At 53.2% G+C, this 81,026-nt stretch carries 69 protein-coding genes, 2 tRNA genes and 1 pseudogene; 50 read left to right on the plus strand and 22 right to left on the minus strand.

The annotated features are described in order from the left end of the window. Nucleotide 1 precedes the first annotated feature (1 nt). Nucleotides 2-88, plus strand: a tRNA-Leu gene (locus ACKQAD_RS15855). A gap of 127 nt (nt 89-215) precedes the next feature. Here ACKQAD_RS15855 and ACKQAD_RS15860 read toward each other — a convergent pair. Both ACKQAD_RS15860 and ACKQAD_RS15865 read right to left on the minus strand, forming a co-directional pair. Continuing rightward, nucleotides 216-506, minus strand: coding sequence for a DUF1435 domain-containing protein (locus tag ACKQAD_RS15860; protein ID WP_409161037.1), 291 nt, complete (start codon nt 504-506; stop codon nt 216-218). Nucleotides 507-612: 106 nt separating this feature from the next. Next, entirely contained in the window at nt 613-1,515 is a 903-nt protein-coding gene (locus ACKQAD_RS15865; RefSeq protein ID WP_409161038.1) for a LysR family transcriptional regulator, read from the minus strand. A gap of 129 nt (nt 1,516-1,644) precedes the next feature. Here ACKQAD_RS15865 and budA point away from each other — a divergent pair, with 129 nt between their 5' ends. The 4 genes from budA to ACKQAD_RS15885 all read left to right on the plus strand — a co-directional run bounded on the left by budA (nt 1,645) and on the right by ACKQAD_RS15885 (nt 5,350). Beyond that, nucleotides 1,645-2,427 (plus strand): acetolactate decarboxylase, encoded by a 783-nt coding sequence (gene budA / locus ACKQAD_RS15870; RefSeq protein ID WP_409161039.1) that lies wholly within the window; start codon nt 1,645-1,647, stop codon nt 2,425-2,427. Nucleotides 2,428-2,448: 21 nt separating this feature from the next. Further along, nucleotides 2,449-4,128 (plus strand): acetolactate synthase AlsS, encoded by a 1,680-nt coding sequence (gene alsS / locus ACKQAD_RS15875; RefSeq protein WP_409161040.1) that lies wholly within the window; start codon nt 2,449-2,451, stop codon nt 4,126-4,128. 185 nt (nt 4,129-4,313) lie between these two features. After that, the gene (locus ACKQAD_RS15880) at nt 4,314-5,021 is read left to right on the plus strand and encodes a hypothetical protein (protein ID WP_409161041.1); all 708 of its coding nucleotides are present in this window, start codon (nt 4,314-4,316) and stop codon (nt 5,019-5,021) included. A gap of 38 nt (nt 5,022-5,059) precedes the next feature. Then, nucleotides 5,060-5,350 (plus strand): DUF2645 family protein, encoded by a 291-nt coding sequence (locus ACKQAD_RS15885; protein ID WP_409161097.1) that lies wholly within the window; start codon nt 5,060-5,062, stop codon nt 5,348-5,350. A gap of 65 nt (nt 5,351-5,415) precedes the next feature. Here the strand turns inward: ACKQAD_RS15885 and ACKQAD_RS15890 are convergent, their stop codons facing one another. After that, the gene (locus ACKQAD_RS15890; protein ID WP_409161042.1) at nt 5,416-5,895 is read right to left on the minus strand and encodes an Hcp family type VI secretion system effector; all 480 of its coding nucleotides are present in this window, start codon (nt 5,893-5,895) and stop codon (nt 5,416-5,418) included. 401 nt (nt 5,896-6,296) lie between these two features. Here ACKQAD_RS15890 and ACKQAD_RS15895 point away from each other — a divergent pair, with 401 nt between their 5' ends. After that, nucleotides 6,297-7,763 carry an alpha/beta hydrolase gene (locus ACKQAD_RS15895; protein ID WP_409161043.1) on the plus strand — a complete coding sequence of 489 codons (1,467 nt, stop codon included), beginning with the start codon at nt 6,297-6,299 and terminating at the stop codon, nt 7,761-7,763. A gap of 44 nt (nt 7,764-7,807) precedes the next feature. On the opposite strand, the gene fucO is transcribed toward ACKQAD_RS15895, so the two are convergent. After that, nucleotides 7,808-8,959, minus strand: a complete 1,152-nt coding sequence (gene fucO / locus ACKQAD_RS15900; RefSeq protein WP_409161098.1) for a lactaldehyde reductase — start codon at nt 8,957-8,959, stop codon at nt 7,808-7,810. Between the two features lie 563 nt (nt 8,960-9,522). Between fucO and gcvT the strand changes: the two genes are divergently transcribed. The 8 genes from gcvT to ACKQAD_RS15940 all read left to right on the plus strand — a co-directional run bounded on the left by gcvT (nt 9,523) and on the right by ACKQAD_RS15940 (nt 19,559). Next, nucleotides 9,523-10,641 carry a glycine cleavage system aminomethyltransferase GcvT gene (gene gcvT / locus ACKQAD_RS15905; RefSeq protein ID WP_409161044.1) on the plus strand — a complete coding sequence of 373 codons (1,119 nt, stop codon included), beginning with the start codon at nt 9,523-9,525 and terminating at the stop codon, nt 10,639-10,641. Between the two features lie 59 nt (nt 10,642-10,700). After that, nucleotides 10,701-11,093 carry a glycine cleavage system protein GcvH gene (gcvH, locus tag ACKQAD_RS15910; protein WP_409161045.1) on the plus strand — a complete coding sequence of 131 codons (393 nt, stop codon included), beginning with the start codon at nt 10,701-10,703 and terminating at the stop codon, nt 11,091-11,093. A gap of 98 nt (nt 11,094-11,191) precedes the next feature. Then, the gene (gcvP, locus tag ACKQAD_RS15915; RefSeq protein ID WP_409161046.1) at nt 11,192-14,065 is read left to right on the plus strand and encodes an aminomethyl-transferring glycine dehydrogenase; all 2,874 of its coding nucleotides are present in this window, start codon (nt 11,192-11,194) and stop codon (nt 14,063-14,065) included. 351 nt (nt 14,066-14,416) lie between these two features. After that, nucleotides 14,417-15,289, plus strand: a complete 873-nt coding sequence (locus ACKQAD_RS15920) for a carbohydrate ABC transporter permease (RefSeq protein ID WP_409161047.1) — start codon at nt 14,417-14,419, stop codon at nt 15,287-15,289. Then, entirely contained in the window at nt 15,279-16,178 is a 900-nt protein-coding gene (locus ACKQAD_RS15925) for a carbohydrate ABC transporter permease (protein WP_409161048.1), read from the plus strand. The genes ACKQAD_RS15920 and ACKQAD_RS15925 overlap by 11 nt, the downstream gene beginning before the upstream one ends. A 168-nt stretch (nt 16,179-16,346) precedes the next feature. Beyond that, the gene (locus ACKQAD_RS15930) at nt 16,347-17,171 is read left to right on the plus strand and encodes a glycerophosphodiester phosphodiesterase GpdQ (protein ID WP_409161049.1); all 825 of its coding nucleotides are present in this window, start codon (nt 16,347-16,349) and stop codon (nt 17,169-17,171) included. After that, a complete protein-coding gene (locus ACKQAD_RS15935) occupies nt 17,171-18,259 on the plus strand; it encodes an ABC transporter ATP-binding protein (RefSeq protein ID WP_409161050.1) in 1,089 nt (362 codons plus the stop codon). The genes ACKQAD_RS15930 and ACKQAD_RS15935 overlap by 1 nt, the downstream gene beginning before the upstream one ends. Then, entirely contained in the window at nt 18,252-19,559 is a 1,308-nt protein-coding gene (locus ACKQAD_RS15940) for an ABC transporter substrate-binding protein (RefSeq protein ID WP_409161051.1), read from the plus strand. Before ACKQAD_RS15935 ends, ACKQAD_RS15940 begins: the two co-directional genes overlap by 8 nt. A 46-nt stretch (nt 19,560-19,605) precedes the next feature. Here ACKQAD_RS15940 and ACKQAD_RS15945 read toward each other — a convergent pair whose 3' ends face one another. The 4 genes from ACKQAD_RS15945 to ACKQAD_RS15960 all read right to left on the minus strand — a co-directional run bounded on the left by ACKQAD_RS15945 (nt 19,606) and on the right by ACKQAD_RS15960 (nt 25,001). After that, nucleotides 19,606-20,868, minus strand: coding sequence for an MFS transporter (locus tag ACKQAD_RS15945; protein ID WP_409161052.1), 1,263 nt, complete (start codon nt 20,866-20,868; stop codon nt 19,606-19,608). A gap of 94 nt (nt 20,869-20,962) precedes the next feature. Beyond that, the gene (locus ACKQAD_RS15950; protein WP_409161053.1) at nt 20,963-23,107 is read right to left on the minus strand and encodes an alpha-galactosidase; all 2,145 of its coding nucleotides are present in this window, start codon (nt 23,105-23,107) and stop codon (nt 20,963-20,965) included. Between the two features lie 225 nt (nt 23,108-23,332). After that, nucleotides 23,333-24,337, minus strand: a complete 1,005-nt coding sequence (locus ACKQAD_RS15955; RefSeq protein WP_409161054.1) for a LacI family DNA-binding transcriptional regulator — start codon at nt 24,335-24,337, stop codon at nt 23,333-23,335. 55 nt (nt 24,338-24,392) lie between these two features. Next, entirely contained in the window at nt 24,393-25,001 is a 609-nt protein-coding gene (locus ACKQAD_RS15960; protein ID WP_409161055.1) for an HD domain-containing protein, read from the minus strand. A gap of 386 nt (nt 25,002-25,387) precedes the next feature. Here ACKQAD_RS15960 and trhA point away from each other — a divergent pair, with 386 nt between their 5' ends. Further along, nucleotides 25,388-26,035, plus strand: coding sequence for a PAQR family membrane homeostasis protein TrhA (gene trhA, locus ACKQAD_RS15965; RefSeq protein WP_409161056.1), 648 nt, complete (start codon nt 25,388-25,390; stop codon nt 26,033-26,035). 267 nt (nt 26,036-26,302) lie between these two features. Here the strand turns inward: trhA and ygfZ are convergent, their stop codons facing one another. Next, the gene (gene ygfZ, locus ACKQAD_RS15970; RefSeq protein WP_409161057.1) at nt 26,303-27,304 is read right to left on the minus strand and encodes a tRNA-modifying protein YgfZ; all 1,002 of its coding nucleotides are present in this window, start codon (nt 27,302-27,304) and stop codon (nt 26,303-26,305) included. A 242-nt stretch (nt 27,305-27,546) separates the two neighbouring features. Here ygfZ and sdhE point away from each other — a divergent pair, with 242 nt between their 5' ends. The 3 genes from sdhE to rlmF all read left to right on the plus strand — a co-directional run bounded on the left by sdhE (nt 27,547) and on the right by rlmF (nt 29,212). Then, nucleotides 27,547-27,813, plus strand: a complete 267-nt coding sequence (gene sdhE, locus ACKQAD_RS15975; RefSeq protein WP_012773340.1) for an FAD assembly factor SdhE — start codon at nt 27,547-27,549, stop codon at nt 27,811-27,813. 19 nt (nt 27,814-27,832) lie between these two features. Then, nucleotides 27,833-28,207: a protein YgfX gene (locus ACKQAD_RS15980; protein ID WP_409161099.1), complete on the plus strand. Its 375-nt coding sequence runs from the start codon at nt 27,833-27,835 to the stop codon at nt 28,205-28,207. A gap of 69 nt (nt 28,208-28,276) precedes the next feature. Continuing rightward, nucleotides 28,277-29,212, plus strand: coding sequence for a 23S rRNA (adenine(1618)-N(6))-methyltransferase RlmF (gene rlmF, locus ACKQAD_RS15985; protein WP_409161058.1), 936 nt, complete (start codon nt 28,277-28,279; stop codon nt 29,210-29,212). Between the two features lie 65 nt (nt 29,213-29,277). On the opposite strand, the gene ACKQAD_RS15990 is transcribed toward rlmF, so the two are convergent. The 3 genes from ACKQAD_RS15990 to ACKQAD_RS16000 form a co-directional block, all read right to left on the minus strand. Continuing rightward, a complete protein-coding gene (locus tag ACKQAD_RS15990) occupies nt 29,278-29,601 on the minus strand; it encodes a hypothetical protein (RefSeq protein WP_409161059.1) in 324 nt (107 codons plus the stop codon). Between the two features lie 28 nt (nt 29,602-29,629). Beyond that, the gene (gene fldB, locus ACKQAD_RS15995; protein WP_039355405.1) at nt 29,630-30,148 is read right to left on the minus strand and encodes a flavodoxin FldB; all 519 of its coding nucleotides are present in this window, start codon (nt 30,146-30,148) and stop codon (nt 29,630-29,632) included. A gap of 161 nt (nt 30,149-30,309) precedes the next feature. Then, a complete protein-coding gene (locus tag ACKQAD_RS16000; protein WP_409161060.1) occupies nt 30,310-31,635 on the minus strand; it encodes an MFS transporter in 1,326 nt (441 codons plus the stop codon). A 311-nt stretch (nt 31,636-31,946) separates the two neighbouring features. On the opposite strand from ACKQAD_RS16000, the gene xerD reads away from it, so the two are divergent. The 8 genes from xerD (at nt 31,947) to ACKQAD_RS16040 (ending at nt 40,021) form a co-directional block, all read left to right on the plus strand. Next, the gene (gene xerD, locus ACKQAD_RS16005; RefSeq protein WP_409161061.1) at nt 31,947-32,846 is read left to right on the plus strand and encodes a site-specific tyrosine recombinase XerD; all 900 of its coding nucleotides are present in this window, start codon (nt 31,947-31,949) and stop codon (nt 32,844-32,846) included. A gap of 139 nt (nt 32,847-32,985) precedes the next feature. Continuing rightward, nucleotides 32,986-33,702, plus strand: coding sequence for a bifunctional protein-disulfide isomerase/oxidoreductase DsbC (dsbC, locus tag ACKQAD_RS16010; protein WP_409161062.1), 717 nt, complete (start codon nt 32,986-32,988; stop codon nt 33,700-33,702). 6 nt (nt 33,703-33,708) lie between these two features. Next, nucleotides 33,709-35,472 carry a single-stranded-DNA-specific exonuclease RecJ gene (gene recJ, locus ACKQAD_RS16015; protein WP_409161063.1) on the plus strand — a complete coding sequence of 588 codons (1,764 nt, stop codon included), beginning with the start codon at nt 33,709-33,711 and terminating at the stop codon, nt 35,470-35,472. A 106-nt stretch (nt 35,473-35,578) separates the two neighbouring features. Further along, a protein-coding gene (prfB, locus tag ACKQAD_RS16020) for a peptide chain release factor 2 (protein ID WP_409161064.1) occupies nt 35,579-36,677 on the plus strand; the annotation gives its coding sequence in 2 pieces (ribosomal slippage) (nt 35,579-35,653 and nt 35,655-36,677; 1,098 coding nt in all). A gap of 9 nt (nt 36,678-36,686) precedes the next feature. Then, a complete protein-coding gene (gene lysS / locus ACKQAD_RS16025) occupies nt 36,687-38,204 on the plus strand; it encodes a lysine--tRNA ligase (RefSeq protein ID WP_409161065.1) in 1,518 nt (505 codons plus the stop codon). Between the two features lie 161 nt (nt 38,205-38,365). Next, nucleotides 38,366-39,121: a helix-turn-helix transcriptional regulator gene (locus tag ACKQAD_RS16030; protein ID WP_409161066.1), complete on the plus strand. Its 756-nt coding sequence runs from the start codon at nt 38,366-38,368 to the stop codon at nt 39,119-39,121. Nucleotides 39,122-39,183: 62 nt separating this feature from the next. Next, on the plus strand, nt 39,184-39,867 hold the full coding sequence (locus tag ACKQAD_RS16035) for a LysE family translocator (protein WP_409161067.1): 684 nt from the start codon (nt 39,184-39,186) through the stop codon (nt 39,865-39,867). Nucleotides 39,868-39,947: 80 nt separating this feature from the next. After that, nucleotides 39,948-40,021: transfer RNA gene (locus ACKQAD_RS16040), tRNA-Gly, on the plus strand. A gap of 144 nt (nt 40,022-40,165) precedes the next feature. On the opposite strand, the pseudogene ACKQAD_RS16045 reads toward ACKQAD_RS16040, so the two are convergent. From ACKQAD_RS16045 to hpxO, 5 genes and pseudogenes are all read right to left on the minus strand, one after another. Next, a pseudogene (locus ACKQAD_RS16045) lies at nt 40,166-40,300 on the minus strand (DUF1176 domain-containing protein); the annotation flags it as partial. A 207-nt stretch (nt 40,301-40,507) separates the two neighbouring features. Beyond that, on the minus strand, nt 40,508-41,263 hold the full coding sequence (locus ACKQAD_RS16050) for an ABC transporter permease (RefSeq protein WP_320764267.1): 756 nt from the start codon (nt 41,261-41,263) through the stop codon (nt 40,508-40,510). Nucleotides 41,264-41,279: 16 nt separating this feature from the next. Further along, the gene (locus ACKQAD_RS16055) at nt 41,280-42,056 is read right to left on the minus strand and encodes an ABC transporter ATP-binding protein (protein ID WP_409161068.1); all 777 of its coding nucleotides are present in this window, start codon (nt 42,054-42,056) and stop codon (nt 41,280-41,282) included. 19 nt (nt 42,057-42,075) lie between these two features. Further along, nucleotides 42,076-43,110, minus strand: a complete 1,035-nt coding sequence (locus ACKQAD_RS16060) for an ABC transporter substrate-binding protein (protein WP_409161069.1) — start codon at nt 43,108-43,110, stop codon at nt 42,076-42,078. A 32-nt stretch (nt 43,111-43,142) separates the two neighbouring features. Further along, nucleotides 43,143-44,318, minus strand: coding sequence for an FAD-dependent urate hydroxylase HpxO (gene hpxO, locus ACKQAD_RS16065; protein ID WP_409161070.1), 1,176 nt, complete (start codon nt 44,316-44,318; stop codon nt 43,143-43,145). A 431-nt stretch (nt 44,319-44,749) separates the two neighbouring features. Between hpxO and uraD the strand changes: the two genes are divergently transcribed. After that, nucleotides 44,750-45,250, plus strand: coding sequence for a 2-oxo-4-hydroxy-4-carboxy-5-ureidoimidazoline decarboxylase (uraD, locus tag ACKQAD_RS16070; protein ID WP_409161071.1), 501 nt, complete (start codon nt 44,750-44,752; stop codon nt 45,248-45,250). After that, nucleotides 45,247-45,582: a hydroxyisourate hydrolase gene (gene uraH / locus ACKQAD_RS16075; RefSeq protein ID WP_409161072.1), complete on the plus strand. Its 336-nt coding sequence runs from the start codon at nt 45,247-45,249 to the stop codon at nt 45,580-45,582. Before uraD ends, uraH begins: the two co-directional genes overlap by 4 nt. Here uraH and xdhC read toward each other — a convergent pair. From xdhC to guaD, 4 genes are read right to left on the minus strand one after another with little or no spacing between them, the layout of a single operon-like run. Continuing rightward, the gene (gene xdhC, locus ACKQAD_RS16080; protein ID WP_409161073.1) at nt 45,562-46,347 is read right to left on the minus strand and encodes a xanthine dehydrogenase accessory protein XdhC; all 786 of its coding nucleotides are present in this window, start codon (nt 46,345-46,347) and stop codon (nt 45,562-45,564) included. The genes uraH and xdhC overlap by 21 nt on opposite strands. Further along, nucleotides 46,344-48,698 carry a xanthine dehydrogenase molybdopterin binding subunit gene (gene xdhB, locus ACKQAD_RS16085; RefSeq protein ID WP_409161074.1) on the minus strand — a complete coding sequence of 785 codons (2,355 nt, stop codon included), beginning with the start codon at nt 48,696-48,698 and terminating at the stop codon, nt 46,344-46,346. Before xdhB ends, xdhC begins: the two co-directional genes overlap by 4 nt. Beyond that, nucleotides 48,688-50,121 (minus strand): xanthine dehydrogenase small subunit, encoded by a 1,434-nt coding sequence (gene xdhA / locus ACKQAD_RS16090; protein WP_409161075.1) that lies wholly within the window; start codon nt 50,119-50,121, stop codon nt 48,688-48,690. The genes xdhB and xdhA overlap by 11 nt, the downstream gene beginning before the upstream one ends. Next, nucleotides 50,118-51,449: a guanine deaminase gene (guaD, locus tag ACKQAD_RS16095; protein WP_409161076.1), complete on the minus strand. Its 1,332-nt coding sequence runs from the start codon at nt 51,447-51,449 to the stop codon at nt 50,118-50,120. The genes xdhA and guaD overlap by 4 nt, the downstream gene beginning before the upstream one ends. Nucleotides 51,450-52,091: 642 nt before the next feature. Here guaD and lpxP point away from each other — a divergent pair. Beyond that, nucleotides 52,092-53,015, plus strand: a complete 924-nt coding sequence (lpxP, locus tag ACKQAD_RS16100; RefSeq protein ID WP_409161077.1) for a kdo(2)-lipid IV(A) palmitoleoyltransferase — start codon at nt 52,092-52,094, stop codon at nt 53,013-53,015. Nucleotides 53,016-53,063: 48 nt separating this feature from the next. Here the strand turns inward: lpxP and ACKQAD_RS16105 are convergent, their stop codons facing one another. Next, nucleotides 53,064-54,554 (minus strand): NCS1 family nucleobase:cation symporter-1, encoded by a 1,491-nt coding sequence (locus ACKQAD_RS16105; RefSeq protein ID WP_409161078.1) that lies wholly within the window; start codon nt 54,552-54,554, stop codon nt 53,064-53,066. Nucleotides 54,555-54,703: 149 nt separating this feature from the next. Here ACKQAD_RS16105 and ACKQAD_RS16110 point away from each other — a divergent pair, with 149 nt between their 5' ends. The 21 genes from ACKQAD_RS16110 to ACKQAD_RS16210 form a co-directional block, all read left to right on the plus strand. Further along, entirely contained in the window at nt 54,704-55,426 is a 723-nt protein-coding gene (locus ACKQAD_RS16110) for a GntR family transcriptional regulator (protein ID WP_409161079.1), read from the plus strand. Next, complete coding sequence (locus ACKQAD_RS16115) at nt 55,423-56,160, plus strand: aspartate/glutamate racemase family protein (RefSeq protein WP_409161080.1); 738 nt, start codon at nt 55,423-55,425, stop codon at nt 56,158-56,160. The genes ACKQAD_RS16110 and ACKQAD_RS16115 overlap by 4 nt, the downstream gene beginning before the upstream one ends. An 11-nt stretch (nt 56,161-56,171) precedes the next feature. Then, entirely contained in the window at nt 56,172-57,128 is a 957-nt protein-coding gene (puuE, locus tag ACKQAD_RS16120; protein ID WP_409161081.1) for an allantoinase PuuE, read from the plus strand. 869 nt (nt 57,129-57,997) lie between these two features. Next, nucleotides 57,998-59,353 (plus strand): NCS2 family permease, encoded by a 1,356-nt coding sequence (locus ACKQAD_RS16125; RefSeq protein WP_409161082.1) that lies wholly within the window; start codon nt 57,998-58,000, stop codon nt 59,351-59,353. Nucleotides 59,354-59,608: 255 nt separating this feature from the next. Continuing rightward, complete coding sequence (locus ACKQAD_RS16130) at nt 59,609-61,255, plus strand: Na+/H+ antiporter (protein WP_409161083.1); 1,647 nt, start codon at nt 59,609-59,611, stop codon at nt 61,253-61,255. 366 nt (nt 61,256-61,621) lie between these two features. Continuing rightward, nucleotides 61,622-62,332 carry a response regulator transcription factor gene (locus ACKQAD_RS16135; RefSeq protein WP_409161084.1) on the plus strand — a complete coding sequence of 237 codons (711 nt, stop codon included), beginning with the start codon at nt 61,622-61,624 and terminating at the stop codon, nt 62,330-62,332. Further along, nucleotides 62,310-63,809: a sensor histidine kinase gene (locus ACKQAD_RS16140; RefSeq protein WP_409161085.1), complete on the plus strand. Its 1,500-nt coding sequence runs from the start codon at nt 62,310-62,312 to the stop codon at nt 63,807-63,809. Before ACKQAD_RS16135 ends, ACKQAD_RS16140 begins: the two co-directional genes overlap by 23 nt. Before the next feature lie 313 nt (nt 63,810-64,122). Continuing rightward, complete coding sequence (locus ACKQAD_RS16145; RefSeq protein WP_010295686.1) at nt 64,123-64,344, plus strand: Flp family type IVb pilin; 222 nt, start codon at nt 64,123-64,125, stop codon at nt 64,342-64,344. Between the two features lie 7 nt (nt 64,345-64,351). Then, nucleotides 64,352-64,903 (plus strand): A24 family peptidase, encoded by a 552-nt coding sequence (locus tag ACKQAD_RS16150; protein WP_409161100.1) that lies wholly within the window; start codon nt 64,352-64,354, stop codon nt 64,901-64,903. 46 nt (nt 64,904-64,949) lie between these two features. Continuing rightward, the gene (cpaB, locus tag ACKQAD_RS16155) at nt 64,950-65,894 is read left to right on the plus strand and encodes a Flp pilus assembly protein CpaB (RefSeq protein ID WP_409161086.1); all 945 of its coding nucleotides are present in this window, start codon (nt 64,950-64,952) and stop codon (nt 65,892-65,894) included. 80 nt (nt 65,895-65,974) lie between these two features. Further along, entirely contained in the window at nt 65,975-67,414 is a 1,440-nt protein-coding gene (locus tag ACKQAD_RS16160; protein ID WP_409161087.1) for a type II and III secretion system protein family protein, read from the plus strand. Between the two features lie 20 nt (nt 67,415-67,434). After that, a complete protein-coding gene (locus ACKQAD_RS16165) occupies nt 67,435-68,121 on the plus strand; it encodes a CpaD family pilus assembly protein (RefSeq protein ID WP_409161088.1) in 687 nt (228 codons plus the stop codon). A gap of 14 nt (nt 68,122-68,135) precedes the next feature. Next, nucleotides 68,136-69,335: a CpaE/TadZ family protein gene (locus ACKQAD_RS16170; protein WP_409161089.1), complete on the plus strand. Its 1,200-nt coding sequence runs from the start codon at nt 68,136-68,138 to the stop codon at nt 69,333-69,335. 60 nt (nt 69,336-69,395) lie between these two features. Next, complete coding sequence (locus tag ACKQAD_RS16175; RefSeq protein ID WP_409161090.1) at nt 69,396-70,799, plus strand: TadA family conjugal transfer-associated ATPase; 1,404 nt, start codon at nt 69,396-69,398, stop codon at nt 70,797-70,799. 18 nt (nt 70,800-70,817) lie between these two features. After that, the gene (locus ACKQAD_RS16180) at nt 70,818-71,798 is read left to right on the plus strand and encodes a type II secretion system F family protein (protein ID WP_409161091.1); all 981 of its coding nucleotides are present in this window, start codon (nt 70,818-70,820) and stop codon (nt 71,796-71,798) included. A 14-nt stretch (nt 71,799-71,812) separates the two neighbouring features. Next, the gene (locus ACKQAD_RS16185) at nt 71,813-72,772 is read left to right on the plus strand and encodes a type II secretion system F family protein (protein ID WP_409161092.1); all 960 of its coding nucleotides are present in this window, start codon (nt 71,813-71,815) and stop codon (nt 72,770-72,772) included. 109 nt (nt 72,773-72,881) lie between these two features. Then, nucleotides 72,882-73,733: a tetratricopeptide repeat protein gene (locus tag ACKQAD_RS16190; RefSeq protein ID WP_409161101.1), complete on the plus strand. Its 852-nt coding sequence runs from the start codon at nt 72,882-72,884 to the stop codon at nt 73,731-73,733. After that, nucleotides 73,733-74,293, plus strand: coding sequence for a hypothetical protein (locus ACKQAD_RS16195; RefSeq protein ID WP_409161093.1), 561 nt, complete (start codon nt 73,733-73,735; stop codon nt 74,291-74,293). Before ACKQAD_RS16190 ends, ACKQAD_RS16195 begins: the two co-directional genes overlap by 1 nt. Further along, entirely contained in the window at nt 74,286-74,936 is a 651-nt protein-coding gene (locus tag ACKQAD_RS16200; RefSeq protein WP_409161094.1) for a TadE/TadG family type IV pilus assembly protein, read from the plus strand. Before ACKQAD_RS16195 ends, ACKQAD_RS16200 begins: the two co-directional genes overlap by 8 nt. A gap of 196 nt (nt 74,937-75,132) precedes the next feature. Further along, complete coding sequence (locus tag ACKQAD_RS16205) at nt 75,133-76,752, plus strand: Tad domain-containing protein (protein WP_409161095.1); 1,620 nt, start codon at nt 75,133-75,135, stop codon at nt 76,750-76,752. Between the two features lie 58 nt (nt 76,753-76,810). Next, nucleotides 76,811-81,026 (plus strand): beta-propeller fold lactonase family protein (locus ACKQAD_RS16210; protein ID WP_409161096.1); only part of this gene is annotated, 4,216 nt, incomplete at its 3' end.

The raw sequence follows: 81,026 nt of genomic DNA on the forward strand, positions 1-81,026 counted from the left end.
TGCGAAGGTGGCGGAATTGGTAGACGCGCTAGCTTCAGGTGTTAGTGTCCTTACGGACGTGAGGGTTCAAGTCCCTCTCTTCGCACCACAGATTTCTTCTGTATCTTCCTGATTTTCTTCCCTGTTTATTCTCTTTTATTCCTTTTCTGTCGATAGCTGTAGCGCTTTTCTGCGTTTGTTGACCTTTCTGAATGTGTTCACCGCTCCGCGTTTATTTACATCGTGGTCAGATTAAACGTGACGGAAAGTGCCGCCAGTCCGCCAGCCAGCGCAATGCAGGATGGCAGCAGCAAATAGTGGCGTAAGCGTTGATGAAACAGCATGACGAGGGTCGCCAGCAGCGCGATGGCGATAATCACTTTCAGGTGTGTCAGGTTAAGATCGAGCAGTGCCAATAGCGGCATGATGGCACAAGGCAACAGCACGCCCCAGGCACTTGACAAATGCTTCCCCATACACCAACTCACGCTCCATAGCCCGCAGGCTGTGATCATTGCTGTCAGCATTTTTCCACCCGTCAAAAGTGATAATGATAACTAATATCATATAAGAATTTATGTCAATTACTAGTTTTTTGACGAGCAGATTGGCGGAATTTTCTTCATCAAGGCATTAATTGGGATGCTGACTGCTCAGATGCTGGCGTATCAGGTGGATCATATTCACGATAGTGGGAGATCGTTCATGTTTACGCCAGATAGCCGCAATTTGTGTATGGATTTCGGGCATGCCGATATCATGATAGGTGATGTTATCGGCCTTAATGCAGGCAAGTGACTCTGGTACGAGCGTGACGCCGAAGCCTGCGGCGACCATCCCTACCGTTGCCGTGAGCTGAGGGGCAAAGGGGCTGGGTCTGGGGCCATAGCCTGACAGATAGCAGGTGCGGATAATCATATCGTGCAGCCCTGGACACACCTCTCGTGGGAAAATAATCAGCGGCTCCTGACGTAGTTCGCTGAGCGAGACCTGCGTTTTATGGCTAAGTGTATGCCCTACGGGCAACACCAATTTCATGGGTTCTTCGGCCAAAATCTCCCCGTTAATCTCATCACTGAGATCGCAAGGTAAGCGCAGAAAGGCGATGTCGATATTGCGTTCTTGCAATGAAGCGATAAGCGTTGCTGGATTTTCTTCTTTCGGTAGCGGTTGAACATTCGGATACTGCTTACAGTAGCGATGCAGCAGCGCAAGCACCGTTGGATGGTACATGGCCGACGGGGAGAAGCCTACGTTCAGGCTACCTTTTTCCCCTCTCGCAATACTTCTTGTACGTGCAATCGCCGAATCGGTGAGTTGCAGAATCCTGCACGCATCCTCATAGAGCGCCTGTCCCGCCTCCGTCATTTCTACACCGCGCGTTAGTCGTTTGAACAGTGGTGTCCCGACCTCCTGTTCGAATTTCTTGATTTGCTGGCTGAGAGGCGGCTGCGACATCCCCAGATTTTCTGCCGCACGCGTGAAATGCCGCGCTTGTGCAACGGCGACAAAATAGCGCAGGTAACGTAGTTCCATTCACGTAACTCCATATGTCCCCGATCTTGAAATGACCTTCATTGAATATTGGAATTTTGTTCTCTGCCGCGTCAAGCTTTATCTAAATATTAATAATGTTTAAGTAATTGGTGCGGTGGGAAGGAAGGTATGAAAACGAGTGTCAGTGAACAATCCTGTGAGGAAGCCTTTGCCAGCTATGCATGTGATTTTCAGCGGCAGCATGCAGACAGCGTTATTTATCAGACCTCATTAATGAGTGGGCTATTAAATGGCGTCTATGAAGGTAGCCGAACGATGGCTGAACTGCTGGAGTATGGTGACTTTGGATTAGGAACATTTAATAGTTTGGATGGGGAACTGGTTGCATTAAATAGCCAGATTTTCCAACTGTTATCAGACGGTAGCGCGCGGGCGGCGCAGCCGGATCAGAAAACGCCATTCGCGGTCATGACGTTTTTTCGCCCGACGGAAACGATCCGCTTTGATCGTTGGACGTCGCGTGAAAACGTGCATCGCCAGATTGATGAGATTGTGGGTACGGATAATTTGTTCTGCGCGCTGCGGATTGATGGGAATTTTCGCTGTGTTGAAACCCGTACTGTCCCCCGGCAGTGCCGGCCTTATAAACCGATGCAGGAAGCGGTTGAAGGACAACCGACATTTCATTTTGAACACCGTAACGGCAGCGTTATTGGTTTTCGTAGTCCAGCTTACACTCAGGGAATTAATGTCGCGGGTTACCACGAACATTTCATTACTGACGATCGCCAGGGCGGCGGCCATATTCTGAATTATGACGTCGAACACGGCACGCTAACGTTTGGCGTGGTTGCCAAACTGATCATCGATCTGCCTCAGGATCGGGAATTTCTCAATGCCGATCTGTCCTCAGAAAATCTCAATAGCGTCATCAAGTCAGTAGAGAGCTAGTCATTTCATCGGAGTCATGTCATGGAAAAGTCCACCGAACAACAAAGCTGGAGTAGTGGAGCCGAGCTGATTGTAAAACACCTGGAAGCGCAGGGCGTGAAGCATATTTTTGGTATCCCCGGCGCCAAAATCGATCGCGTGTTTAATGAACTGGAAGACTCGACAATTCAAACGATCCCGGTACGTCATGAGGCGAACGGCGCGTTTATGGCGGCGGCGATAGGCCGCCTCACGGGGAAAGCGGGAGTGACGCTGGTGACATCCGGCCCCGGCTGTTCCAATCTGGTCACCGGGCTGGCAACGGCGACCGCAGAGGGGGATGCGGTTCTGGCGCTGGGTGGGGCGGTTAAACGGGCAGATAAACTGAAGCTGACGCACCAGAGTCTGGACACCGTCAGCTTGTTTCAGCCGGTGAGCAAGTTCAGTGCGGAAATCACGGCCTCGAGTGCGATCTCTGAAGTGCTGGCGAATGCGTTCCGGGCGGCGGAAAGCGGTCGTCCGGGGGCGGCGTTTGTCAGCCTGCCGCAGGATATCGTCAATGAACCGGTTACTAGCCCGGTACTGGCTTGTCCGCATTTACCGCTGCTAAACGGCGCGCCGCATAGCGATATTGCCGAAGCGGCCAAACGGCTGAGACAGGCTAAAAACCCGGTGCTGCTGCTTGGGTTAATGGCCAGCCAGCAGGAGAATGCGCAGGCGCTGCGTCGTTTCCTTCACCGTAGCAAACTGCCTGTGACCAGCACATATCAGGCTGCTGGCGTGATCGATCAGCAGCAGTTCGATCACTTTGCTGGTCGTGTCGGATTATTCAACAATCAGGCAGGCGATAAGCTGCTGCAACAGGCGGATGTGATCATTACCGTGGGCTACAGCCCGATTGAGTACGATCCGGTGTTATGGAACAGCGGTAAGGCGACGCTGATCCACATTGATGTGCTGCGGGCGGAGATCGATAGCGCTTATCGTCCCGATATCGAGCTGCTTGGGAATATCGCAATGACGGTGGACACGCTGAATACGTGCATCAGCGAACCGTTTATCTTGTCTGCTGATACACAGTCCGTGTTGCGGGACCGCCAGCGCCAGCGGCACGATCTCAGTACGCGCGCCATCAACATGGCAGGATTTGCGATCCACCCTTTGCGTTTAGTACGGGCGATGCAGGATATCGTGAATGAGGATGTCACGCTGTGTGTGGATATGGGGAGTTTCCACATCTGGCTGGCGCGTTACCTGTATAGCTTCCGGGCGCGACAAATTCTGATGACCAACGGCCAGCAAACCATGGGCGTGGCGCTACCGTGGGCGATAGCGGCATCGCTGGTGCAGCCCGGCAGAAAAGTGGTGTCCGTTTCCGGCGACGGTGGGTTTATGCAGTCCAGTATGGAGCTGGAAACCGCGGTGCGCCTGAAAAGTAATCTTCTGCATATCATCTGGGTGGATAACGGCTATAACATGGTGGAAATCCAGCAAATTCATAAATACCATCGCCCGGCGGGTGTGACATTTGGCCCGATTGATTTTAAGGCGTATGCGGAAGCGTTTGGCGCAAAAGGGTTTACGGTGGAATCTGCGGATGAGTTGGTCAGTAAACTTCGTCAGGCGATGGACGTTGACGGCCCGGCAGTCATTGCGATTCCGGTTGATTATTCCGATAACCACTGGCTGATGGAGAACCTGAATATTAGTGTGCTGATCTGATATTTCAGGCGATTACCCGCCCGCGTGGTGCTGGGCGGGTATCGCATAGAAAAAATTCCCCTAAATCATCTGATGCCGCTTATCTTAGTCTCTCTTTTTTAATCTTTTTCCTTGCGTTAAGATAGAGTGCATATGGGGTAATATAATTTACTTTTATGCAATGATAATGAGGCAAGGATGGCCTAATGAAAAATCAATTCTGTGATATCAATTCTACGTTTTCCTTTCCTAAATGGAATGGTGTCGATTTTGCTTTATGGCAGTACCTGCCTAATGATGAAAGCCTTTTGACGGGTGATCCTAGATTATGGGCCTATAAGGCGGCTTATCTGAATTATAATAGAGATAAAATAAAAGCATATGCCCTAAGGGAGAGAATACCTGTTTTACTTTTGGCAGGAGTTGCTGTTGCAGAGGTTGGTGGTGTGCCTGAACGAACGAAGTCTTATGGTGTTCTTCAAGTCTATCAGTTGTTGGATTTTTTCCAACGAAGTGGTAATAAAAAATCAAACTCAACATCTATAGGGAGTTTGGCTATTCAACTTAGGGTAGCCGCGGAAACACTAGGGGTTGATCCAGAAAGCTTAACTTCAACGCAGCAATTACAATTGGCTAATTGTTTACTAGATGATGATTTCAATATTCGACTGGTTGCTAATCATCTTAGAGATCTTATTATTTATGATAACCCTGGTATTACTGATACGTTAAATATAACAGATGAGCAATTAATATTGGCTGCATCAAGATACAATCGAGGTATAGAAAGGAAAAAGGAAGATTTCATCAATTCTATTAATGCGGAAGCAGGAGATCCAATGAGAGAGTACTCTTCTTATGGTCGAATGATAATAAAAAGAAGAAGTGTTATAAATAAAATACTAGGCATTTGAATATGAAAAGAATAACTCCTCTATCAATTATATTTATCATGTATACCTGGTTTTTAATTTTTGCGTCCTTAATTTTTAGCTCTTTAAAAGAAGCATTTTTTATTGATGGTGATGAGATTAAAAATATTTGTGATGTAGTCAGGATCTTTGTTGTTGATGATCATAGGGGGCCTATGGCCGTCGCGATATTGATAGCGATTATCCCAACAATTATATACGGTACAAAAACGAAATTTAAAAGCAGCGTATTGATTGCTAGCGTGCTCTTTTTTTTCTTAACCTGGATTTGGGGGTTCATTTACAAATATAGAGATTGTCTTTGGTTTTAGTCTTGGATGAAGACTAGAGAGGGGTTGTAACTCACCTTTAAATAGGTGAGTTACATGATTAGAAGTTAATGAATGTTTTCTCCCCACAAGCTATAACCTGATGTTCCCGCTATATGGTGCTCCCATGTGATACTTTGATATTTCAAAGTGATCATTTCCTCTGGCTGATTACTTGCATGGTCAATGGCATGTGGATAGAGAACACTAACTCTTATTAAATAAGCATCTTTTAATTTAACCGAATAAAATAGCTCGGAAGCACCAGAGGATGATGTTCTATAGAAAACGAATTTTAGATTCAGACATTCATTATTTGATATTGCAATTCCAAGGAGTGGTGATGATTTATCTATTGGTTTAATAAATGATATTGGTCCATGATTAATGTTTTGTTCTCTGGTTAATACATGATCAAAGGAATAAACCATTATCTGATCTTCATGTCTTTTTTGATATTTATTTCCTATCGAGGGGAAGGTTGAACATCCTGAGGATATCAATCCTTGTTCTTGACCTTCTATTGTCACATAAATCGAGTTGGCCATATAAAGTCCTTTTTATTTAATGTTAACTGTCTTGATGTTAGATAATATTATAAAAGAAAATGAATAAAAAGTATCTGCAGAGTTTTTTGTCGGATGTTCAGAATGTGAATGAGATAACTTAAGTGTGACTCATTATTATCATGAAAATGATAAGGTTGAAATAAAATTCTTTAATCAACGATATTCTGGCGGTCGTTACAGTTTTAGTTGATTATTCCGATAACCACTGGCTGATGGAGAACCTGAATATTAGTGTGCTGATCTGATATTTCAGGCGATTACCCGCCCGCGTGGTGCTGGGCGGGAGTGTGCTATGTTTCCTTGAATAATACGGTGTATGGCGGCATGGTTTTCTTTAGAATCATCCGTATCGCTACAGGGTCATGGAAAGGGAAACGAGCATGGTGATGAAATCTGCCCGTCGCATTGTTAAACGTGGAGCCATTGTGATCGGGGTTATCGCGATGACGCTGCTGGCCATTCGTATTTATGATACCCAAAGCGGACCGCCGCTTGCGCCGTGGCACACCTACGTGCCGGATGAACTGTCGGTTGATGAGCTGGATAAAGGTGACTGGGCGGCGTATTTAAAGCAGGAAACGCTCATCTTTCAGCAGGTTAATCAGCATGTCACGCAGGAACTGGACGAGGATGATCAGCGTCCGGTTAACCGCTACTTTTCCGGTAGCCCGGTTTATCCCGGGAAATTTCAGCATGACTGGAATCGTTCCTATGAACTGTCGCCGGAAGGGGAAGTGAAAGGCGCGGTAGTCATGTTGCACGGTTTGACCGATTCTCCCTACAGCCTGCGACATATTGCGGAACGCTATCGTCAGCGTGGTTTCTTCGTGGTCGGGATCCGTTTGCCCGCTCACGGTACGGTGCCGGGGGCGCTGACTGATGTGCAATGGGAAGATTGGCTGGCAGCCACACGTCTGGCAGTACGTGAAGCGGCGTCACATCTGACGGCACAACAGGGGCAAAGGCGACCGCTGCATATCGTCGGCTTTTCCAACGGCGGCGCGCTGGCGCTGAAGTATGCACTGGATACGTTGGATAACCCTGCGCTGGCGCGTCCCGAACAGCTCATCCTTATTTCCCCGATGATAGGTATTACCAGCTATGCTCGCTTTGCGGGATTGGCTGGGTTACCCGCTATCTTCCCAGCCTTTGCCAAGTCTGCCTGGTTGGGCATTTTGCCTGAGTTTAACCCTTTCAAATACAACTCATTTCCGGTTAATGGTGCGCGCCAATCCTGGCTGCTGACACATGAACTTCAGAGCCAGTTAAGCCGCAAAGCGCAGGCGAATGCGTTGGTTAATCTGCCGCCTGTGCTGACGTTCCAGTCGGTGATGGATTTCACCGTCAGTACGCGAGCGGTGATTACCGCGTTCTATAATCTACTGCCCGCTAATGGGAGCCAACTGGTGCTCTTTGATGTCAACCGTACCGTTAACTTTGGCCCGCTTCTGCGTGAGTCGACGAAGGGTGCCATTAGCCAGCTGTTACCCGTTAGACCACGTCATTATGATACGACGGTGATTTCCAACGCCGCGCCGAACAGCACACATGCCGTCGCGTTTGATGTTGCGGCTGGCGCGACGCAAGAACAGACGCGGGATCTGGGAATGGACTATCCAACGGATGTGTATTCGCTATCGCATGTCGCGCTGCCGTTCCCGGATTCGGATTCGTTGTATGGCCGTTTCTCACAGAACCCCACCGAGTTTGGCTTGCCGCTGGGGCAAATTACCCCGAGGGGAGAACGTTCCGCACTGGTGGTCGATCTGGATACGCTGTTGCGGTTGTCGTCGAACCCGTTTTATCCCTACTTGATTCAGCGTATTGAAGAAAAGATCCCGCGCTAGCGAATAGCCACCCGCACAGCGTCGCGAGTGGCGTTGAGTTTTACTCAGTAAATGGATTGATACAGCGCTTTAATTTCATCGATATTCGTATCGCGTGGGTTGCCTCCGGTGCAGACATCGTCAAAGGCGGCCTGCGCCAACGCCGGAATATCTTCTTCTTTTACGCCGACATCGCGCAATCGCGGTGGAATATCCACATCGTGAGAAAGCTGCCGCACGGCGTTAATGGCGGCTTCTCGCGCTTGAGCAATCGGCATCTCTGCCGCGCCTTTTACTCCCATTGCCACGGCGATGGCCCGGAATTTTTCCCCCGTGTAGTCGGCGTTGTAAGCCATGATAGGCGGCAATAGGATGGCGTTAGCGACGCCGTGAGGGGTGTTGTAAAACGCGCCAAGCGGATGCGCCATGCCGTGCACCAGTCCAAGCCCGACGTTTGAGAACCCCATACCGGCGATGTATTGCCCCAGCGCCATCTCTTCCACGCCTTTTGGTTTTCCGGCGACAGAATCACGCAGTGAACGGCTGATAATCTCAATGGCTTTCAGGTGCAGCGTATCGGTCAGTTCCCAGGCGGCTTTGGTGGTGAAGCCTTCAATGGCGTGCGTCAGGGCGTCAATCCCGGTGGCGGCTTTCAGCGAGGCTGGCATACTCGCCATCATGTCGGGATCGACGATAGCGACAATCGGAATATCATGCGGATCGACGCACACAAACTTGCGGCGTTTTTCTTCATCAGTGATGACGTAGTTGATGGTAACTTCTGCGGCTGTACCTGAAGTGGTCGGAATAGCGATAATCGGGACGGCAGGATGCCGAGTGGCTGCAACGCCTTCGAGGCTGCGAACATCGGCGAATTCGGGGTTATTGATAATAATCCCGATAGCCTTGCAGGTGTCCTGCGGTGAGCCACCGCCAATCGCGATCAGGTAGTCGGCCTGTGATGCCTTGAAACGTTCGATGCCTCTTTCCACCACGCTGATGGTTGGATTGGGAATCACCTCATCGTAGATATCGTAGGGTAACCCTGCTGCATCCAGCTTCTCAGTGACCTTTGCGGCAACGCCAAATTTAACTAAATCCTTGTCCGTCACCAGCAGTGCTTTCCTGAATCCTCGCCGCCTCACTTCTTCGACAATGTGCGCAATAGCGCCTGCGCCAAAGTAGGAGGTTTCGTTAAGAATCATTCTGTTAATCATCATCTCTCTCCTAATCACGTTTGATTTTTATAAAGTGAAAAATACATGCTGCGCAATTCCTTGTGATTAGTATGGATAAGATCGGCTATCGGTGCCTTCTACCTGCTGCCATATCACTTTGTGTGGTGGCACTGAGGTAAAGACACCTGATAAGCCGTTCACAGAATCGTCAGGATGGCAGAATAAGAGAGAGGAGGACGTGTGGAATTCGGCGTGGGTGTTTGATTGAAAAAATCTAATTTAGCGCTGTTTTTATCATTATATTATCTAATTCGAATGGTGTTTTTATTTGGGTGACATTGCCTGCATTAGCCAGTTTTAATGTCATTAATTTGCGTAATATTCTAATTTTAATCAATTATGTGCTTAATTTAATCGATTATTAAGAGCATTTGTCTGTTTTGTTTTCTTTGAGTGAATCGCATTTCTTTGTCTTCTATATAATTTATCTTATGCCTGAGGGTGTGGTTTAACCTGCACTTCGGTGGTAAGTTCAGTAAGAAGATATCGTTTGCGCAGCGTGTTTTTTCGCCTGAACGCCATGCGCTTAAGAGGGATGAAGAATGGCAAAGCAGACCCCGTTGTACCAACAGCATCTGGCCGATGGCGCCAAAATGGTGGATTTTCACGGCTGGATGATGCCGCTGCATTACGGCTCACAACTGGATGAGCACCATATTGTGCGTCGGGCCGCTGGCATGTTTGACGTTTCCCACATGACTATCGTCGATTTGCACGGTGTGAGAACGCGTGAATTCCTGCGTTATCTGCTGGCAAATGATGTCGCCAAACTTACACAGCCGGGCAAAGCGCTTTATACCGGCATGCTGAATGCCTCTGGTGGTGTGATCGACGATCTGATCGTTTATTTTCTCACGGAAGACGATTTCCGACTGGTGGTGAACTCCGCAACGCGTGAAAAAGATCTCGCCTGGATCGAACAGCACGCTGCGCCATTTGGTGTTGAAATTCGTGAGCGTGACGATTTGGCGCTGGTTGCGGTGCAAGGTCCGCAGGCGCAGGAAAAAGTTCAAAAACTCCTGAAGGCAAAAGGCCTGAGCGATGCAGACGTGGCGGCGGTTGCCAGCATGAAGCCGTTTTTTGGCACGCAGGCAGGGGATTTCTTCATTGCTACGACGGGTTATACGGGCGAAGCCGGTTATGAAATCGCGCTGCCGAATGAGCAAGTGGTCGATTTCTGGCAGCAACTGCTAGAGCTTGGCGTGAAGCCATGCGGGCTGGGCGCACGCGATACGTTGCGGCTGGAAGCCGGTATGAACCTGTATGGTCAGGATATGGATGAGAGCATTTCACCGCTGGCGGCCAATATGGGCTGGACCATCGTCTGGCAGCCGGAAGAGCGCCAATTTATTGGGCGTGAGGCGTTAACGCATCAGCGTGAAAAAGGCACCCACCAACTGGTTGGTTTGGTGCTGAAGGAAAAAGGCGTATTGCGCAATGATTTACCTGTGCGCTTTACTGATAGTGATGGCGTCATACGCGAAGGGGTCATCACCAGCGGATCGTTCTCGCCAACGCTTGGCGTGAGTATCGCACTGGCGCGTGTTCCGGTGGGGATTGGTGAACAGGCGATAGTGCAGATTCGTAACCGCGAACTGCCCGTCCACGTGACCAAACCCGGCTTTGTTCGTGCCGGAAAAGCCATCGTTCAGTATGAATAGCGGCTTGCCTGTAAAAAAGATAAGCGTATGGGATTAACGACTTTAGGAAAGGGGATGCAATGAGCAACGTACCAGCAGAATTAAAATACACCACGTCGCACGAATGGGTACTGCATGAGGGTGACGGTATCTACAGCGTGGGCATTACCGAGCACGCGCAGGAACTTCTGGGTGACATGGTCTTTATCGATTTACCGGAAGTGGGTACGGTCGTCGCCGCAGGCGATGACTGCGCGGTGGCGGAGTCGGTAAAAGCGGCGTCCGATATTTATGCCCCCATCAGCGGTGAGATTGTGGAAGTGAACGAAGAGCTGGAAAGCTCCCCTGAACTGGTCAACAGCGCGCCTTATGCCGATGGCTGGCTGTTCCGCATCAAAATTTCTGATGAGTCTGATTTAGACGAACTGCTTGATGCAGAAGGCTATCAGGCTTCTTTAGAAGAAGACGAGTAGTTATCGCGCCCCGGCCTCTATGCCGGGGCGTTTGTTTTATGCGCCCGCATCATATTTCGGCGTGGCGGCTAGCACGATTAATGCAGGAAATTACTGTAATGACCCAGACACTCAGTCAACTCGAACATGACGGCGCGTTTATCGAGCGCCATATCGGTCCTTCCGTCAGCCAACAGCAGTACATGCTGTCGGTGGTGGGGGCGACGTCGCTGGATGCGCTGATCCGCCAGATTGTCCCGGTGGACATTCAGTTGCCCAGCCCGCCAGCGGTGGGAGAGGCTGTGACGGAGCATGAGGCATTAGCTGAGCTGAAGGCCATTGCGGGACGTAATCAACGTTATAAAAGCTATATTGGCATGGGCTACAGTGCGGTGCTGATGCCACCGGTGATTTTGCGCAACATGCTGGAAAACCCAGGGTGGTACACCGCCTATACGCCATACCAGCCGGAAGTTTCTCAGGGACGTCTTGAGGCGCTGCTGAATTTCCAACAGGTCACACAGGATTTAACCGGATTGGATTTGGCCTCTGCTTCGCTGCTGGATGAAGCGACCGCAGCGGCGGAAGCGATGGCGATGGCGAAGCGCGTCAGTAAACTTAAACAGGCCGAGCGTTTTTTTGTCGCTGACGATGTGCATCCGCAAACGCTGGACGTGGTACGTACCCGTGCGGAAACATTCGGTTTTGAGATTGTCGTCGGTAAAGCGGAAGAGGCGCTGAAAGACGACGCGGTGTTTGGCGTGCTGCTGCAACAGGTAGGGACGACGGGCGAACTGCATGATTACAGCGACCTGATGGCCGCACTGAAAGCGCGTAAGGTGGTTAGCTGCGTCGCGTCGGATATCATGGCGCTGGTGCTGCTGACCGCGCCGGGCAAGCAGGGCGCGGATATCGTCTTCGGCTCCGCACAGCGTTTCGGGGTGCCGATGGGCTACGGCGGTCCACACGCGGCATTCTTCGCCTGTCGTGATGAGCATAAACGTGCTATGCCGGGACGTATCATTGGCGTGTCGCGCGATGCGGCGGGCAACACCGCGCTGCGCATGGCGATGCAGACGCGTGAACAGCACATTCGCCGTGAGAAGGCAAACTCGAATATCTGTACCTCACAGGTATTGCTGGCCAACATTGCCGGAATGTATGCGGTATTCCACGGCCCGGAAGGGCTCAAGCGTATTGCAGGGCGTATCCATCGTCTGACCGATATTCTGGCGGTGGGGCTAACGAAGAGCGGCCTGCTGCTGCGCCATCGCAGCTGGTTCGACACGCTGACGATTGAGGTGAAGGATAAGGACGCAGTACTGAGCCGGGCATTAAGTTTTGGCATCAACCTCAGAGGCGATTTAGCCAATGCTGTGGGCATCACGCTGGATGAAGCGACCACGCGTGAAGACGTGCTGGCGCTGTTTGCGGTGCTGTTAGGTGACGATCACGGATTGGATATTGAAGAGCTTGATGCGGCTGTTGCTCAGCAGACTGCGACGATCCCAGCCGGGCTGGTACGACAGGATGCGATCCTGTCGCATCCTGTTTTCAACCGCTATCACAGCGAAACCGAGATGATGCGCTATCTGCACCGTCTGGCACGTAAGGATCTGGCGCTGAATCAGGCGATGATCCCGCTTGGTTCCTGCACCATGAAGCTCAACGCGGCGGCGGAAATGCTGCCGATTACCTGGCCGGAATTTGCCGAACTGCATCCGTTCTGCCCGCCTGAACAGGCGTTGGGCTATCGTCAAATGATCGAACAGCTATCAGGCTGGCTGGTACAGCTCACTGGCTATGACGCGATTTGCATGCAGCCCAATTCAGGTGCGCAGGGAGAATACGCGGGGCTGCTGGCGATCCGCCGCTATCATGAAAGTCGTAATGAAGCTGGTCGTCATCTCTGTCTGATTCCTAGCTCCGCCCACGGTACTAATCCGGCATCGGCGCAGATGGCGGGGATGGACGTGGTGGTGGTCGCCTGTGACAAGCAGGGGAATATCGATCTGCACGATCTGCGTGAAAAAGCGCAGGCGGCGGGCGAACAGCTTTCCTGCATTATGGTGACCTATCCATCCACCCATGGCGTCTATGAAGAGACGATCCGTGAAGTGTGCCAGATCGTACATCAATACGGCGGTCAGGTGTATCTGGACGGTGCAAATATGAACGCACAGGTGGGGATTACCACACCGGGCTACATTGGCGCAGATGTCTCGCACCTGAACTTGCATAAAACCTTCTGTATTCCGCACGGCGGTGGTGGGCCGGGCATGGGGCCGATTGGCGTGAAAGCGCATCTGGCCCCCTTTGTTCCGGGTCATCAGGTCGTAAAAATGGAAGGTATGTTGACGGAGCAGGGCGCGGTATCGGCGGCGCCGTTCGGTAGTGCGTCGATTCTGCCGATTAGCTGGATGTACATCCGCATGATGGGGGCGGAAGGGCTGAAACAGGCCAGCCAGATGGCGATCCTGAACGCGAATTACATCGCGACGCGCTTGCAGCAGGCCTATCCGGTGCTCTACACCGGCCGTGACGGTCGCGTGGCGCACGAGTGCATTCTGGATATTCGTCCGCTCAAAGAAAGCACAGGGATCAGCGAGATGGATATCGCCAAGCGCCTGATCGACTACGGTTTCCATGCGCCGACCATGTCGTTCCCGGTCGCGGGCACGCTGATGGTGGAGCCAACGGAATCGGAGAGTCAGGTCGAGATCGATCGTTTTGTTGACGCGATGCTGGCGATCCGTGCCGAAATCAATCGCGTTGCACAGGGCGAATGGCCGCTGGACGATAACCCGTTGGTGAACGCGCCGCATACACAGACGGAACTGGTGGCCGATTGGGCGCACCCGTACAGCCGCGAGCTGGCGGTATTCCCGGCAGGCAGCGAACACAAATACTGGCCGAGCGTGAAGCGTCTGGACGATGTCTACGGCGACCGTAACCTGTTCTGCTCGTGTGTGCCGATGAGCGATTATGCGTAATTAACTGTGCTGGCGGTTTCGTCAGTGTTGTTGTTTCTCTCTATCCTGGCCTCCCCTACTCAGGGGAGGCATAATTTACTGATTTATTTCTCCTTTTCCTTTGCCAATCTTTGACAAAATGCTGTGCGTTGACTCATCGAATTGAACCGTCATCAGTCAGTGTTTTGTCATGTATTTGCATCGAGTCTGTCTGTGAATCCAGCGTTGGCAGGAGTGATTATGGGTCTGCGAAATCATTCGCAGACATATTTTCCCTATCCGAAAACAAACTGTCATTAAACTGACGCCCCACTGACACGCTAGCGTTCTAGGGTAAGGCCTCTGTGTTTCACACTGAGCGACCTTTGAGTTATGCGTGCAAAATGCTTTCCCTATCTTGTGCTGTTGCCGACGCTGGTTTTTTTGCTTTCCTTTACCTATTTCCCTTTGCTGCGTTCGATCATCGACAGCCTGTATGACACCCGGCTGAATGCCGATACGCCACTGTTCGTCGGTCTGGATAACTTTGTGCGTCTGGTGCAGGACGCAGTGTTTTGGCAGGCCTTGCTGAACAACGTGCTGTACATCCTGATGACGGTGGTGCCCGGCGTCCTGCTGGCGCTGTTGTTGGCGGTGCTGCTGTGGGAAAACACACGTGTTAACCGCTGGCTGCGCACCGCTTTCTTCTTTCCAATGATTATTCCGCTGGTGAGCGCCGCGACGCTGTGGCTGTTCATCTTTATGCCGGGGCTAGGGCTGCTGGATTACTATCTGGCGAAAATATTCGGCCCGATGAACAGCAACTACCTCGGCATGAGCAACAGCGCACTGGTGGCGGTGAGCGTCATCGGTATCTGGAAATTCGCCGGTTACTACATGCTGTTTTTTCTCGCTGGTCTGCAAGCCGTTTCTGCTTCCGCCCGCGAGGCAGCGCTGATGGAAGGGGCTTCCCGGCGTCAGGTATTTTTCTACGTCACGCTGCCGCTGCTGCGCCCAACCATCGCTTTTGTGGTCACTATCGCTTTTATCTACGCCATCACTCAGATCGACCATGTCGCTGTGATGACGCGCGGCGGGCCGAATAACGCGACGACTGTGCTGCTCTATTACATTCAGGATCTGGCGAATGATACGCACGATCTGGGCAAAGCCTCCGCGGCCACCTTCCTGACGCTGGCGATGCTGTTCGCCTTTTCCATGATGAATCTGAAAGTGCTGGAGAAGGGGGCACATTATGAGCGCTGAAAATCAGCTCGTTGACGTTCGGAGCGTGAAAGATCCGCGCGTTGAAAACCGAAGCGTGATCAACCCGCTTCGTATCACGACGCGATTCACGCTGCCGCTGCTGCTGATTTGCGCCGCGTTACTGTGGGTCAGCCCGTTTATCTGGATGCTGTCTTCTTCCGTCAGCTCCAGCAGCTTTGGTGTGGATATGGCCTCGCTGCTGCCGCGTCTTCCGCTCACGCTCGATAACTTCCGCGATGCGTGGGACAGCGCTAACTGGCTACAGCTTTATACCAATACGCTGATTTTTGCGGTCGGCACGTTTCTGGTGCAGTTGGTGACGATCACCACGGCGGGCTACATCTTTGCCTACCACGAGTTTCGCGGCAAAACACTGCTGTTCTACCTGTTGCTGATTCAACTGATGATCATGCCTGTTGTCATGATGGTGCCAAACATGATGACGCTCAAACAACTCGGCCTGCTCAATACCCTGACTGGCGTGATGATGCCGTATTTCGCCTCGGCGTTTGGTGTGTTTTTGATGCGTCAGGCATTTCTCAATATTGCCAAAGAGATCGAAGAAGCCGCGTTGATGGAGGGCTGTCGCTGGTGGCAGGTGGTGTTCCACGTCCTGATCCCAATGACCTGGCCGTCGATTCTGGCTTTCGCCACGGTCAGCATTACCTATCACTGGAACGAATATCTCTGGCCGCTGATGGTGCTCAACGACCCCGACAAACAGGTGCTGACCATCGGGCTGGTGTCGTTTGCCATGGGTGCGGAGTCCGGCGGGCAGTGGGGATTGATCTGTGCGGGCACGCTGCTGGTGTGCCTGCCGCTGATGGTGGCTTTCGTGTTGTTCCAGAAGCAGTTCCTGAGCAGCTTCGGCTTCTCGGGCATTAAGTAAATCGCTGTAAGGCTATGCGGGTAATACGGATGACTTGAGCCCGTTATTAGGGGAAACACAGGGAGAGGTTCCCGCAGGGATACCTCCCCCTTGTGGTCGCCCCGTGTATCTCGATTCTTAAACGATCGGCGTTCGCCAATGGGCGAAATAACGATAGAGGTGGTGGTTATGTTGCTGGCACAAATTTCCGATCTGCATTTTCGCAGTGATGGTCGCAAGCTCTATGAATTTATTGATATTAACGGGGAAAATGCCAAAGTCATTAATCAGCTCAACGCACTGAGCGAGCAGCCAGACGCGGTGGTAATTAGCGGCGACATCGTCAACTGCGGCAGTCCGCAGGAGTATCAGGTGGCACAACGTGTGTTACAGATGCTGGATTACCCGTTGTACGTGATTCCGGGTAATCACGATGACAAACAGCATTTCCTCAACGCGATGCGCCCGCTTTGCCCGCAATTGGGCGATGATCCTGAGAACATCCGCTATGCCGTAGATGATTTCCCGATGCGCCTGCTGTTCATCGACACCAGTCTGGCTGGACAGGCGAAAGGCTGGCTGACGCCGTCCACGCTGGGCTGGCTGGAGCAACAATTGCAGGAGCATGCCACGCGTGAAACGGCGATCTTTATGCACCATCCGCCGCTTCCATTGGGATCGGCACACATGGATCGGATCGCCTGCGAAAACGGGAGCGAGCTGCTGACGCTGATCGAACGTTTCCCGCAGCTTACACGGGTCTTCTGCGGTCATACGCACCGTTTGATTATGACGCAGCATCGGCAGGCGATTATTGCCACGGTACCGGGTACCGTCCATCAGGTGCCGTATTTCTACTATGACGACACGTCGTACTACAATCTGGAACCCGCCAGCGTGGTGATGCACCGCTATGTGCCGGTCACCGGGCTGGTGAGTTACAGTCAGTCGATCGCCTCGTACCCTGGACCTTACCTCTACGATCCGCGTATCAGCTGTCCGGTGGATGCGTAATGGCCGTGATTCAACTACGAAATATCAGCAAACGCTTTGAGCACACGCAGGCGCTGGCCTCGCTATCGCTGGATATCGCAGACGGCGAATTTCTGGTGCTGGTCGGGCCGTCCGGCTGTGGAAAAAGTACGCTGCTGCGTATGCTGGCCGGACTGGAAGAGGTGAGCGACGGGCAGATCCTGCTGGGCGAGGATGACATTACGACGTGGAGCCCGAAGCAGCGCAATTTCTCGATGATCTTCCAGAACTATGCGCTGTTTCCGCACCTGACGGTCGAGCAGAACATCACTTTCGGGATGCGGATGCGCGGTGAGCCGAAAGCGGAGTATCCACAACGCGTGCAGCGCGTTGCCAGCCTGCTTCAACTTGAGGCGCTACTGAAACGCAAACCGGGAAAACTGTCCGGCGGTCAGCGGCAGCGTGTGGCGATGGCGCGAGCGATCGTGCGCGATCCACATTTGTTTCTGATGGATGAGCCTTTGTCGAATCTGGATGCCCGTCTGCGCAGCGATGTGCGGGACGGCATTATGGATCTGCATCGGCAGTTGAGAACGACCACCGTTTACGTCACGCACGATCAGATTGAGGCGATGACGATGGCCGACAGGATCGCCGTGCTCGATCGCGGTGTGCTGCAACAGGTTGGTACACCGGAGGAGCTGTATTCGCATCCGGCTAATGTCTTTGTCGCCGGGTTTATCGGTACGCCCGCGATGAATCTCGTGACGCTGCCCTACACCGATGGTTGTGCGATGTTACAGGCATTGCCCGTGGCGCTGCCTGTCAGTGAAGTAACGCATGCATTAACCAGCGTGCTGCTGGGAATTCGTCCTGAGCATATTACCGAACACGCCGCGTCAGACGGCGAATTGTCATTGCCGGGAACGGTGAAGCAACGGGAGCTGTTTGGTGCGGAATATCTGATACATGTGGATACGCCGTTGGGCAATATTCGCTACCGTCGGCCAAATCGCGATGGCGTGCCGGATGTCGGCGCACCCATTGTGCTTCATTTTTCACCGCAGGATTGTCATTGGTTTTCCGGGCAAACCGCCCGTAATTTATCCCAGGAGAAAAGAAATGCGTAAGCCCCGTATGATGGCGCTGGCGATAGCCTTGCTGATGTCTGGCCCCGCTCTGGCGAAAGAGAGTATCGATTTTATGTTCCCCGCGCCAGTTGATGGCAAGCTGACGATGGAAATGACGCGCATCATCAAGGAGTACAACCAATCTCAGGATCAGGTTGACGTGCGTGGGATCTTCACCGGTAATTACGATACAACCAAAGTGAAAGCGGAAGCTGCCGCCAAAGCGGGCGATCCGCCAGCGCTGGTGATCATGTCGGCGAATTTCACTGCTGATCTGGTTATCAAAGATGAAATCCTGCCGATGGACGAGTTGTTCAAATACGGCAATGAAAAAGCCACGCCTTTCCTGACTAAAAACTTCTGGCCTGCGCTGCACCAGAATGCGCAGGTGATGGGCGTGACTTATGCGATCCCGTTCCACAACTCGACGCCGATCCTCTATTACAACGAAGACATGCTGAAGAAGGCCGGCTTTAATGAACCGCCGAAAAACTGGGATGAAGTGGTTGCGGTAGCGAAAAAGCTCACCGACCCGGCGAAAGGGCAGTGGGGCATCATGATTCCGTCCACGAACGATGACTACGGCGGCTGGATGCTGTCTGCGCTGACGCGTGCCAACGGCGGGGCGTATTACAATGCCGACTATCCAGGGGAAGTGTATTACAACACCGCATCGACTAAAGGTGCGCTCCAGTTCTGGCGTGATTTAGTGTACCGCGACAAAGTAATGCCCGCTGGCGTGCTGAATTCCAAACAGATCAGCGCTGCGTTTTTCTCCGGCAAGTTGGGCATGACGATGCTGAGCACCGGCGCGCTGGGTTTTATGCGGGAGAACACCAAAGATTTCCAGCTTGGTGTAGCGATGATGCCGGAAAAAGAGCGTCGTGGTGTCACTATCGGCGGGGCAAGTCTGGTGAGCTTTAAAGGGATTTCCGAAGAACAGAAAAAAGCGGCCTGGAAGTTCATGAGTTATCTGGTCAGCCCTGAAGTCAGCGGAAACTGGAGCCGTTTTACCGGCTACTTCGCACCGCGCATGGCGGCCTACGATCTGCCGGAAATGAAGGATTATTTGGCGAAAGATCCGCGTGCGGCGATTGCGCTTTCGCAACTGCAATATGCCCATCCGTGGTATGCCACCTATGAAACAGTCGCGGTACGTAAAGCGATGGAAAATCAGTTGGCGGCGCTGCTAAACGATCCGGCGAAAAAGGTCGATGACGCTGCTGCCGCTGCGCAAAAAGAGGCGGATGGCATCATGAAGCCTTACGTGGATAAAACGGCATTGCGTGACGTGAAATAAGGTAGTTCCGCCCCGTTGATACTGACGCAACGGGGTGGGATCACCTTTAATGCGCAGCCTGAGAACTCATCCCCGCCGAGCTACGTGATAATGAGAGGGTAAAGGCGGAGAGCGCGGTAAAAGTGAGCGCGATACCCCCCAGAATAAGGTAAGTCTGGTTGAAGCCGATGCGGTCGTACAGATTGCCCGCCACGGAGGAGAGGAATATCGCCATGAACTGTTTGGCGAACTGGAAGCCCACCAGATAAATCGTGGCCGACAAGCGTGAATCAAACGTATTGGCGATGTATTTGAAGATCCCGATAAGCAGCAGCGGCACTTCAAAGGCGTGCAGCATTTTCAGGATGATAACTTCTGTGACGGACGTGGCGCAGGCCGACCCCAAAATCCTGATCGACATAATCGTTCCTGCCACCAGCAGCGCATTTTTAGCGCCGATCCGACCGATTAGCCACGGCGTGCAGAACATCACCAGCGCATTCGCCGCTTCCCCGGTGGTGGTGACAAAACCAAAGATCTGGTTGCCCTGTTCCTGTGAACTAAAGAACGATTTGAAGAAATTGGCGAATTGCTGATCGTAGACGTCATAAATACAGGCGACACCAACCACGTAGAGCACCAGCAGCCAGAACTGACGGTTGGCCAGCAGACCTAATGCCAGCTTTACACTAAAAGGCGAGGCGTTGGCACCGAGCGACTCTATGACGGTCGCGGTTGAATTGTTTTCCGTCTTTGCCAGGCACAGCAGCACGATCAAGATAATAGCTGCGCCGGATCCCATCCAGAACACGATATCGGGGTTGATGTTAAACAACATGCCTGCCGTTGAGGCGCAAATTCCCCAGCCAAAACAGCCAAACATGCGCGCCTTGCCGTACTCAAAGTGATGCTGTCGGCTGATGCGTTCGATATAGGCTTCAATGGCTCCGGCACCCGCACTGAAAGAGAACCCGATATACAGGCCGCCGACTAAAGCACCCAGTATCACGTTGATTTTTAAAAGCGGGGCGAAGACATACAAAAAGAAAGGGGCAAAGAAGAGCAACAGCACAGCGATCACCCAGAGCAGGTGCTTCTTCATGCCCAGCTTGTCGGACAGAATGCCGAGGAAAGGCTGGAACAGAATTGCGAACAGGGACAGGAAGGAAAAAACGATGCCAGTATCGGTCTTGTTAAGCCCGATAACGTCCGCCAGCCAAATCGGCAAAAACGGAAAGCACGTTGCCATGATAAAAAAATAAAGAAAGAAGAACGCGCCGAAAATCCAGAAGTTACGGTTATTTTTGTAGTAGCACGAAGTGGTAGGCATCTTTATTTCCCCCCAAGAGGGTAGCGAGCATCATGACGCGGGACGCTGCTGTCCCGCGCGGTCGTGTTGCGAATGTCTAGAGCAAGTGAAGAGGCTAGCTGCCAGCCGTCTCTGCTACTGCGGAAAGTGCGACCAGAATGGCGGTTTCCGGCGTGAGGACGGGTAGGGCAAGGCCCGCCTGCATCAGCCAGTCGCCAGAAACCACGATCGGCTGACGTAACCAGGGCGGCAGTTTACGCATGGTGCCACCGCCTTCTCGTACCGTTTTGATTTCCGGGCCGTCCAGCAGAGTGACTTCATAGCGTGCGTCAGGCAGCAGGCCGGGGAAGCGTAGCGTACCCGCCAGTGAATAATCTGGCATACGCAACTGGGCTATCTGGAAAACGGCATGCTGGCGATCGTGGCTGACTACGCCAGTGACCTGCGTCGTATCGTCCGGCATATCGACCCGCCAGGTAGTGCCGCTGTGCAGCAGTGGGCGCAGCGTTTTATGCAACTGGATGTAGTGGCGATAGCCTTCCAACTCGTCGTCATCGGCCTTCACGGGATCCAGCTCGATGCCCATGTGGCCGAACAACGCTGTCAAGCCGCGAAAGGCGAGGGTATGACGTCGATACGTGGCGTGGCAGCGGGCATGCCCGATGTGCTGCCCCATCACCTCCGGTGGGAAGAAGTAGCTCATACCGCGCTGGATGGTCTGGCGCTCCAGCGCGTCGTTATTATCTGACACCCAGAAACGCTGGGTTCGCTCCAACACACCGTAGTCGATGCGGCCGCCGCCGGAGGCGCAGGATTCAAATTCGACATGGGGAAAACGCTGGCGCAGGGTATCAAGCAGACGATAGAACTGACGGGTTTGCGCATCGGCGGCCAGACGCCTCTCATGACCCGGCTGCACCAGCTCACGGTTCATATCCCATTTTACATAATCGATTGGGTGTTCACCCAACAACCAGCTCAGTCGCTCCAGCAGGTAAGCGAAGGCGTCGGGCTGGTTTAAATTCAGTACGTACTGGTAGCGACCCGTTGGCTGCGCGTAGCCGGGCAATTGCAGTACCCAGTCGGGATGGGCACGAAACAGGTCGGAATCGGGGTTAATCATCTCCGGTTCGACCCAAATGCCGAACTCCATTCCCAAGGCTTTGACATGCTCAATCACGGGCATCAGCCCGTTAGGGTATTTTTCCTCGTCCAGATACCAGTCGCCGAGTGCGGCTTGGTCATGGTGACGTCCACGGAACCAACCGTCATCGATAATAAAGCGCTCTACGCCGACGTCGGCGGCTTTGCTCGCCATCTGCATGATGTACTCGGGGTCATGATCGAAATAGATCCCTTCCCACGTATTGAGGTGTACCGGACGTGGTTTATCGCCGCAGAATGAGATCAGGGACTGGCGCAAGAAGGTGTGATAGCGCTGGCTCATGCCGTTTAAACCGGCATCGGAGAAGGCGGCGTAGACCCACGGCGTGGTGAGGGATTCCGACTGTGCCAGCGTGATTTCACCCGGCAGATACAGGGCTTCCGCCTGTACGACGCGACGGCCATCCGTTTTGATATCGGCACGCAAGCGGTGGTTGCCGCTCCAGCCTAAATGCACACCCCAGACAGCGCCACGCTCTTCGCTGAATGCGGACTCGCCAAGGATAAAGGCGGGGAAATACTCGTGGGAACTTCTTCCCCGACGGCTTTCCTGAATAAAACCGCCGTGCTGCAACGTGAGGCGGTGGGTCTGAAACTCGCGCAGCCAGCGGCCGTGGAACGCCATAACGTCGCTCGCCCGTTCTGGGACGGGCAGCGTGACGGCGAGGCGCTGTACTTGCCAGGCATCCGCACGCAGATTCTCTAGCGTATGGCGCAGTTGCAATACATCGGTCTGCGGATCCAGACGCAGCTCGCTGACCAGGCGAAGCCCTGCCTGTGCATCTTCCGCCGTGATGGTGAGCGTATTGTCCTGAACGTCAGTCTGCGTCGTCGTGAAGATCGGCGCGGCGTCATAGCCTGAACGGTGTCCCTCAATACCCGGTGAACCGAACTGGCCACGCCCGTATTCCATCGCCAGCGTTAGAGGAAGATCCACATCCAGACGACCGTTAGCGACAGGGCGTTGTAGAGAAATGATATCTTCTGGCGAAAAACCACGCAGCCGTGGCCCCCAGTAGAGAATTTCTGCTGCCGGGGCGCAGCGTACGATGACATCGCACTGCGCGCTGGTTAATTGGACAATATCACGCTTCATGAGGAAGACTCCAAATTACGATGACTCAATAACGAATAGTGGATCTCAGTGAAAACTTAAACGTTTAAGTCATCAACTTAAACGTTTAAGAAGTGTGATGTTGTTAAAATAATTGCCACGAAATAGAAAAAGGTTGCGATGAAGATGTGAAGGGCATCTCTCTGACGGCTGGCGTAGCACATCAACCGATGGCTTTATATGAAATGTGGCAGAGAGCAGAATCGATTAGGCGGGAAAACTCGTTTTACCGAGGCGTAACGTTGGCTGCCATAACACCTGCAAGTTTTCTACGGATTCGCCCGCGATGAGCGCTTGCATCATACTGGCAATCTGTTCGCCAACCTGCTCACGTGTTGCTTGCTCGATGGCTGTCACGTTGAGGTCGGTCAGGCTGTCCTGTGGCAAGCCGTCATACATCACTAATGCGATTGGATGTGAACCGGAAAGGCGACCGGCCTGCTGCAACGCGGCGACAGCGCCATCGCCGTGGACGTTGCCATCCATCACGATAGCGGTGGGTGGTTCAGGCAACGCCAGAAGGTCGAGCATGGCCTGATAGCCCGCGCGGCGCGTGGGGTTAACACAGCGCAGATAGGCGTCGTGAAACGGCAGGCCGTGGCGTTGCAGGGTATCGCGATAGCCTTGACGACGCTGCATGATAAACGCCTGCGGGTGGTCTTCACTTAACATAGCGATACGGCGATGGCCGAGTTCAAGCAGGTGTTCGGTCGCCAGCGCCATGCCCGTGCGGTTGTCAAAATCGAACCAGGCGTAAGGGTGAGGGAGCTGGCTGCGCCCCAGCGCCAGAAAAGGCACATTGCTACGTTGCAGTAGCGTCAGTCGTGCATCCTGTTCGCATGTATGCGCCACGATCAACGCGTCGATCCGGCGGCTGGCGATCAACCGGGCGGCACTCTGACAGGCATCTTGCTCGTCAGCTAGCAGGAGAAAATCGACCTCATGCTGTGCCAGCTTGCGACTGATCGCGCCAATCATCTCAAAAAAGATATCGTTACTCAGAGAGGAGGCGTAGGGATAGACCAGCCCGACGGCGTTGCTTTTACCCATTTTCAGGCGACGCGCATGAGTATTGGGGCGATACCCAATACGCTCTGCTTCTTCTTGAATACGCTGGCGCGTGGCGTCGGAGATATCCCGATGACCGTTTAGAGCACGGCTCACCGCCGCCACGGACAAACTCAGATTATTCGCGATTGTTTTTAACGACATCACCCTCTCCTGACGTGCATGCCCGGCGATGGGGCGGTCTAGCGGGAAAACCGCATTATAGCAACCAGCCTTTGGTTTTGGCGTCTTCCAGATGCAGCTTCAGGTAGTGCCACAGTTCTGGGTTGATGGTGGCGATGAATTCGGCGCGGCCAAGAACCTGCTCCAGACGGATGCCATTTTCTACCCAGCTTTGACCGCCGTTGGACAGGTTCATCAGCATCGGCATGACGCGATCGAGCATCATGGCGAACTGGGCGCTGGGGGTTTCATTGGCTTCGTACTCTTCCCACAAATCGTGGAATTGTTGACGCTGTGGCTCCGGTAGCAGGCCAAAGATACGGGCGGCGGCAGCGACTTCCTGATCGTGAATCGCCAGACGAGCAGAGAGATCGTAAACGATCACATCGCCTGCATCGATTTCGACGATGTCGTGAATCAGCGCCATTTGGATAACACGCTGAATATCGACGCCTTTACCCGCATAAGGGGCTAGCGCCATTGCCGCAACGGCGAAATGCCAACTGTGTTCGGCTGAATCTTCGTGGCGTTCGCTACCGATGATTTTGTTACGGCGCTGCACGCTTTTTAATTTATCGATTTCTATCAAAAAGCTGAAAACATCGGTCATAGAACCGAAATTCAGAGTAGATGGGGAAGATGACATGAAACGCTTACCTCTTGCAGTGAAAACGATGCAGTAAAAATCATGCAGTGAAAACCAAAACTACAGGAAGGTGCTGTGAGCGTCAGAACCGGATGACCGTTAGCGTAAAGAACCGGTAAAAACGGCATAGCCCTTAAAAATATAGGGAAATATCGAAGCCGATCATTGTAGGGGATGTTGCCTGAGATTGACATGAATGATTACGCGTTAAGTGCGTTCCCGTTTCAGGAGAAGGCAAAAATAATTTTCTAGCTTACACGTGTACACTGAAACTATTCTCAGTTAATCTGCTCAAAGGTTAAACACCTGCGTCTGTTTCATCTTGTATAAAACAGCGCGAAAGATGGAAAAAATAATGTCAGAACACGCGACTGCGGAATTTATTGATGTCAAAAAATACACAGGTGCCGGAATACTCTCTGGCCGAGGAAATTGCGAATAGCATAAGCCACGGAATCGGTGTGATTTTCGGGATTGTTGGCCTGGTTCTGCTACTGGTGCAGGCTGTCAACAATGATGCTGGCAACGTGGCGATCACCAGCTACAGCCTCTATGGTGGCAGTATTATCCTACTGTTTTTGGCCTCAACGTTGTACCACGCGATCCCATCTCAGCGTATTAAGCCGTGGCTGAAAAAATTCGACCACTGCGCTATCTATCTGTTGATTGCCGGAACCTATACGCCGTTTTTGCTGGTGGGGCTGGATTCACCGTTGGCGCATGGTCTGATGGTCGTTATCTGGGGAATGGCGCTGCTGGGCGTGATTTTCAAACTGGCGTTTGCCCACCGTTTTGAAGTGTTGTCATTGATTACCTATCTGGTGATGGGTTGGCTGTCGTTGGTGGTGATTTACCAGATGGTAATGAAGCTGGCAGCGGGGAGCGTGACGTTGCTGGCGGTGGGCGGCGTGGTGTATACGCTGGGGGTGATTTTCTACGCCTGCAAGCGCATTCCCTATAATCACGCGATCTGGCACGGCTTTGTGCTGGGCGGCAGCGTCTGCCACTTTCTGGCGATTTATCTTTATATTTAATCTTCGAATGCTTGCCTGAAACGTATGGCGTGCAGTGATAATGGATAGATCGTAAAGACGCGGTGAATACCTCCCTGTACGCTCGAGCCGCTCGGATATGAATCTCATCCCTGAGATTCACCCTTTCAGTGCCGTCGTAAACGACGTTCAAAAGCGTTCCTGACGCTTTTGTCCCTGTCGCGGACGCTTTACTCTTCTATTCCATTATCACTGTTATCGTTCTGAGGAGAGATTTACCATATTCATACTGTGGCTTAACTCGTCGAATTAATCCGTTATTTCATACGGCAGCGGCTGAACCGTGAGTTGGCTGTCGGCATCTTCGCGTACGCGCAGGACGTTCTCCGCGGTGAGATCGTTATTCAACACGGCCTGTACCCACACCTCACCGTTCTGCAATTGGCTGGCTGCCAACACCGTACCGGTACGGCGCCAGTTTTCGCCGAGCTGTAATTCGAGGTCGTCCCCCGCTTGCGGGAGCTGATTGGCCTTACCTGCCAGCCAGTAAAGCGCACGCTTGTTCGCACCACGATATTTTGCCCGCGCCACCATTTCCTGACCGGCATAGCACCCTTTGCTGAAGCTAATCCCATTTAATGCCTGTAAATTCGTCGCTTGCGGGATGAACTGCGCACTGTTTGCGCTGTCAATGATTGGCTGGCCTGCTTCGATATCCAGCGTCAGCCACTGGCGGCTGTCATTCAGACTGACTTTATCGCCAAGTTGCTCAAGCAGTGACGCACTTTGCTCAGGATACAGTACCAGCAGGAAACGTTCTGCTGGATGGGCAAAATGCAGTAAGGTTGCCCCTTCGTGCTGCACGACTGGGTGCTCGGTATCTGGAAGTTGGCTAAATACAGAGGCCAATAGTTCGCGGATGCCCGCCCCTGCCGCGCCCAGCAGTACGGCATTGTCGTTCGGTGCAATCGTTGTTTTCGAGAAAACGGCGTATTTTTTCAGTTCGCTAAGCTGGGTGTCGCGCAGGTTACGACGCTCAATGAAAGCAAAGCCTTCGCCGTGATGGAACAGACGCAGGTTGCTCCACATTTTCCCTTTCGCATCGCAGTGCGCGCAAAGGACGTGCCGATCGTCAGCAAGCACGCTGACATCTGCGGTGACCTGCCCCTGAAGGTATTTGACGGTATCCGGCCCAACCACCGTGGCCAGCGCCCAGTCATCCAGCGAGATGAGCGTGGCGGCCAGTTGGGCGGAAGCCAATAAAGGTTGTGAGGCAAAAGGAAGTTGATGAGCCGTATGTTGGTTAACCATATAGTACAATCCTGCGCTAAGGGGGATGCCCGAATGGCTTAATGGTAAAAGAGCGTTCAGGGTTTGCAAGTGGTTATTCACGCAGCGTTATTGCATAGCACATCCTGCTGCTGTTCGGCGCGGCGCACGCGGGTAAACTATGTCAAAATGTTACTATGTCAAAATGTTACTATTAGTTGATACCCGCTACCGGAATCGGAGTACACTAGCCGCACGTTGCGATAACAAGGTGGACATGAAACATGGAAATCGATAATAAATCACGCATTCATTGGGCATGCCGCCGTGGTATGCGCGAACTGGATATCGCGATCATGCCGTTTTTTGAGCATGACTATGACACACTCAGTGACAGCGATAAGCGCACGTTTGTACGTCTGTTACAAAGTGACGATCCCGATTTATTCAACTGGCTGATGAACCACGGCGAGCCGAAAGACGGAGAGCTGAAACGCATGATTTCTCTTATTCAGACGCGAAATAAAGATCGTGGCCCAGTGGCAATGTGATCTGCGCGTTTCCTGGCGCATGCAACTGTTGTCATTGGTTGTGCATGGCCTCTTAGTATTGCTCACTCTTCTGGCGCCGTGGCCGGAAGGTTATGCATGGCTGTGGCTGTGTCTGGTCACAATGGTAATGTTCGGTTTTATCCGTAGCCAAAGGAATATCAAATCCTTACAGGGGGAAATCGTGCTGCTCAGCGAAACTACCCTGAGCTGGCGGCAGCAGGAATGGCAGATCGTTAAACGACCGTGGTTGCTGAAAAATGGCGTATTGCTGTCATTGCAGGCTGTTAACGATAAAGGCAGACAACAGCTGTGGCTGGCATCGGACTGCATGGGAGATGACGAGTGGCGTCATCTACGTCAGTTTCTTTTGCAGCAGAAACACTGGGCGAGATAGCTGCACGTTGGATATATTTTTTATTTGGTCATCGTCTGGCCGTATTTTGAAATTGATTGGATATCACTGATGACTAAGCCCGCAGTGCAAAAAAATGGTCTGCATCCTCGTAATCGCCATCGCGATCGTTATGATTTCCCCGCGCTCAAACAGAGCTACCCTGCGCTGACTCCGTTTGTAACGGTAAATGCCTACGGTGATGAGTCAATCGACTTCGCTAACCCCGAAGCGGTGAAAGCGCTGAATCAGGCGCTGTTGCAGCATTTTTATCAAATTGACTACTGGACGATTCCAGACGGTTTTCTGTGCCCGCCGATTCCCGGCCGTGCCGACTACATTCACCATCTGGCTGATTTGCTGGCGGAAGATAACCGCTCGGTGGTGCCACGCGAGGCTTCCGTGTTGGATATCGGCTGCGGCGCCAACTGTATTTATCCGCTGATTGGGCATCGTGAATACGGCTGGCGTTTTACCGGTAGCGAAATTAATCCGCTAGCGATGAAAGCGGCTAACCAAACGATTGAGGCGAACCCCGGTTTGAATCGGGCGATTCGTCTGCGTCGTCAGAAAAGCAGCAAAGCGATACTCGCTGGTATCATTCATAAGAATGATACGTTTGATGCGGTCATGTGTAATCCGCCGTTCCACGCCTCCGCTGAGGATGCGCGTCAGGGAACGCAGCGCAAACTGCATAATCTGGGGCTGGATAAACGCTCACCGCTGAATTTTGGCGGCCAGCAGGATGAGCTGTGGTGCCAAGGCGGCGAGTCAGCTTTTATTGGTCAGATGATCAAGGAGAGCGCCGGTTTTTCCCGTCAGTGCCTGTGGTTTACGTCGCTGGTGTCACGTAAAGAGAACCTGCCGGAGATTTACCGCGCGCTGGAAGCGGTTGATGCGGAAAAGGTCAAAACCATCGATATGGCGCAAGGCCAGAAACAAAGCCGCTTTGTCGCGTGGAGTTTCCTTGATACCGCTGCGCGTACCCGCTGGTTACAAAAGCGCTAAGCTGCTTTAATCTTCACGAACATCAACCTTCACAGAGCGTTGTCGCAAAGATATCTGTGAAGGTTTTATTCAACGGTAATCGTATCCGGTTCCTGCTGGGTCACCTTCAGCGACGTCCCCTGAATCGCCATAAACACGGCTTCCCGTCTGGTTAGATAACCTTTAACGGGATGCGGCTTAATCGCGCCAGTCAGCGTGGTATCGGTGATGATGCCGCAACCCGTCGCGTGCGCGATTTGCTGGGCTGTCTCATCAAACCTTGAGAAATCGATATCGTAATATTGCGGTACATCGCATTTCCCGCCCAGATTTCTGGCGTATTCCTGCGTGCCTGTTTGAGCGCACCCGGCAAGCAACAATCCTGTGACTGCTATGAGTAACATTTTCATCGTGCTTACTCCCGTCGGTTAATACTATTTACAGTAGTGACGCCATCTCTTGCAGGATCTGTTCGCACCACTGTTCCAGCCGTTCATCGCTAAGATCGTATTGGTTCACTTCGTCCAGCGCCAGTCCGACAAAGTGTTTGCCGTCGGCAGTCAGCGGTTTCGGACTGATGAAATCATAGCCTTCTGTCGGCCAGTATCCAACGAATGTGACACCCAGCGGCAGCAGTTGGTCATGCAGCATGCCCAGCGCATCAAGAAACCATTCGCTATAGCCAAGCTGGTCGCCCATACCGTAGAGCGCGACGACTTTGCCTTTGAGGTTTAGCGTCGCTAATTGACCCCAGATGTTCTCCCAGTCTTCCTGAATCTCACCGAAATCCCAGGTTGGGATGCCGAGAATCAGCGTACTGTAATCTTCCATTCGTTGAGGATCGACGTCCTTAACGTTGTGCAGATCCACCAGTTCTTCGCCCAGAATGTCGCGAATCTTTTCCGCCGCCATTTCGGTGTAACAGGTGCTTGAGCCGTAAAACAGACCGATTTTCATAGTGAGTGCTTATAAACAATTTTTATCAGTAAGGGCGCGTTCGACTCAGGCCACAGAGATAACGTGACGGGCGAATGATGCCGCAGGATGTCGGTATTCTAAAAGGAGAACAGGAGTAAGGAAAGGTGCAGTGAGGGCCGTGACCCTCACTGAGGGGACATTTATCCCAGAGACTGGTGGCGCGTTTCTCTGGTCGCCAGCAGTGCAATCAGCGTCAGTGACGCCATGGCCGCCAGATAAACACCGACGTAGAACAGACCGTAATTGGCCGTCAGCCACGCTGCGATATACGGTGCGACTGATGCCCCCAGAATTGATGAGACGTTATAGGAGAATGACGCGCCGGTGTAGCGTACTTCCGTCGGGAACAACTCCGGTAGCAGGGCACCCATCGGGCCGAACGTTAGCCCCATGATGCTCAGACCCAGCACCAGAAAGCCCATCACCAATACTTGGTTGCCCGAACCGAGCATATAAGGGAACAGCATGGCGAAGACGATCATGAGGCAGGTGATGGTAATCATGGTCTTACGGCGGCCAAAGGCATCCGCCAGGTAACCCGCTACCGGCACCATCAGACCAAAGCCGATCACCGCAATCATCAGCATCAACAGGAAACTGTTACGCGAGAAGCCAAGCCCTTTAGGTTCAGGCGCTGTACCGTACGTCATGGAGTAAACGGTCATGATGTAGAACAGCGTATAGGTCGCCAGCATGATGAAGGTGCCGAGGATCGTGACTTTCATGTGCTTACTAAGCAGCGTCCCCAGCGGCATACGCACCTGCTTACCGGCTTTAACCGCTTTGGTAAACACCGGGGCTTCATGCAGAGAGATACGGACATACAGGCCAACCAGCACCAGCGCGGCGGACGCCACGAACGGCACGCGCCAGCCCCAGGTCATGAACTGCTCTTCCGTCAGCAGCCAGGACAACAGCAGGAAGGTACCGTTTGCGAAGAAGAAGCCAATCGGTGCGCCAAGCTGGGGGAACGACCCATACAGCGCACGTTTATGGGACGGGGCATTTTCGGTCGCCAGCAGCGCCGCACCGCCCCATTCACCGCCCAGACCCAGCCCCTGACCGAAGCGCGCCAGTGCCAGCAGAATCGGTGCAAAAATACCAATGGTCTCGTAGGTAGGTAATAGTCCAATCAGAACGGTTGAAACCCCCATGGTCAGCAGAGAGGCGACCAGCGTGACTTTACGTCCGACGCGGTCACCGAAGTGACCGAAGACTGCCGAGCCAATAGGGCGAGCCACAAAGGCAATCGCAAAGGTGGCCAGCGACTGTAGCGTCGCGGCCGTTGGATCGCCCTGCGGGAAGAAAATGTGCGGGAAAATCAACACCGCAGCGGTGGCATAGATATAAAAATCGAAAAATTCGATAGCGGTGCCAATGAGTGACGCAACAATCACTTTGTTGCGTGAGTTTACGGGTGGTGCTTCCGCTTCGGCATCGAGAGTGGGAGTGACGGTGGCTTGCATAATGTTTCTTTATTTTAACAACACGAACGGCCATTCTACGCATAGAAAAATCGGCTTTTCAACGTTGATTCAGTAAGGGCAATGCCAGAGGATACGCGGCTCCAAGGAGCCTGTTCCGATATATGAGCGATACGTAAAATATAATGTGCTGTGGTCTGATTTTTGCCGGAGAATGTTATGGTGATGTTGAGGTTCACGGAATATGTGAGATCACACACAATTCTTTCTGCGAGAGAAGACAGCCTTAATGAAGATGTAAAATCGCCGCCTCATCGGCATAATATTGCCAATCAGTGAAGAGGGACACGGCGATGCAAGAACACGATCAGGCGCTTATCGAGCAGTTTCTCGATGCGCTGTGGCTGGAAAGAAATCTGGTCGAGAATACGCTGGCGTCTTATCGATTGGATTTGCGTGCACTGGCGGAATGGCTTGCACATCATGACAACGATTTGCTACAGGCGCAGGCGCTCGATCTTCAGGCGTTTCTCGCGGATAGGGTTGATGGCGGCTACAAGGCGACCAGTTCGGCCCGTTTGTTGAGTGCGATGCGTCGCTTTTTCCAGTACCTTTATCGGGAAAAGTTGCGCAGCGACGATCCCAGCGCCGTGCTATCGTCCCCGAAACTGCCGCAGCGTTTACCCAAAGATTTGAGCGAGGCGCAGGTTGATGCATTGCTCAACGCCCCGAGCATTGAACAACCGCTAGAGTTACGCGATAAGGCCATGCTTGAGGTATTGTATGCGACGGGGCTACGTGTTTCCGAACTGGTCGGTTTGACGATGAGTGATGTCAGCCTGCGGCAGGGCGTGGTACGCGTGCTGGGGAAAGGCAATAAAGAACGGCTGGTGCCGCTTGGTGAAGAAGCGGTGTACTGGATCGAGTATTATCTGGAGCACGGTCGCCCGTGGCTGCTGAATGGGCAAACGCTGGATGTACTGTTTCCCAGCAATCGCGCACGGCAAATGACGCGCCAGACGTTCTGGCATCGCATCAAGTATTATGCGGTACTGGCGTCCATTGATAGCGAAAAGCTCTCGCCGCACGTCTTGCGTCACGCGTTTGCTACCCATTTATTGAACCACGGCGCGGATTTACGGGTCGTACAGATGCTCTTAGGGCACAGCGATCTTTCCACGACGCAAATTTATACCCATGTGGCGACGGAGCGGCTGAAGCAGCTTCACCAGCAGCACCATCCGCGCGCATAGGGGATAGCGTAACCAATCGAGTCATTATACAGAGTAACAGGATGTTATCTGGCCGGCGAAACCTCTCGCCAACCACCCCGGCGTATTGCTACGAGCGACGTATTTACCATGACGTTGCGACACAAACAGGATTGATAAAATGAAAAAAGGGTTATTACTGCTTTCTTTACTGAGCGCGACGGCAACCAATTTTGCCCACGCCGATGATGCCGCGATCAAACAGACATTGACGCGTCTGGAGATGCAAGGGGCGGAAATCCTGCCTTCGCCGCTGGCGGGTATGAAAACCGTCATTACCGATAGCGGCGTGTTGTACATCAGTGAAGACGGCAAGCATTTGCTGCAAGGCCCGCTTTACGACGTGAGCGGTACTATGCCAGTCAACACCACCAATAAAATCCTGATCGGCAAGCTGGATGCGTTACAAGAACAGATGATTGTGTATAAAGCCGCACAGGAAAAACACGTTATTACCGTTTTCACTGACATCACCTGCGGTTATTGCCACAAACTGCATGAGCAGATGAAAGATTACAACGCGCTGGGCATTACCGTGCGCTATCTGGCATTCCCGCGTCAGGGCATGAAATCGCCAGCCGCAAAAGATATGCAGTCCATCTGGTGCGTGGCCGATCGCAATGCCGCGTTTGATAACGCGATGAAGGGCGATGCGATCTCGCCAGCAACGTGTAAAACGGATATCGCCGCGCATTACCAACTGGGCATACAGTTCGGCGTGCAGGGCACCCCCGCCATCGTGCTGCAAGACGGGCTGGTCGTGCCGGGGTACCAAGGGCCGAAAGAAATGCTGGCGATGCTGGAAGAACATAAAGCCTCGAAGAAAACCGGCGGTTAATGCTACGTGGATATGATTACCCAACTCCGTCGGCGTCCGTTGGCGGAGGACATTGATTTACCTGACACCGTTCCGCCTTTGCTACGTCGCCTCTATGCGCAGCGCGGCGTGAAAGGCGCTCAGGAGCTGGAACATCGCCTGAGCGGTTTGCTCAATTACCGGTTGTTAAGCGGGATTGATAAAGCGGTCGATCTGCTGCAACACACACTGGCCGAGAAGCGCTGCATCGTCATCGTTGGCGATTTTGATGCCGATGGTGCCACCAGCACCGCGCTCACCGTGCTGGCACTGCGCAGTATGGGCGGCGTGAACGTGAAATATCTGGTGCCGAACCGTTTTGAAGACGGCTACGGACTAAGCCCGGAAGTGGTGGCGCAGGCCGCCGCACTGGGTGCAGAAGTGATTGTGACCGTGGATAACGGGATCTCTTCTCACGCGGGTGTCGAGGATGCTCATCGGCGTGGTATTGCCGTGCTGGTGACCGATCACCATCTGCCGGGTGAAATTCTGCCAGCCGCCGACGCCATGATTAACCCTAATCTGCCTGACTGTCAGTTTCCCTCCAAGGCGCTGGCGGGCGTGGGTGTCGCGTTTTACCTGATGATGGCGCTGTTTGTGCGCTTGCGTAATAGTGACTGGTTTACGCAACCCTTGTTTACGCAACAGGGGCTGGCGAAGCCGAACCTCACCGAATTGCTGGATCTGGTGGCGCTGGGTACGGTCGCAGATGTGGTGCCGCTGGATGCTAATAACCGAATTCTGGTCGCGCAGGGGCTGAACCGCATTCGTGCGGGCGAATGCCGCCCGGGTATTCGGGCGCTGCTGGAAGTGGCGAACCGCGATGCCAGCCAACTGGTCGCCAGCGATTTAGGTTTTGCGCTTGGGCCACGGCTGAATGCCGCTGGTCGGCTGGATGACATGACGGTCGGCGTTGAGCTGTTATTGAGTAACGATATTACTCAGGCGCGCATGCTGGCGAATGATTTAGATGCGTTGAATCAGGATCGGCGGGAGATCGAGCAGGGGATGCAGGCAGAAGCGCTGCGCCTGTGTGAATCGCTGGAGCGCACCCGCACTGAATTGCCTTATGGTCTGGCGATGTACCACCCGGAATGGCATCAGGGTGTTGTGGGTATTCTGGCTTCACGCATTAAAGAGCGTTTTCATCGCCCTGTGATTGCCTTTGCTCCTGCGGGTGACGGCATGCTGAAAGGGTCCGGGCGTTCCATTTCCGGCTTGCATCTGCGCGATGCGCTGGAGCGGCTGGATACGCTGTATCCCGGTATGATGCAGAAATTCGGCGGACACGCGATGGCGGCAGGGCTGTCTCTGCATGAAGATCGGTTTGAGGATTTCCGTCAGCGCTTCGGCGAACTGGTTGGCGAATGGCTCGATCCGTCGCAGCTTGAAGGCGTTGTCTGGTCTGATGGCGAACTGGTGCTGCCGGAACTGGATTTGCTCTCAACGGCAGAAATGCTGCGTTACGCGGGGCCGTGGGGGCAGTCATTCCCTGAACCGACGTTCGATGGCTGCTTCCGTATTCTTCAACCCCGCCTGCTGAAAGAGCGCCATTTGAAAGCGATGTTTGAACCGCTCGGCGCAACAGGCGCTGTGCCGCTGTTAGATGGCATTGCGTTCAATGTCGATACCACCCTCTGGCCGGATCCGAGCATTAAAGAAGTCGAAATGGTGTACCGGCTGGATATTAACGAGTTTCGCGGTAAACGCTCGGTGCAATTGATGATCCAACATCTGTGGCCGCGCGCGTGAACCACATACGGTGGGCAGAAAGTCTATAAACCGGGCGTTTTATCCGCTAGAATGGTGGGTTACATCATTCCGTTGTCAACGACTTAACGTAAGAATATAAAAAATCATGTTTGAAATTAATCCGGTGAAAAACCGCATTCAGGATCTGTCTGAACGTAGTGCCGTTCTTAGGGGGTATCTTTGACTATGATGCCAAGAAAGAACGCCTCGAAGAAGTAAACGCCGAACTGGAACAACCTGATGTCTGGAATGAGCCTGAACGCGCTCAGGCATTGGGAAAAGAACGCTCCTCGCTGGAAGCTATCGTAGACACCATCGATCAACTGACTCAGGGTCTGGAAGATGTGGCTGGTCTGCTTGAGCTCGCGGTGGAAGAAGAAGACGAAGATACGTTTAATGAAACCTCGGTAGAACTGGACGCGCTGGAAAATAAATTAGGCCAGCTCGAATTCCGTCGCATGTTCTCCGGCCAGTACGACAGTGCAGATTGTTACCTGGATATTCAGGCGGGCTCTGGCGGTACGGAAGCGCAGGACTGGGCCAGCATGCTGGTGCGTATGTACCTGCGTTGGGCGGAAGCCAAAGGGTTTAAAACCGAAATTATTGAAGAGTCAGACGGTGACGTGGCGGGGACGAAATCTGCCACCATCAAGATCATCGGTGACTATGCATTTGGCTGGCTGCGTACCGAAACCGGCGTACACCGTCTGGTGCGTAAGAGCCCGTTCGATTCCGGCGGCCGCCGCCACACCTCATTCAGCTCCGCGTTTGTCTACCCGGAAGTTGAGGACGATATCGATATCGAAATCAATCCAGCCGACCTGCGTATTGACGTGTACCGCGCATCGGGTGCGGGTGGTCAGCACGTTAACCGGACAGAATCCGCGGTGCGTATTACCCATATTCCGACCAACATTGTCACGCAGTGTCAGAATGACCGTTCCCAGCATAAAAACAAAGATCAGGCGATGAAGCAGTTGAAAGCGAAGCTGTACGAGTTTGAGATGCAAAAGAAAAATGCTGAGAAACAGGCGATGGAAGACAACAAATCTGACATCGGCTGGGGTAGCCAGATTCGTTCCTATGTTCTGGATGATTCGCGCATCAAAGACTTACGTACCGGAGTGGAAACACGTAACACTCAGGCCGTACTGGATGGCGATCTGGACAAATTTATTGAAGCAAGTTTAAAAGCGGGGTTATAAGAAATTCACATGGCTGAATCACAATCACAGGGTGCCGATCAGGCGCAAGATCTGAATAACGAATTAAAAACGCGTCGTGAAAAGCTGGTGGCGCTGCGTGAAACCGGGATTGCCTTCCCGAATGATTTCCGCCGTGACAGCACGTCCGATCGTCTGCACGCTGAGTTCGATGGCAAAGAGAACGAAGAGCTGGAAGAACTGGGCATCGAAGTGACCGTTGCGGGTCGTATGATGACCCGTCGCATCATGGGTAAAGCCTCTTTCGTGACCTTGCAGGACGTTGGCGGTCGCATTCAGCTGTATGTTTCCCGTGACGATCTGGCGGAAGGCATCTATAACGAGCAGTTCAAGAAGTGGGATTTGGGCGATATTCTCGGCGCGCGCGGTAAGCTGTTCAAAACTAAGACGGGCGAGCTGTCTATCCACTGTACCGAACTGCGTCTGTTGACCAAAGCGCTGCGTCCGCTGCCGGATAAATTCCACGGTCTGGCCGATCAGGAAACCCGTTATCGTCAGCGCTATCTGGATCTGATCGCTAACGATGAATCTCGCAATACCTTCCGCATCCGTTCCAAAGTGATGGCGGCGATCCGTAGCTTCATGGTGGATAGCGGCTTCATGGAAGTCGAAACGCCGATGATGCAGGTGATCCCCGGCGGTGCGTCTGCGCGTCCGTTCATCACGCACCATAACGCGCTGGATATCGACATGTACCTGCGTATCGCGCCGGAACTGTATCTGAAGCGTCTGGTTGTCGGTGGCTTCGAGCGTGTGTTCGAGATTAACCGTAACTTCCGTAACGAAGGTGTTTCGCCACGTCACAACCCTGAATTCACCATGATGGAGCTTTATATGGCGTATGCCGATTATAAGGACCTGATTGTGTTGACGGAAAACCTGTTCCGTACGCTGACGCAGGACGTGCTGGGTTCGACGACGGTGGAATACGGCGATCAGACATTCGACTTCGGTAAGCCGTTCGAGAAGCTGACGATGCGCGAAGCGATCTGCAAATACCGTCCTGAAACCAACGTCGCCGATCTGGACGATCTGGAGAAAGCGACCGCGATCGCTCAGTCTCTGGGCATTAAGATCGAAAAAAGCTGGGGCTTGGGCCGTATCGTGACCGAGATTTTCGAAGAGACGGCAGAAAGCAGCCTGATCCAACCAACCTTTATCACTGAATATCCGGCGGAAGTGTCACCGCTGGCGCGTCGTAACGATCAAAACCCAGACATCACCGATCGCTTTGAATTCTTCATCGGCGGCCGTGAAATCGGTAACGGCTTCTCCGAGCTGAATGATGCCGAAGATCAGGCAGAACGTTTTGCTCAGCAGGTGAACGCCAAAGATGCGGGTGATGATGAAGCGATGTTCTACGACGAAGACTACGTAACGGCGCTGGAGCACGGGCTACCGCCGACCGCGGGTCTGGGTATCGGTATCGACCGTATGGTGATGTTGTTCACTAACAGCCACACCATTCGCGACGTGATCCTGTTCCCGGCGATGCGTCCGCAGAAGTAAGTTCGTTTTAGCTGAACCTTCTAAACCGGTGCGATTGCACCGGTTTTTTATGGGTGCTATCCGGTATCTCATCATTGCGATTTTCCCCGCGCATTCTGTGATTGTTGTTCGACGGGGGAAGATGCTATTTTCAGGCATTCATTCACTGCCGGAACCTCCTTATGATGACTTACCGCGATGCCTGGTTCGAGCTGGCGCTGTTAACCAACGGCCGCAGTTTTCCACGACATACGCACGATGAGTTCGTCATCAGCGCCAATCTCAGCGGGCTAGAGACGGTCTGGCTGGATGGCGAAACCTTTGTTGCGACCAACGATATGGTAACGACTTACAATCCCGATCAACTGCAAGGCAGTGACAATGCGTTTGACCGCTGGCAGTGTGCATCGTTGTATGTTCATCCGCAGGCATTCGAGCATTATTTCCACCAAACCTTTCGGTTCTCACGGGGCTGGAATTCGTCACCGCTATTGGCAGCCGAGTTAAAACAGTTAGTCATCGCTGATGTGGATGACAGCACACGTCAGGAACGTATTATCCTGCTGCTCGCGGGGTTGATGGAAAATCAGCATCATGTACCGTCTTTGTGCCAGTTCAACGAAGCAGAGCGGATCACGCGGATCAAAGACGGATTGCTAAACGATTTCAGCGATGTCCCCACGCTCGATCAACTCGCGCAACAGGAAAATCTGTCGGTGGCTCATCTCGTGCGTTCGTTTAATCAGGCGGTTGGGCTACCGCCGCTGGCATGGTTGATGCAACGGCGTATGTGTAAAGCGCGGGAACTGCTGCGGCAGGGGACGGCGATCAGTCAGGTGGCGGCGGATCTCGGGTTTGCCGACCAAGCGCATTTCACGAAAGCCTTCAACCGCTACAACGCCATGACACCGGGGCAGTTCCGCCGTATCAATTTTTGACAATACAGCGTTTCCTTTGGGCTCTACACTCGTCTAATTACTTAACGCGCGAAGGGAATACCATGTTGTTAGTTGTGTTCACAGGGATGTTGCTCTCCCTGTCATTGTGTCTCGATCTGGGAATGGTCAATACTGCCATTATTAACCGTGGGCTGCGGCACGGAGCGCGTTCGGCATTTTATATCGGGCTGGGTTCCTGCTTTGGCGATCTGTTTTATGCCACGCTGTCGGTGCTGGGGTTGGCGGTGGTTTTTAACCTGACGCCAGTGCGCTGGGCGCTATGGATTGGCGGTGGCTTGATTCTGATCTGGATGACAATCAGCATGGCGCGTGCAGCATGGCGTGACTATCAGGTGAAACGTTTTGCCGATCTTTCTGACTCAGGGAATAGGGTGGGGTCTTCCACTCCGCCGGCGCGTTATACCGAGTTTTTCAGCGGCGTCGGTATGGCGCTGGCGTCACCGACGGCATTACTGTGGTTTGCGGCGATTGGCGGCACCATCATCGCGCAGTCTACCGATGGCTCAGCCTTCATGATTAGCCTGTTTCTGCTGGGCTTTTTCGTGGGCGGTGTGCTGTGGACATGCTTCCTCGCTGCGCTGGTGAAGTACGGTCAGCGCCTGCTGAAAGAGCGTATCTCATTCTATTGTAGCCTGATCTCCGCCATACTATTTGCCTACTTTGCCTGGCACGTTATTTCCAGCGGCTATGAGACGCTGTTTCTGCCGTTCTCCACGGCTGCATGACCGCTCAAAACCGCAGCACTTTGCCGGGTTTTTTACTTGCTCGGCAACGGCATAGCGCTATAATGCCAATCGCTCCCCGTGCGAGTGTAGTTCAATGGTAGAACGGCAGCTTCCCAAGCTGCATACGAGGGTTCGATTCCCTTCACTCGCTCCAAAAATACCTCCTCAGTTCTTCAAAGTCCACAAAACCCAGTAATGACAAGGCTTAGCGCGAATACTCAGTCGTTCAGGGGAAAACCGCGTCTATCAAAATCTACACCCTAGTGCGTACAGTTATGTGTATAGGGCATCATGACCGCGTGTTATCACAGACGACTTCCCAGTCTTTATGAGAAAAAGTGCTGTCGGCGAGTGTTGTGGCAACGGCCAAAGCAGGGATACCTGTGATAAGAGTCGTGAGCACAGAAAAGCGGGAAGGGAGAGAGAAAGTCATGTTTATCTGATCCTTGATGGTGCTGTGGCTGATTATCACGCCTGTAGTGGCAAATATATACGTATTCTGGCGATGCGTGAGGAAAAGCCGTTTTAGAGGCGTACTGAATGTGCGCGGTATGATCGTGCGGCTGTAGGGATATCACCCTAGCCGCACTCTCGGAGAGAACGTTTCACAGATAGCCAATGCGTATTGGGTCCGTGGTTTTTACCCGCGGTGTGCCCAATGCGTCATTTTCTTCTCGATAAAAGCGAAGATTTCATACATCACGACGCCCATGGCACCGATGACCAGCAACCCGGCGAAGACGAGCGCCATGTTCATATTGGAACTGGCCGACATCATCAAGTAACCAATACCTAAGTTGGACGCGACCGTTTCCGAAATCACCGAACCGACAAATGCCAGCGTGATGGCCACTTTTAACGACGCAAAGAAATAGGGCTGAGAGCGGGGCAAACCGACTTTTTTCAGTATATCTAGACGGGAAGCGCCGAGGGAACGCAGGACATCTTCCATCTCTGGTTCTACGGTTGCCAAACCCGTAGCCACATTGACCACGATAGGAAAAAAAGAGATGAGAAAGGCGGTCGCGATGGCCGGTATGGTGCCAATGCCAAACCAGACGACCAGTACCGGAACAAACGCCACTTTTGGGATAGAGTTAAACCCGACCAGCAGCGGATAAACTGCTTTGTAAACCAGTGACGACGCCCCGACGGCGACGCCTAGCAACACCCCCACGACGACCGCCAGTGCAAAACCCACTAGCGTAGTATAAAGGGTTTGCAGCGAGTGGGCGGCGATAGGCTGCCAGTCGGTGATGAGCGAACGGTAGACGTCGCTTAATGAAGGAAAGAGGTAGCTTGGCACCTCTAATCCGACCACTACCATTTGCCAGATCCCGCCCAGTAACAGCAGAAGTCCCCAGGGGGCGAGTCTTATCAGTGTTGCTCGTGACATAGCGAGGCGTTCTCCTTTAGGTATGGCGTTGTGAAGAGATATGTTCACGCAGTTCAAATACATAGCGGGAAAACGTATCGGTGTAGGTAATCTGGAGATCGCGCGGGCGAGGCAAGTCGATCTCGCGGCGTGCCAGAATCTGTCCAGGGCGCGTGCTCATGACGTAGACGGTGTCTGCCAGAAAGACGGCCTCGCGTAGATCGTGCGTCACCAGCACCACGGTAAACGGTTCTTCTTGCCAGAGATCGCGCACCATGCACCACAGCTCTTCACGAGTGAAGGCATCGAGTGCGCCAAAGGGCTCATCCAGCATCAGCAGGCGCGGCTTATGAATCAATGCCCGGCAAATCGATGCACGCTGCTGCATTCCTCCCGATAACTCCCACGGATATTTGTGTTCGCATCCAGACAATCCTACCCGTTTCAGTAAGCGACGCGCCTGTTGCTCATATTCACGTCGTTTCGCCCGGAAGGTGGAGCGGTACGGCTCCACGATCTCCATGGGCAACATGACATTCTCCAGCGTGGTGCGCCAGGGGAGTAAATTCGATGCCTGAAATGCCATACCGACGCACTTTTGCGGCCCGGCAACCTCACGGTTATTGACGAAAACATAGCCTTCCGTTGGGGAAATCAACCCGGAAGTCAGCTTCATAAACGTTGATTTGCCGCAGCCTGACGGGCCGACCAGCGCGACAAACTCATTTTCTTCAATACTGAAGTCGATCTCTTTGATCGCCAATTGGCTGCTGTTGTAGCCCAGGCTGACTTTCTCAAATTTAACGAAACTCATTCACCACCACCTGAAGTGTTTAGGGGACATCACGTTCCGCACGCGGCGGGAGGAATGCAGAAGTAAATATGGCTGACATATCAGGCGTGTTTTTCAGGCCAAAGGCGTCTACCACCTCGGTAATGGAGCGCTGCATGCGCGCGGGATCGACATCGCCAAGCCCGATCTTTTTGTTCTCCGGCGTGACGACTAACTGGTCAAACGCCATTTGCAAACGTCGTGTTTCCAGTTGGCTGTTAATCAGCGAGTCCTGCGCTTTAACGTATTGCACCGCAGCCGCAGGGTCGGCCAATGTTTCTTTTACCGCTTTGTTGAAGGCTCTCAGGAAGGCTTTAATCGCCTCTGGGTGGTTTTCCTGCATGTTTTTGCTGACGATAATGCTATTGCCGTAGAGATCGACGCCGTACTGGGCATAAGGGAAGATCACCAGATCGTCCGCTTTGGCGCCGCGCGCTTCCAGATTGAGCAGGCTGGTAAAATAGAAACCGGCAATCGCATCCACATTTTTACGCACCAGCAGATTCGGTGTCACGGTGGGATCGGAAGATTGCCAGGTTACGGCGTCTTTATTCAGCCCAACCTTTTTCGCAAAGGCTGGCCAGGCTTTACGCCCAGCATCGAAGACGGGGGCGGCAATGGTTTTGCCTGCCAGCGCTTTCGGCTCTGTCACACCACTGCTTTTTAACAGGAAAATAGCGGCTGGCGTGGTGTTATACAGCATATACACGCCTTTTATTCCGGTTCCGGGATGCTGTGATTCCTGCTCAATCAGCGCATTCACATCCGCGAAAGCCATATCGTAAGCGCCGGTCGCCACGCGTGTCACCGCGCCAGCAGAGCCGTTACCCGAATCGATCTGCACATCCAAACCTTCCTGCGCAAAATAATCTTTCGCTTTCGCCATCAGGAAGGGGGCAGAGGGGCCTTCAAAGCGCCAGTCCAGAGAAAATTTAACCTTTACCGGCTCAGCCGCCTGCGCCTGAGAAAGCAGGAGTGAGCACGAAAGCAGAGCGGTAGCGCTTAATTGGTGTAGCTTTGATAACGTAGACAGCATCGCAGATTCCTCAATAGTGGAAGTAAAGGGATTTATTTTTGAATGCAGGGTGGGGCGCCGCGCACGATATCGCACAGTCCTGCGATAATGCGTTCGCCCGTTTCCGTGCGCAGTTCGTCATACCAGGCTTGCGTCAGTGCGCTGTCTTTACCGTGGGTGATATCGCAGCGTTTACGCGCTTTAAGCACCAGTTCCTTGACGCGTGGACTACGCAGCGACTGATAGCGCAGCAGGGCAGCCTCAATATCGGCCTGATTCGCTGCGCAATGTTGCAAGGTTTCTCCCAACACCACGGCATCCTCCAGCGCGGCACAGCCGCCCTGACCGATATCTGGCGTTGTGCTATGGCCTGCATCACCTAACAGCGCGACCCGGCCACGTACTAATTGAGGAAAAGGTTCGATATCGTGGATTTCGATTCTGTTGGTCGTCTCAGGATTGATCGCGGCGATTAACCGTTGTACCTGTGGTGTCCAGCCGGAGAAATAGCGCAGTAGGTCGGAGCGTACCGTGGTGCGATCCTCCGCTAATCCCAGAGGAAGCGGCACATCGAAAAAGAAGTAGAATCGACCGTCAGAAACAGGCATGAGAGAGACGCGCTTGCCTTCTCCGACAAAGGTGGTCCACTGGTTTGCGGGGGCGATGTGTTCATCAATGTGTACCAAACCATTCCAGTTCACATACCCGGCGTAGCGACGTTCCGGTGTGTAGCCCAGCACATGCGGCCGGAGCGTGGAGTGCGTACCGTCGGCGGCGATTAAGATATCGCTGTGCGTACTGGTGCCGTCGGTAAACCAGGCGGTAACGCCGTGTTCATTCTGCGCTATGCGTTCAACGCGTTTGCCAAACTGCACGGTATCTCGTCCCCAGAAATCCAGCATCTCGGCTTGCAGTTCGGCGCGGGCGATAGGATAAGGGCGTTCGCCAACCTGCTCGACCAATGCGTTCAGGCTAAAACGGGTCATCGTTTGCCCGTCGCGGTAATCCTGATAGGCCATGTAGTGCATCGGGCCGCCGAAGCGTTTCATGATGTCGCCCATCCCTAAATGGTTCATGCAGGCAACGCCGTTCGGCCAGACGGAAATCGCGGCGCCGACCGGTTTAATGTCGCGAACCGCTTCAAATACCTCACAGGTGATACCCACCTTTTTTAAAGCTACCGCTGCGCTTATGCCACCAATACCTGCACCAATGATTGTCGCTTTCATCACTATTCCTCTGGCTCATCTGTTCCGTTGGCTGTCGCCAGCCTGCAACGTTTGTATCAATATGTGTTTTTATTGCAACTTTAGTACCAGTTTGTATTCGCGGGTTAAGCTCGATAAAAAGGCGAGATAAACGCATGTGGCGTGCGTTTATTGCACAACATGGGTGCAACATTGTTGTCACATTGCGCAACAAGGGGGCGTGAAACGTTTGTTGCGGTGAATTTCGGCGTAATGGCTGTACAACAACGAGAAGGAGGCGTTATCCCGGTGAGGGGCGTCTTGTTGTTATTACGCCTCGAGTAGGGGAATACGCCTTTCCGCATCCCTATTTTTCCGTACCCAAATGAAAGTGGCGTACTTTGTGCAAGTCATTGAACCATGACGTCGCGGGATAAGACGCGAATAATGGATTGAGGTTGATGGAGGGGGAAATGGTTTCACTTGAGCACTTTAATCAATTGAACGAGAAAGACGCGGAAGCGCTGCTGTTGCCCTGCGTGGCGCTGACCCGTTGGGTCAAACAGGTTGTACAGGGGCGACCTTACCGGCATATTGCAGACGTGCTGGATACCGGAATGCGGGCGAGCCACGACTGGCACGCTGAAGATCTGATGTTGGCGCTCCATACCCATCCGCGTATTGGCGAAAAAGCGGCGAGCGGCACGCAGGAAGCGGAACTGTCGCGACAAGAGCAGGCGGCGGTCAACCATGACGATGCGGCACTTAAACAGGCATTGTGCGAGGGCAATGCCCGATATGAAGCGCAGTTTGGTTATGTGTTTCTTGTTCGCGCCAAAGGGCGTAGCGCGGAGGACATACTGCATATATTGGAGCGACGACTGCAAAATACGCCTGAGCAAGAGACGCAGGAGGCACTGAAACAACTACGCGAAATCACCCTATTGAGACTGGAAGGAGTGTTTAACGAATGAGCACGCTAAGTACCCATATTCTGGATATCGCAGTCGGTCAACCTGCCGTTGGCGTGAAGGTACGCTTAGAACGACAGGATGATACTCGCTGGAGTACTGTCGCTGAGGACGTGACTAATGAAGATGGCCGTATCGCGGCGTTCGTCAACGCCCCCTTGCCTGCGGGACACTATCGTCTGACTGCCGCTATTGGCGACTGGTTTGCCGAAGCAAACCGTGAGTCGCTGTTTGTTGAGGCGCAGATTGATTTTCGCCTCAGCGCCTCGGGCGGTCACTATCATCTGCCGTTTCTGATTTCGCCGTGGTCCTGGTCAACCTACCGCGGTAGTTGATGATTGATGGTATACCGCAATAATCTCTCCAGCGATTGCCACGGCGATTTCGGCAGGCAATTTCCCTTTAACGTCAGGCAGACCTACCGGACAGCGCATGGTTGCGAGCCGTGCTTCACTGATGCCTTTTCCAGTTAGCTGATAGGTAAAGCGCTGGCGTTTTGTGTGTGATCCTATCAGGCCAAAGTAGCGATAATCGCCCCGTTTCAGAATGGCCTCTGCCAGCACTAAATCGCGTGGATGATGATGCGTCATCACCACGAAATAGCTTCCGGCGGGGCTGTCTGTCACCGCATCCAGTGGATCGTCAAGATGGCGGGTGACGATCCCCGGCGGCACCTGTCGAAACATCTCTTCCCGTTCATCCACCCACGATACCCGGCAGGGCAGGGTGGCAAGTAACGACACCAGCGCGTGACCGACATGGCCGGCACCAAAGACGACGATATGCGGCTGCGGCAGAATCAGCGGTTCCAGCAACACCGTGGTCATGCCGCCGCAGCACTGTCCCGCTCTGGCGCCGAGGTTAAAGTGCTCAATGCGCGGCTGTGTGGCATGCTGCATTAACATGTCGCGCGCGATGGCGATGCATTGGTACTCCAGATTACCGCCGCCGATGGTCAACCAGCTTTCCTGTAGGGTGACGATCATTTTGGTGCCTCCATCGCGAGGGACGGATCCTTTCTCGCCCAGCAGCGTCAGCAGGACGCACCCTTCATGGCGGGCGTGCAAGGTACTCAGAATGTTAATCCAGGCATCGTTCATGCTGTCTCCCGCTGCGACTGTATGCCCCAAAATACGCGTTCAGGCGTGGCTGGCGCATCAAGATGCGGATGGTGACGATAGTTTGCTACGCTAGCCACCGCATCCTGTAATGCACACCAGACGGAAATGCCTAACATAAAAGGGGGTTCGCCGACGGCTTTTGAACGGTAAACCGTCTGCTGTGGGTTGGCGTGGTTTTCCAGCAGTTGCACACGGAAATCGGGTGGTATATCGCTGATAGCTGGGATTTTGTAGCTCATCGGGCTGTCGGTGAGCAAACGACCGTCTGGACTCCACACCAGCTCTTCACAGGTCAGCCATCCTGCGCCCTGAATAAACCCTCCCTCGATCTGACCGATATCCAACGCCGGATTCAACGACTGCCCAACATCGTGCAGGATATCTGTACGCAGTAGCCGATATTCACCGGTCAGCGTATCAACCAGTACCTCTGAGCAGGCCGCGCCGTAGGCAAAATAGTAAAACGGCTGGCCTCGTCCTGCGGCACGGTCATAGTGAATGCCGGGAACCTTGTAAAAGCCGGTCGCAGAGAGCGGAACCTGATTCAGCCATGCCAGATTGGCAACATCGGCAAAGCGAAAGTATTTTCCCGGCACCTGTACAATGCCGTTACGAAAGACGACGTTCTGTTCTTCACAGTGATGCAATTGACATAACATCTCTGTCAGTCGCGTTTTCAGCGTTTGCGCCGCGATCTCTGCCGCTTTACCGTTCAGGTCAGCACCCGATGACGCGGCAGTCGGGGAGGTGTTGGGCACTTTGCCGGTATTGGTGGCGGTAACCTGAATCGTCTCCAGCGGAATTTGCAAGACGTCAGCCACGACCTGCGCGACTTTGGTGTTAAGCCCCTGTCCCATCTCGGTGCCGCCGTGGTTCAACTGCACCGTGCCGTCGGTGTAGATCAGGATTAATGCCCCCGCCTGATTTAAAAAACTCGACGTAAAGGAAATGCCGAATTTTACCGGCGTAAGCGCCAGACCGCGCTTGAGTACCGGGCTGGCGGCATTAAATACGCTGATTGCTTCACGGCGTGCGTGATAGTCCGCGCTGTGCTCCAGTTGTCGGGTGATTTCCGGCATGGGATTGTCTTCTACCGTTTGCCAGTAGTGCGTGACATTGCGCTCGGCCTTGCCGTAATAGTTACGTTTACGGATCGTCAGCGGATCGCACCCCAATTCCCGAGCGATGCGATCCATAATTTGTTCGATGGCGACCATGCCCTGTGGGCCACCGAATCCGCGATAAGCCGTATTGGAGGCCAGGTGGGTGCGGCAGCGATAGCCAGTGATACGTGCATCGCCGAGGTAGTAGGCATTATCCGCATGAAACATGGCGCGATCGCAGATCGAACCGGAAAGATCGAGCGCGTAGCCGCAGTTTGCCGCCAGATCGATCGCGACACCGTGCAGCATGCCGTCATCGGTAAAGCCGACATCATAACGCACGAAGAAAGGGTGCCGTTTACCGGTTGTTCGCATATCATCACGACGACTCAGGCGTAGCTTGGCCGGGCGTCCAGTCAGATAAGCGGCCAATGCCGCGTGGCAGGCGATGCTGGCCGCCTGCGTTTCCTTGCCGCCAAATCCACCGCCCATACGGCGCATATCCACGGTCACTTTGTTCATGGATATGCCGAGTACCGATGAAACCAGTTTTTGTACCTCAGTCGGGTGTTGCGTAGAGGAAAAAACCTGAAGGGTATGGTCTTCTCCCGGTAGGGCCATCGCGACCTGACCCTCCAGATAAAAGTGCTCCTGCCCGCCGATATGAAACTGCCCCTGAATACGGTGAGGTGCGTGAGACAGCGCGGTATCCACATCGCCACGCTGATGGACATGCGGGGCTTCTACCCACAATTCGCGTCGCAGTGCCTCTTCCACATCCAACACCGCTTCCAGCGGTTGGTAAGTGATGTTTACGACGTTGGCTCCGGTCTGTGCTGCTTCCCCGCTTTCCGCGACCACCGTCAGCACCACCTGACCGTGATATTCCACGGTTTCTTTAGCGAACAACGGTTCCCCCGGAGCCAGCGCCCCGACATCCAGATCACCGGGAACGTCCTGCCAACTGAGGACGCGAATGACGCCTGATACGGCGAGACAGGCCTGCGTATCGATATCGAGAATATGGGCGTGAGCATGCTCGCTCAGCACCGGACAGAGGTGCAATAATCCGGGCAGAGTCGGCTTATCATCCACATAGTCGGCTTGACCGCTCACCTGCTTGTCCGCGCTGTCATGCTTCTGGCTACGACCTGCGCCTCCTGTCAGTTCACGATGAAACTGTTCCACCAGCCTCTGTTCTGACCGGTGTTCTGTATTAATCAACATAGCTGTCTATCTCCAGAGCGGCGTGTGGGTGGCGCTGTTGCAAGGCGTAGCGCCGCAGCAGGTTTTGTGCGATAGCGAGGCGATACTCTCCACTGCCACGAAAATCATTCAGCGGTGAGAAATCCTGTGCCAGTGCCGCGCAGGCAGAATCTAACGCATCGGACAAAGGGCGATGCAACAGGGCCTGTTCACAGGCTTTTGCGCGTGCTGGGGTGGCAGCCATGCCGCCAAACCCGATGCGAGCTTCTGTTACCCGGCCTTCTTCTATCTGGATATTGAAAGCGCCAAAGACCGTGGAGATATCGTCATCGCGCCGCTTGGAGACCTTCCAGGCGGAAAATGTCGGGGAAATGCTGGCGCGTGGAATTACGATGTCGCGGATAAATTCGCCGGTCTGTAAGGCCGTCTTACGGTAGGCAAGAAAAAATTGATCGAGAGGAAGTTCACGCGAGTGGTCGCCGCGTTGTAGCACCAGATGGGCATTGAGCGCCAATAGCATCGGCGCGCCGTCGCCAATGGGGGAGGCATTGGCAAGATTGCCTGCCAGTGTTCCCTGATTACGTATCTGGCGCGAAGCGAAACGCTCCAGCGCCTGACTGAAGGCGGGAATCCGTGTTTCCAGCGCATGGAGGCAGCGCTGGAGCGTGACTCCTGCACCGAACGTGATCGTCTGATCCGTTATTGTGATCGTTTGCAGTTCTTCGACCTGATGTAAGGCGATAACGCGCTCAAACGATCGATGGTGTTGTGTCACGTTAAGCGCTAAATCGGTCCCGCCCGCCAGCAAATGCGCGGAAGGATGACGCAGATAGAGCATCGCCATTTCCGAGAGTGTCGCAGGCAGTAAGCATGCTTCATCAAGGGCGTTTTCTTGCGGTGCCATGCGTATCTCATTGAGTCGTTCTGCGGTTTTTTGTGCCTGTTCATGAAAGCGATCCTGGATATCCAACCCGCAGATCTGTTGTGCGGCGGTGATGATGGGACGGTAGCCCGTACAGCGGCACAAGTTGCCTGCTAACTGCTGTTCAATATCGTGTCTGGAACCTGTACAACCGGCTTTCTGTAACGCAAAGGCCGACATCACAAAACCCGGTGTACAAAAGCCACACTGGGAGGCATGGCAGTCGGCCATGGCCTGCTGAACCGGATGGAGCACGCCGTTTTCTGACAGGTCTTCCACGGTCAGTAACTGTTTGCCGTGAAGCTGGCTCATGAGCATGATGCAACTGTTGGCGGTCTGGTAGGCCATACCGTCCGCGGTCGGTTCGCCAATGACGATGGTACAGGCACCACAGTCTCCCGATGCACAGCCTTCTTTGGTGCCCGTGCGTCTTTCCTGCGTGCGCAGCCAGCGGAGTACCGTGGTATCCGCTGCGATATCCGTTAACGTTTTTAGCGTTTGATTAAGTAAGAAGCGAATCATGCGGCTTTCTCCACGTCATCCTGACGCCAGACGCAGTGGCCATTAACCCAGGTATGCCAGATATTGCGGTCATCCCCCAGCGTCATCAGTAAAAACAGCTTTTCGTAGATATCATGGCAGCTCGCCAGACGCATTTTTTGCAGTGGGCTGACGGCCAGATCCAAGACCACGAAGTCAGCCTCTTTGCCCGGCATAAAGTTGCCGATGTAACGATCGAGATCGAGGGCGTGCGCGCCACCGAGTGTCGCATGATAAAAAGCCTGACAGGCATGGAGTTTGCTCCCTTGCAACTGCGTGACCTTGTAGGCTTCTCCGAGCGTCTGCAACATATTAAAGGTCGTGCCTGCACCGATATCCGTACCGATCCCGACGCGTACGCCGTGATCGAGACAGGTATGTAAGGGGAAGAGACCGCTGCCGAGAAATAAGTTCGACGTTGGACAGAAGGCGATCGACGAGTCTGTTTCGCGCAGGCACTCCCACTCGCACGCCTCAAGATGAATCGCGTGGGCAAATACGCTCCGCCTGCCCGTCATCTGATAATGGTGGTACACACCGAGATAGCTGCTGTGTTCGGGCCAGAGTGCCTTAACCCAGGCGACTTCATCGGTGTTTTCACTTAAATGGGTATGTAGCCAGACATCTGGGAATTCCTGACGTAGCTGTTCCACTACGCGCATCAGTGCCGGTGAAGAGGTCGGCGCGAAACGCGGCGTGAGCGCGTAGTTAATACGTCCTTTATTGTGCCAGCGCAGAATCAGGTCGCGAGTTTGTTGATAGCTTTGCTCCGGCGTTTCGATCAGATAAGGGGGCGCATTTCTGTCCATCATCACTTTGCCTGCGATAAGGCGCATCTCAAGGTGGCTCGCCGCACGAAACAGGGCGTCTACGGATTCCGGGTGCACGGTACCGAACACCAATGCCGTTGTCGTACCGTTAGCCAGAAGTTGATTGAGAAAGAACGCAGACATGGCGGCGGCATAGTCGCTATCGGCATATTTGCTTTCCGTTGGAAAGGTGTAGGTTTGGAGCCACTCCAGCAACTGTTCTCCCCAGGCGCCGACCATCTCGGTTTGAGGATAATGCAGATGGGTGTCGACAAAGCCGGGCACAATCAGTTTGTCACGATAATCGATATAGTCCGTCGGATGACGTAGCCAATGACAACCTTCTTCCCACTCCACGAGAGCGACGATATGGCTACCGTCGAGAAACAACAGCCCATCGCTGAGGCTGCGACTCTGTTTCAGCATGTCATCTGGCCGCGCCGCCAGAGCAGTGATATCGAAAAATTGGCTACGTAATGCGCAGGTATAATGTATCGTCATAGTAAAACCTCTTTTTATACGAAGGGGTTCCTTCGTGTGCCCGGTCGGCCCTCAAATCGGTGTGGGGGAGCCAGGCTTTTACCGCAGATGGCGATAATATTGCAAAGAACATACCAGTGGGTGATTCGATGCTGAGGTTGGTATCTTGTTGTAAATAAATGACTTTAATTTTGTTGCGCAACAAAAATTCAAAATAATGAAAAAATAACGTTATCTTTCTGTATGCAAACGGTTGCGAATATTAGTAACCGTTTGCGTGTTATAGATAACAGAATAATATTCTGTTTAATGGCAGGGTTTTTCTTGGGAAGAGGTATGATGTCGTGAAAATTATCACCATAATAGTGCACTTGCTCTGTTGGCTAGTCACTCATGCTGATTCGTTGGTGTTGAAGAAGATTTTTTATGCACCCACTCTTTAATTATGCCTGAATCAGGTATGATGAGTGCCGCCGTCAGCCGTTCATCGGTTGTTCAACATCCCCTCTGTGTTATCAGCACGTTTATCCTGCTTTTTAACCTCATGCGCGATAACGGTCAAAACCTAATTTCCACACAGTTGAAACGATTCCTATAAATAAGTGTCAGGATAGATATCGCGCGTCAAAGCGATACGCTGTTAGCCACTTAAAGATGAGCATCATGAAGATTAAGCAAACATTTACCAGGGCATTACTCCATCCGCGCTATTGGACGACATGGTTCGGTCTTGGCGTGCTGTTTTTATTAGTCCAGCTTCCTTATCCGTTGTTGATGAAACTCGGAAGCCGAGCGGGCCGCTTATCCCGTCTCTTTCTAAAACGTCGAGTGGCGATTGCCCGGCGTAATCTTGAACTCTGTTTCCCCACGATTTCTGACGACGAACGTGAAGCGATGATCGACAGTAATTTCGCGTCGCTCGGCATGGCGTTGGTTGAAACGGGTATGGCGTGGTTCTGGTCCGATCGTCGTGTTCGTCACTGGTTTGATGTTTCAGGGTTGGAACATTTGCAGCAGGCTACGGCAAAAGGTCGTGGCGTGATGGTGATTGGCATTCACTTTATGTCGCTGGAATTGGGCGGTAGAGCGATGGGGTTGTGTCGGCCAATGATGGCGATGTATCGCCCGCACAATAATAAAGCGATGGAAATGGTGCAAACCTGGGGACGTTCTCGTTCAAACAAGGCGATGATAGACCGTAAAGATCTGCGCGGTATGGTGCAGGCGCTGAAGCGGGGTGAAGCGGTATGGTTCGCACCCGATCAGGATTACGGCCCTAAAGGGAGCGTATTTGCGCCGTTCTTTGCGGTAAAAAATGCAGCGACCACCAGCGGCACCTTCACTATCAGCCGTCTGGCCAAACCCGCGATGATGACGACGGTGCTCATTCGTAAGCCGGATGCGTCGGGTTACCACTTAGTGATCCAACCGGAGCTACAGGATTATCCGTATCACGATGAGCGGGCGGCGGCGTGCTACATGAACACGGTGATTGAGAAAGAAATCATGCGTGCGCCCGAGCAGTATCTCTGGCTGCATCGTCGTTTTAAAACACGTCCGATAGGGGAAGTCTCGCTTTACGCCTGACAGCAGAAGCGCCGCATAATATAAAAATATCAGCGGCGCTTACCGGCTTTACTCTTTCCCTAACAGCATGCCACGTGCGACAAAGGATTTTGGGGTTGCGCCGACACGTTCGTGACGTGCCAGATAACGGTAGCACCCTGCAGAAAGGAACGCGCCGATAAACCAACTGAAGTTGGCTGCATCACGCCATTGCGGGGTAAAGCTGATGATCAATCCAATCGCGACCGCAGGAATCAGTGCCATCAGTGCATTCGGGTTGAAACCGTTTCGATACCAGTAGCGTCCTTTCGGTGTCGCGTCGAAAAGATCGTCCACATAGACTTTCCCGCCTTTGATAACGTAGAAATCCATCAGCAAAATACCGAATAGCGGACCGATAAAGGCGCCGAGCACATCAAGCGTGTAGTGAATCAACTCCGGTGAGTTGAACAGGTTCCAGGGGGTGAGCAGAACAGAACCGACAGCGGCGATCATGCCGCCAGTGCGGAAACTGATGCGCTGTGGCGAGCAGTTTGAGAAATCGAAGGCCGATGAGACGAAGTTGGCGACGATATTGATCCCTATCGTCGCGATGATCATGGTCAGTACGCCAAGCGCAACCGCAAAACCGCTGCCAATGTGTGTGACGGTTTCGATGGGGTCGGTAATCATACGGCCAAACAGTGATTGGGTGCCTGAAACAATAACGACGGTAATGATGGAAAAGAGCAGGAAATTAAAAGGGAGTCCCCAGCGATTGCCGCGGCGGATTTCTTGCATACTTTTACCGTAGCGAGAGAAATCGCCAAAATTCAACAGCGGGCCGGAAAAGTAGGACACGACGAGTGCCGTTGCGGTGAGCATCTGCCAGGTTTGTTCGCCGGTGGTGAGTGTTTTGCTACTCAGGGTAAACGAGATATTTTCCCAGCCGGTTTGGTAAATAATCCAGACGGCCAGCAGCGTCATCACGACATAGACCGCGGGGCCTGCGAAGTCGATGAAGCGTTTAATCGCGTTCATGCCATGCCAAAACACCATGGCTTGCAGGAACCACATGATGCCAAAGCAAATCCACCCTAGCGCTGACAGGCCAAGCCAGTGGCTCTGCGTCAGGGGAGCGAGATCCGGGTAAAACTTAAGCAGTACCAGCATCAGAGCATGCGCAGCCAGATAGGTTTGAATCCCGTACCACGCAAAGGCGATTAAACCACGGATCACAGCGGGAATATTGGCACCAAACACGCCGAATGCCTGACGGCAAATGACGGCGTAAGGCACACCGCTCATCTGGCTCGGTTTGGCCACGAGGTTGGCACAGATCTGTACGATACAGATCCCCACCAGAAGACACAGCAGCACTTGCCAGCTTGCTAACCCCAATGTGAAAAAGCTGGCGGCGACGACATACCCTCCCATGCTGTGCACATCTGACATCCAGAAGGAAAAAATATTGTACCAGGACCAGGTCTGAACGCGGGTCGGGGCCAGATCCTCATTACATAGTCTGGGGCTGTACGTACTGTTGCCATTACCATTACCTGTGTTGATATTTTCTGGCATGGAATCTGCTCCTTTTACCCTGGTCGTTAAATGAATGACGTTGTGTGTAAAACGACATTGCATGAATCAGGCCAAAATTCATTTTTTTGTATACACAAATGATCTTTGGTGTGTACGATTTGAAGGGGCGGTGACAACGAGAAGATGAGATGAACTACACGTACGGACTTGAAAACGAGCCATTCTCCCAGCAAAAAGATGATGTTATTTATCAGGCGTTGCTCAATGCCATTGTGGAACATCAGCTGTTGCCGGGAACAAAATTGCCAGAAGAAGCGCTGGCCGAAGTGTTTGATGTGAGCAGAACGGGGATCCGAAAGGTCTTGCAGCGTCTCGCGGTGGTGCAAATGGTCACGTTAACGCCCAAGCGTGGTGCGCAGGTATCGACGCCTTCGGTGGAGGAAGCGCGGGAAATTTTTCAAACGCGCCGTTTTATCGAATGCGCCAATCTCCCCGAGGTGGTTTCTCACTGTCGCTCTCCTCATCTGGCTGCATTGAATAAGCTGATCCTTGCGGAGCAGCGGGCGCACGCCGATCAAAACGGTGCAGAAGCGATCCGTTTGTCTGCGGCTTTCCATATTCAGCTACAGGCGATTTCCGGCAACACGGTATTAACCGGGATTGTTTCGCAGCTCACGTTACGTTCATCGCTGGTTATTGCCGCTTATGGCTCGCCATGGCAGCAAGGATGCCGATGTCACGATCATCACGATCTCCTCGCACGACTGCGGGATCACGATGTGCTGGCGTTGTCTGAGGCAATGACGCGACATTTCGATGATATTGTCGCCAGCCTGCGTTTTGACCGGGATGAAAATGCCGAGCCTGACTTTGGCCGCCTGTTTGGTCATTTTAAGGAGAAGCTCGCATGAAACCGCTGTTGATTCAGGTGATTAATCCCAACACTAGCCTCGCCATGACGGAAACGATCGGGATGGCGGCGCGGGCTGTTGCTGCCCCTGGAACGGAGATTATTGCGGTGTCGCCTTCTCAGGGGGTGCCTTCTATTGAAGGGCACTTTGATGAAGCGATAGCGGCGGTTGGCGTATTGGAGCAGGTCAGGCTGGGAAAAGCGCAAGGCGTAGACGGGCATATTATTGCCTGCTTTGGCGATCCCGGTTTGCTCGCAGCTCGTGAAGTGGCCAGCAAGCCGGTGATTGGGATTGCAGAGGCGGCGATGCATATGGCAACGCTGGTCGCAACGCGCTTCTCCATTGTCACTACTCTGCCGCGCACCGTGATTATCGCGCGTCATTTATTACAACGTTATGGTTTTGAGCATCACTGTGCCGCACTGCATGCGATCGATTTGTCTGTTCTGGCGCTGGAACAGGATAACAGTGTCGCGCAAAAGAAAGTACGTGAATATTGTATACAATCTCTGCGTCAGGATGGCGTAGGGGCGATTGTGCTTGGCTGCGGCGGCATGGCCGATCTGGCGCAAGAGCTGACTCAAGAACTGGCTATACCGGTCATTGATGGCGTTAGCGCTGCCGTCAAGCTGATTGAGTCGTTGTCAGCATTGGGGCTGACGACCAGTAAGCACGGCGATCTGGATTATCCTATCGTCAAACCGTTGAGCGGCATGTTTAGCTCTTTGCGTTAAGGAATAAGACAATGGAAAAAGAATCTGCCGCACTGATAGAGATTACCGATGGCGATTATCCACGCGATCTCATTGGTTATGCCGGAAAGCCACCGCACGCTAACTGGCCAGGAAACGCCAGAATCGCGGTGCAGTTTGTGCTGAATTATGAAGAAGGTGCGGAAAATAATGTGCTCCATGGCGATGCGGGGTCGGAACAATTTCTGTCCGATATTATTGGGGCGGCGAGTTATCCCGATCGTCATATGTCAATGGACTCACTGTATGAATATGGTTCGCGCACAGGATTTTGGCGTATCCATCAGGAGTTCCAACGGCGCGGTTTGCCGCTGACGGTATTTGGTGTCGCGATGGCGCTGGCACGTAATCCGGCGATTGTCGAGGCGATAAAATCGGCGGACTATGATGTGGTGAGCCACGGCTGGCGTTGGATTCATTATCAAAACGTGGATATCGATACAGAACGTGAACACATGAATAAAGCGATCGACGTGCTTACAGCACTATTCGGTAAGTCTCCACTGGGCTGGTATACCGGTCGGGATAGTCCTCATACTCGTCAGTTGGTCGTCGAACAAGGCAATTTCTGGTATGACAGCGACTATTATGGTGACGATCTTCCGTTTTGGATGCCAGTGAAAAAAAGTAATGGCGATGTGCACCCGCATCTCATTGTCCCGTATACCCTTGATGCGAATGACATGCGTTTTGCCTCACCGCAGGGCTTTAACAGCGGTGAACAGTTTTTTAGTTATCTGAAAGACAGTTTCGATGTGCTCTATGAAGAAGGGGAAACGGCACCTAAAATGTTATCGATCGGTATGCACTGTCGCTTACTCGGGAGGCCTGGGCGTTTCCGTGCGTTACAGCGTTTTCTTGATTACATTCAGCAGCACGATCGCGTATGGATTTGTCGGCGTCAGGATATTGCGGAGCACTGGCGCCAGCATCACCCGTATGTCGCGTGATGACGCATTGCGTATACCTGAAACAAAAATGGCCGCCGGATGGCAGCCATTTTAGGTGGTTAACGTACTGAGTACGATTAACGGAAGATAGCGTGGGGGTTAACACCGCGATAGGTTTTGCCCAACGCTTTTAATATTTGATTGATTTTGCGGACAACGCGCATCTTTTTTATCCCCACGATTCTTAAATAATTATTGGTTGAAAGTACCAAAGCTGATGTTGATGTTTTCAAACATAGCGATGATTTTGTTCAGCAGTTTCATGGTCATTTCCTCGTTGTTAGTTGATTTGTTTTCTGTGATGCTGTTCACGTTTTTAAGAATACTCGCACTGATATGGGTGGTCAACTTTTTTGTGATGTTAATCACAAAAAATAAACGATCAGTTCGTAATGAATAAACTGCTGTTTTGATTTACGTATAAAAACCTTTTCTGCTTTTTCTTCATACTGATGCATTTTCAGCGAGTTGCCTGCTTGAACACTACCTGTACTGGCCGAGCACTGCCTTGTCGGGCAGATTAAGTGAGATAGGTAAATTGTCTCGATTAGCAGTTGAAATAAGCACGGGGGAAGCGGGATAATCACGCGTTTCACATTGCCAGACACCGTTTTATCCAGCTTGTTTTAATACAGCTTGTTTTAATACAGCCTGTTTTGATACAGCAGTGTCTTGATATAGCAACGTTTCTATACATCGATGTCTTGATAAGACAACGTTTTCCGGTTTTGCATTCAGCGAGTTAATCGTTTGCGTGCGGAGCCATGCGGTTCATGATGCGCCAGTGATGTTGGTGCGCTTGCGGAGCAAGGCCGCGGGAACCGGTCAAATTGATCGTAAATAATAATGGCATTTCAGGGGATACCACCATGTCAAACACCACTCGTCAGGCAGGCTCGCAGGGCACGCTTGATGCTTTTTTCAAAATTACACAGCGTGGCAGTAATGTTCGTCAGGAAGTGTTAGCTGGCCTGACGACATTTCTGGCGATGGTTTACTCGGTGATTGTGGTGCCGAGTATGCTGGGCAAGGCCGGCTTCCCGCCTGCGGCCGTGTTTGTTGCAACCTGTCTGGTTGCCGGGTTGGGGTCGCTGCTGATGGGATTGTGGGCTAATCTGCCGATGGCGATTGGCTGTGCGATTTCACTGACGGCCTTCACCGCGTTCAGTCTGGTGCTGGGGCAACAAATCAGTATCCCTGTGGCTCTGGGGGCGATCTTCCTGATGGGCGTGCTGTTTACCATCATTTCCGTCACAGGCATCCGCTCCTGGATCTTACGTAACTTGCCGATGGGCGTGGCGCACGGAACGGGGATTGGTATTGGCCTGTTCCTGCTGATTATTGCCGCTAACGGTGTGGGTCTGGTGGTAAAAAACCCGATTGATGGCCTGCCGGTCGCGCTGGGTGATTTCACCTCTTTCCCCGTCATTATGTCTCTGTTGGGTCTGGCGGCGACCATCGGTTTAGAGAAGCGTCGCGTACCGGGCGGTATTCTGCTGGTTATCATCGCGATCTCTATTCTGGGACTGATTTTTGACCCGAATGTAAAATACGCTGGCTTCTTTGCGTTGCCGAGCTTGACGGCGGCTGACGGTTCGTCGCTGATCTTCAGTCTGGATATCATGGGTGCATTGCAGCCGATGGTCCTGCCGAGCGTGCTGGCGCTGGTGATGACTGCCGTGTTTGATGCCACCGGTACTATCCGTGCTGTAGCCGGCCAGGCGAACCTGCTCGATAAAGACGGGCAAATCATTAACGGTGGTAAAGCGCTGACCGCAGACTCCGTGAGCAGCATTTTCTCCAGTCTGGTCGGGACGTCCCCCGCAGCGGTCTACATTGAATCGGCGGCCGGTACGGCCGCCGGTGGTAAAACGGGCCTAACGGCAACGGTAGTGGGCGTGTTGTTCCTGCTGCTGCTGTTTGTGTCCCCATTAGCGTATCTGGTGCCTAGCTATGCCACCGCCCCTGCGCTGATGTACGTTGGCCTGCTGATGTTGGGTAACGTCTCCAAACTGAACTTTGACGACTTCGTGGACGCGATGTCCGGTCTGGTCTGTGCCGTATTCATCGTTCTGACTTGTAACATCGTGACCGGTATCATGCTGGGCTTTGGCGCGTTGGTCTTAGGTCGTATCTGTGCTGGTGAATGGCGTAAGCTGAACATTGGCACCGTCATTATCGCTGTCGCGCTGGTGGTGTTCTACGCTGGCGGTTGGGCGCTGTAATCCCTTCCAACAGACCTTCTGGCACTGTCCAGAAGGTCTGTCATTCCTTCAATCATTTTCCACGCCAAACGCGATGTTATGTGCCCTTTTATTAGCTTTGGGTTGATGTTACTTGTGTGATAATCAATCTTGTTATTAATCTCGATTTTGGCCAGAAATCCATTTTCATACCGAACTAAATACGTTAAATATGGAAGGGGTGTTTACTTGCTAACAGGCAGAATTTTTTGATTCAGGAGTACCTCTAAGGAAAGCATGGAAATATTTTTTACGATTCTTATTTTGACCCTGGTGGTCTCCCTGTCCGGGGTGGTTACCCGTATTTTACCTTTTCAAATTCCCCTGCCTTTAATGCAAATTGCGCTTGGTGCCATTCTTGCCTGGCCCCAGTTCGGTTTGCACGTTGATTTCAATCCTGAGCTGTTTATGGTGCTCTTCATTCCGCCGCTGCTGTTTGCTGATGGCTGGAAAACGCCTATGCGTGAGTTCCTGAAACGCGGTCGGGAAATTATTGGTCTGGCGTTGGTTCTGGTACTGATCACCGTGGTGGGCATCGGCTATTTCATCTATTGGATGGTGCCGGGCATGCCGCTGATTGCTGCCTTCGCACTGGCTGCCGTGCTGTCGCCAACGGATGCCGTCGCCTTGTCTGGCATCGTGGGTGAAGATCGTATTCCGAAAAAACTGATGGGCATTTTGCAAGGCGAAGCGTTGATGAACGATGCGTCCGGCTTGGTGTCGTTAAAATTTGCTGTCGCCATTGCGATGGGCACGATGGTGTTTACGGTTTCCGGTGCGACGCTGGAGTTCATGCAGGTCGCGCTGGGCGGGCTGTTGGCGGGCGTTGGCGTGACCTGGATATTTGGTAAATCGCTGCGCGTTATCAGTCGCTGGAGTGGCGATGATGCCGCAACGCAGATCGTGCTGTTGCTGCTGTTGCCTTTCGCGTCGTATCTGATTGCGGAACATATCGGAGTATCAGGCATTCTGGCCGCGGTGGCGGCGGGGATGACTATCGGCCAATCGGGCGTCATCCGTAGCGCGCCACTTGCGATGCGGTTGCGTGCGAACGGCGTGTGGTCGATGCTGGAATTCGTGTTTAACGGCATGGTGTTCATCATGTTGGGCCTGCAATTGCCGGATATTCTGGAAACCTCGGTGACGCAGGCAGAGCTGGACCCGACGGTTGAAACCTGGATGTTGTTTACCGATATTGTGATCATCTATGGCGCTCTGCTGTTGCTGCGTTTCTGCTGGCTGTGGGTGATGAAAAGATACAGCATGCATATTCAGAAAAAGCGCCCGATGATCTTTGCCGAATTTTCCACGCGTGAGCTGTGGATCGCATCCTTTGCCGGCGTGCGAGGGGCGATTACGCTGGCGGGTGTGCTGTCTATTCCGCTGCTGCTGACCGATGGCACCGCGTTCCCGTCACGCTATCAACTGGTATTTATCGCCACGGGCGTTATTTTGTTCTCTCTGCTGTGTGGGGTGCTGGCCTTGCCATTTCTGCTGCGCGGTGTGGTGGTAGCGGACAAAGCGGTGCACGCTAAAGAAATCCGCATGGCGCGTATGGCTGTGGCAGAAGTCGCGATTAAAAGTATGCACAAAATGGAGGAGCGTCTGGCGGCCGATCGGGAGGAAAACATTGATGAGCAGGTGCTGAAAGAAGTCAGCGCACGCGTCATTGGTAATCTGCGTCGGCGGTTAATTGATAAAGATGATCCTGAAAACGGTCTGCTGATTGAGAATCTGGAGAGACGTTTTCGTCTGACCGCGCTAAATTCCGAACGTGCAGAGCTGTATCACTTGCGTGCCACACAGCAGATCAGCAATGAGACGTTGCAAAAAATGCTACGCGACCTCGATCTGATGGAAGCGCTCTTGATCGAAAATGAGTAAGGCGCGGTGAGGTGATTCCCGTTACCGCGTTGATTTCTTTCTCTTCTTTCTCTTCTTTTTTCTTTCTCACATCCCCATGGCGTAAGCGATGGGGATGTTTCTTATGCGTCTGCTCTAAAAACATCGTCAGGCGATTGTAAACTGCTTGCCACTAAATGATAATGATTGTTATTATCCGTAAGACTTTTCTTAGATGTCGAAAAGTCATAAATAAACGGGTAGATGTAAAAAAAACCAGAAGTAAAAACGGCCTGCACGGTATTAGAACCCTGTGGGGAGAATGGCTGTTTGAAGGACCTGATAAAAAATAAACGGACATTAACCCTGAATTAATTAGGTAATAAGCCACGTTTATAGGGGAAAATTATGCGTGTATTAGTGGTTGATGATGATTCTGTGCTGTGCCATTGGCTGGGGTCTAAATTACATTCCCACGGCCATTCTTGCCGAATGGTGCACGATGGCGCACACGCATTAAAAGCGATCAAGGATGAAGTTTATGATGTCGTTCTATTGGATAGAATGTTACCCATCATGGATGGATTCACGGTATTACGTGAATTACAAGGTTCGCGTCATCCACCTATTATGCTGCTTTCGGCGCTGGATCGTGATGTCGATCGGGTCATGGGCTTAGAGCTCGGCGCAGAAGATTATCTCGGCAAGCCTTTTAATTTTAATGAGCTTAGGTTACGTCTGGATATTATGGCGCGGCGTGGTAAACGCCATGCAGATAATCCTTCCATGCTGACTTTCGAAGATCTGCAACTTGACCGTATGCAGCGCGTCGCATGGCGCGGCGGCAAGCGTATCGATCTCACCGATAAAGAAATCAAGTTGCTGATTATATTGATGGAAAACCCCGGTCAGGCGATTACACGCACAATGCTGTTAGAGCGAGTATGGGGCTACAATTTTGATCCGCAGACCAACCTTATCGATGTTCATATGTCAAAGCTGCGAGCGAAAATTGATAAAGGCTTCCCGCGTCCCTTAATTAAAACGCTGAGAGCAATGGGCTACGCATTGGGCGCGGTAGATAAGGACAAAACCGATGTTGGCAGCCAGGCTGAATAAAATAAAAATAAAGAAGCTAGGGCAGCGCTGGCAGGTAAAAATAAAACACTGGCAATTACTGGGGGCAAGCCAATATCCCGGCTTTTTATGCACCTCTAATTTTCGTCAGGCAATAACCATTGTTTTTCTGTTTTTATTGATGATGCTGATGTGTATTGTCGGCTTCAGTTCACTCAGCGAAACCTTGATTAGAACGCATGTCCGTGAAGTTATTCTGGGTAATATTTACGATTACTCGATGCAGTCGCGTTTAACCAATGCCGATAGCCTGATCGCGCAATTTCGTCAGGATAATCGGGCGAAAGGGGATGAATTACCGCTGTTTCTGGTGATGAATAAAGACGGTGATATCCTGTATCACAATCACCCTCTAAGAACGTATTCTCTAAAGGCACTTCCTCTCAATATTCACCCTCTGGAAATGCGGCAGCACACCGATTGCCGGATGGATGTCAGTTGTCTTAAGGCCGAAATTTCCAGTCCAGACGACCCCAATCTGATCGGTTTGTCCGTCATGCTGGATGACGGGGGCGTGCTGTTTACCGCCTATAATATTCGGCCCATGTTAGAACGGGTGAGGACCATTCCGTTGGTGGCGGGGGCGGGGCTGTTTATCGTGCTGCTTTTCTGCCTGTTCGTCAGCCGCCATTTCAGCTTACGCAGTTTACGCAGCGTGGAGAAAATCCGTGCGGCGCTGCATCGCTACAGCAGCGGCGAGCAGCAGGTGCGTATGCCACTGTCGTCTTATGACGATGATTTTGACAGCCTGAGCGCCGACATTAACCAGAATCTGGAGCGGATTGAGCGCCTGATGGAGCAGGTGCGCAACACATCAAGCCATATCGCACATGAGTTGCGTACGCCGCTGACGCATCTGCAAAACCGCCTGTTCAACCTGACGGAGCGAGCAGGGCTGGATAACGACATTCGGGGTGAGTTGAATCTGGCGGTGGAAGAGGTGCACAAAATTCTCGGACTGTTCCGTACCGTAATGCGCATCGGTGAAATCGAAAGCGGACGCTGCGTACACCAGTTTGAGAGCATTGAGGCGCGCCAACTGCTGGAAGAAATTGCCGAATATTATCAGCCGCTGGCGGAAGAACGCGGCTGTCACCTGAAGATTGAAATCAACGCCGGCATCCAGCTCTTTGGTGACCGGGCGCTACTGTTTCAGGCGCTGGCCAATCTGGTAGAGAATGCGCTGAAATACGCGGCGCAGGGGAAATACATCACCTTGAGTGTGACGCTGTATCGCGGCTGGATCGCTCTGAGCGTTGCTGACCGTGGTCCGGGTATTCCGCCCGCGCTTCATGCCAAGGCGCTACAGCGTTTTCAGCGTCTGGATACCTGGTTTCAGTCCGGTTATGGGCTTGGGCTGTCTTTGGTTCAGGCGATTACTGATCTGCACGGCGGCAAGCTCTATCTGGACTCCTCTGAGCCGGGTTTGAACGTCTATCTGTGTCTTAATCGCTGTTAATGCGTTTTTTCTTACGATGAACAGACGTGTAGCGAGCGATTTATCTCCGAATTGTCATGATACACCTCTCTCAATTTTTATGAATATCCCTGCAAAAAACATGAATATTTATTAATTTTTTCTGCAATGTAAATCGTGTTAATTACTGATTTTTTATTGATAATTTTTTGTATGAAAAGATTAACGAATATTAATGTTCTGCTGCTTGCGGCGTTTGATAATAAGTCTCATTATTAATTTTATTATCATCATGGCACCCCCGAATTCCCGAGTAGGCCATGATTTCTTTGGCTGCGAATTAGAGAGTCTTCCCATGAAAAATATGAAAGCAAAACTGCGTTCTTTCCTGCGTGACGAGAGCGGTGTAACGGCAATCGAATATGGCATTCTTGCGGCGGCAATGGCGGCAGCAATTGGCGCTATTTTCGGTGGCGACGGTATCTTCGTAAAAGCGCTGAATGAAAAATTCACCCAAATCGCCGATCAGATTACCGGCACGGGTACCAGCGGCGGTACATCTGGCGCAGCGAAATAAGCGGGCGATGGCGGATTACGCGCATTGGCTGCAGACGGCGCTGCTGATGGGCTGTCTACTGTGGTGTATCAGTACCGACCTGTTAGTACGCAAAATTACCAATCGGGCGGTACTGATTTTATTGCTGGGCTGGCTGTTCTTCAGTGCTTCACACGTCCTGCAATCCGGTGCGGTGGATATGTTGGCGCTACGGAAAACGCTTTGGGCGCTGCCTGGCGCGGCGGGAGTATTGGTTGTGGGATTTTTGCTTTTCCTCACCGGAAGATTAGGTGCCGGGGATGTGAAGCTGATGAGTGTGCTGTGCCTGTGGGTTGGGCACGGGCACCAGATTGTTTTCGTCATGGTGACGGCGCTGGCTGGCGGTGTTTTGGCGCTTAGCCTGCCGCTGCTGAATACTGTCCCCACAGCGGTGGCGATGGGCGTTCACACCACCAACCGGATATTCAAGAGTCGGTTGCCTATGCCACCCGCGTTGCCCGCCGATCTTTCTCAAGGCATACCTTACGGCGTCGCCATTGCGTTCGGTGCGATGTATGTCCTGATTTTTCCCTTGTTTTAATTCTGTCGCAGCTTTAAGACACACACGCTAGGGTAGGCAAGTTGAAATGAAAGTGAACTCTACATACGTACTGTCAGGCGCGCTCGTTCTGGCAGGCATTGTTGCGCTGGTGGTGCGTAGCCAGCTCTCTTCTGAACCCCCTGCGCCGCCTCCGGTGGTCGCTAAAGCGCCGGAACCGCTCGCCGTTCTAGTGGCTGCGAAAGATCTTCATCCTGGTGATTTCATTGATCCTGCCTCATTGCGTTGGCAGGTGTCGGAAGAACCCGTTTCCCGCACATTCAATTTTATTCGTGGTAAAGACAGCCAGTCTCTGCTGCTGGGCGCAACACTGCGTGAAACCGTAGCGGAAGGTGTTCCACTGACCAGCAATGTATTGGTTAAGCCGAATGAGCCGGGCTTTGTCGCCGCCGTGCTGCGTAAAGGGATGCGGGCTATCTCCGTCCCTACAAGCGCTATCGCGAGCAATGCTGGGCTAGTGTCGGCAGGCGATCGTGTTGATGTGATCCTCAGCATGAGGCGAGACGATCAGTCTGAGTTACCCGCAAGCCGTAACCAGCCTGTCGTGATGCCGCTGTTGGCGTCACAAACAATCGCTCGCGATTTACGCGTATTGGCGCTGAATGACAGAGCCGGTACGCCGGTATATCCACGTTTGGATGCGATGGAGGATGGCGCGATGCTTGATGCCACAGCCAAAAGCCGTGAGCCCGCCGTGCGTTCTCGTCCTGCCACCTATCAAACCGTTACGCTGGAAGTGACGCCGCAGCAGGCCGAAGAACTAGCCGTTGCCAAAGAACTGGGCATTCTGCATTTGGCGCTACGCAGTGCTGATTTGGATGATGCGGTCGATCCAGCGACAGGGCGACCCCATGTGACCACGGTTCCGCGCGCGACCGATATCTACGGGGTGCTATCAGCAGGATCCGGTGAACGCAAAGTGAAAATCTATCGCGGTGAGCAAAAAGACGTGGCGACATTCCCCTCCCGATAAGACGAGTACGCAATCTGACAGCCTGCGGGGAGCCGCGAGTTGCTCATGGAAAAATGAAGCCCATTACGGAAATTAAGTAAATGACGATGTTTTCGCTGTTTTTGAAATCGGACTTTCGGGGTACGTGCAAACGATTGCTGGCCGCAGGCCTGTTTAATGCGGTATTGCCTGTCACACTGACGACGATGATGTTGCCTGCGACCACGCTGGCTGCCGGGGTATCTGAAGTGGCTGAAACCAACGTGGTGCACTTGACCGTGCATCAGGGACGGTTGTTGCAACTCGACGCGCTGCCGGACAGCGTGCTGGTGGCCGATCCGAATATCGCCAGTTTTGAACTGCCTTCACCGGGTAACCTGTTTGTCTATGCCAAAAGCGTCGGCACCACTACGCTCTATGCGATGGATGAAAACGGTAATGTCATCAACGCCATTCGTCTGGTATCTGAGCACGATTTGAAAGCGCTGGGTGAACGCATGAAGCGTGAATTCCCCGGTGCAGATATCCAACTGGAAGCGTCGATTCCCAGCGGCGTGATTGTACGCGGCAGCGTCGATACCCCGCAGGATGCCAAACGTGTCATCGACAGCGTGCAGGCTTACATCAGCGCGTCCTCAAGCGGTGGTCAGGGCGGCGGTGGAGACGGTGGAGGCAAATTGCCAGGCTCCAGCGAATCGTCCGGCAAGGTGATCAACCAGCTCAAAATTAAAACGCCTTCACAAATCAATATTCAGGTGCGCGTGGTGGAAGTATCTCGCAAGTTGACCAGCGAACTGGGCTTCAACTGGGCGGCTTCATTGAGCACCGGCAGCGGGAGCATGAGTGCGGGCAGCGGATCGCGTCTGAATCTGTTTAATGCCACGACCGGAAGGTTTTCTAACCCAACGGATGCGGGATTTCTGAGCTTTGGACGCTCCAGACTGAGCGGATTGTTAACCGCCATGAACGAACAAGGCATGGCAACGGTATTGGCTGAACCTAATCTGACGGCGATGTCCGGGGAAACCGCGGCGTTTGCGGCGGGCGGTGAAGTGCCGGTCGTGGTGATCACCAACAATAACGTCAACATCGATTACAAATCCTACGGCGTGATTCTGCGTATGACGCCGACGCTGCTGTCTGCCAACCGCATCAGCCTGCACATTGCGCCGGAAGTCAGTGAACTCACGGATGTAGGTTCCGTACAGTTGGAAGGGGGATCGCGTATTCCCGCCTTAACGGTACGTCGTGCGGATACCACGGTAGAGCTGGCTAGCGGACAGAGCTTTGCGCTGGCAGGGATGCTGCGCAGTGCGGGTAGCCAGACGATAAACGGCGTGCCGGGGTTAAGTAGCGTCCCGATGTTTGGTCGCCTGTTTGAAAGTGAAGCTACCAGTCAGGAAGAAACGGAACTGGTGATTATCGCGACCGCTTATGTGGTTGAACCCGTGAATGCTGGCGATCTTCAGACGCCGGGGAAAGGTGTGAAAATGCTGGATGCCTCCATGCCGCGTTCTGCATCTGTCGGCTATCTCTACTAAGTCCACGAGGGGCAATGAATATGACCACGATTAACAACAATCAGCCTCCGTTACGCCCGCTGCACCTGCGCGCAGCGATGCTTACCGCTGTTTTTCTGCTGGCAGGATGCGGATGGAATAAGTCGGTTAACGATGTACGTATGCAGCGCTTTGACCAGCCAGGGCTTCAACCCATTGCCGTCCAGCCTTCATCGGTGTCCGTGCTGTTATTGGCCGCGCCTAACGGGCGGGGGTTCCTGCCCGAGTCTCTGAAGCAGCTCAATATCATGTTGAAGGATCAGGGGCGGTTATCTGCACAGACGCTAACGCTGATCCCGCACAGCGCGAGCGGCGAGCAGATGGCAGGGCGACTGGCGACCGTGCTGAAAAATGCTGGCGCTAATCCACAGAAGGTGAAACAGATGCGCCGCTCTACCGCGAGCGGTCAGAACGGCGATCTGGAAGTAATCTCCGAGGCGCTGGTTGTTAAAACGACCCGTTGCACGATCAATGATCCGAATCAACTGATGGTGAAGCCCTATGAGGCGATTGGTTCTCTCGGCTGCGCCACGCAAAACAATCTGGCGATGATGGTGGCTGAACCACGCGATCTGATTCAGGCGAAAGCGCTGGACGATGCGGATGGCGTCGCGGCGGTCAATAGCATCGAACGCTATCACTCAGGTGAAGTGAAAGAGCTCATCGACATTAACTTTGAAGAAGATTAAGGGCGTGACATTCCATGAGTGAAATTACCCCTAACGATGGTGAAGAACTGGCGCTACCGCTGGTGGCGTTTGCCAATGATGCACGCGATGTGTCCGATATCAGCGATCTCTTCACCCGCCTGAAACAGCCTGATGTTCCGGTGATGTCCGGTGGTATTACTGCCGCTCGTCAATGGTGCGAACTGAACGTCCCGCCACGTATTTTACTGGTAGATCTGGAGGCAGAGCACTGGCCGCTTCCCGCGCTGGAAGAGCTGCTGAGCGTTTGCGGCCCCACCAGCCAGGTGATTGCTATCGGCAAAGAGCAGGATGTCGGTTTGTACCGTGCGTTACTTCAGGCTGGCGTGGTGGACTATCTGGTGAAGCCATTCACGCTGGATCTGCTGGCGGCAACGTTGGCGAAGTGTGAAGGCCAACAGGCTGGGCCGGAATATGCCCGTATGGGCAGGACGATTGCGGTCGTTGGTGCCAGCGGCGGCAGTGGGGCAAGTACCGTGGCGATGGGGCTTAGCCGCCTGCTGTCTGGTGAACGTCATTTACCTGTGGCGCTGGTGGATTTTGACCGCCGTAACGGTGACCAACTGCTGCTGCAAGGGCAAACCGATGACGCGGGTCTGGCGGCGGTGTTGGGGACACAGGAGCTGGATACCCGACTGCTGCAACGCGCCATGTTGCGCGTGGATACCCGTCTGCACCTGCTGGCGCAGAAGCCAGAGCTGGGCGAGTTGAGCCCGGTTGAGGTGGATAACGTACTGAACCTCGGTGGCGCGCTGTGTCGCATGTTCAATCAGGTGATCTGGGATCTGCCCAGCAGCTACCCGACCGGGGCGCTGGACGTGCTGACTTACGCGGATCTGCGCATCATCGTGACGGAATTGACGCTTCAGGATGCCCGTAATGTACGGCGCGTGCTGAATGAGATCGGCGACGAAAGCGAAGGGCAACGCCTGTTGATGGTGCATAACCAAAGCCGTTTTGCCACAGCCGCGCCGCTCAGTCGCGATCAGTTCGAACAGTTTACTGGCCGGAAGATTGATGTCGTGCTGCCGAATGCGGGGCATGCGTTGGCACAGAGCCTGACGCTCGGCGCATTGAATCTGTCTGCGGCACCTGCTTTCCAGCAGGGATTGCGCCAACTGGTCGATCTGGCCTGCGGCGTGCGCGCCAGACCGGTGGAAAAACGCTGGTTCTCGCGTTGGTTAAAACGTGCCTGATGATGTTCAGCGCTTGCCGTTTTTTAAAGGGTTACGGACTGTTTTTTGGGGTTCAGGATTATGTTAATTCGCAAGAATAACCTGCAAAAAAATGAAGCAGGGAAAAATACGCCTCAGCCAGCGCCTGCTGCCAACGTGGCAGAACTGAAAACGCGCCCGACTGCGGAGAACCGCACACAGCCTGCGGCGAATGCGTCTTCGGGCACCGCTCCGGCTGCCCGCCAGACGGATAACCGGACCAGCCAGCGCCGCATTATCCGCGCACAGCTTTACGATCAGATCGACGCGGGTAAAGCGGCAATGATGGGGCGCGACAAGCTGCTGGTGCAGATCGAAACGGTGATCCGTCGCATCTGTGATGAGCAGCGTTTGCAGCTTTCCCGGCAGGAAGAGGAAGCCATCGCCACCGAAATGCTGGATGAAATGACCGGGATCGGGCCGATCCAGCCGCTGCTGTCGGATGACACGGTCAACGATATTCTGGTCAACGGTGCCGGTCAGGTGTTTGTCGAGCGTTTTGGCAAACTGGAACTGTCGCCGATTACCTTCATTGATGAAGAGCATGTGTTTAACACCGCGCAGCGTATTGCTGCCGCAGTAGGGCGCCGTATCGACGAAGCCAGTCCGATGGTGGATGCGCGTCTGCCGGACGGTAGCCGCGTGAATGTCATCACCTATCCGCTGGCGATTGACGGCACCACGATCTCGATCCGTAAATTTATGCGCCGCAACCTGTCGCTGGAAATGCTGGCAGAGCGTCGTTGCATGTCCTACGCGATGGCGGATGTCCTGAACAAAGCGATGCAGGCGCGCGTTAACGTGATTGTCTCCGGCGGAACAGGCGCGGGGAAAACCACCTTACTGAATGCGCTGTCGCAGAAGATCGGCAGTACCGATCGCATCATTACTATTGAAGATGCCGCCGAGCTGCAATTGCAGCAGGAACATGTGGTGAGGTTGGAAACCCGTCCTGTCAGCGCCGAAGGCACTGGCCGCGTCGATCAGCGCGATCTGATGCGTAACGCCCTGCGTATGCGCCCCGACCGTATCATTCTGGGGGAGGTGCGCGGCGGTGAGAGTTTTGACATGTTGCAGGCGATGAACACGGGCCACGACGGGTCGCTGTGTACGGTGCACGCCAATACCTCGCGTGACGCGATACAGCGTCTGGAAAACATGGTGATGATGGCGAACATGCAACTGCCACTGATGGCGATCCGCCGTCAGATCGCCAGCGCGGTGCACTTGATCGTGCAGATCGAACGTATGCGCGACGGTATGCGTCGCGTGGTCTCCATCACCGAAGTGTGCGGCATGGAGAACGAAGTCATCCAGCTTCAGGATCTGTTCAGCTTCAACATTCAGGGGATGGACGGACAGGGTTTGTTGACGGGGGAATATGTGCAGCACATCCAGCGGCCGCAGTTCTACAGCGATAAATCGCACCTGTTTGATGCACCGTGACGGACGAAGGAGACGCCGATGAGTGACGCACGTCTGAACCTGATTACGCTGCTGGTGTTTTGCAGCGTGTTGATGATGCTTCTGGCGGTCAACGCCTGGAGAAAATCGCGGCAGCAGCGCACGCAGCGCGAACAACGCTGGCAGCAGATTTTAAACGAGGTTAGCCCGTCGGCTGCGGTGGTGGCGCCTGATTCCATTCTGCGGGACGAGATCAAAACGCCGCTGATGGGCATTCCTGTCATTGGGCGCTGGTTGGCGATCCTCTGGGCGCAGATGGCGTTCATCGGCTGGAAAAAGAATCTGCTTCGACGTTCTCTGGCGCTGGCGGCGGTCTGCCTGATACTCGGCATGATTCTGGGACAGCGTACCCTGCTGCCGTTCACGATGGGGCTGGTATTTACGCTGCTGCTGTTTATCAGCATCGGCCTGCTGCTGTTCCGTTCGACGCTGCAAAAACATCTGAAAGCGCTGCGCGAGAGCCTGCCGGAAGCGATTGATGCCATTACCCGCAGTTGTCGGGCCGGTGTGCCGGTTGCGAATACATTTGCGATTGTCGCTGAGCATCTGACCGGGCCGCTGGCGAATGAATTCAAGACGATCGATCACTGGCTGCGGCTTGGTATTCCGTTGCGCCAGGTGATTCAGGCCTCGGCTACGCGGGTGCCGATGTCCGAGTACCGCTTTTTCGTGGTGATTCTGATCATCAATCAGGAAGCCGGTGGACGACTGGGCGAAACGTTGGAGCGTCTGTCCGCCACGCTGCGTGAACGTCGTGAGTTGCAACTCAAAGTGCAATCCAAAACGTCCGAGGCGCGGGCATCCGCAAAGATTGTCGCCGCGTTGTTTCCCGGCTGTCTGGCCTATCTGTATATGAAATCACCGGAGGATTTCAGCTTCTTGTTCTCCGATCCGGTAGGCACGATGGTACTGATTTACGCCTTGTGTAGCGTCTCGGTCGGCATGTTAATCACGCACCTTATGGTGAAACGGATAGGGTAAAGGGAGAGCCATTCATGACGATATTTGACGACCCTTTATTACTACTGGCGCTCGTGTTGATGGTGGCGGGAATTTACCTGGCACGTATGCAGCATAAAACGCAGCAATACAAGCAACTGGAAATTCGCATGCGCGGGCATTTGCCCACGGCCTCTATAGAGGCAGCCTCTCAGGAAAACATCCTGAGAGGCCAGGGAACGACATTATCTCCCCTGCTGGAAAGGCTGTTGCAGCCGCTGGCTACACAGGGCGAGCGACTGTCGGGATCGGAACGCGATCGCCGTAATCTGCGCCGCCTGCTGGATCTGGCTGGGATCCGCCGCAACGAAGCGGTTGGCTGGTTGGTGATGGGAAAATTTGCCGCCGGCGCGCTGCTCGCCATCGCGCTGGTGTGGGGCTGGTTACCGCCCGCTGACCGTGCGGGGCTGACAGGCGTTGCGGCAGGGCTGATTGGTTTTTTTGTCGGTACCATGGTGCCGGAGTGGTGGCTGAAGTGGCGTGCGGCAAGCCGGGGTGAAAAGCTGGCGCGTGCGGTACCGGATGCGCTGGATTTGATGGTGGTCTGCGCCGAAGCCGGCCTGCCGATTGGGCGCGTATTGCAGGTGGTATCGAAGGAACTGGGGCTGTCTTCACCAGAAATGGCGGACGAACTGCACTACACCGCCGCAGAATTACAGATCCTGTCAGATCGTACGCTGGCGATGAAGCATCTGGCGGAGCGCACCCGCGTCAGTGAGATTGAAAGCATGGTGGCGACGCTGATTCAGGCAGAGCGCTACGGTACGCCGCTGTCTCAGGCACTGCGTACGATTGCGGATGAAAGCCGTAAGACGCTGATTCTGAGTCTGGAAGAGAAGGCGGGCAAGCTCCCTGCGCAGTTGAGCGTGCCGCTGATGGCGCTGATTCTGCCGCCGATTATCGCCATTATGGCATCGCCTGCATTGGTGCGGGTGGTTCGTCTGTTGGCGCAGTAGTTTTTATTTCCAGAATATAGTTTTTATTTCCAACGTAGTGTTTTTAAAAACATTGATTCCCGGTATGCACCGGAAATCACAAGCGTTACAACCGATGGAGTGCGTGAAAATGGTCGATCTGGTAGCAAAACTTAAGCGCGGCGCGCCCATGCTGGCACTGCTCATCGTCAGTACCGTGCTGGTGGGATGCGGCAGCTCGATGGCGATTAAAGGCAGTAAGGATGAGGGGCTGCGTCTGGCGCGCTTGCTGCGCGATCAGGGGCGTATTGAGGCAGCAACGGAGGTGTATGCGCGTCTGGATAGCCGTGATGCATTGAAAGGCGCTGAGATGCTGGAGTATGCCAGCGTGGCCGCTCTGGTTCGCTCGCCCCAGCAAACGCTGGAGCTGTACGGACGAGCACGTCAGGCGTTGGGCGGCGATACCAACAAAATGACGCCGGAAGAAGCACTGGCGGTATGTCTGGGCATGGGGCGCGCGCAGCTGGCATTAGGACGTAATGCGATGGCACAGACCGACTTTTCCTGTGCGCTAAAAGCACAACCGACCGATGCTGGTGCCCTGAATGGCATGGGCGTGGTAATGGATGCATCAGGAAAACACGCCGAGGCACGCCAACTGTTTGAAAAAGCGTTGCAGGTGAACCCCGCCGATGTGGCTGCACTCAATAATCTGGCGCTCTCCTGGCTGGCAAGCGGTAACGCAGACAAAGCCATTTCTCTGCTGCGCTCGGTGGATGAAAGCAACGCAACCGGCCGCCTGAATCTGGCGCTGGCTTACCTCTCCGAGGGCAGAGACACTGATGCGCGTGCGGCGCTGGCGACCATTGCACAATCGCAACGTATTGATGGCCTGATCGACGAGTTGAACCAGCGTTTACAGCAGGTGCAGCAGGATAAATCCCGTGGTGAAGCGCTGCTGTTATCCAGTCGTCAGCGCCTGCAATTGAGCGCTCCTGAGTAATGGCGTGGCTTCCTAATCTCGGCCCGTGGCGTGATAGAGGAAGAGGGCAAGGCATCGTGCCACGCCACGAACGCCACTGGCGCAGCACGCACGGCGTGATTGCCACGGAAGTGGCGTTTCTGGTACCGGTCGTGCTGGTCGGGGTGATGATGCTGTTTGAACTGGCGCGCATCGGGCTGGTGATTGCCGCTGGCAGCGCCGCGCTGGATAAAGCCGTGCAGGCTTTCCGCCTCGATAACCTTGCGTCGGACAGTGCGGAACAGATGGGGATCCGCCTAAAGGCACGTATGGTTGAAGCGGGGTACGGCTACCTCAAGGAAGATGATGTCACCGTCAGCGTATTGCACTTCGACAATTTGGGCCAGTTGGGTGGGTTGACCAATGGAAATGGTAGTCAGGACAATCCCAATGGCGAAGAAACGACGACGCTGCCAGTGTGGTCCGTGACGGTGCAGATTAAAAAGGCGTTTATCACGCCATTGCCGGAAGTATTAACGCTGGGAGACACCTTCCGCTACCAGTACAAACATGTGTTTGGGACGGAACTGCGCCATGACTGATTTTTTACTGAAAACCAGTCGTTTATTAAAAACGGGTTATGTGTTGAAACCCCGCCATTTCCTGCACGGGCTCTACCGCTTTTGGTTTTCCCGCCGCGCTTCTACTGCGGTAGAAACCGCGCTGGCGTTTCCAATCGTGCTGGCGATTGGGTCGCTGTGTGCAGATATCTACACCGTCGGGCTGGAACGCACGCGCATGGAACAACGTGCGGGTGCCATCGCGTCGATACTGGCGATGCAGCAGAAGCTCGATGAACAAGGCTTACAAGGGCTGCTTGATGCGGTGTTGCCAACGGAGGGCGCAGGAAACTACCAGTTGTTAATCAGCAACGTGCGCCAGACCGGTGAATTGTACTGGCAACTGAGCAGGGGCACGGCAGAAGCGCTGTGTGCGGAAAGTGAAACACTGCCGGGTGGAGAATATCTTCCCGAACTGCCGGAAAGAGACCGCGAAGAGGGCAGTAAAAATACCTCCATGATGGTGGTTGAGATTTGCCGTCAGGGGAAGGATGTGAGCCTGCTGGGTGGGCTGTCTCTGGGGGGCCTGCTGCACGCCTCGTCAGTCAATCGGGTCGCTATCAACGTGGTGGAGCTGGATGAGGTACTCCGAAAAGAGGCCGGTCTGGAAGAAGAAGAGCAGTAGTTTTGGCTCTTACGATAAATACGGGCTTTATAGGCCTAAAGAGAAGCGGCAATAGACCGCAAACGGCAGTGAAAGTCTCATTGCCGGAATAACGAAACGATTAAGACAAATAACGTGTGAGCCATGTCGTTTTTATTTTCCCGTTTTATGGGCGGGCTGAGTACGCGCTGAATGCAGGAATACAGGATAGGAAAGGATGAAAAAAATCTTACAGAACAGAAGAGTAAAAAAAGACGATAGCGGAATCGCTCTGTTCTGGCGTGAACGCCTGTCCGCCTTTATTCATCAGGAAAAAGGGGCAGGTACAGGGTTTTATGTGCTGGGCGCAATGGCGTTATTGGTGACGGCGGCTTTTATTGTCGATACCTCCACGGCAACCGGCGATGCGACGCAAATCAAACGCGCGACGGATGCTGCCGCGCTGGCTGTCGGACATCAGGCGATCATTAATGGTGAAGAGTACAGCCAGGAAGACATCACGACGCTGGCGTATGAGTACGTCAAAAATAATCTGGGGATGAATAAGGCGCTGAGTGAAAAGCTGGTGGCGGGGGACGTGTCCGTCATGGAAGGGCAAAACAGTGCTACGCGTAAAACCTATACCGTTACTGTCGCTTTTGAAACCAAGCCTAGCCTGCTGAGCCTCGGGGCAAGGAAGCAGGAAGTGTACTCGACATCAGAGATCGTCAACCGTCCGACCGAAATTGCCTTTGTCATGCCAGTGACGGGGGATATGAGCGAAGGGGATATTCGCTCGCTGAAAAGCGTTAGTCGCTCGTTTGTCGAACGCATGCTGAGCAGTGCGGACGGTAAGCGCGACAACCTATGGCTGTCTCTGGTGCCATATAGTCAGTCGGTGAATGTCTATGATGCGGAAGATGCCAACCGTATTCGTCGCTGGTCTATGCCCGGCGCGTTGAACCCAGTGGAATTAACGTCGCTTTTCCGTAGCGGTTATTCCAGTTTGGCTGACCGCCGCATCCCTGACCGACGCGCTAATTTGCTGTGTATGTATCGCGGGCTGGGCCGAGAAGAAAACTTCTTTTGGGATGAACCGCCAGTGGCGCAGTTCGGCATCTATTATCGTCACGATCTACCGCAGAACGGCAGTCCTGGAGCCCCACCTATTTCGTGGGTGGGGCCAAATCCTGATTTTGGGCAGGCGACAGGCGTTAATGACACACGTTGGATGGTGGCTGACCGAGGGTGCCCAAATGCAGCACTGCTTCCACTAACTAATGAGGAAGAAAAACTTAACCAGCGGATCGCTCAGTTCTCTGCTCGTTTCAACGTTAACTACGCCATTGCTATGGGCTGGGCGGCGGCTGCACTGTCACCCAATATGCGTGGTTCCGACGGTTGGGGCGATGCGACGCTGCCGCTGGATTTCAATCTGGACGGCAACGGGGACGGACAAAAGGTCATCGTGATGATGGCGAACACCATCGGCAATTGGTTCGACACTGATGGCTATAACTTCAAGAGCAATCAGTTTTCTGGCAGTACCGGATCGGATGTCACACGCGAGTTTGCACAGCAGCGTTTTCGCGATCTTTGCGCCAGTTTCCGCGCGCGCAACATCAAATTTTATTTTGTCGGCATTCGCCCCGGCGATCCTGAAGACTTTGGCCGCAACCTGTTTGACGCCGAAGCGACACCGGGATTGCTGATTTGTACCGAAGGTGAAAAACGTATGAGCTTTATTGATGGTGCAGGCTTCGGCGCTGAGGGCGTTGAAGATCAATTGATTAGACGGTTGGATCGTATTGCTGGCCAGATCGAAACCGAGGGCGGCTATGTTCGGCTGGTTGAATAACCGCGCAATGTAGCTAGGAATGACGCGCTTTGCCCCTTTTATTACAGGACATGACACGATGACTTTTTCCCGCTCAAAATCTGGTTCAGGCTTAACGCGCGCGCCGCGTCAGGCGTGGGTATTGGAACCGCGCATGATGTTTGATGCTGCCGCCGTTGCAACGGCGGATGCCGTTGCTGCTCAGGTCATCGCCCCTACCGAAAGTGCACCGGGTGTGGATGCTACGCCCGCCCACGGTGAGATCACCATTAACAGCGGGGATACGGGCTTCGCGGCAGTGGATCTATTTAGTGACGTTCGTGTGACCACCGACACGGGTAGCGATAGTAGCGGTAAAGAGCTGACAGAATTGGTGATAACCGTCGATCGTACCGGAACCAATCAAGCATTGGTGGTTGACGGTAGTGAGATTACTCTGCAACCCACAGCCCTTGCCGAAGCTACCCAAAACAGTGGCTACACTTACAACGTCACCGTCAACGGTGACCTGACCACCATCACCCTGAGCATTGCCTCATCAGAGGCTTACCAGCCCGGTGATGTGGCCAAACTAATCGACAGCATTGCCTATAAACCGCTTGACGACACGGTAGCGGGCGGCGATGTAACCGTTACGCTGAAAAGTATTAGCGATCAAGATGCTACGGCGACGCTGGATATTCACGCTACTGTGACTGTCGATAGCAAAGTGAACGTGCCACCGGAGCTGTCCGGCAACCCATTGCAGGAAGCGGAAGCTTTTACCGCTGGCTCATTGGCAGGCTCCACCGAGGTCGCCTATTCCACCGATGGTAGCCATGTTTATGCCGCAGGTTCCAATAATACGATTACCGTTTTTTCCGTCGATAGTACGGGTCGATTAACCGAGCAGCAGCGTTTGGTGGTCGATAATCTCGGCATGGTCAACCACTTGGTGGTCAGTGCCGATGGCAAGTCCGTTTATACCGTTGCGGGCAACGGCAACCTGATTCATCTGAGCGTCAATGTTAATAATGGTGAGTTGGCGTACGTCGACACCATCGCGCTGAAAAGCGGTGGCTCAACCGGTGGATTGGCGATTTCTGATGACGGCAAACAGGTCTACGTGGATGCCACCAGTAATAATGGGCGTGAAGTGTATGTTTACAACCGCGACACTGAAGGGGCATTAACACGGATACAAACACTGGAATCTCACCGTAATGGCATGATCGCCACTGCTGGCGACTATGTTTATGTGATTCACAGTGGCAGTACGTCCCTCGCGCCTCACGAATTAAAGGTGTACCAACGTGATGCGGCTACCGGGGTATTGAAACAACTCGACGGAATTATTCTTACCAAGAAAGGGCAAAGTGCTGTCGATTATGCGCTGACCACTTCTAAAGATGGCAAACTGCTGTACGTGGGCGATCCGACAAGTGACAATATCGCTATCTATCAGTTAGGCAGTGATAATACGCTGACACTGATCAACACCGTCGTCAGCGATAAAATCGGTAGCTTGACCCTCAATAGTGATGGTACTCAACTTTATGCCGCGACCACTACAGGGACCGTGAATGTCTATGCTGTGGCAGAGAGCGGCCGTTTAACGTTGACCGGCAGCAGTGCTGGCAGCACGAATGGCAGCGATATTGCTGTTTCCACTGATGGTAAATCGATCCTGGTATCCGGCAACGGCGTCAGCCGTTATTCTTCCATTCAAACGTTGCTGAACGGGGGGGAAATTACGCTGGCACACGGGCTGACGCTCTCTGATACCAACAATGACCGTCTGGCTGAGGGGCGCGGAGATTACGGTGGCATGACGCTGACCTTGCTCCGTGCGGCAGGTGCGCAAGCGGACGACCAGTTTAGCGTCGCTGAAGGCAACGGCTTGCGCTTGATTGATGGGACAATCATGAGCGGTGATACGGCAATTGCCACCTTCAGCCAGAACGCCGGGATACTTACCGTCACGTTTCTGGCAGGGGTCAGTAAAGCCGATGCCAATGCCACACTGCACCAACTCACCTACCGCAATAACGGCACGGTGACGGATGGCACCGTGGTCAAGCTGGCACTGCATGCGAATGATGGTAAAGCCGACAGCCAGACCGTCACGCTGGATGTGTTAATTACCGATAATACCGCACCTACGCTTGAAGCCAATGCCATTGAAAACCAGATATATGACACTCATGGTACTGTGCTAAACCCATTCAGTAATGCTGCCATCAGCACGGGAGAAATAGGTCAATCTATTATCGAATTGACGCTAAGCATTGATGGTGTGCAGGATGCGACCAATGAATTTATTATCATCGACGGAACCCGCATTGATCTCTCAAAAACTAGTAGCGGAACTGCAGGTAACTACCAGTACACCTATACTCTGAACGACAACAGCGGCACGCTACTTATCAGTAGTGAAACGGGGGTGAATGCTGCTACGGCACAAACATTGGTCAACGGTATTGCCTATGTTAACGATACCGCGCAGGCTACCACCGGCGAGCGTAGCATCACACTGACCAGCCTGCGCGATAATGGCGGTGTAGAGGGAGAAGGTAACGACACTGGGAAGCTTGCTATCAGTGCTACCATCGTTCTGGCTATCAATAATGCTCCAGGCTGGCAAAACAGCGTCACCGATCCTGATACCACGCTCTACTACAATAATGGCACTCTGAGTGGGTACAAGGAATACGTCACCGACATTGAAATTTCCTCCGACGGCAAAACCCTGCTAGTTAGTGGCAGCGATAGCGCTAATGCGGGCGGTACCAGCACTTTGCGTATATACAGCCGTAACGGCGCGACGGGTGAATTAACGCTGGTGCAAACTTTTACTCAAGGTGAAAGTGACAATCCCGATACCACTGTCATTGAAGCCAACGGCTTGAGCGGTATCACTACCATGGTGATGCATGGTAACGATCTGTATGTTGCCGGACACAGCGGTAATGCTGCCGTTTATTCACTGGTGCACTTCACCTATGATGCTGCCACCGGTCAGTACACCTACGCAGGTATTGTGGCAACTCAAGGCGTGGGGAATGTCACAGGGCTAGACGCACAGATTACCGAAATCGTGATTTCTGCCGATGGAAAATCACTCTATACTATCAATGGGTTGACGACGGTTGGTGGCAGTACCGGTAAATCGGTGTTGGCACAATTCTCTCGCGACTTGAATACTGGTGCTCTGACCTATTTAGGTGAGTATCAAGGTGGATCAGCAACACTCGGCATGAATATCCCAAGCGGCATAGTGATCTCTGGCGACGGCAAATCCGTGTACATTGCCAACAGCAGAAACAGTATGATCACGGTGCTTTCTCGCAATACACAAACCGGCGTTCTGACCTACGTTGGCGCAATCAACGACGCCAGCATTAGCGCTGATCCAGACAGTGGAACACGCCCGAGCGATAATCGTTATTTGGCCAATCTGCAAGATATTGCTATTTCGTCTGACGATTCCTTTGTTTATGTAGGTTCTGGACAGCAGGCCACCGTTTCTATTTTTAAGCGTGATGCTAGTGACGGCAGTTTGACCTATGTCGGTACGCTGGATCTCTACAATCGCGGCTACACCCCCAGTAATGCGATTTCGGTAAGCGAGCTCGCACTCTCGTCAGATGGAACCGCGTTCTATGTTGGGATGAGTGGCGGCTCAGTACTGGTATTCAGCCGAGATGTCCTTACTGGTACCTTAACGTATGTCAGCGCGTTAAATACTGGAGCACGTACCAACCACATTGCTGTCAGCCCCGATGGGCTCAATCTTTACAGCGGACGCAGCTCCGGTAGTACTGAGTTAGCGATACTTTCCGCCCTACCTAAGGCCACCTACACCACTGCTGGCCCAGCGACCTTCGCGGAAGGACTAAGTTTCGCTGATGTCGATGCAGATCAAAAGACGGACTATAAAGGCATCACGCTGACAGTAAACCGTGCTGACGGTGCGTCGGTAGACGACCAATTTGGTTTTAAAAATGGAGCCGGGTTGCGTCTGGAAGATGGCAAGGTCATGAAGGATAAGGCTACCATTGCCACTTTTTCGACACAGGATGGTGCACTGACCATCGAGTTTAGCGCCAATGTGGATAAGGCTACCGCCAATCAAGTGTTACAGCAGGTCACTTACCTTAATACCAACACGGAAGCGCCAGTACGGGTTGACCTGACTATCAAGGTTCGTGACACCGGGGGAAAATCATCCGATACCACGGTGGTGTTGCTGCTGACAGACGCGCCCGATGTGGAACCGGACACTAGTGCCCCGGTGTATAACGACAGCGCCGGGC

The sequence above is a fragment of the Pectobacterium artocarpous genome, from assembly GCF_046159765.1.
Classification (GTDB): Bacteria; Pseudomonadota; Gammaproteobacteria; order Enterobacterales; family Enterobacteriaceae; genus Pectobacterium.

Bases quoted from the DNA above. Each gene is read 5' to 3' on its own strand.
- ACKQAD_RS15860 (WP_409161037.1), bottom strand. From the start codon at position 506: ATGCTGACAGCAATGATCACAGCCTGCGGGCTATGGAGCGTGAGTTGG.
- ACKQAD_RS15865 (WP_409161038.1), bottom strand. From the start codon at position 1,515: ATGGAACTACGTTACCTGCGCTATTTTGTCGCCGTTGCACAAGCGCGG.
- budA (WP_409161039.1), top strand. From the start codon at position 1,645: ATGAAAACGAGTGTCAGTGAACAATCCTGTGAGGAAGCCTTTGCCAGC.
- alsS (WP_409161040.1), top strand. From the start codon at position 2,449: ATGGAAAAGTCCACCGAACAACAAAGCTGGAGTAGTGGAGCCGAGCTG.
- ACKQAD_RS15880 (WP_409161041.1), top strand. From the start codon at position 4,314: ATGAAAAATCAATTCTGTGATATCAATTCTACGTTTTCCTTTCCTAAA.
- ACKQAD_RS15885 (WP_409161097.1), top strand. From the start codon at position 5,060: ATGTATACCTGGTTTTTAATTTTTGCGTCCTTAATTTTTAGCTCTTTA.
- ACKQAD_RS15890 (WP_409161042.1), bottom strand. From the start codon at position 5,895: ATGGCCAACTCGATTTATGTGACAATAGAAGGTCAAGAACAAGGATTG.
- ACKQAD_RS15895 (WP_409161043.1), top strand. From the start codon at position 6,297: ATGGTGATGAAATCTGCCCGTCGCATTGTTAAACGTGGAGCCATTGTG.
- fucO (WP_409161098.1), bottom strand. From the start codon at position 8,959: ATGATTAACAGAATGATTCTTAACGAAACCTCCTACTTTGGCGCAGGC.
- gcvT (WP_409161044.1), top strand. From the start codon at position 9,523: ATGGCAAAGCAGACCCCGTTGTACCAACAGCATCTGGCCGATGGCGCC.
- gcvH (WP_409161045.1), top strand. From the start codon at position 10,701: ATGAGCAACGTACCAGCAGAATTAAAATACACCACGTCGCACGAATGG.
- gcvP (WP_409161046.1), top strand. From the start codon at position 11,192: ATGACCCAGACACTCAGTCAACTCGAACATGACGGCGCGTTTATCGAG.
- ACKQAD_RS15920 (WP_409161047.1), top strand. From the start codon at position 14,417: ATGCGTGCAAAATGCTTTCCCTATCTTGTGCTGTTGCCGACGCTGGTT.
- ACKQAD_RS15925 (WP_409161048.1), top strand. From the start codon at position 15,279: ATGAGCGCTGAAAATCAGCTCGTTGACGTTCGGAGCGTGAAAGATCCG.
- ACKQAD_RS15930 (WP_409161049.1), top strand. From the start codon at position 16,347: ATGTTGCTGGCACAAATTTCCGATCTGCATTTTCGCAGTGATGGTCGC.
- ACKQAD_RS15935 (WP_409161050.1), top strand. From the start codon at position 17,171: ATGGCCGTGATTCAACTACGAAATATCAGCAAACGCTTTGAGCACACG.
- ACKQAD_RS15940 (WP_409161051.1), top strand. From the start codon at position 18,252: ATGCGTAAGCCCCGTATGATGGCGCTGGCGATAGCCTTGCTGATGTCT.
- ACKQAD_RS15945 (WP_409161052.1), bottom strand. From the start codon at position 20,868: ATGCCTACCACTTCGTGCTACTACAAAAATAACCGTAACTTCTGGATT.
- ACKQAD_RS15950 (WP_409161053.1), bottom strand. From the start codon at position 23,107: ATGAAGCGTGATATTGTCCAATTAACCAGCGCGCAGTGCGATGTCATC.
- ACKQAD_RS15955 (WP_409161054.1), bottom strand. From the start codon at position 24,337: ATGTCGTTAAAAACAATCGCGAATAATCTGAGTTTGTCCGTGGCGGCG.
- ACKQAD_RS15960 (WP_409161055.1), bottom strand. From the start codon at position 25,001: ATGTCATCTTCCCCATCTACTCTGAATTTCGGTTCTATGACCGATGTT.
- trhA (WP_409161056.1), top strand. From the start codon at position 25,388: ATGTCAAAAAATACACAGGTGCCGGAATACTCTCTGGCCGAGGAAATT.
- ygfZ (WP_409161057.1), bottom strand. From the start codon at position 27,304: ATGGTTAACCAACATACGGCTCATCAACTTCCTTTTGCCTCACAACCT.
- sdhE (WP_012773340.1), top strand. From the start codon at position 27,547: ATGGAAATCGATAATAAATCACGCATTCATTGGGCATGCCGCCGTGGT.
- ACKQAD_RS15980 (WP_409161099.1), top strand. From the start codon at position 27,833: ATGCAACTGTTGTCATTGGTTGTGCATGGCCTCTTAGTATTGCTCACT.
- rlmF (WP_409161058.1), top strand. From the start codon at position 28,277: ATGACTAAGCCCGCAGTGCAAAAAAATGGTCTGCATCCTCGTAATCGC.
- ACKQAD_RS15990 (WP_409161059.1), bottom strand. From the start codon at position 29,601: ATGAAAATGTTACTCATAGCAGTCACAGGATTGTTGCTTGCCGGGTGC.
- fldB (WP_039355405.1), bottom strand. From the start codon at position 30,148: ATGAAAATCGGTCTGTTTTACGGCTCAAGCACCTGTTACACCGAAATG.
- ACKQAD_RS16000 (WP_409161060.1), bottom strand. From the start codon at position 31,635: ATGCAAGCCACCGTCACTCCCACTCTCGATGCCGAAGCGGAAGCACCA.
- xerD (WP_409161061.1), top strand. From the start codon at position 31,947: ATGCAAGAACACGATCAGGCGCTTATCGAGCAGTTTCTCGATGCGCTG.
- dsbC (WP_409161062.1), top strand. From the start codon at position 32,986: ATGAAAAAAGGGTTATTACTGCTTTCTTTACTGAGCGCGACGGCAACC.
- lysS (WP_409161065.1), top strand. From the start codon at position 36,687: ATGGCTGAATCACAATCACAGGGTGCCGATCAGGCGCAAGATCTGAAT.
- ACKQAD_RS16030 (WP_409161066.1), top strand. From the start codon at position 38,366: ATGATGACTTACCGCGATGCCTGGTTCGAGCTGGCGCTGTTAACCAAC.
- ACKQAD_RS16035 (WP_409161067.1), top strand. From the start codon at position 39,184: ATGTTGTTAGTTGTGTTCACAGGGATGTTGCTCTCCCTGTCATTGTGT.
- ACKQAD_RS16050 (WP_320764267.1), bottom strand. From the start codon at position 41,263: ATGTCACGAGCAACACTGATAAGACTCGCCCCCTGGGGACTTCTGCTG.
- ACKQAD_RS16055 (WP_409161068.1), bottom strand. From the start codon at position 42,056: ATGAGTTTCGTTAAATTTGAGAAAGTCAGCCTGGGCTACAACAGCAGC.
- ACKQAD_RS16060 (WP_409161069.1), bottom strand. From the start codon at position 43,110: ATGCTGTCTACGTTATCAAAGCTACACCAATTAAGCGCTACCGCTCTG.
- hpxO (WP_409161070.1), bottom strand. From the start codon at position 44,318: ATGAAAGCGACAATCATTGGTGCAGGTATTGGTGGCATAAGCGCAGCG.
- uraD (WP_409161071.1), top strand. From the start codon at position 44,750: ATGGTTTCACTTGAGCACTTTAATCAATTGAACGAGAAAGACGCGGAA.
- uraH (WP_409161072.1), top strand. From the start codon at position 45,247: ATGAGCACGCTAAGTACCCATATTCTGGATATCGCAGTCGGTCAACCT.
- xdhC (WP_409161073.1), bottom strand. From the start codon at position 46,347: ATGAACGATGCCTGGATTAACATTCTGAGTACCTTGCACGCCCGCCAT.
- xdhB (WP_409161074.1), bottom strand. From the start codon at position 48,698: ATGTTGATTAATACAGAACACCGGTCAGAACAGAGGCTGGTGGAACAG.
- xdhA (WP_409161075.1), bottom strand. From the start codon at position 50,121: ATGATTCGCTTCTTACTTAATCAAACGCTAAAAACGTTAACGGATATC.
- guaD (WP_409161076.1), bottom strand. From the start codon at position 51,449: ATGACGATACATTATACCTGCGCATTACGTAGCCAATTTTTCGATATC.
- lpxP (WP_409161077.1), top strand. From the start codon at position 52,092: ATGAAGATTAAGCAAACATTTACCAGGGCATTACTCCATCCGCGCTAT.
- ACKQAD_RS16105 (WP_409161078.1), bottom strand. From the start codon at position 54,554: ATGCCAGAAAATATCAACACAGGTAATGGTAATGGCAACAGTACGTAC.
- ACKQAD_RS16110 (WP_409161079.1), top strand. From the start codon at position 54,704: ATGAACTACACGTACGGACTTGAAAACGAGCCATTCTCCCAGCAAAAA.
- ACKQAD_RS16115 (WP_409161080.1), top strand. From the start codon at position 55,423: ATGAAACCGCTGTTGATTCAGGTGATTAATCCCAACACTAGCCTCGCC.
- puuE (WP_409161081.1), top strand. From the start codon at position 56,172: ATGGAAAAAGAATCTGCCGCACTGATAGAGATTACCGATGGCGATTAT.
- ACKQAD_RS16125 (WP_409161082.1), top strand. From the start codon at position 57,998: ATGTCAAACACCACTCGTCAGGCAGGCTCGCAGGGCACGCTTGATGCT.
- ACKQAD_RS16130 (WP_409161083.1), top strand. From the start codon at position 59,609: ATGGAAATATTTTTTACGATTCTTATTTTGACCCTGGTGGTCTCCCTG.
- ACKQAD_RS16135 (WP_409161084.1), top strand. From the start codon at position 61,622: ATGCGTGTATTAGTGGTTGATGATGATTCTGTGCTGTGCCATTGGCTG.
- ACKQAD_RS16140 (WP_409161085.1), top strand. From the start codon at position 62,310: ATGTTGGCAGCCAGGCTGAATAAAATAAAAATAAAGAAGCTAGGGCAG.
- ACKQAD_RS16145 (WP_010295686.1), top strand. From the start codon at position 64,123: ATGAAAAATATGAAAGCAAAACTGCGTTCTTTCCTGCGTGACGAGAGC.
- ACKQAD_RS16150 (WP_409161100.1), top strand. From the start codon at position 64,352: ATGGCGGATTACGCGCATTGGCTGCAGACGGCGCTGCTGATGGGCTGT.
- cpaB (WP_409161086.1), top strand. From the start codon at position 64,950: ATGAAAGTGAACTCTACATACGTACTGTCAGGCGCGCTCGTTCTGGCA.
- ACKQAD_RS16160 (WP_409161087.1), top strand. From the start codon at position 65,975: ATGACGATGTTTTCGCTGTTTTTGAAATCGGACTTTCGGGGTACGTGC.
- ACKQAD_RS16165 (WP_409161088.1), top strand. From the start codon at position 67,435: ATGACCACGATTAACAACAATCAGCCTCCGTTACGCCCGCTGCACCTG.
- ACKQAD_RS16170 (WP_409161089.1), top strand. From the start codon at position 68,136: ATGAGTGAAATTACCCCTAACGATGGTGAAGAACTGGCGCTACCGCTG.
- ACKQAD_RS16175 (WP_409161090.1), top strand. From the start codon at position 69,396: ATGTTAATTCGCAAGAATAACCTGCAAAAAAATGAAGCAGGGAAAAAT.
- ACKQAD_RS16180 (WP_409161091.1), top strand. From the start codon at position 70,818: ATGAGTGACGCACGTCTGAACCTGATTACGCTGCTGGTGTTTTGCAGC.
- ACKQAD_RS16185 (WP_409161092.1), top strand. From the start codon at position 71,813: ATGACGATATTTGACGACCCTTTATTACTACTGGCGCTCGTGTTGATG.
- ACKQAD_RS16190 (WP_409161101.1), top strand. From the start codon at position 72,882: ATGGTCGATCTGGTAGCAAAACTTAAGCGCGGCGCGCCCATGCTGGCA.
- ACKQAD_RS16195 (WP_409161093.1), top strand. From the start codon at position 73,733: ATGGCGTGGCTTCCTAATCTCGGCCCGTGGCGTGATAGAGGAAGAGGG.
- ACKQAD_RS16200 (WP_409161094.1), top strand. From the start codon at position 74,286: ATGACTGATTTTTTACTGAAAACCAGTCGTTTATTAAAAACGGGTTAT.
- ACKQAD_RS16205 (WP_409161095.1), top strand. From the start codon at position 75,133: ATGAAAAAAATCTTACAGAACAGAAGAGTAAAAAAAGACGATAGCGGA.